General features: G+C 47.5%; 103 protein-coding genes, 1 tRNA gene, 5 rRNA genes and 2 riboswitches (1 of these 111 running past the window's edge). Of the genes, 16 read left to right on the top strand and 93 right to left on the bottom strand.

Annotated elements, in window-relative coordinates; translation table 11 throughout:
- Positions 1-206 precede the first annotated feature (206 nt).
- From MKY97_RS00595 to rpoE, 5 genes are all read right to left on the bottom strand, one after another.
- Positions 207-1460, bottom strand: coding sequence for a UDP-N-acetylglucosamine 1-carboxyvinyltransferase (locus MKY97_RS00595; protein ID WP_342553663.1), 1254 nt, complete (start codon positions 1458-1460; stop codon positions 207-209).
- A gap of 147 nt (positions 1461-1607) precedes the next feature.
- On the bottom strand, positions 1608-2462 hold the full coding sequence (gene fba, locus MKY97_RS00590) for a class II fructose-1,6-bisphosphate aldolase (protein ID WP_123067144.1): 855 nt from the start codon (positions 2460-2462) through the stop codon (positions 1608-1610).
- Positions 2463-2736: 274 nt separating this feature from the next.
- Positions 2737-3123: a response regulator gene (locus MKY97_RS00585; protein ID WP_342553662.1), complete on the bottom strand. Its 387-nt coding sequence runs from the start codon at positions 3121-3123 to the stop codon at positions 2737-2739.
- A gap of 290 nt (positions 3124-3413) precedes the next feature.
- Positions 3414-5018 (bottom strand): CTP synthase, encoded by a 1605-nt coding sequence (locus MKY97_RS00580; RefSeq protein WP_342553661.1) that lies wholly within the window; start codon positions 5016-5018, stop codon positions 3414-3416.
- 493 nt (positions 5019-5511) lie between these two features.
- Positions 5512-6081, bottom strand: a complete 570-nt coding sequence (gene rpoE, locus MKY97_RS00575; protein ID WP_342553660.1) for a DNA-directed RNA polymerase subunit delta — start codon at positions 6079-6081, stop codon at positions 5512-5514.
- Between the two features lie 475 nt (positions 6082-6556).
- Here rpoE and MKY97_RS00570 point away from each other — a divergent pair, with 475 nt between their 5' ends.
- Positions 6557-7711 carry a S8 family peptidase gene (locus MKY97_RS00570; RefSeq protein ID WP_342553659.1) on the top strand — a complete coding sequence of 385 codons (1155 nt, stop codon included), beginning with the start codon at positions 6557-6559 and terminating at the stop codon, positions 7709-7711.
- Positions 7712-8086: 375 nt separating this feature from the next.
- Here the strand turns inward: MKY97_RS00570 and argS are convergent, their stop codons facing one another.
- The 4 genes from argS to MKY97_RS00550 form a co-directional block, all read right to left on the bottom strand.
- Complete coding sequence (argS, locus tag MKY97_RS00565; RefSeq protein ID WP_342553658.1) at positions 8087-9766, bottom strand: arginine--tRNA ligase; 1680 nt, start codon at positions 9764-9766, stop codon at positions 8087-8089.
- Positions 9763-10188, bottom strand: a complete 426-nt coding sequence (locus MKY97_RS00560) for a DUF1934 domain-containing protein (protein WP_342553657.1) — start codon at positions 10186-10188, stop codon at positions 9763-9765. Before MKY97_RS00560 ends, argS begins: the two co-directional genes overlap by 4 nt.
- A gap of 351 nt (positions 10189-10539) precedes the next feature.
- Positions 10540-10842, bottom strand: a complete 303-nt coding sequence (locus tag MKY97_RS00555) for a DUF6171 family protein (RefSeq protein ID WP_342553656.1) — start codon at positions 10840-10842, stop codon at positions 10540-10542.
- Positions 10843-10845: 3 nt separating this feature from the next.
- Entirely contained in the window at positions 10846-12327 is a 1482-nt protein-coding gene (locus tag MKY97_RS00550; RefSeq protein WP_342553655.1) for an alpha-N-arabinofuranosidase, read from the bottom strand.
- A gap of 488 nt (positions 12328-12815) precedes the next feature.
- Between MKY97_RS00550 and MKY97_RS00545 the strand changes: the two genes are divergently transcribed.
- On the top strand, positions 12816-12947 hold the full coding sequence (locus MKY97_RS00545; RefSeq protein ID WP_275670057.1) for a hypothetical protein: 132 nt from the start codon (positions 12816-12818) through the stop codon (positions 12945-12947).
- A gap of 237 nt (positions 12948-13184) precedes the next feature.
- Here the strand turns inward: MKY97_RS00545 and speB are convergent, their stop codons facing one another.
- Together speB and speE are read right to left on the bottom strand one after the other, a co-directional pair.
- A complete protein-coding gene (speB, locus tag MKY97_RS00540; protein WP_342553654.1) occupies positions 13185-14054 on the bottom strand; it encodes an agmatinase in 870 nt (289 codons plus the stop codon).
- Between the two features lie 13 nt (positions 14055-14067).
- Positions 14068-14895, bottom strand: coding sequence for a polyamine aminopropyltransferase (speE, locus tag MKY97_RS00535; RefSeq protein ID WP_342553653.1), 828 nt, complete (start codon positions 14893-14895; stop codon positions 14068-14070).
- A 259-nt stretch (positions 14896-15154) separates the two neighbouring features.
- Here speE and MKY97_RS00530 point away from each other — a divergent pair, with 259 nt between their 5' ends.
- On the top strand, positions 15155-17233 hold the full coding sequence (locus MKY97_RS00530; protein ID WP_342553652.1) for a PBP1A family penicillin-binding protein: 2079 nt from the start codon (positions 15155-15157) through the stop codon (positions 17231-17233).
- A 192-nt stretch (positions 17234-17425) separates the two neighbouring features.
- On the opposite strand, the gene MKY97_RS00525 is transcribed toward MKY97_RS00530, so the two are convergent.
- Positions 17426-17929 (bottom strand): YwhD family protein, encoded by a 504-nt coding sequence (locus MKY97_RS00525; RefSeq protein WP_342553651.1) that lies wholly within the window; start codon positions 17927-17929, stop codon positions 17426-17428.
- 101 nt (positions 17930-18030) lie between these two features.
- Between MKY97_RS00525 and MKY97_RS00520 the strand changes: the two genes are divergently transcribed.
- The 5 genes from MKY97_RS00520 to MKY97_RS00500 all read left to right on the top strand — a co-directional run bounded on the left by MKY97_RS00520 (position 18031) and on the right by MKY97_RS00500 (position 23114).
- Positions 18031-20022 carry a M1 family metallopeptidase gene (locus MKY97_RS00520; RefSeq protein WP_342553650.1) on the top strand — a complete coding sequence of 664 codons (1992 nt, stop codon included), beginning with the start codon at positions 18031-18033 and terminating at the stop codon, positions 20020-20022.
- A gap of 10 nt (positions 20023-20032) precedes the next feature.
- Entirely contained in the window at positions 20033-20878 is an 846-nt protein-coding gene (locus MKY97_RS00515) for a hypothetical protein (protein WP_342553649.1), read from the top strand.
- Between the two features lie 262 nt (positions 20879-21140).
- Positions 21141-21278, top strand: a riboswitch (cyclic di-AMP (ydaO/yuaA leader).
- A gap of 18 nt (positions 21279-21296) precedes the next feature.
- The gene (locus MKY97_RS00510; protein ID WP_342556190.1) at positions 21297-21752 is read left to right on the top strand and encodes a C40 family peptidase; all 456 of its coding nucleotides are present in this window, start codon (positions 21297-21299) and stop codon (positions 21750-21752) included.
- A gap of 359 nt (positions 21753-22111) precedes the next feature.
- Complete coding sequence (locus tag MKY97_RS00505) at positions 22112-22609, top strand: GNAT family protein (RefSeq protein WP_342553648.1); 498 nt, start codon at positions 22112-22114, stop codon at positions 22607-22609.
- Positions 22610-22757: 148 nt separating this feature from the next.
- Positions 22758-23114 carry a cytochrome c gene (locus MKY97_RS00500; RefSeq protein ID WP_342553647.1) on the top strand — a complete coding sequence of 119 codons (357 nt, stop codon included), beginning with the start codon at positions 22758-22760 and terminating at the stop codon, positions 23112-23114.
- 98 nt (positions 23115-23212) lie between these two features.
- Here the strand turns inward: MKY97_RS00500 and MKY97_RS00495 are convergent, their stop codons facing one another.
- Together MKY97_RS00495 and MKY97_RS00490 are read right to left on the bottom strand one after the other, a co-directional pair.
- Positions 23213-23509, bottom strand: coding sequence for a 4a-hydroxytetrahydrobiopterin dehydratase (locus tag MKY97_RS00495; protein WP_272040500.1), 297 nt, complete (start codon positions 23507-23509; stop codon positions 23213-23215).
- Between the two features lie 215 nt (positions 23510-23724).
- A complete protein-coding gene (locus tag MKY97_RS00490; RefSeq protein WP_342553646.1) occupies positions 23725-24018 on the bottom strand; it encodes a hypothetical protein in 294 nt (97 codons plus the stop codon).
- Between the two features lie 234 nt (positions 24019-24252).
- On the opposite strand from MKY97_RS00490, the gene motA reads away from it, so the two are divergent.
- Positions 24253-25053: a flagellar motor stator protein MotA gene (gene motA / locus MKY97_RS00485; protein WP_342556189.1), complete on the top strand. Its 801-nt coding sequence runs from the start codon at positions 24253-24255 to the stop codon at positions 25051-25053.
- Positions 25040-25858: a flagellar motor protein MotB gene (gene motB / locus MKY97_RS00480; RefSeq protein WP_342553645.1), complete on the top strand. Its 819-nt coding sequence runs from the start codon at positions 25040-25042 to the stop codon at positions 25856-25858. Before motA ends, motB begins: the two co-directional genes overlap by 14 nt.
- A 215-nt stretch (positions 25859-26073) precedes the next feature.
- Here the strand turns inward: motB and MKY97_RS00475 are convergent, their stop codons facing one another.
- Both MKY97_RS00475 and MKY97_RS00470 read right to left on the bottom strand, forming a co-directional pair.
- A complete protein-coding gene (locus MKY97_RS00475; protein WP_342553644.1) occupies positions 26074-26775 on the bottom strand; it encodes a pseudouridine synthase in 702 nt (233 codons plus the stop codon).
- 18 nt (positions 26776-26793) lie between these two features.
- Positions 26794-29130, bottom strand: coding sequence for an ATP-binding protein (locus MKY97_RS00470; protein ID WP_342553643.1), 2337 nt, complete (start codon positions 29128-29130; stop codon positions 26794-26796).
- 372 nt (positions 29131-29502) lie between these two features.
- Here MKY97_RS00470 and tadA point away from each other — a divergent pair, with 372 nt between their 5' ends.
- Both tadA and MKY97_RS00460 read left to right on the top strand, forming a co-directional pair.
- Positions 29503-29967 (top strand): tRNA adenosine(34) deaminase TadA, encoded by a 465-nt coding sequence (gene tadA / locus MKY97_RS00465; protein ID WP_342556188.1) that lies wholly within the window; start codon positions 29503-29505, stop codon positions 29965-29967.
- A 50-nt stretch (positions 29968-30017) separates the two neighbouring features.
- Positions 30018-30590, top strand: a complete 573-nt coding sequence (locus MKY97_RS00460; protein ID WP_342553642.1) for a GNAT family protein — start codon at positions 30018-30020, stop codon at positions 30588-30590.
- A gap of 158 nt (positions 30591-30748) precedes the next feature.
- On the opposite strand, the gene MKY97_RS00455 is transcribed toward MKY97_RS00460, so the two are convergent.
- The 14 genes from MKY97_RS00455 to MKY97_RS00390 form a co-directional block, all read right to left on the bottom strand.
- Positions 30749-31846: a hypothetical protein gene (locus MKY97_RS00455; RefSeq protein ID WP_342553641.1), complete on the bottom strand. Its 1098-nt coding sequence runs from the start codon at positions 31844-31846 to the stop codon at positions 30749-30751.
- A 270-nt stretch (positions 31847-32116) separates the two neighbouring features.
- On the bottom strand, positions 32117-32269 hold the full coding sequence (locus MKY97_RS00450) for a small acid-soluble spore protein P (RefSeq protein WP_342553640.1): 153 nt from the start codon (positions 32267-32269) through the stop codon (positions 32117-32119).
- Between the two features lie 22 nt (positions 32270-32291).
- On the bottom strand, positions 32292-32468 hold the full coding sequence (locus MKY97_RS00445) for a hypothetical protein (protein WP_342553639.1): 177 nt from the start codon (positions 32466-32468) through the stop codon (positions 32292-32294).
- A 24-nt stretch (positions 32469-32492) separates the two neighbouring features.
- A complete protein-coding gene (locus tag MKY97_RS00440; RefSeq protein ID WP_342553638.1) occupies positions 32493-32834 on the bottom strand; it encodes a hypothetical protein in 342 nt (113 codons plus the stop codon).
- A 134-nt stretch (positions 32835-32968) separates the two neighbouring features.
- Positions 32969-33057 (bottom strand) — tRNA-Ser (locus MKY97_RS00435).
- Between the two features lie 199 nt (positions 33058-33256).
- Positions 33257-34540 carry a serine--tRNA ligase gene (gene serS / locus MKY97_RS00430; RefSeq protein WP_342553637.1) on the bottom strand — a complete coding sequence of 428 codons (1284 nt, stop codon included), beginning with the start codon at positions 34538-34540 and terminating at the stop codon, positions 33257-33259.
- 296 nt (positions 34541-34836) lie between these two features.
- Positions 34837-35415 carry a pyridoxal 5'-phosphate synthase glutaminase subunit PdxT gene (gene pdxT, locus MKY97_RS00425; RefSeq protein ID WP_342553636.1) on the bottom strand — a complete coding sequence of 193 codons (579 nt, stop codon included), beginning with the start codon at positions 35413-35415 and terminating at the stop codon, positions 34837-34839.
- Between the two features lie 17 nt (positions 35416-35432).
- Entirely contained in the window at positions 35433-36314 is an 882-nt protein-coding gene (gene pdxS / locus MKY97_RS00420) for a pyridoxal 5'-phosphate synthase lyase subunit PdxS (RefSeq protein WP_062329598.1), read from the bottom strand.
- Positions 36315-36557: 243 nt separating this feature from the next.
- Entirely contained in the window at positions 36558-37946 is a 1389-nt protein-coding gene (locus MKY97_RS00415; RefSeq protein WP_342553635.1) for a D-alanyl-D-alanine carboxypeptidase family protein, read from the bottom strand.
- Positions 37947-38366: 420 nt separating this feature from the next.
- Positions 38367-39824: an IMP dehydrogenase gene (gene guaB, locus MKY97_RS00410; RefSeq protein ID WP_342553634.1), complete on the bottom strand. Its 1458-nt coding sequence runs from the start codon at positions 39822-39824 to the stop codon at positions 38367-38369.
- 359 nt (positions 39825-40183) lie between these two features.
- A 5S ribosomal RNA gene (gene rrf, locus MKY97_RS00405) occupies positions 40184-40300 on the bottom strand.
- A gap of 96 nt (positions 40301-40396) precedes the next feature.
- A 23S ribosomal RNA gene (locus tag MKY97_RS00400) occupies positions 40397-43340 on the bottom strand.
- Positions 43341-43731: 391 nt separating this feature from the next.
- Positions 43732-45286 (bottom strand): 16S ribosomal RNA (locus MKY97_RS00395).
- Together the 16S, 23S and 5S rRNA genes form the textbook arrangement of a ribosomal RNA operon.
- 463 nt (positions 45287-45749) lie before the next feature.
- Positions 45750-46298, bottom strand: a complete 549-nt coding sequence (locus tag MKY97_RS00390) for a hypothetical protein (protein WP_342553633.1) — start codon at positions 46296-46298, stop codon at positions 45750-45752.
- Positions 46299-46386: 88 nt separating this feature from the next.
- On the opposite strand from MKY97_RS00390, the gene MKY97_RS00385 reads away from it, so the two are divergent.
- Positions 46387-46977: a TetR/AcrR family transcriptional regulator gene (locus tag MKY97_RS00385; RefSeq protein ID WP_342553632.1), complete on the top strand. Its 591-nt coding sequence runs from the start codon at positions 46387-46389 to the stop codon at positions 46975-46977.
- Between the two features lie 107 nt (positions 46978-47084).
- On the opposite strand, the gene MKY97_RS00380 is transcribed toward MKY97_RS00385, so the two are convergent.
- The 37 genes from MKY97_RS00380 to pth form a co-directional block, all read right to left on the bottom strand.
- A complete protein-coding gene (locus tag MKY97_RS00380; RefSeq protein ID WP_342553631.1) occupies positions 47085-48422 on the bottom strand; it encodes a TrkH family potassium uptake protein in 1338 nt (445 codons plus the stop codon).
- A 160-nt stretch (positions 48423-48582) separates the two neighbouring features.
- A complete protein-coding gene (gene lysS / locus MKY97_RS00375; RefSeq protein ID WP_342553630.1) occupies positions 48583-50094 on the bottom strand; it encodes a lysine--tRNA ligase in 1512 nt (503 codons plus the stop codon).
- Between the two features lie 113 nt (positions 50095-50207).
- Complete coding sequence (gene greA / locus MKY97_RS00370; RefSeq protein ID WP_090924651.1) at positions 50208-50687, bottom strand: transcription elongation factor GreA; 480 nt, start codon at positions 50685-50687, stop codon at positions 50208-50210.
- Positions 50688-50938: 251 nt separating this feature from the next.
- Complete coding sequence (gene dusB / locus MKY97_RS00365) at positions 50939-51958, bottom strand: tRNA dihydrouridine synthase DusB (protein WP_342553629.1); 1020 nt, start codon at positions 51956-51958, stop codon at positions 50939-50941.
- Between the two features lie 88 nt (positions 51959-52046).
- Entirely contained in the window at positions 52047-52253 is a 207-nt protein-coding gene (locus MKY97_RS00360) for a helix-turn-helix transcriptional regulator (protein ID WP_342556187.1), read from the bottom strand.
- Complete coding sequence (gene folK / locus MKY97_RS00355) at positions 52214-52762, bottom strand: 2-amino-4-hydroxy-6-hydroxymethyldihydropteridine diphosphokinase (RefSeq protein WP_342553628.1); 549 nt, start codon at positions 52760-52762, stop codon at positions 52214-52216. Before folK ends, MKY97_RS00360 begins: the two co-directional genes overlap by 40 nt.
- Positions 52763-52771: 9 nt before the next feature.
- On the bottom strand, positions 52772-53134 hold the full coding sequence (gene folB, locus MKY97_RS00350) for a dihydroneopterin aldolase (RefSeq protein ID WP_090924638.1): 363 nt from the start codon (positions 53132-53134) through the stop codon (positions 52772-52774).
- A gap of 126 nt (positions 53135-53260) precedes the next feature.
- On the bottom strand, positions 53261-54127 hold the full coding sequence (folP, locus tag MKY97_RS00345) for a dihydropteroate synthase (RefSeq protein ID WP_342553627.1): 867 nt from the start codon (positions 54125-54127) through the stop codon (positions 53261-53263).
- Positions 54124-55017 carry an aminotransferase class IV gene (locus tag MKY97_RS00340; protein WP_342553626.1) on the bottom strand — a complete coding sequence of 298 codons (894 nt, stop codon included), beginning with the start codon at positions 55015-55017 and terminating at the stop codon, positions 54124-54126. The genes folP and MKY97_RS00340 overlap by 4 nt, the downstream gene beginning before the upstream one ends.
- A 1-nt stretch (position 55018) precedes the next feature.
- Positions 55019-55597, bottom strand: a complete 579-nt coding sequence (gene pabA, locus MKY97_RS00335; protein ID WP_342553625.1) for an aminodeoxychorismate/anthranilate synthase component II — start codon at positions 55595-55597, stop codon at positions 55019-55021.
- Positions 55598-55645: 48 nt separating this feature from the next.
- Positions 55646-57301 carry an anthranilate synthase component I family protein gene (locus MKY97_RS00330; protein WP_342553624.1) on the bottom strand — a complete coding sequence of 552 codons (1656 nt, stop codon included), beginning with the start codon at positions 57299-57301 and terminating at the stop codon, positions 55646-55648.
- A 285-nt stretch (positions 57302-57586) separates the two neighbouring features.
- Positions 57587-58525 (bottom strand): cysteine synthase A, encoded by a 939-nt coding sequence (gene cysK / locus MKY97_RS00325; RefSeq protein WP_342553623.1) that lies wholly within the window; start codon positions 58523-58525, stop codon positions 57587-57589.
- A gap of 410 nt (positions 58526-58935) precedes the next feature.
- Entirely contained in the window at positions 58936-59886 is a 951-nt protein-coding gene (locus tag MKY97_RS00320) for a peptidyl-prolyl cis-trans isomerase (protein WP_342553622.1), read from the bottom strand.
- 24 nt (positions 59887-59910) lie between these two features.
- Entirely contained in the window at positions 59911-60804 is an 894-nt protein-coding gene (gene hslO / locus MKY97_RS00315; RefSeq protein ID WP_342553621.1) for an Hsp33 family molecular chaperone HslO, read from the bottom strand.
- Between the two features lie 105 nt (positions 60805-60909).
- The gene (locus MKY97_RS00310) at positions 60910-61680 is read right to left on the bottom strand and encodes a type III pantothenate kinase (RefSeq protein WP_342553620.1); all 771 of its coding nucleotides are present in this window, start codon (positions 61678-61680) and stop codon (positions 60910-60912) included.
- A 6-nt stretch (positions 61681-61686) separates the two neighbouring features.
- Positions 61687-62553 (bottom strand): carboxylating nicotinate-nucleotide diphosphorylase, encoded by an 867-nt coding sequence (nadC, locus tag MKY97_RS00305; protein WP_342553619.1) that lies wholly within the window; start codon positions 62551-62553, stop codon positions 61687-61689.
- On the bottom strand, positions 62550-64187 hold the full coding sequence (gene nadB, locus MKY97_RS00300; protein ID WP_342553618.1) for an L-aspartate oxidase: 1638 nt from the start codon (positions 64185-64187) through the stop codon (positions 62550-62552). The genes nadC and nadB overlap by 4 nt, the downstream gene beginning before the upstream one ends.
- Before the next feature lie 35 nt (positions 64188-64222).
- Positions 64223-65161 (bottom strand): quinolinate synthase NadA, encoded by a 939-nt coding sequence (gene nadA, locus MKY97_RS00295; protein WP_342553617.1) that lies wholly within the window; start codon positions 65159-65161, stop codon positions 64223-64225.
- 301 nt (positions 65162-65462) lie between these two features.
- Positions 65463-67505: an ATP-dependent zinc metalloprotease FtsH gene (gene ftsH / locus MKY97_RS00290; protein ID WP_342553616.1), complete on the bottom strand. Its 2043-nt coding sequence runs from the start codon at positions 67503-67505 to the stop codon at positions 65463-65465.
- Between the two features lie 100 nt (positions 67506-67605).
- On the bottom strand, positions 67606-68145 hold the full coding sequence (gene hpt, locus MKY97_RS00285) for a hypoxanthine phosphoribosyltransferase (protein ID WP_342553615.1): 540 nt from the start codon (positions 68143-68145) through the stop codon (positions 67606-67608).
- Positions 68146-68197: 52 nt separating this feature from the next.
- Entirely contained in the window at positions 68198-69637 is a 1440-nt protein-coding gene (tilS, locus tag MKY97_RS00280) for a tRNA lysidine(34) synthetase TilS (protein ID WP_342553614.1), read from the bottom strand.
- A gap of 43 nt (positions 69638-69680) precedes the next feature.
- Positions 69681-70628: a protein kinase gene (locus MKY97_RS00275; protein ID WP_342553613.1), complete on the bottom strand. Its 948-nt coding sequence runs from the start codon at positions 70626-70628 to the stop codon at positions 69681-69683.
- On the bottom strand, positions 70612-71364 hold the full coding sequence (locus MKY97_RS00270; RefSeq protein WP_342553612.1) for a VWA domain-containing protein: 753 nt from the start codon (positions 71362-71364) through the stop codon (positions 70612-70614). The genes MKY97_RS00275 and MKY97_RS00270 overlap by 17 nt, the downstream gene beginning before the upstream one ends.
- Positions 71365-71471: 107 nt before the next feature.
- Entirely contained in the window at positions 71472-73979 is a 2508-nt protein-coding gene (gene spoIIE, locus MKY97_RS00265; protein WP_342553611.1) for a stage II sporulation protein E, read from the bottom strand.
- A gap of 498 nt (positions 73980-74477) precedes the next feature.
- Positions 74478-75002, bottom strand: coding sequence for a S1 domain-containing RNA-binding protein (locus MKY97_RS00260; protein WP_056697430.1), 525 nt, complete (start codon positions 75000-75002; stop codon positions 74478-74480).
- Positions 75003-75199: 197 nt separating this feature from the next.
- Entirely contained in the window at positions 75200-75535 is a 336-nt protein-coding gene (locus MKY97_RS00255; RefSeq protein WP_342553610.1) for a septum formation initiator family protein, read from the bottom strand.
- Positions 75528-76118: a spore cortex biosynthesis protein YabQ gene (gene yabQ, locus MKY97_RS00250; protein WP_342553609.1), complete on the bottom strand. Its 591-nt coding sequence runs from the start codon at positions 76116-76118 to the stop codon at positions 75528-75530. Before yabQ ends, MKY97_RS00255 begins: the two co-directional genes overlap by 8 nt.
- Complete coding sequence (gene yabP, locus MKY97_RS00245) at positions 76115-76399, bottom strand: sporulation protein YabP (RefSeq protein ID WP_342553608.1); 285 nt, start codon at positions 76397-76399, stop codon at positions 76115-76117. The genes yabQ and yabP overlap by 4 nt, the downstream gene beginning before the upstream one ends.
- A gap of 173 nt (positions 76400-76572) precedes the next feature.
- Complete coding sequence (locus tag MKY97_RS00240; RefSeq protein ID WP_090924618.1) at positions 76573-76851, bottom strand: RNA-binding S4 domain-containing protein; 279 nt, start codon at positions 76849-76851, stop codon at positions 76573-76575.
- Positions 76851-77123 carry an HU family DNA-binding protein gene (locus MKY97_RS00235; RefSeq protein WP_090924617.1) on the bottom strand — a complete coding sequence of 91 codons (273 nt, stop codon included), beginning with the start codon at positions 77121-77123 and terminating at the stop codon, positions 76851-76853. Before MKY97_RS00235 ends, MKY97_RS00240 begins: the two co-directional genes overlap by 1 nt.
- 304 nt (positions 77124-77427) lie before the next feature.
- On the bottom strand, positions 77428-78921 hold the full coding sequence (mazG, locus tag MKY97_RS00230) for a nucleoside triphosphate pyrophosphohydrolase (protein ID WP_342553607.1): 1494 nt from the start codon (positions 78919-78921) through the stop codon (positions 77428-77430).
- A 275-nt stretch (positions 78922-79196) separates the two neighbouring features.
- Positions 79197-81038 carry a polysaccharide biosynthesis protein gene (locus MKY97_RS00225; RefSeq protein ID WP_342553606.1) on the bottom strand — a complete coding sequence of 614 codons (1842 nt, stop codon included), beginning with the start codon at positions 81036-81038 and terminating at the stop codon, positions 79197-79199.
- Between the two features lie 426 nt (positions 81039-81464).
- Positions 81465-82007, bottom strand: coding sequence for a stage V sporulation protein T (spoVT, locus tag MKY97_RS00220; protein WP_342553605.1), 543 nt, complete (start codon positions 82005-82007; stop codon positions 81465-81467).
- A gap of 330 nt (positions 82008-82337) precedes the next feature.
- Complete coding sequence (locus MKY97_RS00215; RefSeq protein WP_342553604.1) at positions 82338-83483, bottom strand: peptidylprolyl isomerase; 1146 nt, start codon at positions 83481-83483, stop codon at positions 82338-82340.
- The gene (mfd, locus tag MKY97_RS00210; RefSeq protein ID WP_342553603.1) at positions 83467-86994 is read right to left on the bottom strand and encodes a transcription-repair coupling factor; all 3528 of its coding nucleotides are present in this window, start codon (positions 86992-86994) and stop codon (positions 83467-83469) included. Before mfd ends, MKY97_RS00215 begins: the two co-directional genes overlap by 17 nt.
- A gap of 325 nt (positions 86995-87319) precedes the next feature.
- Positions 87320-87550 carry an anti-sigma-F factor Fin family protein gene (locus MKY97_RS00205; RefSeq protein ID WP_342553602.1) on the bottom strand — a complete coding sequence of 77 codons (231 nt, stop codon included), beginning with the start codon at positions 87548-87550 and terminating at the stop codon, positions 87320-87322.
- A 96-nt stretch (positions 87551-87646) separates the two neighbouring features.
- Positions 87647-88207, bottom strand: coding sequence for an aminoacyl-tRNA hydrolase (gene pth, locus MKY97_RS00200; RefSeq protein ID WP_342553601.1), 561 nt, complete (start codon positions 88205-88207; stop codon positions 87647-87649).
- Positions 88208-88322: 115 nt separating this feature from the next.
- Between pth and MKY97_RS00195 the strand changes: the two genes are divergently transcribed.
- The gene (locus MKY97_RS00195) at positions 88323-88523 is read left to right on the top strand and encodes a hypothetical protein (RefSeq protein ID WP_342553600.1); all 201 of its coding nucleotides are present in this window, start codon (positions 88323-88325) and stop codon (positions 88521-88523) included.
- Between the two features lie 107 nt (positions 88524-88630).
- Here the strand turns inward: MKY97_RS00195 and MKY97_RS00190 are convergent, their stop codons facing one another.
- The 13 genes from MKY97_RS00190 to MKY97_RS00130 form a co-directional block, all read right to left on the bottom strand.
- Positions 88631-89584: a ribose-phosphate diphosphokinase gene (locus MKY97_RS00190; RefSeq protein ID WP_017691370.1), complete on the bottom strand. Its 954-nt coding sequence runs from the start codon at positions 89582-89584 to the stop codon at positions 88631-88633.
- A 98-nt stretch (positions 89585-89682) separates the two neighbouring features.
- The gene (gene glmU / locus MKY97_RS00185) at positions 89683-91083 is read right to left on the bottom strand and encodes a bifunctional UDP-N-acetylglucosamine diphosphorylase/glucosamine-1-phosphate N-acetyltransferase GlmU (protein WP_342553599.1); all 1401 of its coding nucleotides are present in this window, start codon (positions 91081-91083) and stop codon (positions 89683-89685) included.
- A gap of 346 nt (positions 91084-91429) precedes the next feature.
- Entirely contained in the window at positions 91430-91714 is a 285-nt protein-coding gene (spoVG, locus tag MKY97_RS00180; protein ID WP_017691372.1) for a septation regulator SpoVG, read from the bottom strand.
- A 188-nt stretch (positions 91715-91902) separates the two neighbouring features.
- On the bottom strand, positions 91903-92730 hold the full coding sequence (gene purR / locus MKY97_RS00175) for a pur operon repressor (protein ID WP_342553598.1): 828 nt from the start codon (positions 92728-92730) through the stop codon (positions 91903-91905).
- A gap of 96 nt (positions 92731-92826) precedes the next feature.
- On the bottom strand, positions 92827-93681 hold the full coding sequence (gene ispE / locus MKY97_RS00170) for a 4-(cytidine 5'-diphospho)-2-C-methyl-D-erythritol kinase (RefSeq protein WP_342553597.1): 855 nt from the start codon (positions 93679-93681) through the stop codon (positions 92827-92829).
- 150 nt (positions 93682-93831) lie between these two features.
- Positions 93832-94005, bottom strand: coding sequence for a small, acid-soluble spore protein, alpha/beta type (locus tag MKY97_RS00165; protein ID WP_342553596.1), 174 nt, complete (start codon positions 94003-94005; stop codon positions 93832-93834).
- A gap of 254 nt (positions 94006-94259) precedes the next feature.
- Positions 94260-94532 (bottom strand): Veg family protein, encoded by a 273-nt coding sequence (locus MKY97_RS00160; protein ID WP_342553595.1) that lies wholly within the window; start codon positions 94530-94532, stop codon positions 94260-94262.
- Between the two features lie 174 nt (positions 94533-94706).
- Complete coding sequence (gene yabG / locus MKY97_RS00155; RefSeq protein ID WP_342553594.1) at positions 94707-95603, bottom strand: sporulation peptidase YabG; 897 nt, start codon at positions 95601-95603, stop codon at positions 94707-94709.
- 57 nt (positions 95604-95660) lie between these two features.
- Positions 95661-96554, bottom strand: coding sequence for a 16S rRNA (adenine(1518)-N(6)/adenine(1519)-N(6))-dimethyltransferase RsmA (gene rsmA, locus MKY97_RS00150; RefSeq protein ID WP_342556186.1), 894 nt, complete (start codon positions 96552-96554; stop codon positions 95661-95663).
- 13 nt (positions 96555-96567) lie between these two features.
- Entirely contained in the window at positions 96568-97113 is a 546-nt protein-coding gene (gene rnmV, locus MKY97_RS00145; protein WP_342553593.1) for a ribonuclease M5, read from the bottom strand.
- A 154-nt stretch (positions 97114-97267) separates the two neighbouring features.
- Positions 97268-98452 carry a ubiquitin-like domain-containing protein gene (locus MKY97_RS00140; protein ID WP_342553592.1) on the bottom strand — a complete coding sequence of 395 codons (1185 nt, stop codon included), beginning with the start codon at positions 98450-98452 and terminating at the stop codon, positions 97268-97270.
- A 268-nt stretch (positions 98453-98720) separates the two neighbouring features.
- Positions 98721-98973, bottom strand: a riboswitch (cyclic di-AMP (ydaO/yuaA leader).
- Between the two features lie 241 nt (positions 98974-99214).
- Complete coding sequence (locus MKY97_RS00135) at positions 99215-99982, bottom strand: TatD family hydrolase (RefSeq protein ID WP_342553591.1); 768 nt, start codon at positions 99980-99982, stop codon at positions 99215-99217.
- A 339-nt stretch (positions 99983-100321) separates the two neighbouring features.
- On the bottom strand, positions 100322-101599 hold the full coding sequence (locus tag MKY97_RS00130; RefSeq protein ID WP_342553590.1) for an HD domain-containing protein: 1278 nt from the start codon (positions 101597-101599) through the stop codon (positions 100322-100324).
- A gap of 328 nt (positions 101600-101927) precedes the next feature.
- Here MKY97_RS00130 and MKY97_RS00125 point away from each other — a divergent pair, with 328 nt between their 5' ends.
- Positions 101928-102182: an AbrB/MazE/SpoVT family DNA-binding domain-containing protein gene (locus MKY97_RS00125; protein ID WP_017691383.1), complete on the top strand. Its 255-nt coding sequence runs from the start codon at positions 101928-101930 to the stop codon at positions 102180-102182.
- Between the two features lie 246 nt (positions 102183-102428).
- Here the strand turns inward: MKY97_RS00125 and rsmI are convergent, their stop codons facing one another.
- From rsmI to MKY97_RS00075, 10 genes are all read right to left on the bottom strand, one after another.
- Positions 102429-103313 (bottom strand): 16S rRNA (cytidine(1402)-2'-O)-methyltransferase, encoded by an 885-nt coding sequence (rsmI, locus tag MKY97_RS00120; protein ID WP_342553589.1) that lies wholly within the window; start codon positions 103311-103313, stop codon positions 102429-102431.
- Positions 103314-104093, bottom strand: a complete 780-nt coding sequence (locus tag MKY97_RS00115; protein WP_342553588.1) for a tRNA1(Val) (adenine(37)-N6)-methyltransferase — start codon at positions 104091-104093, stop codon at positions 103314-103316. It abuts the gene before it with no gap.
- 75 nt (positions 104094-104168) lie between these two features.
- A complete protein-coding gene (locus MKY97_RS00110) occupies positions 104169-104537 on the bottom strand; it encodes a DNA replication initiation control protein YabA (protein WP_342553587.1) in 369 nt (122 codons plus the stop codon).
- 28 nt (positions 104538-104565) lie between these two features.
- Entirely contained in the window at positions 104566-105366 is an 801-nt protein-coding gene (locus tag MKY97_RS00105; protein WP_342553586.1) for a stage 0 sporulation family protein, read from the bottom strand.
- Positions 105367-105480: 114 nt separating this feature from the next.
- Complete coding sequence (holB, locus tag MKY97_RS00100; RefSeq protein ID WP_342553585.1) at positions 105481-106452, bottom strand: DNA polymerase III subunit delta'; 972 nt, start codon at positions 106450-106452, stop codon at positions 105481-105483.
- 9 nt (positions 106453-106461) lie between these two features.
- Positions 106462-106905: a YaaR family protein gene (locus MKY97_RS00095; protein ID WP_342553584.1), complete on the bottom strand. Its 444-nt coding sequence runs from the start codon at positions 106903-106905 to the stop codon at positions 106462-106464.
- Positions 106906-107262: 357 nt separating this feature from the next.
- Positions 107263-107592, bottom strand: coding sequence for a cyclic-di-AMP receptor (locus MKY97_RS00090; protein WP_047914178.1), 330 nt, complete (start codon positions 107590-107592; stop codon positions 107263-107265).
- Positions 107593-107655: 63 nt separating this feature from the next.
- Complete coding sequence (gene tmk, locus MKY97_RS00085) at positions 107656-108303, bottom strand: dTMP kinase (RefSeq protein ID WP_342556185.1); 648 nt, start codon at positions 108301-108303, stop codon at positions 107656-107658.
- Between the two features lie 672 nt (positions 108304-108975).
- Entirely contained in the window at positions 108976-110706 is a 1731-nt protein-coding gene (locus MKY97_RS00080; RefSeq protein WP_342553583.1) for an aminotransferase class I/II-fold pyridoxal phosphate-dependent enzyme, read from the bottom strand.
- Between the two features lie 189 nt (positions 110707-110895).
- Entirely contained in the window at positions 110896-111081 is a 186-nt protein-coding gene (locus MKY97_RS00075) for a sigma factor G inhibitor Gin (protein ID WP_145406591.1), read from the bottom strand.
- 423 nt (positions 111082-111504) lie between these two features.
- Here MKY97_RS00075 and MKY97_RS00070 point away from each other — a divergent pair, with 423 nt between their 5' ends.
- Entirely contained in the window at positions 111505-112029 is a 525-nt protein-coding gene (locus tag MKY97_RS00070) for a hypothetical protein (protein ID WP_342553582.1), read from the top strand.
- Between the two features lie 270 nt (positions 112030-112299).
- Here the strand turns inward: MKY97_RS00070 and MKY97_RS00065 are convergent, their stop codons facing one another.
- From MKY97_RS00065 to MKY97_RS00055, 3 genes are all read right to left on the bottom strand, one after another.
- Positions 112300-112740: a hypothetical protein gene (locus MKY97_RS00065; RefSeq protein ID WP_342553581.1), complete on the bottom strand. Its 441-nt coding sequence runs from the start codon at positions 112738-112740 to the stop codon at positions 112300-112302.
- A 208-nt stretch (positions 112741-112948) separates the two neighbouring features.
- Positions 112949-113065 (bottom strand): 5S ribosomal RNA (rrf, locus tag MKY97_RS00060).
- 96 nt (positions 113066-113161) lie between these two features.
- Positions 113162-115343, bottom strand: a 23S ribosomal RNA gene (locus tag MKY97_RS00055); it runs 761 nt beyond the window's last position.

Here is a 115343-nt window from a genome sequence, read left to right as displayed (position 1 = left end):
AAAATCTATAAGGAATGATGTTCATAAAGCCTTATGTTGTTTATTTCAAAAAAAGACCCTCCGGCACAAGAACTGGTCATGTTCATCATATCCGGAAGAGAATTCAAAATCTATTAGAATAGTATACCCCATTCTACTATAGGTTATGCAGCACCGCTATAAACACGCATTAAGCGAAATTCATGCGATGCTGCAGCCTTATTCTGCTATTCGGTTTCTCGCCATACGTCTGCACCGAGCAGCCGCAGATTAGTTACCAAATGATCGTAGCCGCGATCAATAAACTCAACACCCGTCACCTCAGTAACACCCTCACTCACAGTAAGTCCCGCAATGACGAGTGCTGCACCAGCACGAAGATCAGATGCTTTTACTTTAGCTGCATTCAGTGCACTGCCTTCAATAATTGCAGATCGACCTTCAACACGAATTTTGGCACCCATGCGAACAAGCTCAGGCACATGTTTGAACCGATTGCTGTATACAAAGTCACTCAGTACACTTACACCGTTCGCCTGTGTTAAGACACTGGTCATCGGGGACTGCAGATCGGTTGGAAAGCCTGGATATACCAGTGCCTTCACATCGACATGGCTATATTGCGGCTGTCCAATGACACGAATGCTTTCGTCTAGTTCCTCGATACCTACTCCCATCTCCAGCAATTTGGCTGTTAAAGCCTCCAGATGTTTGGGAATGACATTATCAATGAGTACATCTCCGCGCGTTGCCGCTGCGGCAATCATATACGTACCCGCCTGAATCCGGTCCGGAATGATAGAGTGGCGGCAGCCCTTAAGCTCCGAAACTCCTTCGATCCGGATTGTTTCAGTACCCGCACCTTTGATGCTGGCACCCATGGAATTCAGAAGTGTTGCTACATCTATAATCTCAGGCTCTTTAGCCGCATTTTCAATAATTGTAGAGCCTTTGGCACGAGTGGCCGCCAGCATAATGTTAATGGTTGCACCTACACTGCTTACATCAAGATATATTTTAGCTCCGCGCAGCTCTTTGGCATGCAGATGGATGGAGCCATGTTCATTCGTTACAGTTGCGCCAAGCGCTTCAAACCCTTTAATATGCTGATCAATTGGACGAGGCTCAAAATTACAGCCCCCTGGCAAACCTATAGTTGCTTCTTTAAAACGTCCCAGCAGCGCTCCCATCATGTAATACGAAGCACGAAGCTTCTTCACGGGACCGTTTGGCATAGGAATGGATTTAATATCGGAAGGATCAATCCTCATCTGGCTGCCTTCCCAAGTTACACGTGCTCCAAGTTCCTCCAAAATTTCCGCATAAACTGCCACGTCACTTAGCAGCGGCAAGTTATCCAACACGACCTCTGACTCGGCAAGCAATGCTGCAGGAATAAGCGCAATGGCGCTGTTTTTGGCGCCGCTTATAGTCACAGTTCCCTGTAACGGACGTCCGCCGCTGATCATCAATTTTTCCATAAAGCTTAATGTCCCCCTACGTGTTTTGCAGCCGATGAACGGCAATACGTGCTGATGGCTAACGGTATAGAAATAAGGTGTGAAAATGGAAAGACACCGGCTAGGCGGTGTTCTTCCATTTCACAGTATGGAACTTGCAAAGATAAATTACGCTTTGTTGTTGGAACCAAACTCACGGATTTTACCTTTAACGGTTTCTTTGATTGCTTCGCGGCCTGGTACGATGAACGTACGTGGATCGTAAGCGTTTGGTTTTGCTGCAAGCACTTCGCGAACTGCTTTTGTGAAGGAGATTTGGTTCTCTGTGTTCACGTTAATTTTGGAAGTACCCAGGGAGATTGCTTTATCGATATCGTGTTTAGGAATACCTGTACCACCGTGCAATACGAGTGGAACTTGTACTGCGTCACGAACTTCTTCCATTTCTTTGAAGCCCAGGTTTGGCTCGCCTTGGTAAGGACCATGTACGGAACCCAGAGCTGGTGCCAAAGTATCGATACCTGTTTCTTTAACAATGCGGATACATTCGTTCAGGTCAGCGTATTGAATACCACCAATAACGTCGTCTTCTTGTCCGCCTACAGTACCAACTTCAGCTTCTACAGAAACACCTTTAGCGTGTGCATATTCAACGACTTTTTTAGTCATTTCGATGTTCTCATCGATCGGGTGATGGGAACCGTCGATCATAACGGATGTAAAGCCAGCATCGATTGCTTCTTTACATTTGTCGAAGCTTGAACCGTGGTCCAGGTGAATTGCAACTGGTACGGAAATTTTCATGTCAATCAAGAGTCCTTCTACCATTTTAACAACAGTAGTAAAGCCGCCCATGTGACGTGCTGCACCTTCGGATACGCCCAGGATTACTGGGGATTTCTCTTCTTCAGCGGCTGCAAGAATCGCTTGAGTCCACTCAAGGTTGTTGATGTTGTATTGACCAACTGCGTATTTTCCTTCAAGTGCTTTGTTCAACATGTCTGTCATAGATACTAATGGCATGGTTTCAATCCTCCTAGGGGTTTGGGTTGTGTCTATGGTTTTTAGCCGAAATCACATACGGGCCTATTATACCACATCCCATGTCAAATACTAAACAAGCATTTGCAAAAATGCTGTGCTTTGCAGCACAGTTTTCAGAGACACCGCAGGACAGCGCCCCTATTTCCAATATTCCCCGCACAAACAGGTGAAATACCCCATTTTCTCATGATTCGACATGGAGATCATTACACAGAACAGTAAGTGACGCAAAAAAATCCTGTATCTACAGGATTTAGCTGCACTTGTTCGCAGCATTATTGCGAAGCTGCATATTGACGGCCACACGCATCTCATCGATATCAAACGGTTTCGTAAAATGCATGAGCGCTCCCAAATCAGTGGCTTCCTTAATCATGTCCAGTTCTCCGTACGCGGTCATCATGATAACCTTGATATCCGGGTCAATCTCCTTAATATGCTTCAGGATTTCAAGCCCGTCCATACCCGGAATTTTCATATCGAGCAAAACCAGGTCCGGCTTATCATTATTGACAATCTCCAGTGCAATTTTGCCGTTTGGCGCCTGAAATGTGTTGTATCCTTCACTACTGAACACTTCCATTAGTAGAATTCGAATACCGTTTTGGTCATCGACAATCAGAACTTTTTTATCTTCCACGCTGTAACCTCCTAGAATTAGGAAAGCATATACATTATACATCTGGATAACTATCCCATAGTCGTCATGATAAGTATTCTACCTCTGCGGTAAAAATCCTTCTATAATCTCAAACATCTTCCATTTAAATCCTTCTATAAATCCCAGGCTTCTGGCATAAGGATTTTTCCTCTTCTTTCCGATTATACAGCAGGTGTTCCGATCCTTTTTCGCCAAAAAAAGGATGCCCCAGCTGCCGTCATGGGAGCTGAAACATCCTTGTATACTTAACTTTTTAGTTTAATGGTCCTTTATTTCTCTGCATTCTCCAGGGAAGCTTTCACAAACTCACGGAACAATGGCTGCGGACGGTTCGGACGGGAAGTGAATTCCGGGTGGAACTGTACTGCCAGGAACCATGGGTGTCCTGGAAGCTCGACGATCTCAACCAGACGTCCATCCGGTGAAGTACCGGAAATAACAAGACCCGCTTTTTCAATCGCTTCACGGTATTCATTGTTGAACTCGTACCGGTGACGGTGTCTTTCATATACCAGTTCATCATCATAACAAGACATCGCCAAAGAACCTTCCTGAAGCTTACAAGGGTATAGACCCAGACGCATCGTGCCGCCCAGATTTTCGATATCTTTCTGCTCAGGAAGCAGATCGATCACCGGGAATTCCGTAGCCGGGTTGATCTCGGAACTGTTCGCGCCGTTCAATCCAACGATGGAACGTGCGTATTCAATAACGGAAACCTGCATGCCCAGGCAGATACCGAAGAACGGAATGTTTTTCTCACGAGCATAACGAATTGCCGAAACTTTACCTTCAATACCTCGGTCACCGAAACCGCCAGGAACAAGAATCCCGCCAACGCCGTGCAGCAGGTCACCTACATTCTCATCGGTAATATCTTCGGAATGAATCCAGCGAATTTTCACATCCGCATTGGAGGCAAACCCTGCATGTGACAACGATTCTACCACACTCAGATACGCATCATGCAGTGCCACGTATTTACCAACGATCGCAATTTCAACTGTCCGCTCCAGCTTGCTGATCCGGTTTACCAAACCTTCCCACTCGCTCATATCCGGTGCCGGAGTAGTCAGTTTCAGGTGATTTACCACGATCTCATCCAGACCTTCCTCACGAAGGTTAAGCGGCACTTCGTACAACGTACTTGCATCGCGGCATTCTACTACCGCATTTTCGTCGATATCGCAGAAGAGTGCGATTTTGGCTTTCATATCCTTCGACAACTCATATTCTGTACGGCAAACGATAACGTTCGGCTGAATACCAATGCTGCGCAGTTCCTTCACACTGTGTTGTGTCGGTTTTGTTTTTACTTCACCAGCAGCTTTGATATATGGAATCAATGTAACGTGAATGTACATCACGTTGTCACGACCTACATCACTCTTGATCTGACGGATGGCTTCCAGGAATGGCAGGCTCTCGATGTCGCCTACTGTACCACCAATCTCGGTAATAACAACATCCGAACCTGCTTCACGTCCAGCGCGGAATACACGCTCTTTGATTTCATTTGTAATATGTGGAATAACTTGAACCGTACCGCCCAAATACTCTCCGCGACGCTCTTTGCTGATAACGGAAGAGTACACTTTACCTGTCGTGACATTGCTGTTTTTGGAGAGGTTGATGTCGATAAAACGCTCATAGTGGCCAAGGTCCAGATCCGTCTCTGCGCCATCATCGGTTACGAATACCTCACCATGCTGATAAGGACTCATGGTTCCCGGGTCAATGTTAATGTATGGATCGAATTTTTGAATCGTTACCTTGAGTCCTCTGTTCTTCAGCAATCTGCCCAGCGAGGCTGCCGTAATCCCTTTGCCCAGGGAGGACACAACTCCGCCCGTCACGAAAATATACTTTGTCACTGTTATTACCCTCCTAATATAAGTACAGAAATTCAGGCGATATATGGTGTTATCGTAACCCGTTTCCCAGGTAATCATCGTTAAAAAGAGCAATGGCAGAAATTAACTGCATCTGCGAACTGCTCTTTCTAGCGAAGACGGCTTAAACTACACATCATTCCTGGCAAATAATAATGCAAACTTTCCGGGAGCCTTCATCCTCGCTTGTCCCCAAACCAAGCACCACCTGCAGATTCCATTTCCTTGTTTGAACATGCAAAAAAACAGGCCGAAAAGATTGGCCGGGAGCAGTCGGAAAAGTAATCGTTTGACATCATTCTGCCTCTAAAAATACAAAAAGAAAGCACTCCCGCAGGACGGGGCACTTTCTCTAAAAAACATAAATATATTGTCGCTCATTCATAAGCCCATGCAATAGTTTACCCGTTACCCCGTCTGCTGTCAAGGCTGACTATCGGGGAAAAAACGGGTAATGGTCAGACACCAAAAAGGACTACCGATTATCGGAATCGTCGTCAAATTCACCCTCGTCTTCGGACTCTTCATCGTCTTCATCGAGGTCTTCATCTTCCAGATCATCATCTTCAACAAGTACTTCTTCTTCGCTGTCGTCTTCATCAAAGATGTCATCTTCATCATCGTCATCTTCATCTTCGTCTTGATCATCATCTGTGCTGTCGAAGTCTTCGTCACTGTTGTAGCTGTCGTCCTCTTCACCGAAGTCTTCGTCTTCCAGATCATCATCTTCATCGTTGATGATACGTGGACGCTTCGCACCTGTCATGGAATCTTCCGATCCAGCAACCGGATACCAGCGTTTCAACCCCCACAGACTCGTACCGACGCAAGCAAAACGGCCATCGATATTAATTTCGGTATACAGCTGCGCAATATACTCGTTGATCTCTTCATCCGTCATTCCGCGCTGCTTCGCTACCTCATTCATCAAATCCCGGTAGTAATACGGCGTATTGGCCGCTTTCAGCACCATAAAGGCAAGGTCCACCAAAGGGATCTCTCTTACCTTTTCTTTATCAATTTTCAAATTGAGCGAGGTACTCACTGAAGACACTTCCTCTCACACATAATTCGCTTTATATCCCCTGCAAACTGGAACGTTACGTATAACATATCCATTAACAAACCTAAGTAAAACCTATTTAGCGTTAAAAAGCAAGTTTTTATGTAAGCATGTACCATATTTACACAATCAACCTTCAGCTATAGATTGCTCTACCCGTTTAAACCGGCAGGAAGAGCAAATTTTATCGCAGCTGCTGTCTTCCGAAAGGAACAAATCAGAACACATATGTAAAAGACGGAGTCCCCTCCGCCTTCTGACTGTATACCCTCGTAGGATTGCTCCTCACCAGGTTCCCCGCAAGAGCCCTCTAGCCCTCCATCCATCATATGTCCCTGCGCCCGTTTTGACACGGAGAGAACGTGTTTTTGCAAAAAAAGGGCAAGTTCCCCATGCGGCGGGGTCAACGCATTCATAGAATACCTCAGCATGTTCATCCCGAAGGGGGCTGCCCATAATGGACTATATCGGTTTACTGCATCAGTTGATTGACGGAATGAGGTGCCCTGAGTCCGAACAAACGGGACGTTATCTGATTCGGTTCGCCAAACCCCAGCAGTACGAGGCCTGTCTCGTTGAATTATCCCGAATGCGAAGTGCATTCATTGTTCCGGGAGGCATTAAGGCTTCCCGATTGGCAAGAACTCTCATAGCCCCTGTACAAAGTCCGGACGTGTTATATCGGTACGCGGACGACATTACCGTTGAGGAAGATATCCCTGTCTCCCTGCATTCTACAGCTCTCCACAACAAACCAAGCACACCTCAAGGTGTACCTTGGGGCGTGAAACAGATCCGAGCCCCCAAGGTATGGTCTGTTTCGACAGGACACCGAATCAAAATCGGGGTTATTGATACCGGGGCAGATTACCACCACCCTGATCTGCGATACTCCCTAGCCCGAGGCATTAATCTATTGAACCGAAGTTTACTTCCCCATGATGACAACGGACACGGTACTCATATTGCAGGCACGATTGCTGCGGCAAATAGCACTGCAGGCATGATCGGGGTTGCTCCACGTGCTTTGATCTACCCGGTCAAAGCCTTTGATCACAATGGCTCTGCTTATGTCTCCGACATCGTACTCGGCATCGACTGGTGTGTACGCAACCAGGTTGATATCATCAATATGAGTTTTGGTATGAAAACACGCAGTAAATCTCTGCTTGACGTCGTGAACCGCGCATATCACGCAGGCATTGTCATCGTAGCTTCGTCAGGCAATGACAGCAAGCGCCGAAGTATCGATTATCCTGCTCGATATCCGCAGACCATCTCCGTCGGAGCAACCGACAAAAACAGACGAATTGCATCATTCAGCAATCGCGGGGCTTATGTGGATGTCTATGCCCCGGGCGACAAAATTGTATCCTCCTGGGTTCAGGGCAAGCACCATGAGATGAGCGGCACATCCATGGCCACCTCCCATGTGAGCGGCGCAATTGCGCTGCTGCTCGCCAAACATCCCGGCTTGTCTCCAGCCGAGATCAAGGCACTTGTCAAGCGCGCGACAGTTCCGCTGCGCGCCCGCAAGAGTACCACCGCGAAGAGTAAAATCCGCGGTGGCGAGATTGACGCCCTCAAGCTGATGCAGGAGGGCGGAGGGTAAGCCGGCGGGCACTGCAGGCCGCTGGCATCTACGCGCTGCGCAGCAATGGATGCCGGCATCTGCCGGGCACGCCTTGCGCAGCAGGCAAGAACAAGAGCAGGCACATATGAGCCTGCTCTTGAAGCATTGCCCTGCGGCTGTGCCGGATGCAGGGCAATGCGCCTGTGCCCGCGGCAGGCGGCAAGCCTGACCTTGCGGTACCTGGGCATCCGCCTTCAGGTACCGCAAGGTCAGGCCGCCCGGCTGGGTCCACCGCCAGCCGCGGGCACAAAAAAGTCTCCATACCCCGCGCGGAGGCCACTGCTCGCACGGGGTATGGAGACGATATGCCTTCGGCCGAGCGGCATAATGCTGCCCGCCGCACGGCCGAAGGGATTACATTTTGTCTGGTGCGGATACGCCCACCAGACGGAGCGCTGTTGCGATGACGGTGCGAACGGCACCGATCAGCGCCAGACGCGCCTGGGTCTGCTGCGCGTCTTCGGTAATGACGCGCTCAGCCCGGTAGTAACTGTGGAACAGGGATGCCAGTTCGTAGACATAACGAATAATGCGGTGCGGTGCATAACCTGCAGCCGCTGCCGCAATCTCTTCAGGCAGCTCGCCCATTTTGCGAAGAAGGTCATACTCATGTTCCGTTGTAAGCTTGGACAGATCAATCTGTGCCAGCGGCAGCAGCTCTATGCCCTGCTCTTCGGCTTGACGATACACGCTGCATACACGTGCATGTGCATACTGCACATAGAACACCGGGTTTTCATTCGATGTCGAAATCGCCAGATCCATGTCAAAGTCCAGATGGGAATCCATGCTGCGCATCGTGAAGAAATAACGAATGGCGTCGATGCCGACTTCATCCATCAGGTCTTCCATCGTTACAGCTTTCCCTGTACGTTTGGACATTTTAACTTTCTCGCCATTCTGGAACAGGCTGACCATCTGTGCAATCAGGACAACCAGCTTGTCCGGGTCATTGCCCAGTGCCTGCATAGCTGCTTTCATCCGAGGAATATATCCATGGTGATCGGCTCCCCAAATGTTGATCATCGTGTCATAGCCACGGGAATACTTATCACGGTGATATGCAATATCCGGTGTCAGATAAGTATACGTACCGTCATTTTTGATCAGTACGCGTTCCTTGTCGTCCCCATACTGCATCGTTTTCAGCCAGGTTGCGCCGTCTTTTTCATAAATCTCGTTGCGGTCACGCAGCTCGTCCAGTACGCGAAGCACTTCGCCATTATCATACAATGATGTTTCGCTGAACCAGATATCGAAATTCACACGGAAGCGGTTCAGGTCTCGTTTGATTTTGTCGAGTTCCTTCTCCAGTCCATAATCACGGAAATATGCTGCGCGATCTCCTGGGTGCATGGACAGCAGGCTGTCCCCTTTTTCAGCAACCAGTTCCTTCGCAAAACCTTTGATATCTTCTCCATGGTAGCCATCTTCCGGCATTTCAGCCTCTTGACCGAGCTCTTGCAAGTAACGCGCTTCAATGGAACGCGCCAGATTAAACACTTGGTTACCCGCATCATTAATATAATATTCACGAGTGACATCGTAACCTGCGTAATCCAGAATATTGCACAGTGCATCCCCTACAGCAGCACCGCGGGCATGACCCAGATGAAGACTTCCTGTCGGATTGGCGCTGACAAATTCCATCTCGACCTTTTTCCCTGCTCCAACGTCGATTCTTCCGAAGTCCTCGCCCTGCTCATGTACCAAGTTAAGAACCGGATAGAGATAACTCTTGTCCAATTTGAAGTTAATAAACCCCGGCCCTGCAATCTCTGCCTTCTCAATGCCTGCATCGGCAAGATCCAGGTTGGCAATAATCTCCTCGGCAATCTGGCGAGGGTTGCGCTTGGCAATTTTGGTCAACTGCATTGCCGCGTTGGTAGCCAGATCCCCATGGGACTTCTCGCGCGGCACTTCAAGCGTAATTGCAGGAAGTTCTTCCTGTGTTACAATACCGGCTGCCACGATGGCACTGCCGATTGCAGAACTTACCCGTTCATTAATGGTATCTAGTGGATTACGTGTCATGAATTTGGTTCCTCCTGTATATGTAAACTAATCGCAAAATGTCCGGCTTCTTCATCAAAGCGGTAAAAGTCGTAGCTCCACGCTGCGCGTGCGCTCAATCCCTGAATGGAAAGTTCCAGCTTCTGTGTATTCGTGGACAGGGCAAACGACATATATGGTGAACGGTAGAAACCCGGAAGCTTTCTGTTCAATTCGAACGTCTGCTCCGATTCCACCTCACCATGACGTATAATCTTGATGGATTGTTCGCCCAGCTTCAATGTTGTACGGGTCATGCCTCTCTCGGGTCCAGCCTGTGGCTCTTCATAGCGAACATACAGATACGCTCCCTTGACCACAGCTTCTCCCTGCATCTCCTGCAGTACATCTTCCCCTTCATAACGGCTGTGCAGCCGGATCTGAACCGGTCGCATCTTCGACATGAATGTTAACCTCCATTATATTCGAGGCGGCGCAAAATCAGGACAGCCGGTGAGAACAGCCCTTCCTGTATCGTTGTGCCGCTATACACGCTCATATTCCGAAAACATACTCTCCTACACTCTACTGTATAACTATATCCAGTTCACTCGCTCAATTCAAATCCAAATTCAGAGTTTTTTTCTGACGGCACCAAAAAGAAGAGCCGCACCCGCTTCGTGCAGCTCTCCTTTACTTCGCATATTTCTCGTGATCCTGCTTTATTAATTTGATATCGCTTGATTAAGCCTGCTCTTTTATCTCATTATAATGAAACATGTTTATCTCAGTTTACATAAACATGATAAATCCGATCATACCCACTGCGATGCATGCGGATAAGGATAGGTAGAGTCCGCTATTTTGGCACGAACCTGCACAAGGCATCCGCAATGCCGGCACGTTGTTCCGTACTGCAGATCAGGACAGGCAGAGCAGATGGCAAGCCTCCGTTCATACTCATCGTTTTCTACCGTGGCACGTGAGCGGGAAGCGATTTCGACCAGACGAGCCATTTTGGCATCACTAATATGAACATCATACTGACTGTCACAGCCCTTACAGGGTGCATTTCTACCCTCGCTTGGACGCTGCTGTTCGTAACCGGAGGACTTCATATCTTAAGCCTTAACAGCGATCACACCAACGGACGCCGGAGGCAGCATAAAACGCAGTGTGTTATTCTCCAATACAAGCCCGTCCCAAGCCGCAGGCTTCACCTGATCAGGCTGTTCAAACGTATTGTATGCTCCAAAGTCAGTGTTATGGAGAAGCTGTCCCGATACGCCTGCCGCTTGACCTGCCTCCAGCTGCACTACTACTTCAAGCTCATCGGTATGACTGAGATTACTTGCTGTCACATGAATGACCCCGTCTTTGTTACGTGATGCCGATAAGCTGAGCTGCGGGATCGTCTCGTCTCCGAACGTATATCCCGGACTCTCATAGCTGAGATCCAGACGCTGCGCATCCATATGAACCTGATACATATCGAATACGTGGTACGTCGGCGTCAAGAGCATTTTATCTCCCTCGGTAAGCACGAGTGATTGCAGTACATTAACGATCTGAGCCAGATTCGCCATATGCACCCGTTTGTTATGCTGATTGAAAATATTCAGGTTCACAGCTGCGAGGACAGCATCACGCATCGTATTCTGCTGGTAAAGGAAACCCGGATTTGTCCCCGGCTCAACGTTGTACCACGTTCCCCACTCGTCTACAATGATACCAACGCGGCCTTCCGGATCATATTTGTCCATGATTTCGGAATGCTTCACGAGCAGTTCATCCATGAACAATGTTTTCTTCAATGTGGTAAACCACTCTGCCTCGCCAAAACCGGTGGCGTTCCCCTTATCTTCCCACACGCCTGTTGGAATCGTATAGTAATGGAGACTGATTCCGTCCATGAAACGCGCCGCTTCCCGCATCAGAACTTCCATCCACTCATAGTTGCTGTCGTTCGGGCCGCATGCAATTTTATAAATTTGATTTCCTGAATAATTACGTACATATGTAGCATAGCGACGATATTCATCGGCATAATACTCTGGGCGCATGTTGCCTCCGCATCCCCAGTTCTCGTTGCCCACACCAAAATACTTCAGCTTCCACGGCTCTTCGCGGCCGTTCTGCTTCCGCCAGTTTGCCATAGGAGACTCACCGTCAAACGTAATGTACTCTACCCATTCCTGCATTTCCTGTACTGTTCCACTGCCGAGGTTGCCGCTGATATACGGCTCAGCACCAAGCAGCTCACACAATCTCATGAATTCATGTGTTCCAAAGTGGTTATTCTCTTCCACGCCGCCCCAGTGCGTATTGATCATGCGTGCACGTTCACTTTTCGGTCCCACTCCATCTTTCCAGTGATACTCATCGGCAAAGCATCCGCCAGGCCAGCGAAGTACAGGAATGTTCAGCTTCTGGAGCGCGCCAAGCACATCGTTACGGATACCTTCTGTATTCGGAATAGAAGAGTCCTCGCCTACCCACAACCCTTCATAAATGCATCGTCCCAAATGCTCGGAAAAGTGACCATATATATTGCGATTTATTAATCCTTGGTCTGAATCAGCCTTTAAAGTAACATTAACCATTACTTCAACCTCCTTGAATACTATTGTTATCGCTTACAATAACGTGTTTCAATACAGGTTTCAACCCTTTTATTTCCGAATTAAAAAGCTCTTTTCCACATAAAAATTCAGGAAAAAGGCTTTTTAATTCTTTGATCGCTTCCATTCATACTAAAACTTATACAGACCAATTTTCTATTAGATTCACAAAAATGTTATTTCATAAATTTGATTGTTAATCCATTTCTGATTAAATGAAACTTTTTTGACCATGTTATGCCCTCCATTTATAAATCTATAGAGACGCAGGTGTATTCCTGCTGGTCACCACAAGCCAGCCCCTTCTATATTTAAGGACAGACATGAAGCCGATGTTAAAATGCTCCTCATCGAAAGAGCTGCATGATAGATTGACAGGAACGTATGTGCTATAATTAAAGGTACGGACTTATGATTGAGTGTGGATGTTTTCGGATCACGGCGCTGCTTTCCGAGAGGGGGTGACGTCGATGGTCAAACTTGTGGCGTGGCTTGATGTAATCCGATGGATTGCTGCAATCCTCAGTATTGTGCTGAGCGGACGAAAGCTGTATCGTTGGTTACGCAAAAAGCTTCGGAACAAGCGAAAACCCACCTCATAAGGTTAGCCGCCTACGGTGGGTTTTGCTTGAATAGCAGTATTTAATTCTTGCACGCCGTGGCAATCCACAGCCTTTCGGGTCCTAAGAGTCATTACCGTTGGCGCGGTAATGGCTCTTTATTTAGTATATGGTCGAACCCGCATACCCTATACTTTCCGACTGTAATATATTGATTAATATATTACTAAACTCTTATGTGTCCAGTATAACATAGCCCGAAACAGAAGTTAAGTTCGCCTACTTTACAAACCCAAGCAGCATTTCACGAATCAACTTGGCAGCTACGATCTGTGTCTGCTGTGTCGGATCATAGATTGGCGCTACTTCAACCAAGTCACAGCCTACAACGTTCACATCTGATCCAGCGATCATGTGAACTGCTTCGAGCAGTTCTTTGGATGTAATTCCGCCAGCTTCTGCTGTTCCGGTTCCTGGTGCAGCAGAAGGATCAAGCACATCGATATCGATGGTTACATAGACTGGACGGCTGCCCATTTTTGGCAGAGCTTCTTTCATTGGAGCCGCTACTTCAAACGGGTAGAAGTTAATATTTTCGCGGCCGTACTGGAACTCCTCACGGGAGCCGGAACGGATACCGAATTGATAAATATTTTGACCACCCATCAGTTCAGCGGCTTTACGCACAGGTGTCGAGTGAGACAGGGGCTCTCCTTCATAGTGTTCACGAAGGTCTGCGTGTGCATCAATGTGGATCAAAATGAGATCCGGATATTTCTTGTACATCTGTTGAATCACCGGCCAAGTCACCAGATGCTCGCCACCAAGACCAATCGGGAACTTGTTATCTGCCAGCAGGCTGCCGATGTATTCATGGATAACCTCAAGGCTGCGTCCCGCGTTGCCGAACGGCAGAAGCAGATCTCCAGCATCAAAATAGGTCATATCCACAATGCTTTTATCGAGATACGGGCTGTACTCTTCAAGTCCAACCGATGCCTGACGGATATGAGCCGGGCCGAAACGGGAACCCGGACGGAAGCTGACGGTGTAGTCCATCGGCATGCCGTAGATGACCGCTTTGGAATTTTCATAATCTTCAGAGCTGCAAATAAATACGTTTCCTGAATAAGCTTGATCCAGTTTCATTTTCATTTCCCCTTTATTTCGTTAAATCTTCCACGAATTTTGGAAGTACAAATGCCGCTTTGTGCAGACGCGGAGAGTAATACTTCGTATTCATCTCCGGGATTTGAGTCTCATCCACCGCCAGCGGATCGTGTTTTTTGCTGCCCATGGTGAATGTCCACAGACCGCTTGGGTAGGTTGGAATATTACAGCCGTACACATGTACGATCGGGAAGATTTCTTTGACATCTTTGTTCACCTTTTGGATCAGGTCTGCCTTAAACCAAGGGTTGTCCGTCTGCGCAACGAAGATACCATCTTCTTTGAGTGATTCATAAATCCCCTGATAGAAACCGCGTTCAAAGAGTGGCGCTGCCGGGCCTACAGGTTCTGTCGAGTCGACGATGATGACGTCGTACTCATCTTTATGTTCAATAATATGCATGTAACCATCGTTAACGAGCACTTCAACGTTCGGCTCATCGAGTTTGCCGGCAATTTCAGGTAAGTACGTTTTTGAATATTCAATCACTTTACCGTCAATTTCGACGAGAACTGCCTTTTCCACAGCATCATGTTTGATGACTTCACGGATTACACCGCCGTCACCACCGCCAACCACCAGCACTTTTTTCGGATTAGGGTGAGTGTTCATGGCCGGATGTGCCGCCATCTCATGATATACAAACTCGTCCTTTACCGTTGTCATCACCATGCCATCCAGTACAAGCATATTGCCGAATTCTTCGGTTTCAATTATTGCGAGATCCTGGAAATCCGTTTGCTCCGTGACGTAAGTCTGCTTGATCTTTGCGGTAATCCCGAATACAGGGGTCTGCTTCTCCGTAAACCACAATTCCATGATCGCTACCTTCTTTCCGTAAAAGTAATGAGTGATCACTTTAAAATGCATAATCACTGGTCTGTTCGTCCACACACGCTTTAGTATGTTGTACCGAACCCTACCTTTTCATTACCCTTTTGCATTATACGCGATAGATGTTTCAACTGTAAAACGGTTTTCAGGTCGAAATTAACTATAATTTGCTCACTTCACAGCAAGACTGAATATCCCGGTTGTTCCCGTCCCATACTGGAAAGAAAAGAGAGGAGCCCGTCCCATGAACAAGCCTAATTCCAAGACCCGCAAACGCGGGTTCCGCGTACTCCAATTCATTAAACATCTATCCATCCTTATGGCACTCGGCCTTATTGCCACGGCTGCTATTTTGGTATATCTATACGCAACCAGCCTGCCCCTCGCTGACTCAGATCGCAATTCCAGACTACTGGATAGTCAGGGTGAAGTCATTGCTACCTTCTCTGCTGGCGGCAAGGATTCGATTCCCGTTCAACTGCAGGATATTACTCCAGATCTGGTGAATGCAACGCTGGCTGTAGAGGATCGCAAATTTAGGCAGCATTTCGGCTTTGACATCCAGGGTATGGGGCGGGCAGTTCTTGTCAATATTCAGCACATGCGAATGTCTCAGGGAGCAAGTACATTAACGCAGCAGCTGGCACGAAACCTCTACCTATCCCATGAGAAAACCTGGACACGTAAAGCCAAGGAAGCAATGTACACCGCGCAGCTTGAGATGAAATACAGCAAAGATGAGATTTTGCAGATGTACCTGAATGAGATTTATTACGGTCACGGTGCTTACGGCATCGAAGCGGCGGCCCAGATGTATTTTGGCAAATCGGCCAAACAGTTGGATCTGGCAGAAAGCGCCATGCTGGCAGGCATACCGAAGGGTCCAACTTATTATTCACCCTACAATCATATGAAGAATGCCAAGGACCGGCAGAAGATTGTACTGAAAGCCATGATCGAAACGGGTAAGATTACCCAAAAACAAGCTGACAATGCCTATGAGGAGATGCTGAAGTTCAAACCGGAGAGTGAGCGCAAGACGGTGGAAAATGCCCCTTATTTCCGCGATTATATCCGCAACCTTGCAGTGAGGGAGCTGGGCATCAGTGAAGCGATGCTGGACCACGGAGGACTGAACATTTACACCACACTGGATTTACGTGTGCAGCAGGCGGCTGAACAGGCTGTCGCCAAGGGGATGGATGCAAAAAGCGAGCTGGAGACGGCTCTCGTATCCATCGACCCTCGCACCGGATACATTAAAGCGATGGTTGGCGGCAAGAATTACCGTACCAATCAGATTAACCACGTGCTGGCAACGACACGTCAACCAGGATCTGCATTTAAACCGATTATGTATCTCGCTGCCCTGGAGTCGAAGCAGCTCACCAGTGCATCTATTTTCAATAGTCAGCCTACTCTGTTTCATTATGATAATGACCGCAAAACCTACAAACCCGGTAATTTTGGTGATAAGTATCTGGGCGAGATTGATCTGCGGCAGGCCATTGCGGCATCGGATAACATCTACGCCGTAAATACCATTATGAAAGTCGGTCCTGAGAAGGTTGTGAGTATGGCTCAAAGTCTTGGTATCACAAGCAAGCTGAGCCCTGTCCCTTCTCTTGCGCTGGGCACTTCACCTGTCAGTCCCTTGGAGATGGCTTCCGCTTTCTCCGTTATTGCAGCCGGGGGGCAGCGAACGCCGCCGATTGCCATCCTGCAGATCACGGATGCTGCAGGGCGTGTACTGTATGAGTCACCTCAGACCAAAGCAGAAACCGTGGTTGAACCGGCAGCAGCTTATGTATTAACCCGTCTAATGGAAAGTGTCTTTGAGCACGGGGGAACAGGCAATCGGGTATCTGCTGCGATTAAACGCCCGGTAGCAGGCAAAACAGGAACAACAAACACGGATGCCTGGCTTGTCGGATTTACCCCGGAGCTTTCCACCGCCGTGTGGGTTGGTTATGATCAAGGAAAAGCAATCTCCACGTCGGATGGCCGTCGTGCGGCCCCAATCTTCGCCCAATTTACGGAACAGGCTTTGGCAAGCGTACCGCCCAAAATTTTCAACGTTCCTGATCAGGTCGTCAGTGTCTATATCAACCCGGAAACCGGCAAGCTTGCAGGTAACGGCTGTGAGGAAAAGCGGCTGGAAGTGTTTATTGAGGGTACGGAACCTACAGAGGTATGTCGGGGTAAAATGGAACTACCAGATTCCACACAGGACGAAAAGGCACGTAAGGTTGAAAATCAGAAAGGAATACAGGAACAAAAACATTCCTGGTGGAGTGACTTCAAACGCTGGTGGGTAGAGTGACGCAATTCCGCAATGACTTGATTGCGTCATGGACTTCTCAGCCTGCAGTTTCCAATCGCGGTAATAGAACATTTCATAAATATACAGCCAGATGAATAGGACTGGACTGAATAACAGCAAGCATAGTTACAGCAAGCAAAACAAGCCCCGAGATCAGAAGTTCTGATCCGGGGCCTGTTCTTTTTTTGCACCTTAAGCGAGTGCTTCTTTCAACTCATCCGGTGAAGCATTCCACCACTCTTCATTATGAGAGATCAGAAGTGTCTTCAGCGCTGCTTTCTCTTCCGCTCCCAGTTCATCCAGCATAAACCGACGTTTCAATGCATAATCCATCCGGTTCACGTGATCCGCGAGAAGCTTCCAGCCGCGTTTGGCCTCTGTATCGATCCACATCTCACACGCCGTCGCTCCACCGTACAGCTGCCCTTGCTCCGTACGATCCACAGCTACCCACACCAGCCACACTTGACGTCCGTTGGGAACATCTTCTCGATTCGTCGAAAATTTGATGCCGCGCTCCACCTTACTCTTTGCGTGCATTGCACCGACGTCAATCTTGGCTTCACCCTGGTCAATGATGACCGGAGAAAGGTTGTTCAGATCAATAGAACCTGCGCCGAAGCCTTTGTGTTTACTTTTGGCACTCACGATATTCAAGGCAATCTGTTTCTTGCCGTTTTGCTCATTTTGGTCCATGTTTATAGCCTCCAAGAGTTGATACAAATATTTTAACTAATAATCGGCCCATTGCAAACATATACATGCTGTAGATGCTTGTCAACGGGAGGTATTTATCGATGATTCCACGACGCGCCAAGAGCTGGCTCACCGCATCCCTGGCCCTGTGTTTGCTTGCCGGAGGGATATGGATCATGCTCGGTTACAATCGTTCCACTTCATCTGAACTGCCCATACTCGCTCCGGAATCGGGCAAGCCCCAGCTTAAAGCTCCAACCCCTGCCCCCCCGGAGAGCGTGCAGTCTCCTACAGCCGAGGTGTACAGCAATCGGGTAGTGGAATACCACATGGATGTAAAGCTGACCGAGGGGAACACACTGCAGGGCACACAGGCGATCACCTGGATCCATCCGGGGAAGAAAACAGTGAACGAGCTTTATTTTCATATGTACCCTAATGCATTCTCCTCTGCAGATAGCACATTTATGAAGGAATCCGGCGGTAAGCTTCGGGGCGATGTCATGCCGGTAGATGGCTATGGCTCCATGAAGTTTGTTGATATGCAGACAGAGGACGGGCTTTCTCTGCTGCACCGGATGCAGTATGTACAGCCGGATGACGGGAACATCAAAGATAAAACACTGATTAAAGTGCGGCTGCCAAAACCCGTAAAAGGCGGGGAAAGCATTACAATCCGCACAACGTTCGAAGTGGAGCTGCCGAAAATTTTTGCCCGGATGGGCAAAACCAATGATTTTGTTATGGCAGGTCAGTGGTTCCCTAAACTCAGCGCCTACGAACCCGCAGGAAGAAGAGGGCGTACAGCAGAAGGCTGGAACCTGCATCAGTATCATGGCAATTCCGAGTTCTATGCCGACTTTGGCATCTATAGTGTTCGTATTCGGGTACCCGAAACATACAAAGTAGCCGCAACCGGATTCCCAACCCAACAGGCTGTTCTGAAAAATGGGGAGAAGGTGTACCAGTTTTATGCCGATGATGTACATGACTTCGCTTGGGCAGCCTCACCTGATTTTGTATATGCAGAGGAGCCCTTCTCAGCTCCTAACGTGCCGGGTGTGCGCATCAAGCTTTATCTCGACCCGGCACACCAGGATCTGAAGGAACGTTATCTCTTTGCCGCCAAAGCCGCATTATCCAATTACAGCAAGTGGTTCGGACCTTATCCATATGCCACCTTATCTATTGTAGTCCCGCCTAAAGCGGCAAATGGCGCTGGGGGAATGGAGTATCCAACCTTAATTACGGCCTTCGGAGCCGATGATACAACCCCAGGTTACGATCTGGAGCGAACGGTGGTGCATGAAATCGGGCATCAATACTTCTACGGCATGGTTGCGAGCAATGAATTTGAGGAGGCCTGGCTGGATGAGGGATTCACCTCATACGCAGAAGACAAACTGATGGAACAGGAATACGGGCTAATCCCGAACCTGCCTGTACAATCCGGGCTGATCACATCTCCCGCTCCATTAACACAGCCCTCCTGGAAGTTTGACTCACAGCAGCAGTATGCATCCAACGTATATACCCGGGGGAAGCTCGTACTGCTTGGCATCGAACAGCAGGTCGGAGCCAAACAAATGGAACGCATCCTTTCAACCTATGTTAAGAAATATCGCTTCAAACATCCGGCAACGGCCGATTTTCAAAAGGTAGTCGAACAAGTTACCCGGGCCTCTTGGGCCGATTATTTTGACCAATACGTTTACAGCGGCGGCATGGCCGACTTTGCCGTGGAGAGGATCAAGGTTATTCCTGTGGAAAAGGATGGGGAAACCTTGTACGAATCCTCAATTACAGTTGTCAAAAAAGGAAGTGACTTTCCGAAGGTTCCTGTTCGGATCGCTTTTGAGGATGGACATACCGTAACCAAGCAATGGGACGGCAAGGAGGATCGCATTACCTATAAACTCACGTATACCTCTCCCGTCTCCTGGGCGATAACCGATCCCTTATATGACATCGTGCTGGAGAACCGCCATATGAACAATTTCCTGAGAACTAAACTGGACGAGCAAGTCCAGTCCCGCTGGAATATGAGTGCTGCGAAACTAATTGAAGCTGTATTCGGAGGTCTGTCATGGTGAGGTGGAGACGGTGAAAGCAAAAATTCGCGAAGGCTGGTTTCTCGTCCGTCAGCATATGTTCATTGCTGCAATTTTATTTCTCTATCAGCTTGTATGGGGCTATTTTATCTACCGGTTGGTTCAGTCGGCAGTTGTTCCTCTACTGCTTCGTTATCCGACCGAGGATGCTGGAGAGCTGAGCACGCTTTTGTTCAAAATGGAAAGTCAGCTGCGTCTGTCCGGCCCTGAGGTCCAGCGTTATCTCTGGATTCTGGGAGGTATGCTGCTGCTTCGCCTGCTGATCAGCCCTCTTATTCAAGCAGGCCTGCTCTATTCCCTGCAGCATTTTAATACCGCAGAAGAACGTATTCCGTTCATCCGCGGCATCCAGAAATTGTGGAAATCGATGCTGCTGCTGCACCTCATTCGCACAATACTTATGCTGCTTCCCGCTTACTGGCTCATACCTAAACTGTATTCAATCTTCATGGACAGTTTCCATTCTATTCATCTACTGCTGCCCGGCATCCCATATGCTGCAGGATGGATCATCTACGGATGGATTGTGCACCATATGATGCTCTATATGCAGTTCGGTATCTCTGCTCCGGGAGAAGAAGGAAGTCTTCACGGAATGCTCAAAGGGCTCTGGATTGCTTTAACCCGCATCTTCACAGTGATTGGCATCATCCTGATACTCGGAATGGTGCACTTACTCATCTTTGGTGTATTCACATCTGCCTCATGGTTCTTGACCGGACTTACCGGACTGATCCTACAGCAGACATATCCGCTTGCCAGAAGCCTGCTCAGCATGTGGAAAGTATGTGCCCATTTCCGCTTATGGCAGTCCACATCGTCCCCTAATACTGACTAGATCATTTAAAAATTGTTACCATCTCATGTTAAACAATTCATCCATTGTGATGTGTAAATACGCAAACCTCGACCTTCCCCCGTCAAAGGTCGAGGTTTTTTTTGCTAATTTTACTGCTAAACGTTGCCAAAGCACCACTCCTCTGGTACAATAATCGCAGTGAGTTTTTAGTAACAACTTTGTAATCTTTAAATCCTTATTTGTAACAACTTTAAATCTAAACTTTAAAATTAAATTTTCTTTTCGTTTTTTTACAGGTGCACAACTAGCAGAGCCAAATTCCTTGCACCTGGGAAGCGGGGGAACCAGTTATGGGTGAATTGATCTTGATACAGAGGGATCATAGGGGACCTTCAACCGAATCCTTAAGCTAACCTCGCAGGCATTGGAAGGGGTATATCACTTGTTTAAGAAGAAATTGACCGCAGCAGTACTTAGCCTCACATTTGCATTATCACTTGGTGCAGGCAGCGCATTTGCAGATTCTAAGATGGATAAAGTCATCGATTCAGCAATGGGAACTACATACAAAAGCGGAGGCACAACGCTTGACGGTTTTGACTGCTCCGGTTTCACACGGTATGTATTCGACAAACTAGGTATTGATTTGGCTCGCCAATCCAGCTCTCAATATGACATGGGTGATTCCGTATCCCGCATGGAGATGAGACCTGGCGATCTGGTATTCTTCAACACAACAGGTAAAGGCGTATCTCATGTAGGTATTTTCGTAGGAGATGGCAAGTTTGCGCACTCTTCTTCTTCCAAAGGTGTAACCATCAGCTCTCTTAGCGAGAACTATTGGGCTAACCGCTACATTGGCGCTAAACGGATTATGAGCACGGACACATATGAGTCACTGGCCCTTGAGTAGGGACAAGCTGTAATCAACATGATGCTGGAACCATTAACTATACTGTAACGAAGTAGAAGCATAAATAGAACCGCCCGGTACATTCTCCGCAGGAATGTATCCGGCGGTTTTTTTGTACTTCTATCCCCCTGCAGCTGCTGCTCACATCCATCATTACATGTATGCGAACCATCAGGGTTCATTTTACTTCGTTTGTCCGTGCCCTTATGATGTTTTTACCCATCCCGTTATAATATAAACGGAATGAGCCGGACTTTTGTTTCATTTTTTTTCTGAAAATTGAAAACTTGCCAAATGAACAGCTCTTTTGTAGAGTGAACAAAGAACGGGTAACGGAAGAGAGGAGCACACACTGTTATATGAAGAATGAAGCCCCTTTGACGTTTCGTGTTGTACCGATGCAGGAAGAACACGCAGCACTTATATGCAGCTGGCAGTATGATCCGCCATACAATATTTACAGCTGGCTGCCTTGGGATCAGATGAAAGCACTGGAAGTCGAATTTGGAGATGCACGGCTGCGTCATGAGCAGTATGCGATTATCCTGGATCAACAGGATCAGGTCTATGGGTTTGCTCAATATTTTCCGCTTCAGGGTGTGACACGGATTGGCCTCGGAATGCGTCCGGAGAAGTGCGGTCAAGGACAGGGAAAAGCCTTTGTTACAGCTATCGTTCAAGAAGCCATTCGCCGTAATCCTTCTAACGAGATCGATCTTGAAGTACTTACCTGGAACAATCGCGCCATTCAGGTATATCTGAAATGCGGATTTGTCATCCAGGATACATATGAACGTCAAACCCCGACCGGCCTGATGCCCTTCCACTGCATGGTCTACGAGGGTCCGAGAGAGTAAATTGCAGATAAAATGGTCTCATTTTGTCTCTCTTTTGTGATTAGTTCAAAAAATTACCACAAAATGCTATGATGTAACGACAGCTTCCGTTATAATGATAGGGATAGTTTGGGTTAGATGATCTTTCATTCTGGAGGGGACACAAGGGATGCACAAATGGATCATGAGCGGGGTATTTTTTGCAGCATGTGCTTTAGCTATTGTTTTAATGTTTACGCTTCCAGGTAAAGAGGAAGCGGCTCAAGAAGCCAAACCGTCCATGCCTGAAGTAGCTATGGATGCCGGACAGGCTGAGACGCTGGTGAAAGCGAACTGCATCTCTTGTCACGGTGATCAGCTTCAAGGTGGGGTAGGTCCTGCACTTGCCAACATCGGCAGCAAGGATGATGTGGAGAAAATCTACTCTACCATTGTCAAAGGTAAAGGCGGCATGCCTTCTTTCAAAGGCAGACTGCAGGATGAGGAAATTGCTCACATCGCTATGTGGTTGGCAGAGAAAAAGTAAGCATTGCCGTTAAGACACGAAGACATCAAAGAGGCTCTCGTTCTCCCGGCCGGGAGGCAAGAGCCTCTTTTGCTGTTCGTTACCAGTATATCCTGAGATTATTCTGTTCTCATTTTTTCAAAGGCTTCGTTGTACTGCTCTGCTTCTTTAATGTCTACTGACGTAATGCCGCCCTCATCCCAAGATGTAAGACGCAGCGTAACCGTTGTATAATCAATAGTAATAAAAGGGTGATGATTGAATGCCTCCGAAATCGCTGCGACTTCGTCTACAAAGGCAATCCCTTTCATATAGTTAGAAAACACAAATTTGCGGACAATCCACCGTCCCTCTTCCAGTTCCCAGCCCTCAAGCCTTCCCAGATGAGCTTCGACTTCCTCTTGCGTAAAAACCATGCGTTATCTTCCTCCCCATATGATGAGACATCGCGGATCTTCATCCACATGACCATCGACACCTTTGCATGCTGCCCACACAGCCTTAAAGGCAGGCCACCGCCCTGCGGAAGCCTTTTTTCATGAGTATCATCTTACCACGTCAAAGCGCCAAAATCCATAGAATAGACAGCCAAAGCATTGAAGCATAAGGTATTGTCAACGATTCATATTTTTTAAATTAAGGGTACAAACGTCAACTCTTCTTCTCCAATTAAAATATGAATTCGGTGCTGTTCCTTATCATGGATAACAACCCCACTGCCAACCGGAATTACGGATTCCTCCCCAAGCGCATAGAACAAGTCTTCTGCAAGCGCCTCGTCTACCTCAAGCTGTTCCGGTTCTCCCAATCTGCTCCACTCTTCCTCATCCATTTCGAAGAAAACATAGCGATCCGGGATACGTCCGATCGCCGCTGTTAAATCTGTCAATATTCCTTCATAATCACGTCCATGCTTTACGCCCATTGACTTTTCACTCCTACTCACCCCATAAAGGGCGGATTTGATCTTATTATACCTGAAAATAACCCTTAAAAAAAAAGGCCCTCTGGTCGATAAATACTATACATGACCGTTTCAGTCGTTCCGGTGCCCTTGAGGGCTGCCGAACATGCAGCGGATTGCGGCGAAGCGTTCGTCCGGAAGCCCGAATTCAGCCGCTTGAAAGGATTCAATTTTATCTCATGGATGAGGTGTATGATGGAAATTTCAACGATTATTGGACTAGTTTTGGGATTGGTCTCCCTTGTACTCGGTATGTTCCTGAAGGGTGCGCCCCTAATCAACCTGGTTAATAACCCGGCAGCATACGTTATTATCTTTGTTGGTACAGCAGGGACGATTTTTATGGCGTTTCCGATGTCTGAAGTTAAAAAGATTCCGAAACTATTCGGTATCCTTTTCAAAAAGCAGCAGCTGATTGACCGCGTTTCTCTGATTGGCACATTTATGGACTGGGCTTCCACTACCCGTCGTGAAGGTTTGCTCGCACTGGAATCCAAAGTAGAAGAGATCGATGATCAATTTCTTCGTGGTGGCATGCGTATGATTATTGACGGTAATGACCAAGAGTTCGTCAGTGATGTACTGATGGAAGATATTCATGCAACCGAAGAACGACATCGAGGCGGCGCGTTGATCTTCGCTCAGGCGGGGATGTATGCACCAACACTCGGAGTTCTCGGGGCCGTAGTTGGTCTCATCGCGGCACTAGCCGACCTCAGTGACATGGAGAAGCTCTCTCATGCCATTGCGGCTGCATTTATCGCTACACTTCTCGGTATCTTTAGTGGTTACGTGTTATGGCACCCGATGTCTAACAAGCTGAAGCGGATGTCCAAGAAAGAGATGGAGATCAAGCTGATGATGGTTGAAGGATTGTTGTCGATCCAATCAGGTGTATCCACCATTGCCATCAACCAAAAGTTATCTGTATTCCTGACACCTTCCGAACGCAAACAACTGGAAGAGAAGGAGGGATCATCAGGTGAAAAAGGGTAAAAAACATGAACCGCATGAAGAACATATAGACGAAAGCTGGCTGCTTCCGTATTCTGATTTAATGACCTTGCTGCTCGCTTTGTTTATCACCCTGTTCTCCATGAGCTCACTCGATGCAGCCAAATTTGAGCAGATGGCTTCAGCACTAAGCAGCGCACTTAACGGAGGTACCGGTATTCTGGATCATACATCAATGAACCCGACGGACTCCAGCACTGATCTTGGCAAGAACAAGGAAATTCCGAAGGAAATTACGAAGAAAACACCAGCACAGATTACAGATGCCCAGATGGCTCAGAAGGAACAGGAGAATCTGGAGAAACTGAAGAAACAGCTCGACAAGTATATTGCTCAAAATGGACTTTCAGACCAACTGAATACGAAGCTCAATCAGTCTGAACTCAAAATCACTATTAGTGATAAAGCCCTGTTCTCCTCCGGACGAGCAGATGTGAAGCCTGAGTCGCGTTCACTCGCTAAAGCGATCTCCAGCATGCTGCAGGAGTTTCCTGAATACGAAGTTGTGGTATCAGGTCATACAGATAATGTGCCCATTTCCAATAACCAATATAAGGATAACTGGGATTTGAGTGCAGATCGAGCACTGAATTTCCTGAAGATTCTGCTGCTGAACACCCAACTGGACCCTTCGAAATTCACACCAAGTGGATATGGAGAGTACCACCCTGTCGCCAGTAATAATACCGGCTCTGGAAGAGCACAGAATCGACGTGTAGAAGTATCCATTATCCGGAAGTATCAAAGTAACAATACCAATGTAAAGTCTGTTGGCAGCGGCACCTAGCAGCCCTCAGCAGCATGTACGTCAAGACCGTTCTCTTTGAAGTTAAGGAGAACGGTCTTTTTCACTTTTTTTAAGAACACGATACGTCACGTACCCACAACAAAAAGCACTGTCTTCCTTATGGAGACAGTGCTCGATTCATCAAACTTACATGGAAAAGATCATCTCAATTTAACTCGTTTTACTAGAGGGCCACTTCAATTACTCTGGATTCTTTATTCCAGTGTATAATCCAGCAAGCTGCCGAGCTCTGCCTTTTCTGCGGCTGTTAGTTCTCTCCAGGATCCTGTCGCCTGTTCTCCAAGGCGAATGTTCATAATACGAACCCGCTTTAACTTGCGAACTTCGTATCCAAATGCACTGCACATCCGACGAATTTGACGATTTTTTCCCTCAGTCAAAATAATTCGAAAGACACGATCTGTCATTCTGGTAACTGTACAGGGCAGTGTCATTTCGCCCAGAATCTTGACACCCGTACTCATCCCTCTGAGGAAGCTCGGTGTAATCGTCCGATCTACCGTAACAATATATTCCTTTTCATGGCGGCCTTCCGATCTCAAAATGCGATTAACGATGTCACCATCATTCGTCATCAAAATCAAACCTTCCGAATCCTTATCCAGACGTCCAATCGGAAAGATTCGCTCATGGTGACCTACAAAATCAACGATGTTTCCCTGAATATGCTGCTCAGTTGTACTGGTGATACCAACGGGTTTGTTCAGCGCAATATACACATGTTTTTTCTTCTCGCTGATCGGCTTGCCATTAATTCGTACATCATCGCCATCTTCTGCCTGACTGCCAAGCTCTGCCTTGATACCATTAATGGTTACCTGACCACTTTCAATCAGCTTGTCGGCCGCTCGACGGGAGCAGTAACCTGTCTCACTAATAAATTTATTAATACGCAAAAGGTCATCTCACCTCATCTAGTTCTCTTCATCTGGTTGTTGTTCCGCTGGTTGATCTGCCTCCTGTAACTGTGTCTGCAGTTCAGAAGCCGGCAGTTCAATAATAACCGTCGTTCCTCTGTTCATCACGCTCTTAATATCCATCATGCCCTTATGGGATTGAATAATTCGCTGACTTACCATGAGACCCAGTCCTGTGCCGGACTCTTTATTGGTGAAGAACGGCTCCCCAAGCTTCGACATCATTTCTTCAGGAATACCGATACCTTCATCCCTGATTTCAATTCTAACCCGTTTGGCTGATTCATCAACCTTCAGTTTGATATGGATGCTTCCTCCGTTTGGCATAGCTTCCATACCATTCTTCAGCACATTGATAAACACCTGCTTCAACTGATTCTCTTCACAGTGTACCATAGCCGACTCTGATGAGGCTTGCAGCACAAACTCCACCCCGTGCAGATGGGCCTGACTATCCAGGAGTGAGATGACATCTCCAAGAATGAACCGGATATCCCGTTCCTGGAAATGAACCGCCTGAGGCTTTGCCAGAATCAAAAACTCACCGACAATCAGGTTAATCCGGTCAAGCTCAGATAACATCAGATCCAGATGACGGTGGTTCAGCTTATTGCTCTGCTGCTGAAGCTGCAGGAAACCACGCAGTGTCGTAAGCGGATTGCGTATTTCATGAGCTACGCCAGCAGCAAGCTGGCCTACTGTCGTCAGCTTCTCTGACCGTCTTAACAGCTCTTCCATCCGATTCCGGCTTGTAATGTCCCTGGATACACTGATTAGCGCTGTAATCTCACCAGCCTCGTCCCGCACAGGTGCCGTGCTTACACTGACTTCTACCCGGGTCCCATCTTTTTTCATCCAGATCGTTTCATTGGACGTAATCGACATCCCTTCAATAAGCTGTGCATGCTGCCGTTTCATTTCTTCTTCTGCCTCAGGCGGAATAATCTTCAGTAAACGCCCTTCCACCTCTCGACTGCGAAACCCATACAGCTGCTCAAATGCGCGGTTAACCCGCAGCACTTTTCCTTCAAGATCTGTTATATGAATCGCATCTGCAGTTTGATTAATGATGGACTCCAAATGCTCCTTAACCGCCCGATTTTCTTCATACATCTGTTTCAGCCGGCTTGTATAGTGGCCCAGATTGCGGATCATCGCATTAATCCGGTTAGCGAGCTGCCCCAGTTCATCCTTGCGTTTAATTTTCAAACGGAAATCAAAATGCCCATCTGCCACATCATTCACTTTGCCCAAAATGGACTGGATTGGACGTGTAATGTAACCAGCGAGCAGGTAACTTCCGAAGATCACTATCTCCAGCAGCACCAGAGATATTGAAGCATGGCTGACCAACTGCTCGGATACCATTGAGGATATTTGTTTGTAGTCCATGACAATACTGATCACGTAAGAAGACTCATTAGGTGTGAAAATCGGAATGAAGCTCTTCAAAACCTTCTGATCATGTGTTTCGCTCACAAACGACACATTCTGGCCTGTGCGGACTGCACGCACTACAGCACGATGATCTTCATCCACCGAACCGTACTGATACGTACCGAATCGGATCGGTCTGTTGTTCAGCTTACTAAAGTTTGTATCTCTTCCGTCGTCACGCATATCCGGGTTACCAAAAGTTAACGGATTGATGCCTGTAATCTCCAGTATGGAAGGATTGACTTCACGGATTTTCGTTAATATTTCATCCGGGCTCGAGATTTTCACATAGTCATCAACTTCAGTATTATTATAGAAGGGATTGATTATGTAGTTTCTCTTTCCATCATGATAATACCCCCAGATATCAATATCTGTAGGACTGGACGTTGAATATTCAAATCCGTCAGACCAGAAGTGATCCAGTTTCTGTCCTTGGGGAATTGTCACCTGCTGCTTCTCAAATAACTGCTTGAATGCCTGATACCAATATGTCATTGATTTCGTAGACAGACCAATCTCTCTTGGATCAGATGAACGGCTGACAACGATATCATCATCGGTCTGCTCCATGAGTGAAATATGAGATACACCTACTTTTTTACTTAAACGCACAAGCTCTTCATTGGTAATATTGCGGATGTCTGGATCCAATTCCTCAGCCGCCATAATGGAAGCAAGCCATAGATTGCTTCCAATCTGCCTTTTGACATAATCTGAACTATATTGATTTTGTTCGACAGAGATAGCAATTTGCTTCGCCGTAAGCACCATCTTGTTCTCGCTATCCTGCCTGAGATTCTCTTCTGTAGTATAATAACTCAGTGCGATATTTAATACCAAAATAACGAGCACCGAGCACGACATAATCATGGATAATTTCGTTTTAATAGACAAATTTTTTGTTCACCTCTCGGCTTATACCCTCTGGCGATATATGGCAAAACCTATACCCATCATAACGCTTGTATCACTATTTGAAAAGGATTATCGCCCTTTGTCCAAAAGTTACCGCCCAAGCTGAAATGAATCGAATTTTGTTGTATTTTTGATTTTCAACATATGCTATAAAATTAATCACTCTGTTTGTGCACATATCCACAGGCTTGTGGATATTATGTTTATAACTATGTGTGCAAATGCCTTTTTATCCACAGTTCTATACACAACATGTTAACAACCCGAATATCTGTTCGCTGAACAAACACGAATGGAAGGAGTTTCACACCCATGAATGATTATATTTCCCAGCCAGAAGATCTCAATGAAATGAACGAGGAGGCTCTGCATGAACATTGGATGAGGCAGGCTATTGCAGAAGCACAGAAGGCAGAGGCACTTGGTGAGGTGCCCATTGGCGCTGTCATTGTGCGTAACAACGAAATTATCGGCCGTGGGTATAACCTGCGGGAAACCACACTGGATTCTACTGCTCACGCTGAAATGGTGGCCATTCGTGAAGCCAGCGGAGTCATTGGAGCTTGGCGTTTGCTGGACTGTTCTCTGTACGTTACGCTCGAACCTTGTCCGATGTGTGCTGGCGCCATAGTGCAATCGAGGGTCCCACGTGTCATCTTTGGCACGGCTGACCCTAAGGCTGGCTGTGCAGGCACATTAATGAATCTGCTTCAGGAACCGCGTTTCAACCATCGCACCGAAGTCATTCCGGATATTCTTCAACCCGAGTGTTCTACGATGCTCACCCAATTTTTTAGACGATTGCGAAAAAAGTAATTCACTCAACACGTAATTAAAAAGCAATGGAAGAAAGGATGTTTGCTGCAATGCCACTAACACTATATGATACTGCACATGGTATAAGTCTTCGTCTGCTTACTGTCCAGGATGCGCAGGCCTATCTTGAACTCATTCAGCTTACCCGTATCCCATATCAGCCTGTTGAACCCGTCCGGGAAGATGATTTTTATACCTTCGAGGCACAGACTCAGCGAATCAAAGATCGAGTTAGAGCCGCTGATGAAGGCACAGGTTATCAATTTGGTATTTTCACGATTAAAGATGACCTGCTCATTGGGCAAGTCAGTCTGAACAATGTTGTACTCGGCGTCGCCAACTACGCAGATATGGGTTATTTTATCCATCCTGACTATCAAGGAGGCGGGCGTATGACGGCCGCAGTTAAACTGGCTGTGGCATACGGCTTTCGTGCCCTGAGGTTGAATCGGGTACAGGCAGCTGTTCTTCCTTCGAATAAAGGCTCTCGTCGGGTACTTGAGAAAAATGGATTCCGGCCGGAGGGTATCGCTCGTAAATACCTGAAAATTAACGGCATCTATCAAGATCATCAAATCTACGCTGTGCTTGCGGAGGATTTGGAGAATGAACTGCAGCGCTAGCTGGTATAGGCTTTGGCTGTTAGTTTTCTACATACCCGTAACCGCACTGTCTTGTAAAAAGGACTGTGCGGTTTTTTAATAGAAAAAACCGCCTGTATCCAGACGGGAGAAGTTCCTCCTCCGCTTGAATAACAGACGGTTTCACTGGGTTTCAGATCTTAATATCCACCGTAGGAAGAATTCATCATTTTCTCGAACTCTTCCATTGTAATTACATCATCGCCAGTTGGGATATTGATCTTGAATGCTGGCTTTTCATTAATTTTGGTATACGTGTTAGAACCGGTAAATGCCAATTTCACTTCATCTTTTGTATCTTCCGGTTTGATCAGCATGTCAGCGACCATTTTTTGATATACCGGGAAGTCATTTTTGTCCAAAGCAAAGTCGATGTTAAACGTGTTAATTGTCAGTACATTTTTCAACTTATCCAGATCTTTAGCCATTTCAGCCTGATCTGCTTCAGTGATTTTCAAATCTTCTTTAGCTTTATCGATGTCTGCTTGGCTCAGCTGCAGCATATCCCGATATTCTTCTTTGGAGACAATATCCATTACTTTAGGCAGCGCTTTGGTTACCAGAACAGTAACAGCTTCTTTCACATTGTCATTGTTTACTGAGAATTGTACTACCTGCTTAGCATCTACACCTTCAGGCAGCTTTGCATCTTTGGTATCCAGGTTTTTGAAAAACTTCTGTTGATCGTACTCACCCAGCACAGCATCCATAATTTCGTTGCTCAGCTTTTGTGTTTTGGCAGCATCCATTGCATCAGGATTGAACTCGGTACCTTCCTGCTCTGCCAGCTTTTTCAGATCAAATTCAATAAATTTATTAACGATATTCTCTGGAATCGGCAGGAATGGAATATTCGGTACTTTGACATACAACTTCTCTTTGGTCATCACCATAGGAATATTGAACGTCATGCCCATATCGCCTTTAAGCTCGATACCAACGGTCATCTCTGTCTGCATTGGCTCACTTTGATATACACCCGTAACATTCAGCTGTGCATCCTTCAGCATGCTCATAAACTGCGTCATGCTTGGATCAGTCTGAGAAGCATCACCAGGTTTATAGCTCAATTCATTAATAGTAAAGTTGGAATTCAGTTCATACGACGTTAATTTGGAAGCATTGGCTGCAGCCGTCTTCAATGCCTCTTTTGGTTCCTGCTTGCTTCCACATGCTGTTAAAGCCAAAGATACGGTTAACAACAACGTAAGAAGAAGCGCCCCCATGCGTTTAGTCATTTGTTTCTCTCCTCTCGTGATAACCCCAAAAAAATAATTCAATACCAATGATATACCATATCGGAAAATACTGAAACCTCATTTGGGAAAATTGTGATTTTTTCTCTTTAAAATGGCTAGAAAGACCTATGTCAGAGCTCCGGATCATCTGACTGCTAGTCTTTACATATGTATGAATACGCAAAAGCCCCCTGTTAGGTAACAAGGGACTTTCAAAAAGATTTCGTTCGGTATGGTTTGCTGCTTGTATTAGGCAGTAATATGGGCTGGTTATCCTTCTGGATTCAAATGATCCACATGGTTTTGATTTTTCACCTTTTTGGAACCGGACAGTGGCTCCTGCATGGATGAATGCTTGGAAGATTGACGATGCTGACGATTATCCTGAGCTTCCGGTACAGGAATGGATTTCGGTTTACTCATAAATGCACCTCCTCATCTTAGGTTAGGAATGGGATGGGTTTCTATCTTCTGTTTTATCATGATTTAATGCATCCTGATGGCGTCGATCATTGGAATCTTGCTGTATTTGCTGCGCATGATGACTGTTAACTCCAGTCTGTTCAAGATCTTCAATAACATTTTGCAGGTTTTTATCAACACCTGATTTAGTTTTAGTCATTCCAGTCCACTCCTTCAGCTTGATTCAAGGTTTCGTAATCGATTGCAGGGACTGGGCACATTCGTGAATGTGCCTGGTGTAGTCATGCGCCAGTTCCTGAATCGGTTCTGTACGCTCATCTGTCGTCCGCCCGTCCCGTTCTACGTCTACCAGTTCAACACTCACCTCACGGGAGTCCACATATTGGCATTTAAAATCAAAGGAGTACATATCGTGCCCTGCCGTCGCAATGTGTATCCGAAGGGCCTGTTCATCAGCCTCATCAGCCATGACCTGTGCCTGATCACCCACATTCAAGACTTGGGGTAAACGATCCTGCCATGCGCCTACAAGTTCGTTCTGATTGATGTTTAACTCGCGGTTCATTTTAACCACCTCCACTTCTATAACCTGCGGAGATGAAGCCGTTTTTATGCAGCCGAGTCTTCACTCTTTTGCTGTAAAAGAAATCAAAAAAGGACCCGAGCTAAGTCACTCGAATCCTTATTATAAGTGTAGTATGGCGGAGAGGGTGGGATTCGAACCCACGTGGGCTTGCACCCTAACGGTTTTCAAGACCGCCCCGTTATGACCGCTTCGGTACCTCTCCAAATATTCATTTTATAAACTTGCCACGAAAATTATCATACCATAGATTCATAAACGTATGCAAGCTTTTTTACTTTATTTTTTATGAGGGATGATTCCTCTTTCTACCATCACCTTAATACATCATTTGTTCCGCCTATCTCCTGACAATGACAGACGGATTCAAATGATGATCTCAGCATACTATACGATCACTGCTGTTATCCCCGACGAGCGATGAGTTCAATCCCGCCCATGTAAGGACGCAGCGCTTCCGGAATAATTACCGTGCCATCTTCCTGCTGATAGTTCTCCAGAATAGCTGCTACCGTACGTCCTACAGCCAGTCCTGAACCGTTCAGCGTGTGCACGAATTCAGGTTTTGCCTTAGGCTCTCTGCGGAAACGAATATTGGCGCGACGTGCCTGGAAGTCTTCACAGTTGGAGCAGGATGAAATCTCGCGATATGTGCTGCTTTCTGGGAGCCATACCTCGATATCGTACGTTTTGGCAGAAGTGAAGCCCATATCTGCTGTACAGAGCGTCAACACGCGGTAAGGCAGTCCCAGCAGCTGTAGTACGCGCTCTGCATTCTGTGTCATTTTCTCCAGCTCATCATATGATGTCTCCGGTGTAGACAATTTAAGCAGCTCTACCTTGTTGAACTGATGCTGACGAATCAAGCCGCGAGTATCCCGTCCAGCCGAGCCAGCTTCAGAACGGAAACATGAGCTGTAAGCCACAAAATGTTTTGGCAGATCATCTACATTCAAAATCTCTTCACGGTGATAGTTCGTTACCGGAACTTCTGCTGTTGGAATCAGATAGTACTCGGTATCTCTAAGTTTGAACAAATCCTCTTCAAACTTCGGCAGCTGTCCTGTTCCAAACAAGCTGTCCCGATTCACAATATATGGAGGCAAAATCTCTTCATATCCGTGCTGATCACTATGCAGGTCCATCATGAAGTTGATCAGTGCACGCTCCAGACGCGCTCCAAGCCCTTTGTAAAAGGTAAAACGGGAACCGGTTACTTTGGCTGCCGCTTCGAAATCCAGGATATCCAGCTCCTGTGCAATCTCCCAGTGTGCTTTTGGCGTGAAGGAGAATGATTTGGGTTCTTCCCAGCGACGAATCTCAACGTTGTCCTCTTCGGATGTACCTACAGGTACACTCTCATTAGGGATGTTAGGAATCGCCATCGTTAGATCATTAATTTTAACCTCAAGCTCACGTACTTCTTCATCCATCGCTTTGATGCGATCTGATACCTCACGCATTTCAACAATAAGATCATCTGCGTTCTCGCGATTCTTCTTCAACCGGGCTACCTCTGCGGACACCGTGTTGCGGCGGCTCTTCAGATTTTCACTCTCCTGAAGCAGCTCCCGGCGCTTGGCATCCAACTCGGTAAATCCAGCAATCAGATCGAGCGATTTGCCGCGGTTATTCAATGCTTCTTCTACTCGTGCATATTCATTCCGCAATATTTTAACATCAAGCACTTCGTACCCCTCCTAATAAACCTGCAATATAGAATATCGGGCTTCTTGTCAGTCCCGAACTCGAAACTTTTACTAAAATGAACGATTCACCTATTATAACCTACTCCATACCGATAACCGAAAAAACAACCTATGTCCCCAGGTCTGCCCTCTGCCGCAATTCCCGCTATGCAGCAGTTACAAGCAACATGAGGCATCCGTTCAGATGCAGCTGCCACAGCAGCCTAGGACAGACAGCTGGGGAGTGATCCGATGACCGGGAGATCATAGGTTGTACATCATACTTTATTTACTACTTACGATTGCTTATATGCTTTGGCCATATCTACAAAGTAAGCATGCAGACGATAGTCATCCGTTAACTCTGGATGGTAAGAGCAAGCCAGTAAATGTCCCTGACGTGCTGTAACAATCTCATCTTTGTAAGTTGACAGAACCTCGACCTGGTCGCCAACACTCTCAATCAATGGAGCTCGTATGAATACAGCTCGTACGGTTTCATCAATGCCTTTGACAGGCAGGTCTGTCTCAAAACTTTCTCTCTGTCTTCCAAATGCATTACGGGATACGGTCATATCCATAAGCTCCAGATGAGCTTCTTCCTGACCCTGAATGCACTTCGCCATAACAATCAGACCTGCACAGGTACCGAACACGGGCTTCCCCTCAGCCGCAAATGCACGAATGGCTTCCAAAAATCCATACTTGCGCATCAGCTTGCCAATCGTTGTACTCTCTCCACCCGGCAGGATCAGACCATCCAGATGCTCTAACTGCTCAACCTGCTTGATGGCTATACCTTCAGCTCCAGCACGCTCCACGCTCTTTATATGCTCTGTAACAGCACCCTGCAGTGCCAGAACGCCAATCTTCATCTATTATTCCCCTTCTCTTACCAGCCGCGATCCTGCATACGCTCGGAAGGTGCAAGTTTGGAAATTTCGATACCTTTCATTGGTGCTCCCAGATTTTTGGAGACCTCGGCAATCAATTTATAATCTGTGTAGTGAGTTGTTGCTTCCACAATCGCACGAGCAAACTTCTCCGGGCTGTCTGACTTGAAAATACCGGAACCTACGAACACGCCATCTGCCCCAAGGTGCATCATAAGCGCTGCATCTGCCGGAGTTGCTACGCCGCCCGCTGCAAAGTTAACTACTGGCAGTTTTCCGTTCTCATGTACATCAAGCAAAAGCTCGTATGCAACACCAAGGTTCTTTGCTTCTGCATACAGCTCGTCCTTCGACATATTGGTTACTTTACGAATCTGGCTGTTGATGAAACGCATATGGCGTACTGCTTCAACAATGTTGCCTGTTCCCGGCTCGCCTTTTGTACGAATCATAGATGCACCTTCACCGATCCGGCGAAGAGCTTCACCCAGGTCTTTTGCTCCACATACAAACGGTACAGTGAACTCATGTTTATCAATATGGAATACTTCATCCGCAGGAGTCAGTACTTCACTCTCATCCAGGTAATCGACACCCAGTGACTCAAGCACTTTAGCCTCTACATAGTGACCAATACGCGCTTTTGCCATAACAGGAATTGTTACAACCTTCATTACTTCCTCAACAATAGTTGGATCAGCCATACGTGCGACCCCACCTGCTGCACGAATATCGGAAGGAACACGCTCAAGTGCCATTACTGCTGTTGCACCTGCTGCTTCCGCAATTTTAGCCTGCTCAGCGTTCATGACGTCCATGATTACGCCGCCTTTTTGCATTTCAGCCATACCTCTTTTAACGCGTGATGTTCCCGTTTCCATATTCCAAGCCCCCCGTAGTGTATGTGTTTTCTCTCATTTTCAACAAGCGTAATACTGCTTTTATTCAGATGAAAGAATGGTATACTTTTATGCTCTAATACGTAGAATTCTAACTTGATATTTTACCGGAAAAATTGTAAATATACAATCCACTCATGCAGTATTAGTTTGTATTTTATGAACAATTAACTGCCCAAGCCCCTGCTGAAGGGGAGCTTTTTGTTTCAATATGACCATTCTCGGTTAAAACAAGTTTTTAATTCCGTCGAACAGATCAATGAAGAAATCTTTAATTGCACGGAAGAAGAGACGGAACCAACCGCCCTTTTCGGCCTCTTCAGCTGTAATCAGATTTACCGTTTTTTCCTGGGGCTCCATTCCCTCTGCCTTGTAAGTGTACGTTACCGTGCCTACCTTAGTACCCGCCTTGATTGGGGCAACCAGCTTGTCTGCTTCGGTTACACTTGCTTTGAATGTTACATCCAGGTTTTGAGTGCCTTTGGGTACAACAAAGCTCACTGCATTATCGGTTACGACAGGAACTGTCGTCTCTTTCCCTTTTTTCAACGGTACCGTTTCCCAGCCTGTGACTTTGGTTTTGCCTGCAACAGCCTGTTTTACTTCAAAATGATCAAAGCCGTAGTCCAACACCTTTTTGGTCTCTCTAAAACGTGCAGATTCGGAGTCTGTACCCATAACTACACTGATCAAACGCATGCCGTTACGCTCAGCTGTACCCGTAAAGTTATTGCCCGCATTGCTTGTGTGGCCTGTTTTCATCCCATCCAGACCTTCATATGCGTAGCTTTTGAAGTTGGTTATATTTTTATTCGCTTCCAGCATCCAGTTATAGTTGATGATTGGTGCCTTGTCATTAGGACGGAACTTGTAAGATTGAATCGTCGTAAAATCTTTGTAGTCCGGATGATCCTTGACAATGTATCTGCACAGAATAGCAGCATCCAAAGCGGACATCACCGTTTCCTTGTCTTCTGCCGGACGGAACTCCGCTGGCATATCTGCACGATCCAGACCTGTAGAGTTAATGAAGTGGGTATCCTTCATGCCCATCCGTTTCGCTTCTTCATTCATCATTTTCACGAATTCTGCTTCCGAACCCGCAACATACTCAGCCAATGCCACCGTAGCATCGTTTGCTGATCCAACAGCCATAGCGATATACAGATCCTTCACCGTGTGTTTGTCACCTTCAGCGAGGAAAATACGTGAGCCGATACTCTTAGCTGCGTTCTTACTAACCTCAACTACAGTATCCCAGCCAAACTTCCCTTGTTTAACCTGCTCAGCAACGATGTACTCTGTCATCATCTTGGTCATGCTTGCTGGAGGCTTTGCCTTATCTGCATCAACTGACAACAAGACTTGACCTGTGGAGGCTTCCATCAGCACTGCTGATTCTACATCAAGCCCAAGCGAGTCAGCCGCTGGAATTTTCACCGCTTTTGCTGTGGATTTTGCTGCTGCGGCTGCTGTCAAAACCTGACTGGAGTTGTCCGCCGCCGCCATTACGGGCATTACTGCAGACATGCAAAGCATGTTAAGGAGCATAACCGAGGCTGCGCTCTTTTTGAGGATATGACGTTTCTTCTTATTCATGTGTTTGGCTTTCAATGATGAATACTCCCTTCGATCCGAAGCTTCTGGATGAGATGCCCCGGTGCAGCTTATACTGCGTTTTCTTAAACCCTGTCATTGTGATATTAGATGTGTATATGTCTCTGCTATATGCACTGTATTAGAATAAGCAAATTGTTTGCTTAAACGTTCAGTTCGATTGTCAGTTCGTTCGCATCTTGCCGCATGCTTATGTAATTGGACATCGGCTTTTACTGCAGCGGGATCAGCCATATCTGGCTTTCTTCGTTCACCCAACAAACCTTCTAGGGATCACGTCAAAAAATCGCCGCAACGCCCAGATCCGTCGTTGGACCGTAACCGCTTGTTCTATTCTATCACAGGGGTATCCGCAAAAAAAGACAAGCTCGGCGAAAATCGCCGAGCTTGTCCTGGAAATCATTAACTCTCTTCGGATTACAACGAGTAGTTAGGTGCTTCTTTGGTAATCTGCACATCATGCGGGTGGCTCTCACGAAGTCCAGCACCTGTAATACGGATAAAGCTTGTATCATTTCGCAGCTGATCCAAATTGCTCGTTCCGCAGTATCCCATACCCGAACGCAGGCCACCGATCAACTGATGAATGGTATCAGACAACGGACCTTTGTAAGCTACACGGCCCTCGATACCTTCAGGCACCAGTTTTTTGTCGTCGTCTTGGAAGTAACGATCTTTACTACCTTGTTTCATTGCACTCATGGAACCCATACCACGATACACTTTGAAGCGACGTCCTTGATAGATCTCTGATTCACCTGGGCTTTCCTCCGTACCTGCGAACAAACTTCCCAGCATAACTGCGTGAGCACCAGCAGCGATAGCCTTAGTGATCTCACCTGAGTATTTGATACCACCGTCAGCGATAATCGGCACACCGTATTCACGTGCTACAGTAGCACAGTCATATACCGCTGTGACTTGCGGAACACCAATTCCTGCAATAACACGAGTTGTACAGATCGAACCCGGACCGATTCCGACCTTCACGACCGAGGCTCCAGCTTCAATTAAATCACGAGTTGCTTCACCAGTAGCAACGTTACCAGCAACAATGGTTAACTCAGGGAAACGTTCGCGAAGCTGACGTACCGCATCGATGATGTTAATATGGTGTCCGTGGGCAGAGTCTACAGTGATTAAGTCAACCCCAGCTTGTACCAGAGCGTCAGCACGCTCAAATGTATCTTTGGAGATACCTATCGCAGCACCAACCAAAAGACGACCGTGCGCGTCCTTAGCAGCTTTAGGGAATTGAATTGCTTTTTCAATATCTTTAATGGTAATAAGACCTTTTAATGTGTTGGACTCATCTACCAATGGAAGTTTCTCAATTTTATGCTTCTGCAAAATACCCTCTGCCTCTTGCAGTGTTGTGCCAACAGGGGCTGTAACAAGGTTCTCACGAGTCATAACCTCACTGATCTTAATGCTGTAATCATGAATGAAACGCAAGTCACGATTTGTAAGGATTCCTACGAGCTTTTGGTCCCCTTCAACAATGGGCACACCAGAGATCCGGTATTTTGCCATAACCTCTTCAGCATCAGATACCAGATGTTCAGCCGTCAATGAGAAAGGATTCGTAATAACACCACTCTCCGAGCGCTTAACTCGATCTACTTCTTCGGCTTGTTGTTCAACCGACATATTTTTATGAATAATACCAATACCGCCTTCACGTGCAATGGCAATCGCCAGTGTCGCCTCAGTAACAGTATCCATCCCTGCGCTGATCAAAGGAATGTTCAATTTGACATTATCGCTCAAACGAACAGATACATCTACTTCTTTTGGCAGTGTCTCGGATTTCCGCGGCACTAGCAATACATCATCAAAGGTGAAGCCTTCTTTACCAAATTTATCTTCCCACACGCAAGTGTTCCTCCTTATGTTTGCTCAGCTTTACGGACCAAAACCCGAAGATTCCAGGCTGTATTTTATGCCGAAAATTCGTTTTCTGAAAATATATTATTGTCCATCTTAGCAAAGCGATATTTGAAATGTCAAGGGAAACTCCTTGAAACAATCAGGTGTATTCCCTCTTGTATACAACTGTATGCGTTGTGTGGACACAATCCGGGTATATAACAAAAAAGCGCCCTTTCATCTGATCGGTACGCATGCTTTCAATGTGTTTGTAATTAAGTTTTCCTAAAATGCCTTCTTTTATGTTCATCAATTATAGTACACAAATAAAAACCACCACCGAACATCATCGGCAGTGGTTCTTTGCTTGGCGGCGTCCTACTCTCCCAGGACCCTGCGGTCCAAGTACCATCGGCGCTAGAGGGCTTAACGGTCGTGTTCGGGATGGGTACGTGTGGAACCCCTCCGCCATCGCCACCAAACGCGATTGGATCGAAGCATAGCTTCTTCCATTCATCAGAGTGATTGTTCTCTGAAAACTAGATTCGAAACGAAACTCACGCGACTCGAACTTGCTATTGGATAAGCCCTCGACCGATTAGTACTGGTCAGCTCCATGCATTGCTGCACTTCCACCCCCAGCCTATCTACCTCGTCGTCTTCAAGGGGTCTTACATACTGGGAAATCTCATCTTGAGGGGGGCTTCACGCTTAGATGCTTTCAGCGCTTATCCCGTCCGTACATAGCTACCCAGCGGTGCTCCTGGCGGAACAACTGGTACACCAGCGGTACGTCCATCCCGGTCCTCTCGTACTAAGGACAGCTCCTCTCAAATTTCCTACGCCCACGACAGATAGGGACCGAACTGTCTCACGACGTTCTGAACCCAGCTCGCGTACCGCTTTAATGGGCGAACAGCCCAACCCTTGGGACCTACTTCAGCCCCAGGATGCGATGAGCCGACATCGAGGTGCCAAACCTCCCCGTCGATGTGGACTCTTGGGGGAGATAAGCCTGTTATCCCCAGGGTAGCTTTTATCCGTTGAGCGATGGCCCTTCCATGCGGTACCACCGGATCACTAAGCCCGACTTTCGTCCCTGCTCGACTTGTAGGTCTCGCAGTCAAGCTCCCTTATGCCTTTGCACTCTTCGAATGATTTCCAACCATTCTGAGGGAACCTTTGGGCGCCTCCGTTACTCTTTAGGAGGCGACCGCCCCAGTCAAACTGCCCACCTGACACTGTCCCCGTACCCGCTAAGGGCACCAGGTTAGAACCTAGATACGATCAGGGTGGTATCCCAACGGTGCCTCCACACAAGCTGGCGCTCATGCTTCAAAGGCTCCCACCTATCCTGTACAGATCGTACCCAAATTCAATATCAAGCTGCAGTAAAGCTCCATGGGGTCTTTCCGTCTTGTCGCGGGTAACCTGCATCTTCACAGGTATTAAAATTTCACCGGATCTCTCGTTGAGACAGCGCCCAAGTCGTTACGCCATTCGTGCGGGTCAGAATTTACCTGACAAGGAATTTCGCTACCTTAGGACCGTTATAGTTACGGCCGCCGTTTACTGGGGCTTCGGTTCACAGCTTCGGATTGCTCCTAACCACTCCCCTTAACCTTCCAGCACCGGGCAGGCGTCAGCCCGTATACTTCGCCTTACGGCTTCGCACAGACCTGTGTTTTTGCTAAACAGTCGCTTGGGCCTTTTCACTGCGGCCCCCTCGTGCTATTCACACTACCGGGGCACCCCTTCTCCCGAAGTTACGGGGTCATTTTGCCGAGTTCCTTAACGAGAGTTCTTCCGCGCGCCTTAGAATTCTCTTCTCGCCTACCTGTGTCGGTTTGCGGTACGGGCACCTTCATCTGGCTAGAGGCTTTTCTTGGCAGTGTGAGATCATGACCTTCGCTACTGTAATTTTCACTCCCCATCACAGCTCAGCCTTATGATGTGCGGATTTGCCTACACATCAGCCTTACTGCTTGGACAGGCATCCATCAGCCTGCGTCACTACCCTACTGCGTCCCCCCATCGCTCGTAACGATTTACGGTGGTACAGGAATTTCGACCTGTTGTCCTTCGACTACGCCTTTCGGCCTCGCCTTAGGTCCCGACTTACCCTGAGCGGACGAGCCTTCCTCAGGAACCCTTAGGCTTTCGGCGGATCAGATTCTCACTGATCTTTTCGTTACTCATACCGGCATTCTCACTTGTATGCTCTCCAGCGCTCCTTACGGTACACCTTCAACGTACATACAACGCTCCCCTACCCCTGATGCAAAGCATCAAGCCATAGCTTCGGTGGTGTGTTTAGCCCCGTTACATTTTCGGCGCAGAGTCACTCGACCAGTGAGCTATTACGCACTCTTTCAATGATGGCTGCTTCTAAGCCAACATCCTGGTTGTCTGTGCAACTCCACATCCTTTCCCACTTAACACACACTTGGGGACCTTAGCTGATGGTCTGGGCTGTTTCCCTTTTGACAATGGATCTTAGCACTCACTGTCTGACTCCCGGAAGTAAGTCTATGGCATTCGGAGTTTGACTGAGCTTGGTAACCCTTGCGGGCCCCGCACCCAATCAGTGCTCTACCTCCACGACTCTGTTTTCCGAGGCTAGCCCTAAAGCTATTTCGGGGAGAACCAGCTATCTCCGAGTTCGATTGGAATTTCTCCGCTACCCCCACCTCATCCCCGCACTTTTCAACGTGCGTGGGTTCGGGCCTCCAGTGCGTGTTACCGCACCTTCACCCTGGACAGGGGTAGATCACCCGGTTTCGGGTCTACGTCCACGTACTATGTCGCCCTATTCAGACTCGCTTTCGCTGCGGCTCCGGCTCTTCACCTTAACCTTGCACGGGAACGTAACTCGCCGGTTCATTCTACAAAAGGCACGCCATCACCCTGTTGACGAACAAGTTCGCAACATAGGGCTCTGACTTTTTGTAAGCACACGGTTTCAGGTTCTATTTCACTCCCCTTCCGGGGTGCTTTTCACCTTTCCCTCACGGTACTGCTTCACTATCGGTCGCTAGGAAGTATTTAGCCTTGGCAGATGGTCCTGCCGGATTCATACGGGGTTTCACGTGCCCCGCACTACTCGGGATCCGTCTCGGAGAGAATCAACTTTCAATTACAGGGCTTTTACCTTCTTTGGCGGGCCTTTCCAGACCTCTTCGTTTAACTGACTCCTTTGTAACTCCATGTGAGACGTCCCACAACCCCAAAGAGCAAGCTCTTTGGTTTGGGCTTCTCCGCGTTCGCTCGCCGCTACTGACGGAATCACTATTGTTTTCTCTTCCTCAGGGTACTTAGATGTTTCAGTTCCCCTGGTATGCCTCTGCACAACCTATGTATTCAGTTGTGAGTAACTGGATATTACCCCAGCTGGGTTTCCCCATTCGGACATCCCCGGATCAAAGCTTGCTTACAGCTCCCCGAGGCAGTATCGTTGTTCGCCACGTCCTTCATCGGCTCCTAGCGCCTAGGCATCCTCCGTGTGCTCTTAGCAGCTTAACCAGTTCGCTCGTGTTCGAGCTGTCGCTCCCCTTGTTTTGAACTTTGTTCAAAGCCAAAAGTCGCTCCATTTCGATCACTCGCTCCAGCAATCTACCTTAAAAACACTTTCACTTGTTGACACAAGTTCAGCTCGGATGATTGTTGTTCGGTTACTTGAACCGAGCCAGCATTCATCCCTAAAAGGAATGTTCTAATTCGCGTTTGTTTCGTTTCGATATCTAGTTTTCAAAGAACAAATCGGTTTCTTCGGGCCGTTCACCATCGGTGTCCGTCGAAAAAACGAGATGATTGAGAGTTTGAGCTCTCAAAACTGAGCAACGAGTGAGCAACTAGCCGACCTGGCTAGATTTTAAATTTGAATGTCTTCATTGCAGAAGACGATTCTCCATAGAAAGGAGGTGATCCAGCCGCACCTTCCGATACGGCTACCTTGTTACGACTTCACCCCAATCATCTATCCCACCTTCGGCGGCTGGCTCCTTGCGGTTACCCCACCGACTTCGGGTGTTATAAACTCTCGTGGTGTGACGGGCGGTGTGTACAAGACCCGGGAACGTATTCACCGCGGCATGCTGATCCGCGATTACTAGCAATTCCGACTTCATGCAGGCGAGTTGCAGCCTGCAATCCGAACTGAGACCGGCTTTTTAGGATTGGTTCCACCTCGCGGCTTCACTGCCCGTTGTACCGGCCATTGTAGTACGTGTGTAGCCCAGGTCATAAGGGGCATGATGATTTGACGTCATCCCCACCTTCCTCCGGTTTGTCACCGGCAGTCACCTTAGAGTGCCCACCCGAAGTGCTGGCAACTAAGATCAAGGGTTGCGCTCGTTGCGGGACTTAACCCAACATCTCACGACACGAGCTGACGACAACCATGCACCACCTGTCTCAACTTTCCCCGAAGGGCACCTAACGCATCTCTGCCTCGTTAGTTGGATGTCAAGACCTGGTAAGGTTCTTCGCGTTGCTTCGAATTAAACCACATACTCCACTGCTTGTGCGGGTCCCCGTCAATTCCTTTGAGTTTCAGTCTTGCGACCGTACTCCCCAGGCGGAATGCTTAATGTGTTAACTTCGGCACCAAGGGTATCGAAACCCCTAACACCTAGCATTCATCGTTTACGGCGTGGACTACCAGGGTATCTAATCCTGTTTGCTCCCCACGCTTTCGCGCCTCAGCGTCAGTTACAGCCCAGAGAGTCGCCTTCGCCACTGGTGTTCCTCCACATCTCTACGCATTTCACCGCTACACGTGGAATTCCACTCTCCTCTTCTGCACTCAAGTCACGCAGTTTCCAGTGCGATCCGGGGTTGAGCCCCGGGATTAAACACCAGACTTACATGACCGCCTGCGCGCGCTTTACGCCCAATAATTCCGGACAACGCTTGCCCCCTACGTATTACCGCGGCTGCTGGCACGTAGTTAGCCGGGGCTTTCTTCTCAGGTACCGTCACCTTGAGAGCAGTTACTCTCCCAAGCGTTCTTCCCTGGCAACAGAGCTTTACGATCCGAAAACCTTCATCACTCACGCGGCATTGCTCCGTCAGGCTTTCGCCCATTGCGGAAGATTCCCTACTGCTGCCTCCCGTAGGAGTCTGGGCCGTGTCTCAGTCCCAGTGTGGCCGATCACCCTCTCAGGTCGGCTACGCATCGTCGCCTTGGTGAGCCGTTACCCCACCAACTAGCTAATGCGCCGCAGGCCCATCCCCAAGTGACAGATTGCTCCGTCTTTCCAGTTTCCTTCAGGCGAAGAAAACAAGTATTCGGTATTAGCTACCGTTTCCGGTAGTTGTCCCAAGCTTGAGGGCAGGTTGCCTACGTGTTACTCACCCGTCCGCCGCTAACCATCCGAGAAGCAAGCTTCTCTTCAAGTCCGCTCGACTTGCATGTATTAGGCATGCCGCCAGCGTTCGTCCTGAGCCAGGATCAAACTCTCCAATAAAGATGAATTTCGTCAGCGTAGTTAAACACTGTGAAACTCATCGGGGTATTGAAAAGAGCGAATAGCTCATTTTGAATCTGACGAGATTAAAAATCTCATTGTTGATCTTGCAAGCAAGATCATTACTCACTCGTTGTTCAGTTTTCAAAGATCAAACTTGTTTCATCACTGAATTTCTTTCGCTTCAGTAACTTTTATATCATATCATTTCCGAACCGACTTTGCAAGCTCTTTTTTTAAGTTTCTTTCGAAGCTTAATGTTATTTGCTTGTCCACTGTGTAAGCTGTGTTTTCTTGGCCGGAATTAGAATATACCATGTGTAGAATATGAATGCAAGTCTTTTTTACCCTGACATAGAAATTCTAAATCTCGTCTTAAAACCTCTGTCTTCACAGTGGACTTTTTCACCCTAAGATTGAGCATTAGCTGATACGTAAATATCCTACCTCTTCTTTATTAGCATTATCCTATATTTTTAGCAGGCGCCTTTTTTGGCCACAAGCTGTAGCTGAAACTAATTAAGAAATCGATGCCCAGCACCAAGCCCCATACACGAATCAAACCTGTAAACACCTCTGTCCGAGCAGCGTCACCGATCCAGATTATGATGAGATAAAGTATCGCACTTCCTATACTCCAAGCCAAAAGATGCCTAATCCAACCCATACGCTCGTTCCTGGCATGTTCTCTTCCATACAGTTTATTCTTTCTAGGATTCTCTCCCCCTCTGAACCAGTATTGAAAGTAACGGTCTGCCCAAGCAATCATCTGATGTCCAAAGGCAATACTTACTCCTACGTAAATTGCCGCTATGCCATGAACCATACTCGCCTCAGCTCCGCGCTGGAGATCGATTACAGTGGCAATTAGCAGAAGGACATCAACGATCGGTGTAGCAGCCAACAGAGCCCATCCCAACCGCTTTTGGCCCAGCATATATCGTACGCTCAACCCTGCCGCAACAAAAACCCAGAAAGCAATCTCACATGCGATAATAAAATAAGCTATCATGACTGCACCCCCCTTAATATAATACACTTGTATTACATCCAATTTAACACGTTTGTACTATAATAATCAATAATGATATAATGAAGTCATGCCTAAAATTGTAGATCATGATAAACAGCGCGTGCTCGTGGCCGAAGCCGCATGGCGTATAATTCGAAAAAACGGTATGGAGCAGGCCTCCGTTCGGAATATCGCCGAAGAAGCCGGAATCTCGGTCGGTTCTATGCGTCACTACTTTTCCACTCAATCGGAGCTGCTGCTATTTGCAATGAATCTTGTATCGGAACGAGTTACGTCCCGGATTAAGCGCATGTCCTTTGATGGACACCCGATGGATAATATGAAGCAATTGCTGCTTGAATTCATGCCTAATACGGATGAGAAAATGGCTGAAATGGAGGTGTGGTACGCTTTTACTGCCAAATCCAAAACTGATCCAGCATTCAAAGAACTTGCTGACGCTGTCTATAATGATATTAGACGCGCTGTCGAGATGGCCATCATTACACTGACGGAGCTTAAGCTCTTCAGACCAGATCTGAATCAGGAACTCGAGATTGAACGGCTGTATGCCCTTATTGATGGCTTGGCTGTTCATGCTGTGCTTAGACCAGATCAGGTCAATGCTGACTTGATGGACGAAGCTCTCACACTACATCTAAATTCTCTATGCATATAAGCTATGAACCTCAATCATCCATGACACATAAAAAAACGCAGTACATTCAATGTCACTCCCTACTTTTCATATAAGGGATGTGCATACTGAATGGCTGCGTTTTTGTTTTATCCAATAATAATTCGGCCTTCCGGATGGCGATACAATTTCTTCTCCTTACGTGGACGAAGCGCATACGCTATCGTTAATGGCCCAATCCGACCAACAAACATGGTGAAGGTAATAATAATTTTGCCCCAATTGGTCATCTCATGGGTTACGCCCACCGAAAGACCAACCGTTCCAATAGCCGATGCCGCCTCAAACATCAGTGAAAGGAATGGTGCATCCTCTGTTGTAAGCAGGAGCATCACCACAACCATGAAGATACTGAGGGAAACCATAATAATGGTCAATGCTCTCATGAGCAGATCTTTCGGTACTCGCTGACGGAAGAAAACAATGTCCTTGTTTCCGCGAATCATGGCATATACTGCTCCTATCATAATCAGAAACGTGGTCGTTTTGATTCCCCCACCTGTCGAACCTGGAGAAGCCCCAATGAACATAAGCAGGATAAAGAAAAATTGAGTTGCCTGCCGCATCTGCGTGATATCAATAGTACTCGTTCCAGAAGAGCGTGTAGAGACAGATTGAAAGAACGATGCATATATCTTCTCGCTCCAGGTCAGTGAACCCAGCGTATGACCGTTCGTAAATTCAAAAATGAACAGCACTACTGCACCTATCCCGATCAGCGCACCTGATACAGACAGCACCAGTTTGGACTGCAAGGATAACCGCCGACGTTTGCGATATTCGAACAGGTCATTCAGAACAACAAAGCCAAGTCCGCCCGACACCACCAAAATTGAAGCTGTGACATTAAAAATCCAGTCTCCGGTATAGTATTGAAAGCTGTTGCCAAACAGATCAAATCCCCCGTTGTTAAACAAGGATACCGAATGAAAGATGCCATAGTAAACTGCCTGCATGAACGGCATCTCGGCTGCCCAGCGCAGCGCCAGAATAACTGCCGCCACTCCCTCAATGGTAAATGAAAAGATCAGAACTTTGCGGATAATTCGTACGATTCCCTCCATACTGTCTGCATTAATAGCTTCCTTCAGCAGCAGCCTGTCCTTAAGAGACAGCCTTTTACCCAGCACAAGTGCAAACAATGTGGCCATGGTCATGAAACCCAGCCCACCCAGCTGCATGAGAATCATAATGACAATCTGACCAAACAAATTAAAGGTTGCCCCTATGTCCACCACAACCAACCCCGTCACACATGCCGCAGAGGTAGCTGTAAAAAGAGCGTCGATAAAGGCTAGATGTGTACCGCTCTGATTGGCAAACGGCAGCATCAACAGCACCGTTCCGAAGGAAATAATCAGCAGGAAGCCGCCAACCAAAATTAACGGGGGAGATACAAACTTGGCGATGTGAAGCCTGAACTTCATGAAGGGCACCTCTTTTAACCAAAATAAAAATTTGAGCAGCTGTAACCCGCACTAACAACAATAGTTTGACTTGCCTATGTAAACCCAAAGAGGAACTTGCCCCAGCTTGAAGCAAGTGGCAGGTTCCTCTCCTATTATGAACGAAAACTACGTTCCTTATTTACTCTTGTGTACGTGGACGCATATGCGGGAAGAGCAGTACGTCACGAATAGATGGTGAATTGGTGAGCAACATGATCAGACGATCAATCCCGATTCCCAAACCACCTGTTGGCGGCATACCATACTCCAGTGCACGGATGAAGTCGTCATCCATCTCATGAGCCTCGTCATTACCATGCTCTTTTTCCAACATCTGTGCTTCAAAACGCTGACGCTGATCAATTGGATCATTCAGCTCAGTGAAAGCATTGGCATGCTCACGCCCAACGATAAACAACTCAAAGCGGTCCGTAAAGCGTGGATCTGCATCGCTTTTCTTCGCTAACGGTGATATTTCAAGTGGATGCCCCATAATGAATGTTGGCTGAATTAGTGTCTCTTCAACAAACTCTTCGAAGAAAGCGTTCAGGATATGGCCAAATGTCATATGCGGTTCAACTTTTACATTGTGCTCTTTGGCCAAGCTGTGAGCTTCCTCATCCGTCATATGAACGGAGAAGTCTACGCCAACCACTTCCTTAACAGCATCCACCATCGTTACGCGGCGCCATTGAGGCGTTAGATCAACTTCGTGATCTCCATACTGAATCACTTGTGTACCCAGCACTTCCTGCGCGATGTGAGCTACCAGGTTTTCAGTTAGAGCCATGATATCCTTGTAATCCGCATAAGCTTCATACAGCTCAATCATCGTAAATTCCGGATTGTGTCGTGTAGACATGCCTTCATTGCGGTATACACGGCCGATCTCATATACCTTTTCCAAACCGCCAACAATCAAACGTTTCAAGTGAAGTTCGATCGCAATCCGCATGTACAATTCCATATCAAGCGCATTGTGATGTGTAATGAACGGACGAGCCGCGGCACCACCTGCGATCGCATGAAGCGTTGGTGTCTCCACTTCAAGGTAGCCATGGGAGTCGAGGTAACGACGCATGGATTGAATGATTTTGGAACGCATAATGAAGGTCTGCTGCACATCAGGGTTCATGATCAGATCTACATAGCGCTGACGATAACGCAGTTCAACATCAGTCAGACCATGATATTTGTCTGGAAGTGGATACAGTGACTTCGACAGCACTTCCAGGTCTTTTACTTTAATGGTAGTCTCGCCTGTCTTGGTTTTGAACACAACACCGGTTACCCCGACGATATCCCCAAGATCAAGCAGACTAAATGCCGTAAACTTATCCTCTGGCACGCTATCCTGACGAACATAGATCTGGATTCGGCCGCTCAGGTCCTGAATATGTGCAAAGCTTGCTTTACCCATTCCCCGCTTCGCCATAATCCGTCCGGCAATACTGACTTCGATGTGCTTCTCTTCCAGCTCTTCCTTGGTCAGTTCTTCATATTTCTTCAGAATGGAGCCGGCTTCTTCGGTACGTACGTATTTTTGGCCAAATGGGTCGATCCCCAAGCTGCGGAGCTCGTCCAATTTGTCGCGGCGAATCTGTAACAGCTCGCTAAGTTCGGTTTCCTGATTCAAGACTTCATCCGTCATGATCTGTATTCATCTCCTTATTTACATTGCAGCCGTGAGTAAACGCTTCTCGGTAATGTTGAAAAAAGCTTCCCTAAGGAAGCTTTTGTCTACCGCACCTGACTGCTTCGTTACTACAGCTTTTTAATATCTACAATTTTATATTGGATTACGCCAGCAGGCACACTTACATCAACCACTGTACCCTTTTTCTTGCCCAAAATAGCTTTACCTACAGGACTTTCATTGGAAATCTTGTTCTGAAGCGGATTGGATTCCGCAGTACCTACAATCGTATATTCCGTGATATCGCCAAATTCCAGATCCTCTACCGTTACGGTTGCACCCACACTTACGGAATCGGTATCGATTTCGTCGCTGTTGATAATTCGCGCATTACGCAACAGCTTCTCCAGTGTAATGATACGTCCCTCAATGAAAGCCTGCTCATTCTTAGCATCTTCGTATTCGGAGTTTTCACTGATATCACCATATCCGATGGCTACTTTGATCCGCTCAGCCACTTCGCGGCGCTTCACTGATTTCAGTGTTTCCAGTTCTTCTTCCAGCTTCTTGAGTCCTTCTGGTGTAAGGATAACTTCCTTGTCGCTCATCTCAACCGATTCTCCTGTCATGGGAATAATTTGATTGTACGGCAACGGAATCAGTGCTGATGACAGAACTCCGCCCGCATACATCTTCAAAACTATATGAAGTTCTCCAGAGAAATAGAATATTCCTCCTGATGCACTATACTTAGTAAACGCACATGGCGAATTTATACTGAGAAATTATAGGGGAACGATCTCGAAAAGTCAATGTTACGCCCCCTATGGCTGTAAACGTTTTACAACTGCTTCGTTAATTAAGAGGCATTTCCAGTGATGACAGGCTCAGACTCCAGATTCCCTTCGATTTTCAGCTGCTCCACGAAGTTCTCCAAAATCTCTACCATCTCATCGCGTTTGGTTCCTTCCATAATAACATCCTTAATTCGGGCTGATCCTTTCAACCCCTTCAGGTACCATGCCAGATGTTTGCGCATTTCACGTACAGCGACCGTTTCATTCTTGAGTGCAATCAGTCGATCCATATGGAGAACAGCTACACGGATTTTCTCCTCCGCATTCGGGTCGGGAGGCAGCTGGCCTGAACTCAGGTACTGAATTGTACGATACAGCATCCATGGGTTACCCAAGGCAGCACGTCCGATCATTACTCCGTCACAGCCCGTTTCATCCAGCATACGGCGGGCATCCTCCGGTGAAGATACGTCGCCATTACCAATGACAGGAATGGAGACAGCATCCTTGACGTTTTTGATATGCGACCAATCTGCTGTGCCGGTATAGAGCTGTTCTCTTGTCCGGCCGTGCACGCTGACAGCACTTCCGCCGGCGCGTTCCACAGCAAGAGCATTCTCCACTACATAGATGTGCTCGTTATCCCAGCCAATCCGCATTTTAACGGTAACAGGTTTCTCCACAGCTTCTACAACGGCGGATACCATCTCGTATATTTTATTCGGGTCCAGCAGCCAGCGTGCACCTGCATCACACTTCGTTACCTTTGGTACAGGGCACCCCATGTTAATGTCAATGATATCTGCATTCGTTTCCTTATCTACGATTCTTGCCGCTTCAACGAGTGATTCCCGGTCGCCTCCCCAGATCTGAAGACTAAGCGGTTTCTCGCGCTCATCAACAAACAACATCTCACGTGTTCGCTGGTTGCCATGCACAATTGCTTTGCCGCTCACCATCTCTGCGCAGACAAGACCTGTGCCAAACTCTTTGGCAATCAAGCGAAAAGCTGGATTACATACACCAGCCATTGGCGCAAGGACCACCTGATTTTTCATTTTAATATTGCCGATCTTAAGCATGCTTGCTGTTTCACCCCTTATCTATTCCAAGCCCGGGCTGTCTGTTCATCCCCAAAGCTGATTTTGTTCAAATTGATCTATATATCTGTCATTCAGGTTTGGTTTGACCTTGTAATTCCTCAATACTAATTGCGAGCACACCAGCAATCCTGCTTAATTCTTGTGGTGTCACTTTCCGATTTCCCCGTTCAATCGTTCCCAGAATGGCCAAAGATATGCCTGTCTCGGCTGCGAGCTCATGCTGGGTTAACCCTTTCAGCTTCCGGAACGCCCGGATTCGGTTGGCCAATTGCATGTTTTCCAACGCTGTATTCCATCCTTTCCATCCAGTACAGACAACGATGCGTGTACAAAGGTATGCAGACCTGATGCCTCGTCCTGCGGTACGATGTCCGACAGCGGCACCAGTACAAAAGCCCGCTCTCCCATACGGGGATGCGGCAGTTGAAGCAGTTCAGTATCTCGCGTCTCACTCTGCATCCAGAGCAAATCCAGATCTACTGTACGCGGACCCCAGCGAATATCTCGAACCCGCCCCAGCTGGTTCTCTATACTCAGCAATTCAGCGAGCAGCTGCTCCGGTGTCAGACTGGTGCTGACGGCAGCGGCCATATTCAAAAAAGCAGGCTGATCCACATATCCTACCGGCTCCGTCTCATACATCGCAGAGCATCGCAGCACAGATATGTGAGGGTGTGCATCCAGAAGCGTTAACGCTTCAAGCAGCGTCTGCTCCCGGTCACCCAAATTAGCCCCTAAAGCAATATAAGCCTCTGAGGATTCAGAGGTCGAATGTGCAATCATGATCAGTTCTCACTTTCTTGAGCGGCGAAGCTCTACAGTTACGCCTCCAAAATGAATATCAAATGGCGGATGCGGCTTCGTCACCTTGACTGTCAACGCATTGATAATAGTATAAGTGTCTAGTAAAGAAGATGCAATATGTTCACCCAACGCTTCAATTAACTGGAATGATTTATTTTCAACAATCTGTTTCACCAATTCATGAATCTCTGCATAATTGATTGTTTTGGTCAGATCATCGTTACGTCCAGCCTCGCCCAGGTCCATATCAATCTCCAAATCGATGTAATACCGCTGCCCCAGCTTGCGTTCCTCCGCAAACACCCCATGATAACCGTAATACTCCATGCGATGCAGTACCATTCTATCCATTCGTTTCGCCTGCTTTCTATTTAAATATTGATATAAGTAGAGAGATAATTACTTTTTTACGCCCTAAAACTCACTCTTTATATAAAACGCTCCGCTCCTGCATGGAAGGGCCGGGCAGGCCCTCCATTATGATCTTCTCCGCAAGCCTGGAGATTGATACAGCATCGCATCACACATGTCTGCCGTCCGCCGGATCGACTTCACATCATGGACTCGTACCATTTGGCAGCCTTGGGCAATGCCAAAGGCCACCGTTGCCGCAGTGCCCTCCAAAGCATCATCTGCACCAACATTCAGCGTATGCTGAATGAATCGTTTGCGGGATGTAGCGAGCAGTACCGGATATCCCAGCTCATTCAGCAGACCTAAGGAAGACATCAGCTCCAGGTTCTCCGAGAGATCCTTCACAAATCCGATTCCCGGGTCCAGTATAATCTGATGCTCCTGCACACCGACTGCCAAGGCAAGCCGGATGCTTTCCTGCACATCATGCACAACATCATGTAGATAATCCGTGTAGTCCCGGGCCTGCCGATTATGCATAAGAATAATCGGGCAGCCCAACTCTGCCGCTGTTCGCGCCATGTCCGGGTCAGCCTTGGCTCCCCACACATCGTTGATGATGTGTGCCCCTGCCTGAACAGCCTGGCGAGCTACATTCGCTTTATAGGTATCGACCGAGATCGGAATATGCGGTGCCTCTGCATGCAGGGCTTCAATGACCGGAATAATCCGTTGAAGCTCCTCGTCTGCACTGACCCTATCTGAACCTGGACGTGTAGATTCTCCGCCGATATCAATAAGGTCGGCACCATCCTCCATCATTTGCTTCGCATGGGCTACCGCTCGCTCTACGCTATTATAGCGTCCACCATCTGAAAATGAATCTGGTGTAACGTTCAAAATGCCCATTATCTGTGTCCGGGTTCCCAGCGTTATTGAAGCCGGACCCCATTCATACTTCCGTTCATAAATGACTGGTGTAAGTGTCATGAAGTATACCCCGCTTTCTCCCGGTACATACGCAGTAGTCCTGCCGTAACCGGGCCGATCTGTCCGCTGCTGATTGTTGTTTCGGTGCCATCCAGATTCCGCAGTGTTGTTACTGGAACCAATTCAGCTACTGAGCCGGTCAAAAATATTTCATCAGCCTGCCACAGCTCTTCCCATGGTGACTGCGTCTCCATGCAGACGATGCCCTGCTCCGCTGCAATCTCCATTACGACCCCTCTGGTAATGCCAGGCAGAATGCCAGTGGACAGGGAGGGGGTATAGAGTATATTTTCACGCACCCAAAATACGTTACTGACAATTCCCTCCGCAGCGTAACCGTCCTGGGTGAGCTGCAGTCCCTCCGCCCCAAGCAGACGCTGATCCTGCTGACCATAACCATTCAATTCACGTTTCGCCAAAATACTGTTCATGTAATGTAGTGACTTGAACCTTACCCTGCTCTCTGGCGTATTGCGCGGTGTGGACAAGCGCTGAAGCACTTTACCCGTCTCATATAGGGCAGGAGAGGGAGCAGGTAGGGCTTTTGCCAATACGATGTGAGTGGGGTCTGTATAATCCCCTGAAGGCAGTCCGAGCGGTGCCTCGCCAGCGGATACGGTATAACGCACGTAAGCATCTTCAATCCTGTTCGCCTGCATCAGACGGGATATCCAGTCTGTTACTTCTGCTGCGGTTACCGTAAAAGGAATACCCAACTCGGCACAACCTGAAGCCATGCGATCCAGATGCCGTTCCAGAAGATAGGGCACACCTTGGTATGTCCGCAGCGTCTCGAACAAACCGAGTCCGTACAAAAAACCGTGATCCGTTACAGGAACCACGGCTGCCGCCAGTTGAACCAGTTCTCCGTTAATCGCGGCATACTGCATGTTATACGTTGGCCTTCTGTTGGGACAGGAAGTTGCGAAGCATCTGATGGCCATGGTCTGTAATAATGGATTCCGGGTGGAACTGTACCCCTTCAATGGCATACTCTTTGTGACGCAGACCCATAATCTCTCCTTCGGCAGTCTCCGCTGTAATCTCCAGACAATCCGGCAGACTGCTGCGTTCCACGATCAATGAATGATAACGGGTGGCTGTGAACGGGGAAGGTAAACCGGCAAATACTGATGTGCCCGAATGAAGCATTTCGGATGTTTTGCCATGCATCATCCGATCTGCACGAATGACATTTCCGCCAAATGCCTGTCCAATGGCTTGATGCCCGAGACATACACCAAAGATCGGAATACTGCCTTTAAAGTGTTCAATGACTGCTAGGCTAATTCCCGCCTCATTCGGTGTACATGGGCCTGGAGAGATCAGAATGTGATCCGGTGCCAGCGCTTCAATGCCTGCCAGGTCAATCTCGTCATTACGGCGAACTTCCACCGTCTCCCCCAATTCACCCAGATATTGAACCAGGTTGTACGTAAATGAATCGTAATTGTCGATAACCAGAATCATACGTCCGCTCCTCCTCATCTCCCACCGCAGACTGCAGTGGAGGCCTTATTATTTTTGTTTAACGGCTTCAATCCGTTCAGATGATTTCTGCTTGTGTTGTGACTCTTCCTGTTCGTGCTTTTGCTTATGCCTCTGCTTACTCTCAGCTTCAGCTCGCTCACTGTAATTCACAGCCCTCATCATTGCTCTGGCCTTGTTGTGACACTCTCTGTACTCGCGGTACGGATCAGAATCAATCACGATGCCTGCACCGGCCTGAACATAGCCCATCCCATCTTTGATCGCAAGTGTACGAATGACAATATTCAGCTCCATGTTACCACTGTAATCGATCCACCCGATTGATCCCGTATAAGGTCCTCTCCGCACTGGTTCAAGTTCTTCAATAATCTCCATCGTGCGGACTTTGGGAGCACCCGTAATCGTTCCGCCCGGGAAGGTGGCAGCTATGACATCAAATACAGATAGTCCCTCGGCCAGCCTGCCTTCTACCTGTGACACGAGATGCATGACATGGGAGTACTTTTCGATGGTCATTAGCTCAGGGACATGAACTGATCCATAAGCAGCAATTCGTCCAATATCATTGCGCTCCAGATCAACCAGCATAATATGCTCGGCCCGCTCCTTCTCACTGCCAAGCAGCTCATCCGCCATCGCCTGATCCTCTGCCTCATCATGCCCTCTTCTTCTCGTTCCTGCTATGGGACGTGCGCTGACTTTGCCATTCTCCACTTTGACGAGCAGCTCCGGTGATCCACTGACCAGCTGAAAGCCGGGACTGCGAAGCATTCCCATGTAGGGTGATGGGTTCACGATTCGAAGCCATTCGTAGATGTGCTCACTGCTGGATCGGAGCTCCTTCTCATGTCGGAGTGAAAGATTAACCTGAAATACATCACCCTGCCGGATATATTCCTGCACCTTATGCACTGCCTGTTCAAAATCTTCTTGAGGGAAAGAGGTCTGCCACCCTTCCGTTTCCCGCTCGGAGTCTTCTCTGCGCAGTGCAAGATGAACCTGCCGATGACGGAGTTCCAATGCCTGCTGCTGCTCTTCTGCCTGGGCAAAACCCATAATATGCAGCCATCGCTGCTGCATAACACCCGCTCGCTTCGCTGCCGCTGCATACAGAGAGCGCAGGTCCGCCTCTGCTCGCTGCTCGGGACTCACCTGCAGATGCACCATACAGAAGAGTGCCTGCTGCTTGTGATCGTATGCCCATATCTCTTCAAAACGCATCCACCAGTAATCCGGGAGATCAGGATTATCTTCAGCTATTGTTGGCAGCTTCTCCAGTGATCTGGCCACATCATAGCTGAGGTATCCGGCACAACCGCCTGCAAAATCAGGTGCTCCGTTAACCTTGGGTGCGCGGTAAGGTTCCGTCCATCTTTTTAATACTTCAAGCGGTTTACCTTGATCTGTTCGTGTTGTTCCTTGGTGCACATCATGAATGACGGCGTCCTGCCCTTTGCCAGAAATGACCGATACCGGATTCAAGCCGAGAAAGGTATACCTTCCGCCTTTGCCATTCTCCAGTATGATTGCATTAGGGGACGCATGCTGCCATGCGGCTTCCCACGTCAGCGGTAGACCGCCATGATACGGTCCCTCATCCGACTTCGTTATATAAGGCAGCATAGTCCAGCCTCGTTTCGCCCATGCTTCCCAGTCGGCATATGTTGTCATCAGGTGTGTCATTGCGGCCCGCCGCCCTTTCCTGTGTCACGATATAAGTTGAATTATTGATTTAGACGGACGCTGCGCTTCTCCAGCTTTTTTCTTCCCTCTCCGTTTGGTATAAATCGGTCCGACTTATATAGTTCTTATTGTTTGATAGTATACTAAAGCGCCGTTGCTTTTAAAAGCATTACGCAAAAAATCCTCCCCACCCGTCAGGGCAGGAAGGATTCGTTCATGATCATGTGTGAAACAGAAATATGCTCACATCAGATTAGACCATCAGAAGCATCTGTATCCGTATTATTATGCCTCGAAGTTGTACAGTGGTGTGCTCAGATAACGTTCACCATTACTAGGCACGATAACGACAACGCGCTTGCCGGCTCCCAGCTGTTTTGCTACCTGAAGGCCTGCGCGGATTGCCGCACCAGATGAAATGCCGGACAGAATCCCCTCTTCTTTCGCGACAGCACGTGCGGTTTCGAATGCATCATCATTCTCAATGTGAATGATTTCATCATATATTTCCTGATCCAGAATCTCAGGAATGAAGTTTGCACCAATCCCCTGAATTTTGTGAGGTCCCGGTTTGCCACCTGCCAGAATTGGCGATGCTGCCGGCTCAACTGCCACGATTTTGATACCAGGGAATGCTTCTTTCAACACTTCGCCAGTACCGGTGATCGTTCCGCCGGTACCAATACCTGCGATAAACGCATCAAGAGTGCCGCCTATGGATTGGATCGCTTCAACGATTTCCGGACCTGTTGTTTCGCGGTGAATTTTCACGTTCGCTTTATTCTTAAACTGCTCTGCCATGAAGTATGTCGGGTTTTCTTTGAGCAGCTCTTCTGCTTTTTTGACAGCACCGTTCATTCCTTCTGCTCCAGGTGTGAGTACAAGCTCGGCACCATAGGCACGAAGCAGGTTGCGGCGCTCCAAGCTCATCGTTTCAGGCATTACAATAACAGATTTGTAGCCTTTGGCAGCAGCCACCATCGCAAGACCAATACCTGTGTTACCACTTGTTGCTTCAATAATAGTACCACCCGGCTGCAGCTTTCCTTCTTTTTCTGCTTCTTCAACAATGCTGATGGCAATGCGATCCTTGACACTTGAGCCTGGATTTTGGTACTCCAGCTTTACAAACACTTCAGCACTGCCTTCAGGAACAATGTTGTTCAGACGAACAAGCGGAGTACCTCCGATGAGTTCTGTTACGTTATTAACTACTTTAGCCATATGAATGCCCTCCTTAGTGGGATGAATAATACTTATATAAATCCTACCTTTATACGATTGTGCTTATGAGCCTCTGGATGTTTTTATGAAGAACTGCGGAAATCCGGTGATTATCCGTTCCTTTCTGCATCAAAAACACGCATACAGGTATAGGCAGCGCCGAGCTTTCCGAAAGTTTCTCTTACAATGAAATCATGAATTCAAATCTATTTATACTGATCCTGTCTTGAATCTCATCTATATCCGAGTAAACGAGTAGGTATTTGATTATTTTCATCTTATCAACGTTACAAGACATTGTCAATATGAGTGCTCAAAAAAATACTTTGCCTTAGGCCCTGAGACCGTAGACAAAGTATTTTTATCAAGATGCAGCTCCTATAAGACAGGACGTTTGTCATTCAATTGTTTTAGGAGGCCGGGATTTCGGAGATGATCACAGCCTCGTATTTATCTCGGAGCATCTCTTCAACCTGCGGCAGCGGATCAGCTTGGCTGAGCGCCAGTTCCATGCGAATTTCCTCATGCACTTCCTCTACAGACTGCTCCTGGCGTTCAGCTCTGTCATTCAGCCTGATGATAGCATAACCGTCATCCACCTGTACCGGACCGGCCGTATCACCAATTTCCATATTAGCAGCAAGCTGCAGAACGGATTTTGGCTGGAACGGATCGTTCTGCTCAATCCATCCCAGTCTGCCTCCCGAATCCCGGGAATAGCTGTCCAGCGATTGCGAACGAGCTGTTTCTTCAAAATCAGCCCCGTTCCTCAAAGCCTTCAGCAGGGCTTCTGATTCAGACCTTTCTTTTACAACAATAATGGACAGGTCATATTTCTCAGGTGTGATATAGGCTTCACGATGCTCTACCCAGTACTGCTGAATATCATCATCTTGGATTTGTATACCTGCAGTAGCGATCTTTTCAAGCAGTAGACGGTACCCTGCCTCAAGCTCCAGATCCTGCTTGGACAGACCCAGCTGTGATTTCATGGCATCATAGTAGGATCTCTCTGAATCATAACCCTCCATTGCTCCAGCCATTTCTCTTGCAATTTCTTTTGGAGTAACCACCAAATTACGCTGCACAGCTTCGGCATATACCGCTTTCCGGTTCAGCATCTGCAGCAGCATTTCACTGCCATAACGCCGTTTTAATGCCTCAGTCCAGGCTTTATCTGTAATAACTTCACCGTTAATTGTTGCAACCGCGGCTCCTTCTTCCTTGTTGGCATCATGGGAATTCTCTGTATCATCTTTATTTTGCTTAAGAATCTGCATTCCCATCACTGTACCCATAACCAATACGCCGAGTGTCAGAATAACAACTGCTGTCCATAACCCTTTTTCCTGTCTGTTCATTACCGCATCCCGTCCCCGCATCGATCAGTTCTTAGCTTGTTCTAGGATGGTTTCCAGCTGCTCTTTGTTAAAATCATAAGCTTCATTGCAGAATTGGCAGACCACTTCAGCCTGTCCTTCTTCTTCAATTAACTCTTCCAGCTCGGTCTGACCGAGACTGATTAATGTTTTTTCCAAGCGTTCACGTGAACAACTGCAGTTAAAGCGTATATCCAGCTCACCCATCACCTGTACATCTGGTAAAAGACGGCGCAGCAGTTCTTCCAGTTCAAGTCCCTCATTCAGCAGGGTTGTGACTGGAGGCAGGGCACTAATCGCATTCTCGATTTCCGTAATCTCCGGGTCCGTTAGGCCTGGCAGCAGCTGTATAATAAATCCGCCCGAAACGATAACTGAATTATCCGTATCTACCAGAACACCAACCCCTACTGCAGAAGGCGTCTGTTCGGATTGTGCAAAATAATACGTAAAATCTTCGCCCAGTTCACCTGAGATAATCGGAATACTGCCGCGATAAGGCTCCTTCAGTCCCAGATCCTTGGTTATGTTAATAAAACCTTCCGTACCTACTGCTCCGGCCACATCCAGCTTGCCAAAACGATTGCTCGGCAGATGCACGTGCGGTTGGGACACATAGCCCCGTACCTCACCTTTGGCATTGGCATCAGCTACAATCTGGCCAATCGGGCCGTCACCCTTTACTTGAATGGTGAGTTTTTCTTCCCCTTTGAGCATGGCTCCCATGATGGCAGCCGTGGTTACTGTACGCCCCATGGCTGCTGTAGCCGTGGGAAACGTATCATGTCTTCTGCGCAGTTCCTCTACCAGTTCCGTCGTCTGAACGGCAAATGCTCTTACCTTTCCGTTCATCGCTGTACCACGGATTAACCGGTCAAGCTTGTTGTTGTTGTTTTCCAAGTCATTCAGCCTCCTTTGGCGTATAATCCTATCTCATTAACAGAAAAAAACGGCTCCACAATTAAGCTGTAATTCCAGCCTGCTGTATGCCGCCCTGTGTATGTCTTACCTTTCCCGATTCCGCTCATAGATGACACGCAGCCCTTCGAGCGTAAGAAGCGGATCTACCTTCTCTATGCTTCGGGTCTCTTCTGCAATCAGTGCAGCAAGTCCTCCCGTGGCAATAACCATAGGTTCCGCCTTCATTTCTTCACGGATTCGTTCTACAATGCCGTCCACCTGCCCGGCATAACCATAGATGATTCCTGCCTGCATGGCATGCACTGTGTTGCGTCCTATAACCTTCTTCGGCTTCTCCAGCTCAATTCGCGGCAGTTTGGCTGCCCGCTCATACAGCGCCTCGGTAGCAATATGAATGCCGGGTACGATAGCGCCTCCCAAATAATGGCCTTTCTCATCGATACAGTCAAATGTAGTAGCTGTACCAAAATCAACGACCACAAGGGGGCCGCCGTATTTCTCCACGGCCGCCACAGCATTTACAATCCGGTCCGCGCCCACTTCACGCGGATTCTCGTATCGCAGGTTCAGGCCGGTCTTGATTCCTGGCCCGACAATCATTGGTTTTTGGCCCACGTATTTCTCACACATCATCTCGATGACATTCACCAGCGGTGGAACCACGGATGAAATAATAACACCTTCAATGTCACGAGCTGAGATACTGGACATATGAAATAAATTATAAATCAATACGCCGTATTCATCCACTGTGGACTGACGAGATGTACTCAGACGAAAATGGTGCAGCAGTTCCCGGCCCTGATATACCCCGAGCACAATGTTGCTGTTGCCCACGTCTACGACTAAAATCAAAGAGGTTCACCCCTCTTTCTTTTCGTTTAAATCCAGGCTGATATCCAGGCTCTCAAAAGAATAGGTTAACCTGCCAACCGAAATTACATCCACACCCGTTTCCGCAATTCCGCGAATAGTTTCGAGAGAAACGTTCCCGGATGCTTCTATCTTCACATGTGGAGCCTGTTCCCGAATCAGAGCGATCGCTTCTCGCATCTGATCGGGCCGCATGTTATCCAGCATAATGATATCTGCCCCAGCTTGCAAGGCTTCCTGCACCTGAATCTGGTTTTCCGTCTCTACTTCAATCGTCATCGTATGCGGAATTACGGCCCGTGCACGCTGCACGGCCTTGGAAATACTTCCTGCACCTTTAATATGATTGTCTTTAATCATAACGGCATCATATAGTCCAAAACGGTGATTGGCACCGCCACCCACACGTACAGCATACTTTTCCAATAAGCGGTGGCCTGGTGTTGTTTTGCGTGTATCAACAAGTCTGGTTTTTAACCCTTCAAGGGCAGCGACGTAGGAACGCGTTCGCGTTGCGATACCAGACATCCGCTGCAGCAGATTAAGCGCCAATCGTTCCCCAGTAAGGAGAGAATGAGTGCTCCCTTCAACTTCTGCCAAAATAGTGCCAGGGGTGACTGCATCACCGTCATCTACTTTTGCTGTATAACGAAGCTCTGGATCTACGACTTGAAATACAAGCTCTGCGATTGTTATACCCGCTATGACCCCGTGATCTTTCGCATGGATTACAGCTTTGGATTCACTGCCTGCCGGAATGGTCACATTCGTTGTGATATCTCCTGCACCTACATCCTCACGAAGCCAGCCTTTGATCGTCTCAATAAGTTCCTCATTATATCCATTCAGTATCATGACATCCATTCCTCCACAATCACTTGTTCTCGCTGCTGCAGACTATGCTTCTGCCATACTGCATCATCCCGTGCGGGGAAATCCTCACGATAGTGTGCCCCTCGGCTTTCTTCACGGTGCAGCGCTCCGCTGGTGACAAGCCATGCACAGGTCAGAAGATTGGCATACTCCAGTTCTTCCCTTTGGGTAAGTCTTTGATCAAAAAAAGACAACTCCTGCTGCAGCTTATCCTTTGCCTGCTGCAGGCTCTTTCCGTTTCTTCGAAGTCCTACTTGACGAACCATCATCTTCTGCAGACGCAAACGTCTTTCCGATATCGGCTCGGAAGGCCGCTGCTCTTTCTCACGGCTGATGCTCTTATTGTCCAAGCTTAGAGATTTCACATCAATCCCAAGTGATTCATGAAGTGAAGGCAGGGAATGAATACGTTCCACGATTCTTCGTCCAAATACAATCGCTTCAGATAAGGAATTGCTCGCTAGTCTATTAGCTCCGTGTACACCTGTAGAGGATACCTCACCGCATGCAAATAATCGGGCAATGCTGCTTTCACCGCTCAAATCTGTTTTTACTCCGCCCATCATATAATGCGCAGCAGGGGCAACGGGAATCCAATCTGTGGTCAGATCAAGCCCGTACCGCATGCAGGTTTCGTAAATAGTAGGAAAGCGATGCTTTACCATCTCCGGCTGCTCATGTGTAATGTCGAGGTATACAAACGTGCTGTTAGTCAGTTCCATTTCGCTAACAATTGCTCTGGCTACAACATCCCGTGGTGCGAGTTCAAGCTGCGTGTGGTACTTCTCCATAAAACGTTCACCCTTCACGTTGCGAAGGAACGCACCCTCCCCGCGTACAGCTTCAGATATCAAAAAGCGCGGAGCCCCGGGGTAACACAGAGAAGTCGGGTGGAACTGAATAAATTCCATATCACGAACGACTGCACCTGCCCGATAAGCCATCGCAACACCATCTGCGGTAGCCACATTGGGATTGGTTGTATAACGATACAGCTGCCCCGCCCCGCCTGAGCAGAGCACTGTGGCCTTTGCTTTGACGAACACCTTTGAACCGTCTTCTTTCAGAATCAGAGCACCGATGCACTCCCCATGATCCGTAATGAGATCAACGACAAAATGCTCATCCCAAACATCAATTCCAGAATGTTCATGGACCTCCACAGCGAGCGCTCTGACGATCTCATATCCGGTGGCATCTCCGTTGGCATGTAAAATACGGCGGTGGCTGTGCGCACCCTCCTGCGTCAACGCCAACTCGCCGTTCTCTTGATCAAATAATGTTCCCAGACGGATCAGTTCTCTGACTCCGTCCGGGCCCTCGTTTACCAATACCTCCACTGCCTCAGAGCGGCATAAGCCTGCTCCAGCGGCAAGGGTATCCTGCAAATGGTATACAGGTGAATCATCTTCAGCAATTACAGCCGCAATGCCCCCCTGCGCATATCTGGTGTTGCTCTCAAGCAAAGACTTCTTCGTAATCATCAATACCCGATGCTGTTCGCTGGCTTTAATCGCGGTAAACAGACCGGCAATGCCTGAACCGATCACCAGCACATCAGTCTCCACCATCGGCAGCGCAGAGAGATCAAAATCATATATATATTGCGGTATCATCTTATTCACCTGTCTCGGAGCAAGAGTAACGCATGTTACTTCACCAGTAACATGCGCTCTAGTGATTCTCTGGCTTTATCAGCAACAGCCGGCGGTACATAAATCTGCGGTTTCATCGTTTCCAGACATTTGACCAGCTTTTTGAGGTTGTTGACCTTCATGTTAGGACATACCAGGAACTTCGTCGCAAAATGGAACTGTTTATCCGGGCTGTCAAGACGCAGCTGATATCCTGTACCATCCTCGGTACCAACAATGAACTCTTTGGTTGCTGATTTCTTGCAGTACTCCAGGATTGCTGTTGTGCTGCCTACGAAGTCCCCCATCTCTACAACCTCAGGACGACATTCGGGATGCACAACAAACTCAGCATTCGGATATTTAGCCTTCATTTCAACGACATCTTTTACGGTCAGCATATCATGCGTATTGCAGTAACCTTCCCAGATAATCATCTTTTTGTCTGTATGCTGCTGCACATAGTGCCCTAGATTTTTATCTGGCACCCAAATAATTTCCTCCGAATCCACCGATTGGATTACACGAACAGCATTAGCAGATGTACAGCAAATATCCGTTTCCGCTTTGATCTCAGCCGAAGAGTTAATGTATGTGACGACTTTAGCATTCGGATGCTGTGCCTTGAGCTTACGTAATCCATCCACGTTAACCATATCCGCCATCGGGCAGCCTGCACGTTCATCGGGAATCAGCACCGTCTTGTTCGGAGCCAAAATTTTAGCGCTTTCACCCATAAAATGAACACCGCAGAATACGATGACATCCGCATCTGTCTGCGCAGCTTTCTGAGCCAGCAGGAAGGAGTCTCCACGGAAATCTGCGACTTCCTGTACCTCGTCACGTTGATAGTAATGAGCAAGAATAATGGCATTGCGTTCCTTCTTGAGTTCCATCAGCCGCTCACGCAGCTCGCGATTCATCTCAGCCTTGCGCTCTAAAGCCAGAGCTTCCACCTGTGATCCTCTCCTTATCGGGACAGCGTCAAGCGCTGTTTCATAGGACTAACTAAGTCGTTATATTCGCTGGTGAAACGAATCACAAGCGGTTTAACAACTAATGTACACAACGTTCACGACTCTGTCAATAAATGAAAAAGGGCAGGATATCCCCTCTTATCCCCCTTATACTATCCGGTTCGCCATCTAGCTCTCGATTATCCTTTCCTTCTCTAAATGAATAATTATTTGCAAAAAAAGAGAGCCACGAGGGCTCTCTTTCATCATGCCGGCATCATCGCCGGCCATTCATTACATATTATGATGTTGGCTTTGTGCCGCCATCATTCGGATCACTGCCGCCTTTATCCATGTCCGGAGTTTCGTTAGGAATGTCTCCAACTGGTAGCTCAGATGTTTCATCTTTGCCTTGAATGCGGACACGAACGTCACCGATATTATCGATGATTGGCTCGCCGCCTTCAGTTGGGGTGCCTTCTCCTGAGTTATCGCCTTCCGGTTTTGGCGTCAGAGAACCTGTTTCGATCAATTGCTTGATCTGATCCATTTCGAGCGTTTCCACTTCAAGCAGTGTTTCAGCGATCAGATGCATCTCTCTCGTATGTTTTGTAAGGAGAGCTTTACACTTCTCATAGCAGTCGTTAATAAAACGCTGCATCTCTTGGTCAATCTCATATGCGATGGAATCCGAGTAATTCTGTTCGTGACCGATATCCCGTCCGAGGAATACCTGTCCTTGTGAACTTCCGAACTGCATTGGACCCAGTTTCTCACTCATACCGTATTCCATAACCATGCTGCGCACAATACCTGTCGCCTGCTGGAAGTCACTGTACGCACCGGTACCAATCTCTCCGATGAACAGTTCTTCCGCTACGCGACCTCCAAGGAGTCCGGTTACTTTATCCAGCAGCTCCTGCTTGGTAACAAGCATGCGGTCTTCTTTTGGCAACATGATTACATATCCACCCGCACGTCCGCGCGGAATGATGGTCACTTTATGTACCATATCAGCATGTTCCAGGAAGTATCCTACAATGGTATGGCCTGCTTCGTGATAAGCGACAATACGTTTCTCGCGATCGCTGATGACACGGCTTTTCTTCTCCGTACCCACAATAACACGGTCAATTGCCTCATCGACTTCACGCATGGAAATATCTTTTCTGTTACGGCGTGCTGCAAGCAGTGCCGCTTCATTCAGTAAGTTCTCCAAGTCTGCGCCTGAGAACCCTGTTGTACGCTTCGCGATAATGTCCAGTCTCACATCTTTTGTGAGTGGTTTATTGCGGGAGTGTACTTTCAGAACAGCTTCACGGCCCCTAACGTCTGGACGATCCACTGTGATTTGACGGTCAAAACGGCCTGGACGCAGCAGCGCAGGGTCAAGAATATCTGCACGGTTTGTCGCAGCAACGATGATAATACCTTCGTTCGCTCCAAAACCGTCCATTTCAACAAGCAGCTGGTTGAGGGTTTGTTCACGTTCATCATGACCGCCACCAAGACCAGCACCACGCTGACGTCCCACTGCATCAATCTCGTCAATAAAGATGATACATGGTGCGTTTTTCTTCGCATTTTCGAACAAGTCACGAACACGTGATGCACCGACACCGACAAACATTTCAACAAAGTCAGAACCGGAAATGCTGAAGAATGGCACACCCGCTTCACCAGCTACGGCACGAGCGAGCAATGTTTTACCTGTACCTGGAGGACCTACAAGCAGTACGCCCTTCGGAATCCGTGCACCAACAGCTGCGAATTTCCGAGGGTCCTTGAGGAAGTCTACCACTTCAACAAGCTCCTGTTTCTCCTCGTCAGCACCTGCAACATCTTCAAATGTAACTCGTTTCTTCTCTTCATTGTAGAGACGAGCACGGCTTTTACCAAAGTTCATTACTTTACCGCCGCCGCCTTGAGCCTGATTGAACAGGAAGAAGAACAGCAGGAACATAATGATCAGGGGAATAAAGGAGGTCAGCAGTGTTAACCAGATGCTGTCACCTTTCATTGGTTCCTGATGATATTCAAATTTGTTAGCTTCACTTGCAGCTACAAGTTCGGTAATTGCCTCATCCGTAGGAGGAATATACGTTGAGAAATTTTCTGATTTGGCACCATCAGGTGCTTGTTTGTATCGGCCGGTCACGAGATATGTCTGACCGTTGAATTGAACAGTCACTTCGGCGATATTGTTGGCTTTAACCTCAGCGCGAAACTGATCATATCTAGGGTTTTCTATAACATCGTTTCCATCTGTGATAAATCTAACTAAACCCACCACAACTAAAAAAAGAATCAAATAAAAAGCAGAATTCCGCATGAAGCGATTCATCCCCTACCTCCTCTCGAGACACTTTAATTATTTTAACATAGCCCGGCGTGGCTTCTCAATAGATGCCAAAAACAGCTCAAGGCATGGGCCTTGCATGAAATCAGCTTGTGTAGATCTCGGGTTTCAGAATCCCGATGTATGGCAGGTTCCGGTAGTGTTCGGCATAATCCAAACCGTATCCAACGATGAATGCATCAGGAATGTCAAAGCCTGTATAATGGGCTTCCAATTCCACCTTACGGCCTGATGGCTTATCGAACAGAGTAACTACACGTACCGTTTCAGCTCCGCGGTTCTCCAAAAGCTCAATCAAATAGCTGAGGGTAAGTCCACTGTCGATAATATCTTCGACAATCAGAACTTCACGTCCTTCAACAGATACATCCAAATCCTTAATGATTTTGACAACACCGGATGACTTGGTAGAAGCACCGTAACTGGATACGGCCATAAAATCCATCTCAACCGGTACCGTTATGTTTTTAACCAAATCAGCCATAAATATAAACGCACCTTTGAGCACGCAAATGACCAAAGGATTCCGGTTAGCGTAATCGGCACTTAGTGCTGCGCCTAATTCCTTGACTTTACTCTGAATTTCTTCTTCACTGATCAATACTTCCTGAATGTCGTTCTGCAACTGTGCGAACCTCCTAAGTTATACTATGAAAGCCTTACCTGAACCATACCCACTACCCCTGAATCGCTGAATCGCCTACAGTCATGTACAGGATTGCGGAAGTACTCTCCCTTACAGGAGCTGCATCGGACCGGCGAACACCCGGTAACCAGATCACATTGCCTGCTCCATCACACACCACAGGAATGCGGGGTCTGACAGATGGGGGAATTTTCTCATCGATGAAAATATTTTTCACCTTTTTGCTTCCGTTTAATCCCATTACTTTCATGGTATCTCCAGGTAACCGTGAACGTACAACCAGCGGCATCAAGAGTTGATCCGCATCAAACGCAGCTTGATCCGCCGATTCCGGTACATGATAGTTCTCGGGACTCATCGGCATCAACCGGATATACCGGTTAATTTCGGTGAGTGAAAGCTCATAAGTTCCGCTCCATTGTGCAAGACGATACTCGTAAGATTGATCCTGTACGCCTGTACGTATCCCAAACGAGATCAGATCATACTCCCGGGTACAAGTCAGTGTCTGTCCCATATCCAGACTCCAGGTCGTCACCTCGGCATCCATGACCTTGCGCCGAATAGTTTCGATACGGGTAAAGTCGACAAAATCACTGTCCAAAGGCAGATAATTCAATATTAGTTTAATCAACCTTCGTTGTAAAGCGACATGTAACTTCAAGAAGGAAGGCACCTCAAAGGTCTGCCTTCCGCCGTTCACCTGCACTAGACACCTGTATGTGTCGTAAGTACTCTGCTCCAAGAAATCGTCTTCTTCACCCACAATTTCGGCAAGTCGATTCAGTGACGGCGTGAGTTGTCCATTATATTGCCCCAAAAAAGGAAGCACATCCAAACGAATCGCGTTACGCCGATATTTGCGCTGTTCGTTGCTTTCATCAAGAAAGTACGTAAACCCCTGTGTATTACAAGCTTCTACAAGGTCCGTCTTGTTTATACGAAGGCATGGGCGAATAAGTTCCACATTTTTTTCACGGCGTTTGAACTTCATGCCTGCAAGCCCCGAAAGCCCGCTGCCTCGCAGTAAATGAAGCATAACCGTCTCTGCCTGATCATCGGCATGATGTGCCAAGGCAATGCTTGCTGCACCATATTTCTCAGCCACCTCATGCAAAAAAGCGTATCGCCGATTACGTGCTGCCTCCTGTGGGCTCTGGCCTGTCTGTTTCATATAGGACGGTATGTCGACTTTGACCCATTCAAACGGAAGGCCGAGCTGGCCTGCCAAGGCCATCATCTGACGAGCCTCTTCATCCGATGCAGCGCGAAATCCATGATGCACATGGGCGCAGATCAATTCAAGCGGCATATGATGCCTGCTGATCTCGTGCATAATATGCAAAAAAGCTACCGAATCCGGCCCGCCTGACACAGCGATGACAATCCGGTCTCCGGGAACCCATAACTGATGCTCTTCCGCTGCATCCAGTACGTTATCCACCAGTGTATCCCAGCGTAAAGCTTCCATACCTGTTCCTCATTCCTAGCATTATGTATATGCACGCTCACGATCAAAAACGCAGTGCATAGATGACAACCCCAATAAGTAAAATAACCGACAAAGCAAATGCATTTTTAAGCCATCGCGGTGTGCGTCTTCGAGAACGGCGGCGCATCGGTACGGGCCGTGCCATCAATTCCTTCCACGCTTTTGCCGCAGCATCTGCATCCTTAAACTGACTTTGGAGAGCTCTGGTGATCCAGTGACGAAAAGGTTCCATTCTCTCACTACGTTCAGCCAGCCGCACAAGCTGACTAACATTCCGCAGCTGGGGCAATCCATCAGCAGCCAGAGACTTCAGAGCATCACCTTCCAGAATATGAATCAGCAGCAGTGCAAAGGCAAACACATCATATGAAGCATCTGCGGTTCGACTTCCTGCATTCCAGTACCCGCGATCATACCATTCCGTAAACTGTTTAACACTGCGCCCAATAGATGTTACCCCGCCATAATCAATCAGCTCAACATGCCCGTAATCTGATACCAGTACATTCTGAGGTTTGAGGTCTCCAAACACCCAGCCTGCCTGATGTAATTGGGCAAGTTTCTGCAGCAGTCTTAGTCCGACCAGCAATGTCCAGTCTGTTCCCTGGCGTCGAATAAAGTGATGAAGTGCCTCACCTTGAACATAACGCATCACATAAAAAGGAATGTCTCGGCCTCGAACGGCATAATCATCCACATCTTTAAGATAAGAAGGTATGCCGCTCTGCCGAAGGGCTTCATGATTACGCTGTAACTGAAACGATTTGAGCACATTGATCTCAGACTGCAGATCGATGGGGTCAAACCCCATTTTGAGCGCATATTGTTTGCCATTCTCTCCACGCTGGACAAGAAAAACAACCCCATTAGCGCCTCTGCCCAGCAGCTTTCGAATCGTATATCGGCTTCGATTCCATTTCCCTGTAATCACAGTTCCTGGTGGGAAAGAGGCATCAGACAACGTTGTCACCGAGCATCCCTTCTCTTTCAATGCGATAGTTCCCTTCTATTTCCTGCTGTTCCTCCAGTGTACCATAACGGTAAAAATCAATCACCTTCTGAATTGCAGGACCTGTCGGCGTTGCCCCCTTCGTCTGCAGCCGTCCAAATAAGGAACGAACACGTCCCGGATCATCGGTCCAGTCGATGTCCATTACCGCATCCTCTCCGCTGTGGCGGCCTGGAAAATGAAATACAGATAAGCGGCTCTTGCCTACTCTTGCCTGCAGACTTAACATCAGATCCCGTATGCCTTCTTCTACAGCTGCCAGTTTTGGTTTCATACTTGCACTGACGTCAATGAGCAGCGTGACCTGCAGGGCAGCCGTTTCCGTCATGTTATCCATAACTTCCACGACCTGTGATCGCTGTGAAGGCTCCAGATCGATTACAGTTTTTGGTCCCTTCTCCCCCAAAATTTGTGTTAACTCTCTATTAACCGCCTGCTGAATCGTCTGAACCACTGTTTTTCTTGTCATCATCTGCATCGTATGGGCAAGCTGTCTTGTGCCTACAATTTGGCTGATTCCCCCTCCGGCTCTGGCAATATCCTCAATCTCCCTGCTGCCCAGCTCCCCAATCGTTCCATAATCGATGACACCCACTACATTGACTGTAATGCCCTCTTCCCTCGCCTCAGCCGCTGCCAGTACCGGACTTACTCCCACATTGGAACAACCGTCGGTAATCAACAAAATTTGCTTCATCCGATATCCCTCCGTTATTCGTACTCTCCAACTCTATGACTAGCATTGCCAGATTGAAGAGAGTTCAAACGGATTTCGAGGAAGGATTTGGTCAATGCTGCCCCGCCCTAACTTACAGTACGAGGACGTTCCATACGGCTAATGCCAGGCATATGCAGGGTTGCCCATTCCGGGCGATAGTGTTCAACTTTGCCAACCACGACAGTCATGTCATCCAGAATCTCGTGCTGCTGGTACCGGATCACACTTTCGAGTAGGCAGTCAGCCAGTTCCTGCGGATCCTTCGTGTCAATCTCCTGAATGAGTCGTTTCATCCACAACTCTTTATTTACCGCATATCCTGGAGCATCATAGATGCCGTCTGTCATCATAATCAAAATATCACCTGGCTGCAGCTGCAGTGTCACCAGATCCACCTCAATATCTTTAATGATGCCGATCGGCAGATTGCTCGCCGAAACCTGGATAACCTCCTGTCCGCGTTTAATAAAGCTCGGGGTTGAACCAATTTTCATAAAGGTTGTCTCTGCCGTATATTCATCAATCAGTGCCATATCTACTGTGGCATACATCTCCTCTGGAGAACGCAGCATCAGTACTGAATTGACTGATTTAATTGCCAGTTTCTCATCCATACCTGATTGAAGCAGCTGCTCCAGAATGTTGAGTGCAGCGCTGCTTTCCATGCGAGCACGCTCACCGTTCCCCATTCCATCGCTAAGTGCGACCGCAAATGTACCATTCCCCAGTTCCACGGTGCTGAAGCTGTCGCCTGACATCACATCTCCTCCCTTGGCAGCAGCAGCTACACCTGTAGTGACTTCAAACGTCTTTGCCGATCCAAACGTCACTGTTGCCAGCCCCTGGCGAGGGTCAGTCATCGTCTCATGCAGTACAGCAATATGCTCATCAAGCACATTAGAGATCAGCGGAGCGATCATTTTACGGCATTCATCAAACCCTCTGGTGTATGCATGTACGATTTCAATCTCTACATTACCCGCTTCCAGATTGATAATTTCAATGGAATGAATGGATAGGCCAAGTGACTCCAGTGCATCCCGAATCTGTTCCTCCTGCTGTACCATCTCCTCACTTTCACGTTGAATTTCTTTGGCCAGATCCTCCATCACCTGAGATACTCCTGACAGCTGTTCCGCAACGAGCTGCCGGCTGTCAATAATCTGGCGTTTCCACTGCATATTATGCTGATGCAGCCCATATTGAGCACGCATGACCTCAAGTACCTCTTCCGGCTTGGCACATACTCTGTTCCATTCCACCGGAATCTCTTTGCCGGTTATCTCCGGGTTCGCCTCAATTGAACTCATAACATCGGTCATGTAGCTGTAAGTCTGAATAAACTTTGCATCCCAGCACTGCGCTCGTTTGAAACAGCCTGCACAGGTACCCTCAGCAACCGCATTCATGAAATGGTCCATTCCGCCCTCTTTATGCACCGGCTCCCCCGTACCGGACATCTGGTCAAAGCTGCGTGATAACTGACGGAAAACCTGTGAGAAACGTGTAACTCGTTCTGCTGTAATATCACGAATGCGTTTCGCATATTCATGCTGGGATTTGGTATGATCCTGTGTACCAGGAACATATTTGGAGATCGCGGCAAGCATGCTCTTAGGTGTTAACATAAACAGCACAATGGCTGCACATGTTTCCCACAGGGAGTTCATCACGTCACCCGGGCCGCCCAGGTAAATGGAAAGAATAGACGAGCCCAGCAGCATCCCGAGTGCGACTGCCAAACGTTTTCCTTCACGAAGCATGCCTGCCAGCATCCCGGCAAAAGCAAGCAGGCTCATCTGATATACTGCCGACATATCAGCCAGACTCAGAATTAACCCTGTAATCACACCAACCGATGCACCCAAAGGAGCCCCACCTACCAGAGCAAAAATCAGAATAAGGTATCGGGATAACATATGTTCCACGGATAACGACTGAATGGTCCATCCTACCGCACCGGTCATCACGGATGCCAGCAGAATGATTAGGCATAGGATCTCCTCGTTCTTTAGGTTGAACTTTTTTTTGCGGTACGTAAAAATCGGAATGGCCTGAATGAATACCAGGGTCAGCACAAAGCTCAGCACCGAATCCATCGTCAGCATCAGTATGGCGTACCAGCTGAACGAAGGACCAATAACAACGGCGAACAGCTTTACCATAAAAGTTGTCGTAAACACCATCATTGGTGCATAAGATAATTCAGCGCGATCATAAGACTCCAGCCCTCGGAACAGAAGATAGAAGATAGCGATCTCGGAGGCTACAATTAGTGAGACTGGAAACGGAGCAAAGAGACTTCCTGCGAGCAGTGCGGCACCAACCGGAATAATGTAATCCCTGCGCATAAAGGCGATGACGGCGAAGTATGCAATGGCAAAAGGAGATAATTCATTCAGAATCATCGCCTTACCCAGTAAAAAGCCCATAAAGGTAAGCAGCAGTACCCATTTGCGCGAAGCTACCGCCTGGACAGCCTTGCGGGAACCCAGCCATTGTTTCAGACGTCCTGACAGCTCCTCCCGAGCTGCAGCACCTCCTTTACCTGCTTTCATCCCCGGAAATTGAATGACATTCCACTTCTCCATCATGCTCAAGGCACCCCATTCGATTATTTGATTTCGTGTTTCGTTCTCGATGGTTCTGATTATAGATAGAAGAGAAGACGTAGTTTGTCAGAATAGCTGGACGAGCTGCAAAAATTTTACGACAAAAGAAACAACCACGGCGCGGCGGTGTAAAACCCTCGGCCTTATTACGGTTTCCCTCTTTTTAAAAATAGACGGGGAGTAGAGGATATGTCTGATTTTGAACGAGGAGCCAGACCATATCGTCACAATCTGAGCAGGATAACTGGGGAATGCCACGGAAACCTGTCGGTAAAAAATGGAAGACGACAAATGTTCTTATTATTCCGTTTGGCGGCATATATTGCGAAGAGATTATGTCGTGATGTACCTAAAAATCCACACCTCTCTGATGTTTCGTCGAATGTGAAAGTGATATAAATACTCAAAAGAATGCACAAAAAAACCGTTAGCCTCTTGGCTAACGGTTTTACTTATATATTCAAATCAGGTTGAAACAGATTACACACGCTTGGCGCCGCGGCCGCCGCGTTTGCCTTCTGTATTCTTCTTGAGCGAAGAGATCCGTTCTTCGCTGTCTTTCAGGAAGCGTGACATTTTATCCTCAAATGAAGGTTTGCCTGCTGCGGGCTTGAAAGAACGGCCTCCGCGGTCACGGTTAAATCCACCGCCGCCACCACGACCTTGGCCACCACTTGGGCCTCCGCCGCTGAATCGTTCGCGATCTCCTCCACTGCGTTCCGGTCTAGGAGCTCTCGGGGGTCTGGATTGTGTCTGCTGCTCTACCGGTTTGTCAACAGCCTGTTTGATGGAAAGTCCGATCTTGCCGTCCTTGTCAACGTTGATAACCTTAACTGTAACTTGGTCATTCAGCTTCAGGTGGTCGTTGACATCTTTGACGTAATTGTCGGCGATTTCCGAGATGTGAACGAGACCCGTGACACCTCCTGACAGATCCACAAATGCTCCAAAATGCGTGATTCCTGTCACCTTGCCCTCTAACTTGGTGCCCACTTCAATTGCCATAGAATAAAATGATCCTCCCTTAAAAATATACAACCCGATTTTTTGATTGCCAAAATCATGCTGTGCTACTTGTAATTATACCTTATGCCATAAACCAAGGTCAACTAAGCACAGGCCCAATAGAGAGCCTATTTTTTCCGGTTTATGTGCGTAAGACGCTGGAAAACGAACCTTGCTCAGCAATAGGCTGTATTCCACTAGTTCCCTGAGCCTTCAACCTGAATAGGTGTTTCCTCAGGCAGATAATATCCCTTTTTTCGTGCCAGCTGTCCTATGTATTCAGGGTCCTTCAACCGGCTGACCTCATACTTCAGCTGCTCCAGCTGTTTCTGCGTATCCTGCTTTGAAGTCTGCTGTGCGGCCAGATAAGAACTCTTGTCCGAAATTTGCGCATTCTGTACAAGAAACGTATACCCTGCCCAGATCGCAAAAACGGAAACAAATGTCAGCCAAAGCATCAGGCGCCTTCGTGCACCGGCAGATTTACCCTGATTAACTGGACCTTTCGTTCTGCCCACAGGTGTTCTACTCATTCCCCGGACCTCCTTGAAACCAGCGTTTCCATATCGCTGCAATTCTTGTACCCGCTTGGATCATCCACCCAGGCGTTACCCAATATCTCAGGAGCGGCCTAAACATCCAGCGGAGCAATTTGCCGAAAGGGAGTAAACATTGCAGCACCAACTTGCCTAGGAATATTAGTATCGCAAGGATGAAACCGAATAATACGCGGATCAATCTGTATATTCCCTTCGCCGGCACAACAATCAGGATGTTAAGGATATGTCCACACCACTGAATCAGTGTTCTTGCGAGTTTAATTAACATTACCACAAAACGCTGGGTTGTAACACTTAAAAGCCAAAAATAGAAGCAAACCCCGATAATCAGCCCCAAAAAGACATAAAACCGCAGCTGTCCTTGATTTCCGGCATACAGCATCCGAAAAACGAACAGCGCGGAGGCGACCCAGTACAGCAGGTCAAGTGTATGGATGCTCCACCTCGGAAACTGCAGCTGCCCGGACAGTACCCGGTAACTGTCGTAGGCTGCGCCCATCACAACTCCCGATAGAAGCATCCAGGTCAGTGTGATCCACTGCGCATCCAGAATCATCGGAACATCTTGCCAAACAGGCCTTTGCTATTTTTGGACTGGGAACCGGGGTCCAAATATTGAAGTGAACTAACCGTACCCTCAATGGATAAAAGACCTTCCTCCAGGCTCAGGTTTTTGATATGTAAATTATGCCCTCGGATCGTCAGATGCCCAAGTTCGGTTTGAAGCAGAAACTCCTCACTGTCAAAGCTCTCCACATTGGAGACTCCCGTCAGGTCCAGCAGTTTCCGATTTTGCATATTCAGATGGTGCTGTTTGGTCTTTCCGTGCTCAACCATGGCATGTACCCCTCCTTCTTTAGTACCTAGCATATGGACGAGAAACCAAGATTAGAACTTCCGGCTGACGGATCTATTATTTCTCTCTGAATACAGCATAAAAAAACGCCCTCCCTTAATCGGGAAGGCGCTTCATTTAATGATATCTAGATAAAAATGTATCGGAAGAACTGTTACCAGTCCATCCCGTTATCCTTGGCGATCGGCTCTTCCTTAACCAAGGTATAGAGGCTGCTCGCCTCATCCTTCTTGGTGCTCTCGGCAAGACGCTCTACCTTAACAGTGACGAGCTTCTGACCGAACTGAACCGTGAGCTCATCGCCAACCTTAACAGCAGCGCTGGGCTTGGCTTCCCGTCCGTTCACCAGAACACGTCCCTGTTCGGAAACGTCTTTGGCTACCGTACGGCGTTTGATCAGCCGAGATACCTTCAGGAATTTATCAAGACGCATTATTTTACAGCTTCTTTAAGTTTGTTACCTGCTTTGAATGCAGGAACAGTGGACTCAGGAATCACGATCTCATTCCCTGTTTGCGGGTTGCGTCCGGTACGACCGGAACGTTTGCGGGTCTCAAAAGTGCCAAAGCCGATCAATTGTACTTTGTCTCCGCTCGCAAGTGCATCTGTAATTTCTCCTAAAAAGCCATTCAATACGGACTCGACATCTTTCTTTGTCAAACCGCTTTTGTTTGAAATGTTGTTGATCAGGTCTGTTTTGTTCATGTTAAAAGCCTCCCAAATTGAAAAAAAAGTATCTGCGAGCCCTGGCTTTCATCCTTTAACCAAGTCATTTCTCGCAAGGTTACTACACATGTATTCTGGCTTGCATGCTGAATTCCTGCCTTGACCTGCGACTTTTTTTAGCTTTTGCCGCTGCACTGCAGTGAGTCATCTAAGTCCAGTACCCGAAACGATATCTCATTAAACACCAGACTCCAAGCGTTTATGAACACATGTTCGTATCATCATAACATACTGTCCAGCCTGATGGAATAAGGCCTTTGGGTATTTTTACAAATCAGTAAAATTAAAGCCCTGCCTTCTTTGCCTGCTGCCAGAACTGCTCCATCTCTTCAACCGAACTTTCCGCAGGTGTTCTGCCCTGTTCACGCAGCCGATCCTCAATGTACTGGAACCTTGCCACAAACTTGCGGTTTGTCGCGGCAAGAGCCTCTTCCGGGTCTGTATCAATAAAGCGGGCCACATTGGCCGCAGCAAACAAGACATCACCGAGCTCCAGCTTACGTTCTTCCGCATCATGGCCCTGCTGCACTGCTTCTTTCAGTTCGGCCAGTTCTTCCTCAATCTTAGCAAAGACGCCCTCTACGTCATCCCAGTCAAAGCCAACTTTGGCTGCTTTCTTCTGAAGTTTATAACCTTTCATAAGTGCAGGCAAGTCGCGCGGCACGCCATCCAGTACAGATTTTTTCTGCACGTCCTCACCTTTGCGCCTTTTCTCCTCTGCCTTCATCTGTTCCCAGTTCTGCAGGGCTTCATTCGCATCTTCAGCCTGATTCTCGCCAAATACGTGCGGATGACGGAAGATCAGCTTGTCGTTCAGTCCCTCAATGACATCATAAACGTTGAATGTGCCGATCTCTTCCTCCATCTGAGAGTGCAGCATAATCTGCAGCAGCAGATCGCCCAGCTCTTCTTTCATATGATCTGGGTCATCCTCATCGATGGTTTCAATCACTTCGTATGTTTCTTCGATCAGGTTTTTACGAATGGACTGATGTGTCTGCTCCTGATCCCACGGACAGCCGCCTGGGCTTCGGAGAATATTCACAATCTCGTGCAGACGCGCGAAAGAGCGGCGGCGAAGCGCATCATCTGTATTTTTGGGTACATAAATCAACGAAAGGTTACCATAACCAGGGGTGCGGTCCAGTTCATGCAGCGGCACCTTATGAATGACTTCCTGCCCCTGCACACCGAGTGCATGGCCAACAAACACCGGATAATCATCCGGATAAACCTCCATCAAACACAGCTTCACATCCGAAGCCGTGAAACCATCGTAAACTTGTCCAATCAGCGTATGCAGCTGCGGCTGTACCAATTCAGGATTCAGACTGCTGGCATCCAGCAGTTGAAAACCTTCAATGGGATCAAAGCCAAGTCGGATAAAGGCCTCATCCAAGAAGCTCTCTCCACCCATGATCCGCAGGGAAATGCCCTGCTGCGGACAGCGTTCCTTCAGCAGACGTACACTCGCTTCCGCCACCATTGGATGGCCCGGGACAGCGTAGACTATCTCGGTACCTGCCTCCCCTTTACGAGCAGCCTCAATCAATTGGTTGGCAATCTCATCGTAAACCTCGGGAAAGGAGGCTTTTGCCTCATAGATGGCGTCAAAAGACGTCATTTCCAGTCCCTCCTGCTTCAGATCAGTTAATACGGGATGATCCAATGTGCGCACATACAATACAGCCGCATGTTTCATTTTTTTAATAATACCTAATGTCAGTTGGTCTGCATCACCAGACCCCAGACCTACTATTGTCAAAGCTGCACTCATTGCGCTTAAACCTCCATCCGAATCATCCTGCCCTTAAGGCTGCCTCACCATACAGCACAAAAAATCCCTATGTACATAAGAACCTTTTGCCTTATCTGGCAGGATGTCACTCTATAATTACACGTATTATACCAGATTCTGTCGCTATCCTATAATTGCCTTGGTTTAACGTCACAGGTTCATCGCAGCCTGCTGCGAAATTTGTACTTATCTGCAACAGCATGAATAGTTGATGCGAGCGACTATACGCCGCAGGCTCGCCTGTGGTGCTTGGGCTAGCGCAGCACAAGCAGTCTGCGCAGCAGCTTGGCCAGGCGCGGCCCCAGTTTCGGCAGGGCCGCCAGCTCTGCTGCGGTCAGCAGCCCCGTGCGGGCCGCGGCCACCACAAACACGGCTGCGCCTGCGGCTATGCCCAGCAGGCTCACGCCCATCGCAGCCAGCCGATGGGCAGCTGCGATGCCCAAGCCGCCGAGTACCGCTTCGGCGGCCAAGGCTGTGCCCAGCGCCGCCAGGCTCATGGCGGCGATCACCAGCGCCGGCTTTGCCAGGACGGCGCCAGGGGCAGGGCGCATGGCGGTGAGCCGCGCCAGCAGCGCCACATTCAGGCCAGCCGCCAGCATATAGGCGGCTGCACCTGCAAGAGCCGCGCCGCTGATGCCCAGCGCCGGCACAAACATCACGTTCAGCAGCGCCTTGACGCCTGCGGCGGCCAACATGCTGAACGCGGGAGCGCGCACGGCGCCGAGGCCCTGCAGCAGCGCCGCCGCAATAATGCTGACGGTGCTGCCTGCTGCCGTCAGCGCCATGTACCGCAATGCTTCGGTGCCTGCGGCATCCCCGTACAGCATGCGGTTAATCGGATCTGCCAGAACCGCAAGACCTGCGGATGCTGCCAGACCGATCAGCCAGAACCAGCGCAGCGCCAAGCCTGCCTGCTGCCTGACGGCTTCTGGCCCGCCCTTCAGACGCGCTTCGGCCATTGCCGGGATAAACAGCACCGATAGTGACGTGGCAAGCATCGTTACCAGCTGTACCAGCGGCAGGCCGCGGTTATAGATGCCGAACGATACCATCGTCTGCACCTCGTCCAGCCCTTCGCCGCGCAGCAGACGCGGAACCGTAAAGGTGTCCACCAGATTCATCAGGGGCACCGCGAGTGATCCAAGACACACTGGAATGGCATAAATCAGCAACGTGCGTATCCACTCCCCGTTAGAGCGCTTGACCTCCAAAGCTTGTACACCCTGCTCCAATGCATCTTTATGATGTACCTTTTCTTCGGGACTTGCTCTATACGTGCTTCCTATATTTCTTGAAGCATCCGTGGACTGTCTAGACTGGCTAATATCACCCGGCTGCTCCGGCTCAGCATACAAGACCTCTCCACGTACTTTCTCACTCTTGATCTCTCGCTCTTCTTCATGCCGCACCGCCCCATCGAACAGAAGCCTTGTCCGTTCATTCCGCCGATGTCGGTATACATATCCCAGCATCACCGCAAGTCCCGCACATCCTCCTGCGACAGAACCCAACATGGCACCAGCAGCGACCATTTCCAGCGAAGCATGCTGCTGAATCAGCCACAATAACACCACAATCATAACCGTAACCCGAACGGCCTGTTCAATCACTTGCGACATTGCTGTAGGCAGCATCTGCTGCATGCCCTGGAAGTAGCCGCGCAGGCCTGTCATCAGCGGCACAAATAACAAAGCTAAAGACGCTGCCCGGATGGAAGGGGCCACATGCTGATTGCCAATGAGGTCTGCGACCCAAGATGCACTGACGTACATCACTACCGCTGTGAACAGTCCAAGTCCCGCGAGCAGCAGTGATGATAATCGTATAATTCTGCGGCTCTCCTCGGGTCTGCCCAGTGCATGCTGCTCTGCTACAAATTTGGATACAGCTAACGGCAGTCCAGCTGCAGCCAGCGTAATAATAAGCATATATAGCGGATACACCGTATTGTAGATGCCAAAAACACCGTCTCCTCCGAGATTTTGCAGTGGAATCTTCTGAAAAGCACCAATGATTTTAGAGATAATGGCAGCAAGCCCAAGGATAAAAGCACCCTGCAGCAGCTTTGTGCCTGAAGACGAAGACGGCTGTTTCATATATTTCCTCCTATGCGTACCTTAGCATTCAGATGAAGCATAAGCTCCCTTTGCTATTATACTTGCCTGAAGATACACACACGAACTTCATTTGATCACATTTTGTGACCAAATCAAAGCCTCTTCCTATCTACCCCACTCTACGTAAGTTGGAATATTCTTTACACTTTAACGCAGAGGACAGAAAAACCTGAAAAAGCGGAGCGGTCGCCTGAAAGCTTTCTGCAAGAAAGCTCCATCGAAAGCCTAGGCTTCGCCTTTATCACCGGAGTTTCCCTTTTTAAAAACAAAAAATCCGGGGATAACCGCTGCTCTCCAGGTTATTCTGTCATCGGAGTACTTGTGTAAACACCTATAGTTCAACTTATATGTAAAAGCAAAAACTCCCGTATGCCCGGTTCAGGCCCACAGGAGTCCATCTGCTGTTTATTGTTCCATCTGCTTCCCAAGGAAACCTGCCGCCGTCTCAGCCATTTTGGTTTCCATCTGAGACATCTTCACGGATTCATCCTTGTTGAACATAATAACGGTTCCGATGGGATCACCACCAGAGATAATTGGCGCGATAACAAAAGAGGATAACGTCTCGTCATGATCTTTGCTAAGCTCATAGGTACCGTTTGCTGTTTCCATAATCGTCTTCCGATTTTCCATGCAGCTCTCCACAAGGCTTCCTACCTGTTTATCCAGGTACTCCTTCTTGGAACCACCTGCCACCGTGATAATGGTATCACGGTCAGAAATCATCGTCACATGACCTGTACTCTCATACAGGGATTCGGCATATTCTTTAGCAAAATCACCAAGCTCGCCAATCGGTGAATATTTTTTAAGAATAACTTCTCCGTCGCGGTCCACAAAAATTTCAAGCGGGTCCCCTTCACGAATACGTAACGTACGACGGATTTCTTTAGGAATGACCACACGACCCAGGTCATCTATACGGCGGACAATACCAGTAGCTTTCATTTGACATGTTGCCCCACTTTCTCGAGAAGATTTTTCAACTACTGTTCCTTATTGGGTAGAGGAAAGTCCCAGAACGTTTAGTGTGATTTCTTGACCATAGTATTCATCTGTTCCCATATCCTTATACATGCTTTGCAGAATATAGTTGATTATCTTTTACGAAAAGCAAACGTAAACAACACCACACTCATGTAAGCAAAACGAAGCAGCAGAAAGAACCGTAGTTCTTCCCGTGCTTCGTTAAGGTTGTCCATATAAATCGTGATCTAACCGTATGAGCAAACTCCTGAGGTTTCGCTGCAGCACCTGTCAGCATCACTGTTATATAAATTATTTACTGCTTGTACCTTCTTCGGTTTTTGCATCTTTGTCTGTTCCTGTTGTACCTTGATCAGTCTTCGTATCTGTACCTTTGGAATCTGTTTTGGATTCATCTGTTTTTGTGCCCTCTGTGCCAGTTCCCGTTGTACCTTCTTTAGTACCTTCCTCTTTTTTATCCGTTTTAGGAAGTTTTACTTCTTTGATGATTTTCTCCAGATCTTTTTGCATAAATGTATCGATTTGACCCGCAGCCAATTGGCTTTTCAGCGTTTCTTTTTGCTCAGCTGTTAACTTGGAGTAATCTGCATCTGTACGGGACTCCACTTTTATAATGTGATACCCAAACTGGGATTCCACTGGATCACTGATCTTATTGAGCGGCAATGTTTTCGCAGCTTCCTTGAAGGAATCTACCCAATTAGCTACCGGAGCATCTTTAAATAATCCTCCATCTGCAACAGAGTTGGTATCATCTGAATATTCTTTTACAACGGCAGCGAAATCAGCTCCACCATCAAGTTTTGCTTTTACTTCTTTTGCCAATTTCAGGGCATCTTCTTTTTTACGTTCTTTCTTGGTTTTTGAGTCGGTAAATCCAATTAAAACGTGACGTACAGAAGCCGTTGTAAACTGGTCTTTGTTTTTCTCAAATTCTGCCTTCATCGCGTCTTCTGTTACACCGGTTTCTTTATCTTTGATTACCGTCATAATACGGGTCATGTAGTCTTTAATGTTTTGATCTGTCAGGTTTTGTGTTTTCAGCATTTCCTTCCACTGGTCTTCCTTCACTTGAGCTTTCATCTTGTCGAATTGCTCTGCAGCTGTTTTGGCACCAGCGGTTTTTGCTTCATCACTTGCCTTGCCGCTCAAATATTCATAAGCAATCTCCTGCTTCACCAGGTATTCCTTGAAATCATCCATATCCATCATCTGCGCATATTCAGGATACAGGAATTTCATGACACGCTGCTCCATATCGAATTCATTCGCTGTAATTGTACCGCCATCATAAGTAGCGACTACAGCACTGTTATCTTTTGATTCCGGTGCTTTCGCTTCTTCCTTCTTGCCGCATGCAGCAAGCAGGGACAGGGACAGTACTGCCACCATACCTACAGACAGCACTTTTCCCACTTTTTTATACTTTGCTAACATCTTTTAGTTCCCCCTTTGATTTAAAAGCAGTTTTCATGGACTCCAGAAATTTTTCTACCAGCTCCATCAGCTGCTTATCCCCAAGCCCCCTGCCTTTGACATGAATCAGCATTTGGGGTCCTTGTTCAAATTGTACACGTCTTTCGAACTGATTTCCAATGTGTGCAATTTTAGAGAGTTCGAACGCATGCTCACGTCCTTCATAAAATTTCACAGTAAGGTCGTCTCCACGCTGAGTAATGGACTCAATTCCATAGATTTTCCCATACACTTTAAGGCGAGCCACCGCCATCAAATTGATTACAGCTTCAGGCAGATCACCGAACCGATCAACTAGTTCGTCTTCCAGTTCCATCGCATCTTCAAAGGATGCAATGACGGCTACCTTTTTATAAATCTCAATCTTCTGAATACTGTCATAAATATAATCTGATGGCAAGTAGGCATCCATACTCAGGTCGAGCGTTGTGTTCCATTGATCGGAAGGAACTGGCTCCTCACCAAGCATCGTCACTTTACGTTTGTTGATCTCCTCTGCCAGCATCTGTGAATACAGATCGAACCCGACGGAGGCAATAAAGCCGTGCTGCTCTGCTCCCAGCAGGTTGCCCGCCCCACGGATGGACAAGTCACGCATCGCGATTTTGAAACCTGAGCCGAGCTCGGTAAATTCTTTAATGGACTGCAGACGTTTCTCGGCAACTTCCGTCAGCACTTTATCCCGTTGGTACGTGAAATACGCGTAGGCAATCCGGTTTGACCGGCCTACCCGTCCACGCAGCTGGTACAATTGGGAAAGTCCCATTTTGTCCGCATCATGCACGATCAGTGTGTTTACATTCGGAATATCCACACCTGTCTCGATAATGCTGGTGCTCACCAGTACATCATACTCTCCGTCCAGGAAGTCGAGAATCGTCTTCTCCAGCTCGGTTTCTGTCATCTGACCGTGTCCTACGCCCACTTTGGCTTCCGGCACCAGCTCCGATATTTCAGCAGCCATCTCCTGAATGCCCTGCACTCGGTTGTAAAGATAATACACCTGACCGCCGCGGGCCAGCTCGCGTTCAATTGCTTCACGAACAAGCGCCTGACTGTGTTCCACCACATACGTCTGAACAGGGAAACGATTCTCGGGCGGTGTCTCAATAACCGACAGGTCACGTACCCCCAGCATGGACATGTGAAGTGTACGCGGAATCGGTGTTGCTGTAAGAGTTAACACGTCTACATTCGTTTTAAGTTTTTTGAGCTTTTCTTTATGTGTTACACCAAAACGCTGCTCCTCATCGACAATAAGCAGTCCCAGGTCTTTAAACACTAGATCCTGTGACAACAAGCGGTGTGTACCAATAACGATGTCCACTGTACCGGCTTTGATCCCTTTCGCTGTCTCATTCTGTTCCTTACGGGAACGGAATCGGCTAAGGACATGGATGTTAAACGGGTAACCAGAGAAACGCTCGCGGAATGTTTCATAGTGCTGCTGAGCCAAAATCGTGGTCGGAACCAGCACCGCCACCTGTTTGCCCTCAATTGCTGCTTTGAATGCAGCCCGAATAGCCACTTCTGTCTTACCGTATCCAACGTCTCCACACAATAAACGATCCATCGGACGGTTTTGTTCCATATCTTTTTTGATTTCTTCAATTGCACGCATCTGATCCCGTGTCTCATCGTAAGGGAACATATCTTCAAATTCCTGCTGCTCTGCGGAATCTTTATCGAATCCATAACCTTTGGACGTTTGACGTTCTGCATAAAGCTTGATCAGATCGTCAGCGATATCCTGAACGGATGAACGAACTTTATTTTTGACACGAGTCCATTCATTGCCGCCCAGCTTGTATATTTTCGGCTCTTTCTCTTCGGAACCGACATACTTTTGAATCAGGTCAATTTGTTCAATGGGAACAGACAATTTGTCGCCGCCTGCATACAGAATATGCATGTAGTCTTTGTGAATACCAGCGACTTCGAGCGTGCCAATTCCAAGGTATTTACCAATCCCGTGGTTTTGGTGAACAACGTAATCGCCCACTTTCAGTTCACTGTAGGATTTAATACGCTCGGCATTGTCGATGTTTCGAATCGGCTTGCGGGCTTTGCGCTGCTTCTGCGAGAACATCTCACCTTCCGTGATCACCGCCAAATGAATGGAAGGCATCTCGAAACCGGTCTGGAGGTTACCATTCAGCATCTCCGGCTCAGGGATGTCGTAATCCTGCAGTACACGACGCATCCGATCCATACGTTCTTCACCGTTCGCCAGCATCAGCACCTGAACTCCGGCCTTCTGCCAGCGTTCCATCTCGGCCTTGAGCACATTCATCTGTCCGTGGAAATCCTGCATACCCCGGCTGATAAAGTTCAGAATGTTCTGCGGCTGCGTATGCGGCACCTGACGCAGGAAGATCGACATAAAGATCGTCTGGAATGGACGTTCATAGAGCAGATCATCCCCATCCGCTGACAGCGGCAGATCTGGCAGTGTTTTTCCATTCTGCATCAGGTGCAGGTTCCATTCTGACTCATCTCGATCCAGCTGTTTGGATGTCTCCGACAGCCTCGCAGGCTCATCCATCACCAGAATTGTATCTTCCGGCATATAGTCGTATATCGTTTTATTTTCCGGATAAAGCGGGGAGATATATTTATACATCTCCGAGAAATAAACATGCTGACGCAGCAGCTCGACCTCTCGGTGCATCTCTTCGCGCAGACGCAGCTTCGCCTGACGATCTGTCATTTTCTCCAACTGCTGCTCAAGCAGAAGTGCTGCCGTATCGGCTGCCTTCTCCATACGTTCGCGATCAGCAATCAACTCTTTGCACGGCAGCACTGTAATTTCTTCTATCCGTTCAATGGAGCGCTGATCTGCCGGATCAAATGTGCGAATTGAATCGATTTCGTCATCAAATAACTCTATCCGGTAGGCAATTGATGAAGTTACTGGATAGAAGTCGATAATGCCTCCGCGTACGCTCATTTCACCCCGCGATTCAACGCGCTCCACACGCTCATAACCAAGCGTCACCATCTCCAGCAGGAATGAATCCAGCTGAAGCGTGCTGCCCTGCTTAATCTGAATATGTGCATTCGCCATCACTTCCGGCAGGGGGACATAACGTCTTACCCCGGAAAAAGGAATGACAACGACGCCCCTAAACCCTTGGGCGCAGCGAACCAATACTTCTATGCGTTGAGCAAGTGTCTCCGGACTGGATACCGCGGCCTCAGCCGCAACAAGTTCATTTGCTGGATAGATTAAAACCCGATCCGGTGAAAGCGCTTCCTGTAAATCTTCTGCCATTTTTTGTGCGGAAAACATGTTATGTGTCACAACGAGCAGTGGACGATCCATTTCCTGATGCAGTGCCGCCAGCATAATCTGGCGAGCCGAACCGGATAATCCCGAAACCAACTGCTCCTTCATGCCGGATTTAACCCCGGCTGTAATGGACGCAAAGTCCGGATCTTTGGAAAAAGCCTGTATGAGTGCTTGTAACAAAAGGGGCACCTCTCTTATAACTTTCTTGATTATTGCACGCATAAGCGCAGCATCTTTACGGACGTTGAAATTTTATAAATTGGATACTTATTCCTTTTTGTCCTGTTTCATCATAAAGGATTACTCAAAACATTGCCACATCTGTTCATGCAGCTCATCCTGAAGCCGGGTACATCCAGCTTGTTTTCGTTCCAACTGAAAAGAAGCCTCAGCAGGCTGCCAAGGCTATAAAAGGCGGACCACGGTATCTGCGGCCGCCCCATCTGTCATTTGTTCAAATGTTTGTAGATACGTCGCCACTGCTGGTCCGCAGCTTACGATGATATTACTGAAGCGGATTAGCAAGCAGGCTCAGCTCGGGATTGTGTTCCAGCGCTTCCTTACAGTAATCACATGTGATCCGAACGGTCACATCACCACCGGAATTATACGCTATTATATCCCTCCGCTCGTCGGGGGTCAAGAAATGAAAACCGAGCTGCGCTTCTGTGATTTTAGCCGAATCGATTCGTCCAATAAAGATACGGCAATGCCGACATACATAATTCACTGACATAGTTATGCCTCCTGAACATGGTTTATACATCCAGTATGCCCAGGTTGTCTGAATAAAAGTCGTCATATTAATCTTTTTTCCAGTGATACTGCCATATTAACCGTTGAATTTGGCCATAGTTTGCTCAAATGTATGTGTCAGGCTGTGCTCCAAAGCATCACATGTCTGCTCGATTGTCTGCTCCAGCGCTTCCTTTTCCTTCTTCATAAACGTAGACAAGACATAGTCCACAATGGCATGTCCCGGATCAGGCCGGGATATGCCCATACGAATTCGGTTAAACTGCTGTGTACCTGTATGCTGAATAATGGACTTGATTCCATTATGTCCACCTGCACTACCCTGGTAGCGCAAGCGAACTCTGCCAATCTCTGTATCCATATCGTCATATACGACAATTAGGTCCTCTAGACTGACTTTATAAAAGTCCATATACGCGCGAACTGATTCACCAGAAAGGTTCATATACGTCATCGGTTTAATCAGCACCGTTTTGACGCCGCCAATATTGCCTTCTCCGATTAATGCTTTGCATTTGTTCTGTGTGATCGAAATGTTATGGCGTTCTGCCATCCGATCCAGCGCCATAAAACCGATATTATGCCGGGTTTTGGCATAGTTCGAGCCTGGATTCCCAAGTCCGACAATCCACTTCATCTTATTCCCTCCTTCAGCCAGCTTAAGTTGAGGCATAGACTTCGAAAGTTATATTTCATATAATATCAGGAAAGTACGTATTGAACATTTATCATCCTAGGAAGGTGAGCGGGTTTTGCGCGAAGATAACGGACAGCTGACTCAACATAGTGACTTTATTTATCATCTGGAACATCACGTGCCTGTACAGGTATACGACCGTGACACCCATATCGAGATTGGCTTGGTTACCCGTTTCGATAGTCAATTTGTCGAAATTGCTGATACACTCTTTCACAGACGACGCTTTCGCTTTATTTCCCGCCCGGGTTATTGATGCGCTGGCGTCCTTTTTCATCCTGATTAAAAATGGCACGCCGACAGGGGTTACATTTTCCGTTCAACCGGAAGACGTAACCCCTCTACTACTTTATGCAGACATCCTTATTCAATTTCAAACAGCTTGCTGATTGACAATTCCTCATGAACACGGATGATGGCTTCCCCAAGCAGCGGCGCTACAGAAAGCACTTTAAGCTTGCTTGTTGGATTCGCATGTGTAATTGGAATCGTATCCGTTACGATGACTTCCTTCAATGGTGCATTCTCCAGACGTTCCATTGCAGGGCCAGACAATACCGGGTGAGTACAGCATGCATATACTTCTTTCACGCCGCCTTCCATCAAAGCATTAGCTCCCAGTACAATCGTTCCGGCAGTGTCAATGATGTCATCAATCAAAATCGCTGTTTTGCCTTCGATGTTACCGATAATATTCATGACTTCGCTCACATTTGGCTCAGGGCGACGTTTGTCGATGATCGCAAGCGGTGCATTCAGGAAATCAGCCAGTTTACGCGCACGAACCACACCACCGTGGTCAGGTGACACAACAACCGGATTTTCAATCTGTTTCGAGCGGAAGTATTGAGCCAGAATCGGCACACCCAGCAGATGATCGACTGGAATGTCGAAGAAACCTTGAATCTGCATAGCATGCAGGTCCATTGCAATAACACGAGTTGCGCCTGCTTTTTCAATCAGGTTAGCAACCAGCTTGGCTGTAATCGGGTCACGCGAACGCGCTTTGCGATCTTGACGTGCATAACCGTAATACGGAATAACCACGTTAATTGTTTTGGCCGATGCACGTTTCAATGCATCAATCATCACGAGCATTTCCATCAGGTTGTCATTAACCGGCAAGCAAGTTGACTGCACGATATAAACGTGACAGCCACGAACACTCTCGGAGAGTTTCACTTGAATCTCGCCATCACTAAAGCTGGTTGTATGAGATTCACCCATAGGAATCCCGATATAATCAGCAATTTGATGAGCAAGCTTGGGGTTAGAATTGCAAGTAAATATTTTTAATTTCGAGTCAAAATAAGTCATAAAATAAAAACCCTCCGTGCTGGTTCATTGGAATCTATAAGCGTCTGCGACATGTCGGCACCTCCCGGGAAGCGGGAGGTAATTCGTTATCAAAACCCTTATTCGGGTTTAGCATTTTGTTTCTTGGCTTTAGCACGTCCGCGGATTTTTTCCGCATAACCGGCTTTGTTCTCCTGGCGTGGACGAGCAATCGCCAGATCATTCTCAGGAACGGAATGTGTAACGGTGGAACCTGCAACGACATAAGCGCCTTTTCCAACCGTAATCGGAGCAATCAAATTGACATTACTGCCTACAAAGGCATCATCTTCAATGATTGTTACAGCCTTATTATATCCATCATAATTGACGGTTATTGCCCCGCATCCAACATTTACGTTCTTCCCTACCTGAGCATCCCCAATGTAGCTAAGATGGGACACTTTGGAACCTTCGTCAATTGTAGCATTTTTCACTTCAACAAAGTCACCAATTTTTACGCTGCGGCCTAACTTGGTGCCCGGGCGCAGATTGGCGAAAGGACCTACGGTTGCATCAGGGCCAACTTCTGCCTTGGACAGCACCGAATGTTTAATCACGGCACCATCTTGAATGATACTGTCTTCGATATCTGTATGAGGCCCGATATGACACCCTTCACCAATCGAAGTAGTACCTTTAAGAACGGTTCCCGGATACAATACTGTATCTGATCCAATCGTAACATCTGCCCCGATATATGTCGATGACGGATCGATGATGGTTACACCGTTCAACATATGACGGACAGCCAGACGTTCACGCATGTATGCCTCTGCCTGTGAAAGTGCAAGTCTGTCATTAACGCCAATAGACTCTGCAATATCATCAGACATGTATGCCTCAACAATCTCGCCCTCACTTTTGAAAATGCCAACCACATCTGTCAGATAATACTCACCCTGAGCATTCTGATTGGTTACCTTCTCCAATGCTGCAAACAGCTTCGCATTATCAAAGCAGTATGTGCCTGTATTGATTTCCTTCACAGCGTCTTCCTGTGGTGTGCAATCCTTCTGCTCCACGATCCGCTGTACAGAACCGTCTTCTCCGCGGATTACACGTCCATATCCCTTCGGATTATCGAGCTGAGCTGTGAGCACTGTTGCAGCTGCACCACTCTCCTCGTGAAGTTTCATCAGACCTTCCAGCGTTTCACTGGTAACGAGAGGTGTGTCACCACAAACTACAATTGTTGATCCAGTTTCACTGCCAAGCAGGGATTTAACTTGTTTTACAGCATGCCCTGTACCGAGCTGCTCTGCCTGAAGTGCGTATTCTGCTCTGGAACCTAAAAATGACTGCACCGCTTCGGCCCCATGTCCGACAACAACCACGCTGCGTTCAACACCTGCGCGAAGTGCTGCATCCAGCACATGTCCAACCATAGGTTTACCGCATACGGGATGCAGCACTTTGTACAATTTAGATTTCATTCGTTTGCCCTGCCCTGCGGCTAGAACAATTGCCATGCGTTTCAAAATTAACGACCTCCTGTTCTGAAAATCCCATTGAATGGTTTGCACATTTATATATCCAATGGGCATCGTTCAGCCGGCTCCATGCCGGTCTTGTTCATCGCCTGCTGTCTCTGTAATCACGCGTAACAACGAAATCAAGAACAATTCATGACCCGTTATATGACGCCGTGTACTCGTGAGCTTAACTGAATCCCAACGATTCCTAAGATGCCGCTCTGCAACCGAACGCATGACGCGCTCCGGTTCTCTTTGAATAAACTCAATACTGAATATATCTTATTCCGGTCAAAAAGAAAAGAGAGCCATAAGACATGGCTCTCTTTTCCTTCGAACCCCAATAATGTTCTCAGGCACCTTCTTCAATGACTTCTTCCTCAGTTGCTGCACGGTCATATTCAGTTAATACTGCTGCCTGAATCTTCTCACGTGTACCGGAAGAGATCGGGTGGGCGATGTCACGGAACTCTCCGTCAGGAGTCCGCTTGCTCGGCATTGCAACAAACATTCCGTTGTTACCATCGATGACACGAATGTCATGAACGACGAATTCGTTATCGATGGTAATGGATGCGATAGCCTTCATTCTCCCTTCCGAGTTAACGCGGCGGAGTCTGACATCCGTAATTTGCATGTGTGTGTTCACCACCTTTTTCCATCAGAACTTGGTGTATAATTCCACACAGCCTATACGAACTCCTTCTTTTTATAACCATAAAAATGTCCTAATTTCAGGAATTTTTTTATTTAATACACAATTCGACAATGTTAGTCCCAGGTCGATGGAAAAGAACCTTTCCCGACATGTTATTCGCCATGATTCTACAGATTGAAATAGTTACCTGGCGAGACAGAAATGTGTCTGCTCTTGGCATCAACCGCTGTCAGCTTCGTGAGAGATACGTAATCCGTCAGCAAACGCTCCTCTGAATCTACAGAACCAGACTCCACCAAAACACCAACTCCGGCCACTGTCGCATTAAACTCCGCGAGCAGATCAATCATGCCCTGAACAGTACCCCCGGCCTTCATGAAATCATCCACGATCAGCACCCGGGAATGTTCTTTCATAGCCCGGCGGGATAGGGACATCGTATGCAGACTTTTGTGGGACCCCGATACATAATTAATACTTACGGCCGATCCTTCTGTAGCCTGATGGTCCCTGCGAACAAGTACAACAGGAAGGTTGAGCTGGGCCCCGGTAGCATAAGCAAGCGGGATTCCTTTGGTTTCCACCGTCATGACTACATCAATGTTCATATCGCCAAAAGCTGTTGCAAAAATTTTACCCGCTTCATTCATCAGAGCCGGCTGTCCCAGAAGGTCTGACATGTACAGGTATCCCCCTGGCAAAATCCGATCCGGCTGCGCGAGCTGGGTTGACAGCCGCTCAGCAAAAGCAAGTGCATGTTCAACAGGCACCTTCGGAATCCACTTCACTCCGCCCGCAGCACCTGCCAGCGTGTGCAGTTCTCCCGACCCACCTTCTTCGAACACTTCCTTGATAATAGCCAGATCCTCACTAATGGATGACTTGGCAGCACCATAACGTTCGGCAAATGTGGTGAGCGGAATCACCGTATGTGGTCTGGACAATAAGTATTGCGTCATTTCAACCAGCCTTGCGCTTCGTTTTAACTTCTTCACAGAGATCCATCCTCACGATCACGGAAACATCCAAATCCGAATAATTATTTAAAAATATACCACCTTTATACGTGTTTGTACATTATAAAAGTAAATTTACGTTAACATCCGTACAGCGTAGACTTCTTTGCAAAATCCCCGCAGCCCATTATAAATTCGTGCAACCTTGGCTTCCTTGGACACGAGTCCAAATACAGTTGGACCACTGCCAGACATCAACACGCCGTCTGCGCCAAGACGAATCATAGCATCTTTGAGATGCTGTACCTCAGGATAAAGTTTCAAAGTCACATCCTCCAGCACATTGCCCATCTGGCTGCAGACCTCAGTAAAGGATTGATTGCGAATGGCTTGTTCCATTTTAACTGCACTTGGATGCCGAACAATCTTGTCACTGCGAAAACGTCCATATACATCAGCCGTCGATACATTGATTGGAGGTTTCGCCAGAATAACCCAACACTGCGGCGGATTAGGAATCGGAGTTAACTTCTCCCCCCGCCCTGTTGCAAGTGCAGTTCCACCTGTAATACAGAACGGTACATCCGAGCCGAGTTCTGCTCCAAGTTCCTGCAATTCCTGATCCGGTATATTCAGCCGCCATAGACGATTCAGACCTCGCAGCGCTGCGGCAGCATCACTGCTGCCGCCGGCGAGACCGGCAGCGACCGGAATTTTTTTGTCCAGATGAATATGAACTCCCGTACGTACGCTGTAACGCTCCTTGATGAGTCTCGCCGCCTGAAAGGCCAGATTCTTCTCATCCAGCGGAATATAACCCGCCTGGCTGGAGATTACAATGGTATCTCGTGGCAGTTCTGACATCTCAAGCCGATCGGCCAGATCAACCATCGTCATGATCATTTCAACTTCATGAAATCCATCACTTCTTTTATGTAGAACATCCAACATCAAATTGATTTTAGCAGGCGCTTTTTCGTAAATTTTCAAGACGTTCACCCGTCCTCACCTTTTCCCTAAGACAACTTAACATATTATATCAAAATGGGGCTGTCAAGTCATTTGTATTCCGCATCTAGGGGGAAAAAGCGGGGTGTCTCAAGATGAATTGCCCCGCTCTCCAATCTGGTTAAATTGTAGCTATGATTTACGCGCTGCCTGCTCTGCCATCTGAATTGCCCGTTTCACCATGTTACCCGCATCCTTGGCCTTGATCCCACCCCAACCTTCCTGCTGAACAGTGTCGTAGAAGCCCAGATCTTTCGCAAGCTCATACTTCAGTTCCTCCGACATGACACTTCTTCTTCGACTCATAAACCATCCTCCTCCAGATCTTGATCAAGTCACAATGAGTCCCTCTGATTCGGGATCGTTTAATCCCCAGGTTCTGGTGCATGCTTCCCGTCGTAACGAACGGGCGCATTCCTTGACCTGTTCAAATAGTATGCCGCCTGCATTCCATCGTCATTCCTGCATATGTATGGTTTCAATCTTGGGAGAAGCTGCATTCGTACTAAAAAATATAAAAAGGCGATTCGCTGTGAAAGCGAATCGCCTGAAACCAATGCTTACGTCTCCATGTAGGAGCTAGTCTCGCTGCCTGGGTCAAAGACCATAACTTCCACAGACTCCGTAAGTATATCCGCATAGCTGTAAGATACTCGCTTGAATGTTTCCTGCTCCTCATCAAGCTTTACAATAAAAACAGAAGGGTACGTTTCTTCCAATACACCCGTACGCTCAATCGTCTTACGGCGGCCACCATTAGCCCGCAGCGTAATTTTCTGACCAATATGTGCATCGAGATTGCGTTTGATATCCAACAGCGTATTTTTAGCCATTGTGGACGTCCACCTCTTTTCTTGTCCATTATACTGAATTTTACAGCCATTGTCAAATCAAAGCTAAATATTATATCAGCACTAAAAAGTTGCTGTCAATGATTTTTTTTGCAAATAAAAAAAGCCCCTTTCAGGGCTGCTGCTGGACCGGAGTGCGACTCCGGTATAACTTCATCAGACTGCAGATGGATTTACTTTTAGCGTAGATAAATCATTGAGTCCTGGCAGGCCTACCCGGTAACTGCCTTTGGTTTCCACACCACCTACACCTTGGATACCGCTAATCGTATTATGCAGTACATCATTCATGTTTACGGTATCCCGAACGGATGTGAACGAAGCCTTGGCGGCCACATAGACGGGATCAAGTGCATGAATGAGAATTCGACCTGGAGAACTTGCAAAGTTTGCGCCGGCACGCAGCAGTGCTTCAAAATGAGACTGACAGGCCCCTGCAATAATGGTCAGCGCATCAAGATGACGCTCATACTGCCTTGCGACCTGAATGGCCGAGACAAAATTTTGTGAATTTTTATAACTCCCCAAACTATAGAGATCATAGGGCTGCCTTGTCTTTAACACACCATCATGACCAGTAATCACTACGATATCCGGACGAACTTTGGGCAGCAGGCGGTATAACGTATCTGCCATTGCTGATTCATGCACATACTGTCCTTCTGCAGGAACACGAAGCTGTTCATACAGATTCATGCTTTTTTTCAAATAATTCGGGTCACCATCCAGGTGCAGCACCTTGCCGGGCATTTCGAAATACGCAGGCTCCTGCTGTGCAGCCCATTCCTGCATCAAACCTTCCCGGTTACGCTCTGCCTGCTCCATACGATGCTGCTGCAGGCGGGAGAGCGTCTGATGGGCTTTAATATGTGCCTGACGCGTTTTTGCACTCTGTGGTTCGTAAGGAACCTGTATCAAATCGTCCACCGGGGAGTCAGCCAGCAGCCGGAACTCGGTCCCTTTAATGACCGCAGCATCTGACTGGAGTCCTTCTACCCGAAAAGTCACATCGCCACCGTATGACTTCCGAACGACCAAGTCTCCGATATTCATCACCATTATCACCTCTACCCCATCGTATGGGCAGAGACCCGGATTGGTTCATTAAAATTACAGTCCGCCGCGAACCCCGGCTTCCCACATTACCGTGCTGAGGGTCGCATACTCCTGCAGACTTAATGTCTCTCCGCGCCGTGAGGGCTGTATACCTGCCTGCTCCAACAGTTGATCCGCCTGCTCTCTGTTCTCCTTCGAGAAGAAGCGGGCTTTAAGATTGTTGGAGATTGTTTTTCTCCGCTGCGCAAACGAAGCCTGCACGACTTCAAAATAATGCTGTTCGTTCGGAATCTGCACTGGAGGCTGGTCACGAACCTTCAGCTTAATAACTGCTGACTCTACGTTAGGCTGCGGGATAAATACGGTAGGCGGTACCACACAGACCAGTTCCGGCATACTGTAATACTGCACGGCAATACTCAGACTTCCATAATCCTTGGAACCTGGTGCCGCCGCCATGCGTTCAGCTACTTCCTTCTGGATCATGACCACGATGCTGTCTACAGGCAGCTTCTCTTCCAGCAGCTTCATCATGATTGGCGTCGTTACATAATAGGGAAGGTTCGCAACAACACTTACTTTATCAACCGAAGCGAAGTCTGATGCAAACAGCGCAGCCAGATCCAGCTTAAGAACATCTCCGTGATGAATGCGTACATTGGGATACGGCTCCATGACCTCTCCAAGGATCGGCAGCAGACGTTGGTCAATTTCCACAGCCGTAACAGGACCAGCCGCACGCGCGAGGCGCTCCGTAAGAGCTCCAATCCCCGGACCAATCTCCAGAGCGCCCTTGGACTCGTCCAAATCGGCAGCGCCCACGATTTTGTTCAATATATTTTGATCGATCAGGAAGTTCTGTCCCAGACTCTTCTTAAAGGAGAATCCATGCCTCTGAATAATTTCCTTAGTGCGTTTGGGTGTTGCAATTTCAACGGTTTGTTCCATGTCTTTCATAACCTCACAATCCTTCACGTTCGATTTGCGCTAATGCATCGGAGAACTCTTCTCTTGTAATCTGGAAAACACTCAGCCGTTTGTGAAACTGTTTGCCGTTGCAATACCCGATCCCCAGCAGGTTGCCCATCTCCATGCGTCTTGCTGCAGCTTGCGGGTGTATAATCAGTCCTGCCTCAATGAGGTCTTCCCAATCAATCAGACTTGGTGCACCTTCATAGGATGTGTGTACACGTGCCAGAGCATGACGTATGGCCTCCGGTGAAGCATTCTCAACGCCGATATCCCCTTTACGTGTCGCATCTGCCTCTGGAATGAACGCATGTTTGCAGCCTGGAATCTTATTGGCAATGATTTTACGAATACGCTCACCCGCATGGTCCGGATCTGTCAAGATGATGACACCCCGTCTCTCCTGAGCAAGTGCAATTCGCTTCAGTATACGCTGATTAATAGCAGAACCTCCGGTTTCGATCGTGTCTGCTTCAACGGCCCTTCTAATGGCTACCGTGTCGTCACGGCCCTCCACAACAATTACTTCTTTTATCATGTTCCAATTCTTCCTTTCTAACGCAAAAAGAAGAGGAATATCCTCTTCTCTGCCAAACGGCGGAGGAGACTGAATTCAGACTCCTCCGCCGCATATTCCGCATGAATCTTCATGCAACTATTTTATAGCATTCCCATTTCAAAGTAAAACGATTTTAGTTCGCTTCCGGCTTCACGGGTCCAATCACATATACCGTTTTGCCTTTCTTACGTCCGAAATTCAGGGCATGCTTCACACTGTCATAATAAACATCAATTTTGTTGCCTTTAATCGCACCACCGGTATCTTCCGCACGACGGAAGCCTAGGCCCTCGATGTATACCCACCAGCCAATTGGAATGACTTTCGGATCAACTGCGATAGTGCGGCCTTCCGTTACACGAGTACCGGAAGCTGTCTTCGTACCAATGCCTGGCTCTTCAGCAGAGTAGGCTGTCATGGATACATTTTTCAGAACTTTAGAATATTTAAAAGAATTCCCGGAGACCGTAATCACCTTGCTGCCCGAGGCAGATGTTTTCTTCGAGTTCGATACTGCTGTTTTGCTGCTTTTCGAAGTTTTGGCCGATACCAATTGAACCTCTGGCTTTTTCTCAACCGGCTTCGCTTTTGTACCTACTGCAATAACTTTGTCTACACGATTGGAAGCAATCGTTTTGCCGACCATTTTTTTGGAGACGAGTTCTCCATCTTGAAACACTTTTTCGATATGCTGCACAAGTGTGCCTTCCTGACCTTTCACTACTACACGATTATCCCCTTGGAACAAACTAGGATCTGCTGTTTTGACAACCTTGTAGGCAATCGGATGCTTCACGTCCACTGTACGCTTTGTTACACGCACTACACGAATCTTCATATCCGATTTTACAGTAGTTCCGAGCGCTGGATACACTTTATCATGCTTTGCAACTTCAATACCTGATTGCTGAATTACATCTTGTACCGATGAATCGGTTGTATACAGAGTCTTGGTGTCTCCGTCTGCCGTAATGTTAACTGGGATGGCCCGCTCAATAACGATTCGGTCTCCGTCCGTAATCGCCCCATTCATGGGCATGGATACCTTGTCGTGAGGGCTGACTGTGATTGACTGCTCCTCCAGCATTTCCTGAAGCATTCCTGTACGAGTCTCTACCACTTGAGCTTTGCCGTCAATAACCAGTGAAATCTGCTTCCCGGCCTGACCGTAAACGACTAACAAGATCATGATTGCAAGCGCAATTGAGAATATCGCGATCAGTGCCATTTGACGCAAGTTCTCATGCTTCCACCGCAACGCGAAAGACTTACTGGATGATCGTGACTCATGGGTCTCTTCTGGTTGGAATCTGCCCACTTCTCCGTCCTCCTTCATAGCCTCGCCGTCTAAAGTAATGCATGATGTCTTTGACGCGACTATACCAAATTTTCTACAGAACACAGATCAGAGGTAATGATCGGTCCTGCACCATGAACCCCTCTTCGCAGCATGATGTCATCCTCCTGAATACTTACCGTATGATGACTCTATTTCTTTTATTCAAAACAAAAAAAGCCAAAGAAAGAGTGTAAGAGACTCTTTCGTGGCTTCCGAATGATTTGAATATCGGAAATTCATGCACGAGGTTGCCTCTCTTTTTCCGCTTGCGAGGTTAGCTGTCGGGTTCGGGCGAAAGAGAGCCGCCCTATCTCAGGTCACCCGCTCATGGCGGACGCCCTTGAATTCACCCCGAGACCCAAAGAAGAAATCAAATACGGCTTCGCAGAACATTCCACTGTTTTGGGTCAGCGAACGATGCGCATCGGCTGCATTCACCGATGTTTAAGCCCTATTGGTTCCCCCGCTCTCCATTAACGGAGACTCAGCGAGATTGATTCATGAAAGTAATGTTGTCTTATCGGAAAGTGTCCCTTTGTTCATCCCCCGAACATCTGTCCAATTTTCCGCACAACAATTCACTGAAAAGATGATATCCTGTTTTGATGCATGTTGTAAAGCATGGATCAAGTACGTTTTTCTAAATATTTGGTTAAAATATTGTAATATTCTTCAATAATTCGAATCAAAGAGCAAATTACCTCTCGTTAGCTTCCTTTTTCACCTGATTTACTCCTTTTTTTACCGAATCCCAAATCGTTCCATGGCATTTTTGGTGGTTATTGCAGCAATTTCCTCCACCGAAATGCCTTTAATTTCCGCAGCGGCTTCAGCAACCAGACGTACATGCGCTGTTTCATTTCTCTTTCCACGATAAGGGTGAGGTGTAAGATAAGGGGAGTCTGTTTCTAGAAAAAATCGATCCATCGGAACCTTGGCCAGCACCTCTTTAGGCTGCTTCGCATTCTTGAATGTGATTGGCCCTCCAAAAGAAAGATGGAAGCCCAATTCCAGACACATTTTCGCCGTCTCCCAGCTGCCTGAGAAGGAGTGCATCACACCGCCAACCTCACTCGCTTTCTCTTCACGCAAAATACGTACAATATCCTCATGGGCATCCCGATTATGGATGACAATGGGCATATTTAATTCACGTGCCAATGCAATTTGTTGTCGTAATACGCGGTGCTGTATTTCCTTAGGTGAGGTGTCCCAGTGATAGTCCAGACCGATTTCACCAATGGCTACCACCTTTTCGTGTTTGCACAAAGATGCAATCCATTCTAAATCACCCTCCTGCATCGTGATTGCATCCACCGGGTGCCAGCCTACAGCTGCATAGATGAAGTCATACGTTTCAGCCAGTTTCATCGTCGTTGGAATCGTCTCCCGATTAAAGCCAATGTTGATCATACGAGTAATGCCTGCATCAACAGCCCGCTGGATCATGTCCTCTCGGTCTTCGTCGAATTGTGGTGCATCGAGATGTGTATGTGTGTCGAATAACATAGTGTTTATTTCTCCCTTCATGTCGAAAATCGAATACCGATTATATGCATTAGAATTTTGAATTTATTTTTTTGAAACACAAATTTTGATTGGGACATGCCGCGATTTCTGTATTTTCACTTTTAATACTCAAGCTACTATATATAGAAGGAAAATAAAAAGTCAAATCTACATCTTGCAGCTAAACCGGATTTAAAACTGTATATTTACTCACTTTGATTACAAAATTATGTCGATCTACATATCCTCGCCATTAAAGCAGATTAATGTATCATGTAAAATAGCTCTTTTAGAAAGTCTTTTGATATCAAAATGTTTCACCTGCCGCATCATTCATGATTACAAAAAATAGGGGCGTATATGGGACGGTAATTCATGAAGGATGGCATCAACCTTGTTCTGAGGATAGTACAGATGATGTTTGCCCAGATGAAGTCCACTGATCGAACGTACAATATCAGACACTTCTGACAACTCGTGCAGCTTGTCCTGCCTATCCAGTAAAAGAATCTGCTTATCCGTGGATTGATCTGGACGAAACACGTCGTAAGGATTATCCGTTGGGAAATCAACCTCAAGATCGTATTCCGGATTCAACCCTGCATGAGCAAAAGCTTCCCTAATTTCTTCAACCATGTCCAGATCCGTCTGTTCGAGCTCCACATACTTATACAATCTGCGATCCATAAAGCGTTCGCACAGCTCACTCAGAACAGTATCGTCCTCTTTACGCCACTGCATAAAGGCTGTTTGAATCAATGATTCATCAAGCTGCAGATATTCATCAACGGAAATTTCTCCATAAAACAGTTTGGGCAGTGGTTCTACCATAAAGCGGAACGGAAAGCTCTGCTCCACTAATGCTTTTGCCCGTTTGAAGATTTGCCGTAATATAATTTCCGAGCTTCGCGTTACGGGATGGAAGTAAATCTGCCAGTACATCTGGTACCTTGACATCAGGTAATCTTCTACAGCATGCATGCCGGACTCTTTAACCACGATTCGCCCATGAAATGGACGCAGCATCCGTAGAATACGGTCCAGATCAATTGTGCCATAATTTACGCCTGTAAAGTAGGCATCCCTGAGCAGGTAATCCATCCGGTCAGCATCAAGCGGGCTGGTCACCAGATTCACAACGATTGGTTTATCATATGTTTTCTGGATGACTGAAGCCACCTTCTCGTCAAAATCAGGAGCGTACCGTCTTAGAATCGCCCCTACTTCGGTATCCCCCTTGATAATGCGGCACGTCCAGTCTTCATGATTCATATCAAAAGCTTCTTCAATGGAATGAGAGAACGGTCCATGTCCAAGATCATGAAGCAGGGCAGCACACAAGGCCACCAGTTTTTCTTCCTTTGGCCAGTCTGAATAATGACTTCGTTCAAACTGTGAGATGATTTTGCGAGTAATTTCGTATACACCTAAGGAGTGGGAGAAGCGACTGTGTTCTGCCCCATGAAAAGTAAGATAGGATGTTCCTAATTGACGAATGCGGCGCAGCCGTTGAAATTCAGGTGTATTGATCAACTGCCAAATAATCGGTTCTTGCACATGAATGTAATTATGTACCGGATCTTTAAACACTTTTTCTTCTGTCAGACGATGTTCCATTTCATTTCACTCCTTTTAAAAAATTATCTTAACCTAAATATTATCGCGTTTGGCTTCATTTTTCATCAAAGATTCGACACACTTTGACGAATTTTGTCGAATAAAGAACTTTTGTCGTTTTCCAAATCGACAAAGCTGACATGCATGTTCAAATATGAATTTACGCTCTTAACCCCTTACCACCAGCAAACTTAAGAAAAATACCCTTAATTTTAAGCTAATTTTAAGGTTGACTGTTTTGGGAATCGTTGGTATGATGAGTATCATAAAACATAAAATAATGTCGAATAATGACAATGATAGTTAGCTGAGAGGAGCACTGATTATAATGATGAAATCAACAGGTATTGTAAGAAAAGTGGATGAACTGGGACGGGTAGTTATTCCAATCGAATTGCGCCGTACACTCGGTATTGGTGAAAAAGATGCTTTGGAGATCTATGTTGACGGTGAGCGCATCATGCTCAAAAAATATGAGCCAGCTTGTATCTTCTGCGGTAATGCAGAGAACGTTACGTACTTCAAAGGCAAAATCGTTTGTAACGAATGTATTTCCGAAATCCCTGCACCTGTCGCAAAATAAGAAGAAACAGGCATACTGGAATTATTCAAATTGTTAATTCTAACCTTTCTATATTCCTTAATAACCTTCCCGGTGAAAATCACCGCTGGAAGGTGTTTTTTTATCTCTTCAAAGAGCAGACACACATTTTTCACATTTCTACGTGCTGCCCTTTTTACATTTTAAGGTTATATTAAGGTTTCTTTTAAGCTCCTGCTCATTATTTCTAACCATTTCAGGGCTCTCTTCAGATTCAGACTTCATAAATTACTCAATTAAAGCATTATAGACATCGCGTTTGGTCAGACCCCGATCAGCTGCTGTTTTTTTCATCGCATCCTTACGGCTGTTCCCTTCATTTTCGTAGTGTTCCACATGTTTCTCCAGTGACATAACCTGCCACCAAGCTTCCCGTTCAGCTTTACGTTCCTCTTCTCTAATCCCTTCAACCAACAGACAATATTCACCCAGAGGTGGATGCTCCTCCAGCCATTCAATGCATTCCTGCAGACTGCCTCTGACAAATTCCTCATGTCGTTTGGTCAACTCACGAGCGAGTACAATCGAGCGCTCGCCCAGGATTTCCTCCAGATATGTTAATGTTTTGCGGATACGGTGAGGAGACTCATAGAAAAGCAGTGTACCGTTGGACTCATTAAAAGATTCCAGTACCTTACGCATATCCTTTTTCTCACGCGGCAGAAATCCCCCAAAGGTAAAACGTTCCGTCGGTAATCCGGATACGATTAGAGCGGACAACGCTGCATTGGGACCCGGAATGGGAATGACGGTAATTCCTGCTTCAATCGCAAGCTGTACCAGATCAGAACCAGGGTCTGAAATGGCCGGCAGACCAGCATCACTAACCAGAGCCAAATTTTTTCCTTCTATTATATAGCGTATCAATTCAGGGCCACTTGCACCCTTATTGTGCTCGTGATAACTAAACAGCATGGAAGGTGTAATTTCAAAATGGGTGAGCAGTTTACGCGTCTGACGTGTATCCTCAGCAGCGATGATATCACAGCTCTGTAATGTCTTGATAGCCCGGAAAGTCATATCCTCCAGGTTTCCGATCGGAGTCCCGACCAAATACAGTTTGCCACTATGCTCGGACTGCTCACTGTAGCTTTTTTGGACTTGAATAACCATCTAGTTCCCTCCTTCCTCTGTGCGTTCAGCATGCTGCTGTCCATAATAGATGTCCATAATCTCATTACAATAGCTGCCCTGTTCATTATAAACAATGAGCGGAGGCAGCATACGTACCTCAGGTCTGCCATCTTTCATCGCTTCAATCAGCACCATATTGGCCTCCAGATGTGCTCGCGGGTGTACCATACGAATGCGCTTGGGTTCCAGCTTGTATTCACGCATTAATGATATAATCTCCCCGAGACGCTGCGGCCTGTGTACCATGGATACTTTTCCACCATTACGTACGAGACGATTGCATGCTTGAATGACCTCTTCAAGTGTACATCCGATCTCATGACGTGCCATCGCCTGATGTGTATTCATCTTGAGGTCACTTCCATTAAGCGGCATGTACGGAGGATTCACTGTAATCGCATCATACACTGCATGTCCTGTTTCTTTAACCAATTCCCGCAAATCTCCCTCACGAATAAGGATAGATCCATCTAACTTATTCAGCTGTACACTCCGGCGTGCCATATCAGCCAGTCTCGGCTGAATCTCAATGCCTTCCAGGTTTGCCTGCGTACGTGTTGTCAGCAGAATAGGCACGACTCCATTTCCCGTGCACAAATCCAGGACACGCCCCCGTTTCGGTACAGAAGCAAATCGGGCCAGCAGTACTGCATCCATAGAAAAGCTGAACACTTCATCACTCTGAATAATTCGTAAATTATGAGAGAGCAGATCATCGATCCGCTCCGATTCCTGTAAAATTACTTCTTGGTCTGCCATATAGTACACTCATCCTCCGGTACGTTAAACGTTTATAACCTTGAAAAAAAACCGTAGGGAATCCCTACGGTCACTTCATTTATTCAAAAAAGACAGGCAGAACAGACAATCGCCTTCCGTCCGCAAATGTCCATAGTAGACGTTGCAGATATGGAATCCTTCATGATAGAGCCGAGCTAGATTATCATAACCCTCACCTACTACATCTTCGCCTGCAGCTGGACCAGCTGGTCTTGCAGCAGGAGCAAGAGCAGCTGAGATTGGCAGATCTGCTGGTGCTTCTCGCTTCAGCAGTTTGCGAAGCTGCTCATTTTCAATGGTAAGCCGCTGGTTATCTTCCAGCAGCTCTTTGACAATCATTTTTAATTCTGATAAATCACCGTGCAGCTGACCCATTTGGGTTTCCATTTCATGAATGTGCGTAAACAGATTTTTCTTTTCCAAGTTTCCACCCCGAAGCAACCTTAATGGTTTACTTGATAACGACGTCATCCAGCGGAAGTTCTTTGACTTTACTGATGTCGAACAGTTGAACATGCACCGTGCGGCTGCCAGCATTAATTCCGACAACTTTGCCTTCACCCATTGAGGTGACAACCAGTTTGCCTACAGCCGGCAGTTCTTCTCTCACACTTTCATAATTATCATGCTCAAATTTCAGACAGCACATAAGTCTTCCGCACAACCCTGAAATTTTCGTCGGATTCAGTGACAGGCTCTGATCTTTAGCCATCTTGATTGATACCGGCTCAAAGTCCCCCAGCCAGGAGGAGCAGCATAATACACGACCGCAAGGTCCAATTCCTCCGAGCATTTTTGCTTCATCGCGAACACCAATCTGTCTCAGTTCAATTCGTGTCCGGAAGATGCTTGCCAGATCCTTGACCAGTTCGCGGAAATCGACTCTTCCTTCTGCTGTAAAATAAAAAATGATTTTATTGCGATCAAACGTGAACTCCACATCAACCAGCTTCATTTTGAGGCCGTGGTCTCTGATTTTATTTAAACAAGTACCGAATGCTTCCTTGGCTGCACGCTTGTTCTCATCCACCACCCGGGCATCTGTCTCCCCTGCAACGCGGATAACCTTTTTGAGCGGCAGTACCACATCAGCCTCGCCTACTTCCTTCTTGCCCACGACAACCTTACCATACTCAACCCCTCGCGCCGTTTCCACGATCACGCAGTTTTCTTTCTCGATAGGAAGGTCCAGGGGATCGAAGTAATAAATTTTGCCCGCTTTTTTGAAACGGACACCCACTACACTGTACAAAAAATTAACCCCCTTGTAAGCCAACCCCACTTCGTCTGAAGCCCTGACTTCTTAGGGAACCCGCCGAAGTTATAACCGTTTGCATAGGATTGGAACTCACGCGATCCTCCAGCCTTATGCCAAACCGATCAAAAATTGCTCCAGACAAAGCTGGCCATTGACATTAAAACGCAATTTTTTTCTGCATGCCGCGGCCAAATCCATATAGGAGACCCACTGCTCTGTGCTGCGGGTATGTGCCAACTGAGACAGCATGTCTAACTGATCTATAAAAACGATATGTTCATGCCTACCGTACTGAACATACAGCATGTCCCTAAACCACAAATGGAACAAACTAAGCAGCATGTCCAGGTGTTCTGAGAGTCCTGTTTTGAAAAGCTTCTGCTGTGCCGAGATCAAAGATGTACTCCCTCTGCCCAGGGACTCCTTCCCTAATTGTAACATTACGTTTCTAATTTCTGCAAACCAATTCTGCTGGAGAATTTCTCTACATGCTTCCAGTCCTGACGCTAAATGGACAGCGGGCCTTGCCAAATTTGCAGGATAACCTTCATCAATCAACGATTGAAGCATCTCGTCCGGATTCAGTGCACTGAAAGGTACCATCTGGGAACGTGATCGAATCGTAGGCAGCATAGCTTGACCATTGTCTGTAATCAAAATTCCTACGGCCGGAACTTGAGGTTCCTCCAGAAATTTCAATAAGCTGTTGGCCGCCTGAACGGTCATCTTCTCGGCCTGTTCTATAATATATACCTTAGGATGTCCAGCCTCCGACCTATAGGAGAAAATACGCTGTAAATCCCGAATCTGATCTATTTTAATGTTATTGCCGTCCGGCGCAAGCATCGTCAGGTCTGGGTGATTTCCATGCTCAACCTTGCGGCATTCTAGACAATGCCCGCAAGCATCATCCTCCAGCTCTGTGCAGAAGATGGCCTTGGCAAACGCCACAGCTGTCTGAAGCTGCCCACTCCCGGATGGACCACTAAACAAATACGCATGACTGATGGCCTGCCGTCTCAAACTGCTCTGTAACAATTGCTTAGCCGCCTGTTGGCCCATAATTTGTTGAAAGGACATACTTCCTCCTCAGAAGCTTAAATTAATAAGCATCCCCCGAATTTCTCCTACCTGCTGTAAGAGAGAGATTTTTCCTTCTTCTGTATCCAGCAACTCATCTGCCATAGATAACAGAGCCGAGTCAATCTCATCAATCAGTTTGTACCGTTTACCTCTGCCCCGGCGATCCCAACCCCTTGTTTCTTTCATGGAGACACCGCGGCGGACCGTTTCTTCCAGGAACCTTTTGACAAGCTGCTTGTATGCCTTTAGCTCACGAATCGTCATGGATCGGGCCAATCGATCACCTTGAGTCTGGATTTCGCTTAATCGGCGGTTAAGTTCTGCTTGCGAAGCCCGCTCCCCCTGGTGGTTCATCATATCAGAGAAACTTTTGGATTGAACCGGCTTGGAGCCGGAATCGTTGGAACTGATTCCGCTCTGCAGCGGTCTGAATCCAGGATTGATTTTCATGGATATGCCCTGCTTTCTATTATCTTTGGTAATCGCACATCAGCACAGAGCGCGCTGCGCCTGTGCGTGAGATCAACCTATATGCTTGAATACACTGTGTATATAATGGTAGAGAAAATATCCTTATCTACGCTTGTGTTCGAAGTCGCCTCTCCCAAAAGAAGCATATCACTTTGAAGTAAAATCCTCTTTGGGAGAGATTATGCCTCTTCTTGTCATTGACAAGGGCATTCCATAAGTGGAACGTACGCATACAGGGATACGTCCTTTTACATCGTTCGTTATCATCATTCAGAAGGCAATCATGCTATCGATAATGAAAAATACTCATGGATTTCATACAGAGTGGATTAGAAATTAAAAATGCTCGAAACGATCTACCGGAAGAACAAATACAGTAGCTCCACCGACTTGAACCTCAACAGGCAGCGGCAGGTAAGAGTCGGTCGTTCCACTCATCGGTGTAACCGGAGTTACGAGCTGTTCACGAACCTTACAGCTGCTGCGAATAACGTTCATAACGGATTCGACCTGACTATCATCGACACCGATCATAAACGTCGTGTTGCCTGCCTTCAAAAATCCACCCGTACTGGCAAGCTTGGTTGCCCGAAAGTTCGCTTTGACCAATGCGCTGGATAATCGGTTGCTGTCTTTATCCTGTATAATCGCAACAATCAGTTTCATCCTGCATAACCTCCTTTAGAATAAGCATTTCTATCTAGAATGCCCTGTCTATATATTAGACAATTACTCGCCAAAATCCTTCAAAATCCCGCTCTCCAACGACAAAATCATCGCTTTCTCTACCTCATCCGGAGCCTTCGAAGCATCAATGACATGGATGCGCTCCGGAAACTGTTTCTGGAGCAGCAGGTAAGCTTCACGGACCTTACGATGAAATGCCAGATTCTCCAGATCAAGACGGTTAACCTCACGACCATCATGCGCTTCAATACGGCCAAGCCCCTGTTCCGGCTCAATATCCAGATAAAGAGTCATGTCAGGCATCAGATCCCCAATCGCAAAACGATTAATTGCCCAGACATTCTCTATCCCGAGACCACGGGCGTATCCTTGATAAGCCAAACTGCTGTCAACAAACCGATCACAGATCACCGTTTTGCCGGCCTGCAGTGCAGGTTCCACCTTCTCTGCGAGATGCTGACTTCGGGCTGCTGCATAGAGCAGTGCTTCGGTTCGGGCATCCATCGCTGTATGAAGAGGGTCAAGGATAATGCTGCGTATTTTCTCTGCAATCTCAATTCCGCCAGGCTCTCGTGTAATTACGTAAGGTATACCCCGTTCTTCAAAATAAGAACCGATTCTACCAATCATGGTCGTTTTACCTGACCCCTCTCCTCCTTCCAGCGTAATGAATTTACCTCTGCCCTGCATATGCTTCCCTGCTTTCTTATTCATAGCTGCATCACTTTATCGCCATTATGCATATGCCCAGACCCTCTTGCTTCAAGATATGATCTCCGCTGCCCAGAGGTGTATAGAAACAACTGCATTTAATAACACAAAAATAATACAAGCTTATTTTCTTTCTATCATACTATAACGCGGCTTTTACTCCAACAGGCATCATGTGTCCTTTTTCAACCATAATATATATCCTTTTAAAGTAAGACAGCAGCACTCGTCTAAGCTCTTGAAACATCATATAAGAAGAGGTATATTCGCTCAACATTAATTTGTACAGAGTCTTATGACAAGCTGCATGTTTTCGGTGCTTCTTTACGCCCAACAGCATTCTGCAGATGCAGTTTAACTTACATAATAAGATTTGAACAAGACTATATCGTAAGGATGACACATGAATGAAAACTGTTTTACTGGATCTCCATTTAACATAAAGTAAGGTAATATGACCTGATAGTACTCAGCATGCTGCTTTAATTGTAGTAGGGACATTAGGTATAGAATCGCAGCCATCTTATCATAAACAGTAACCTTTGAATGCTGCTTCGTCTGAATTTCACTCGTCCCAAGAGGCATTCAAAAGGGTGTTTATACGAGAGGATATGTGATAACTGCACTATTTTCTTCAAATGAAGATAACACCTACGATGACTTATGCTTCATGACTTTTAGTATCTGATTTGTATGATCTGAAATCCCTTGAAATTTAGCTCCAGCATTGCGCAGAACCCGAATCCGAGCTGCAATTTTTGGAGTTATTTGCTCACCAGGATACACTAGAGGAATCCCTGGAGGGTACGGAATAACCATCTCTGCCGATCGATAACCTGCACAGTCTTCGATCAGAACTTCAACTGTATCTGTCTCCTTAATCGGTTGTAGGGAGAATGGAACAGGCGCTGACAATGATTCATTTTCTTCTATATTGTTCCACGTGGAAACATAGGATGGTGCATTATTTCGAGAAGCAGACTCTACAGACTCAGTTGATGACGGTGAATGTTCTGGCTTATAGGCAGCGTTAATATGCCTTAAAGCCTGCAGCACATGCTCGGCATCCTGCAATGTCGAGCCAAGACTAAAGAGCAGGACGACGTACCGCTCGTCGCTCATCTCCGGCACGCAGCCGCAAGCTTCCAGCTGCCGTTGCAGTTCATAACCGTTCAGCATCCCTGTGTCGTCATATATGACGACCTTGAAGGGGTCCTGAGCGGTATATCCTTTGCGGCCAGCCATTGCGGCCGGAATTTCATCGCCGCCGGCCGGCTCAAGCTGCAGCTGTCCGGTAGGCTGCAGCAGCTTGAAGCGCGGCAGCTCTGGGAGGCCGCGCTTCAAAGCATTCACGGCAGCAAGCCCTGCCGTGAATGCTTCCGCGCCGTGCACATGCAGCAGCCGGCGCGACAGATCAAGCGAAGCCATCACCGGGTAGGATGGGCTTGAGCTCTGCACCATGGCCAGACGCTGCCGAAGCAGGGACCGATTCAATCGTGGTCCCTGAATGTGCAGCATGGCTCCCATGGTGAAGGCGGCCAGCATCTTGTGCGTTGACTGCACTACACCGTCTGCTCCGCAGGACAGTGCAGATACAGGCAGCTCCGGATGCTGCCCATAATGTGCGCCATGCGCTTCATCCACGAGCAGCGGCATGTCAGCCTCGTGGCAAACTCCGGCAATGGGTGTCAGATCTACACCCATGCCATAATAATTCGGCAGTGTGACAAATACGCCCTTTGCCTCAGGATACTTCTGGACAGCAGCCTGAACCGTCTCAATGGACGGCATGACAGCAAGTCCCGATTTAGGGTCAACCCACGGCTCCAGGAATACTGCCCTTGCGCCTGCCAGCATCAATCCGTGTATAACCGATTTATGTACATTACGCTGTACCAGTACAATGCTTTCAGGCTCATCACAGATGGTGAGCAGCAAAGACAGATTACCGGCTGTGCTTCCCCCGACCAAAAAGAAACTTTCTTCCGCTCCAAAACAATCCGCCGCCATTTCCTGAGCCTCACGGATTACTCCCTCAGGATGGTGAAGGTCATCCGTTCCGGTAATCTCTGTAACATCCATCTCCATCATTTCCAGATAGGCATTAACCGGCACGACGGTATTACTCATATGATCTGCATTATCCGACTGATCTGCGGCAGCCCTACTCAGCTTGCTCTCTCCATCCTCTGTACGATCCCTTCTCCATGGATACTGTACATCTTGCAATGCATTTGTGTGCTGCATCCATTGGCGATAGACTTGTCCATTCTTGTGTCCTGGTACATGAAATGAACGCTGATCCGATTGACGATATGCAAGCAGCGCTTCATATATAGGAGCTTTGCTTTTATCTGAACCTGGTGTATTGTTTTCGCTCATAATATATCCATCCTGTTACTGTTATTTTCGTAAAGTATATTTCTCCGCTCTTTGTATCAGCATACGCCTTCTTATACATGTCAGACAAGACAGTCCCCGCCATACAACAAAAAAAGGCCTCTTGGGCCTATATTCAATAACAATGTCACCATATGCATTTCTAGTTCTATGTGGAGAATGAATTGTCCATTAAGCGTTCTTCTGCACCCAAATCTGTTTCATCTGATGAATAAAAAAGTTATACTTTGCATCCTGTGCATCGGTATGAACCATCTCTGCTTCACAAGTATCGCATATGAATTCAGATACAATAAAAATGCCTTCTTTCTTCCGCTGCTCGCAAATAATACATGTGTGTTCGGCATGTTCTTCCATGAACCATCCCACCTTGTTTTACGTTTACTATCAGTATTGCACAGTTTCTATTATTTTAAACATTTTCATAGTGCTTTCTTTCTATAAAATATATATATTCGCTCACCCCTTAATGGGTGTCTGTACCGGTAATATACAACAACTTTCTTACATACAACTATAATCATCTTTGATGATTCAACTTTCCATATCCCTTTAAAAGACAATACTGATATACTGCATTCCTGCATATATCCCTAAACCCATCAAGCCTACGATAAATAACCTTTAAAAAAATTGAAATTTTAGCCGATATATAAGATATGATAACGATAACAGTATTTATGGCTGAACATCATCATCCATCACGATTCCTGAACTCCCCATACATATGCTTACACAATCTAATACACCATGTTATTTTAAAGGAGGACTTAACAACGTATGACCGCCGAACCGGAGAATAAGGCAACCTTTTATCAGTACCGACTTCTGAAAAAAAAAGCTATTGCCCGCAGTGTCATATACAGCTACTTATCTCTGCCCGTTATCATGCTATTCTTTAATCTGCTAGCTTTCTCCTGGAACGGCCTCTTTTTCTTTTTACTGGCAGGGCCAATTACCGTCTGGATTCATTATGTCATTGCCAGAACAATATTACTTCTGGTCCGCACCTCGTATACCAAGCGTTGGCGCTGGAACCTGCGCATGCCTTGGTTCGGCTATGTACCGGATCAGCACTTCAGCTACCGAATGTTTGTCCGGGTCCATCTGAACATCAGCTGGATTGGCTTGTGTATCATTACTGTGTGTTTGTTATGGTCCCCAGTCTCCTTCACACTGTCACTCATATTCTGGCATCTGTGGCTGCTTGGCCCTCGCCTATATGTTGTTCTGATTCTTGCACGTGGACGTAAAGATGGTCTCATCAAATTAAACGATCAAGATGTCTCTTATTACCTGCAGTAAATAGCTATATGCTGTACCTGCAGTCTCCAGACAAGGTTGTCCACAGTGGATAACCTCGTCTCGCTTTCCCTCCATGTAGTTATCCACAGCACAGCCAAGTGAATCTCTCCGTCTCATGGCGACTTTCTGCTCACAATAAACCTACTAATTCAGTGTTTTTCTATGAAGCCCAACTTGCAGCCAACAAAAAAAGTCCTCACCTCAACCGATGAGAACTTCATGATATAGGAACATTACAATGTTAATTTATACACTCTATCATCACTGGATTCATTCATCTTCGCCCAGTGATTTTATTGTAGTTTGGGTTGTTTCATTTCGGGGAACCATCAGCGTAAACGATCCATCATGGACAGCCAGCTGTACAATATGGCCATCCTTTGAGAAAACATGCAGGTTACTGGAGGAATTCGATGAACGCTTGGCCTGTCTCTCCGTCCAACCCCAACTTTTGATTTCGTCAAGGTATACCTCAGGTAAGCTGGTATTCTCACTGATTCCAGACAATGTATATCGAACATAATCCATATCCGAACTATTTTCGGACTGGTCAGATTTATTCGCTACTTTCGGTACAGGGAAACTCTTCTCGTTAACTGCACCTTCATATGAGATCCAAACAGATCCTGAAGCCTCACCGCAACCTGCAAGAACGATTACAAGACAAAGCAGCATCACTGAATGGAGTCCTAATCTCCGCCAACTTAACACACACACCCTCCTTTTCACAGCTGCACAATCCAGCTCTTCGGTCAGGTACTTTTAGCATATTTAACATAGTCCTATTATACTGGTTTTCCCCCTGCCATCCGTAACAAAAATGTTACCTGACTATAACGAAGATGTCAGAGCTTGATCTCAAAAATAAATATAAACACAAATAAAAACCACCACCGAACATCATCGGCAGTGGTTCTTTGCTTGGCGGCGTCCTACTCTCCCAGGACCCTGCGGTCCAAGTACCATCGGCGCTAGAGGGCTTAACGGTCGTGTTCGGGATGGGTACGTGTGGAACCCCTCCGCCATCGCCACCAAACGCGATTGGATCGAAGCATAGCTTCTTCCATTCATCAGAGTTATTGTTCTCTGAAAACTAGATTCGAAACGAAACTCACGCGACTCGAACTTGCTATTGGATAAGCCCTCGACCGATTAGTACTGGTCAGCTCCATGCATTGCTGCACTTCCACCCCCAGCCTATCTACCTCGTCGTCTTCAAGGGGTCTTACATACTGGGAAATCTCATCTTGAGGGGGGCTTCACGCTTAGATGCTTTCAGCGCTTATCCCGTCCGTACATAGCTACCCAGCGGTGCTCCTGGCGGAACAACTGGTACACCAGCGGTACGTCCATCCCGGTCCTCTCGTACTAAGGACAGCTCCTCTCAAATTTCCTACGCCCACGACAGATAGGGACCGAACTGTCTCACGACGTTCTGAACCCAGCTCGCGTACCGCTTTAATGGGCGAACAGCCCAACCCTTGGGACCTACTTCAGCCCCAGGATGCGATGAGCCGACATCGAGGTGCCAAACCTCCCCGTCGATGTGGACTCTTGGGGGAGATAAGCCTGTTATCCCCAGGGTAGCTTTTATCCGTTGAGCGATGGCCCTTCCATGCGGTACCACCGGATCACTAAGCCCGACTTTCGTCCCTGCTCGACTTGTAGGTCTCGCAGTCAAGCTCCCTTATGCCTTTGCACTCTTCGAATGATTTCCAACCATTCTGAGGGAACCTTTGGGCGCCTCCGTTACTCTTTAGGAGGCGACCGCCCCAGTCAAACTGCCCACCTGACACTGTCCCCGTACCCGCTAAGGGCACCAGGTTAGAACCTAGATACGATCAGGGTGGTATCCCAACGGTGCCTCCACACAAGCTGGCGCTCATGCTTCAAAGGCTCCCACCTATCCTGTACAGATCGTACCCAAATTCAATATCAAGCTGCAGTAAAGCTCCATGGGGTCTTTCCGTCTTGTCGCGGGTAACCTGCATCTTCACAGGTATTAAAATTTCACCGGATCTCTCGTTGAGACAGCGCCCAAGTCGTTACGCCATTCGTGCGGGTCAGAATTTACCTGACAAGGAATTTCGCTACCTTAGGACCGTTATAGTTACGGCCGCCGTTTACTGGGGCTTCGGTTCACAGCTTCGGATTGCTCCTAACCACTCCCCTTAACCTTCCAGCACCGGGCAGGCGTCAGCCCGTATACTTCGCCTTACGGCTTCGCACAGACCTGTGTTTTTGCTAAACAGTCGCTTGGGCCTTTTCACTGCGGCCCCCTCGTGCTATTCACACTACCGGGGCACCCCTTCTCCCGAAGTTACGGGGTCATTTTGCCGAGTTCCTTAACGAGAGTTCTTCCGCGCGCCTTAGAATTCTCTTCTCGCCTACCTGTGTCGGTTTGCGGTACGGGCACCTTCATCTGGCTAGAGGCTTTTCTTGGCAGTGTGAGATCATGACCTTCGCTACTGTAATTTTCACTCCCCATCACAGCTCAGCCTTACGATGTGCGGATTTGCCTACACATCAGCCTCACTGCTTGGACAGACATCCATCAGTCTGCGTCACTACCCTACTGCGTCCCCCCATCGCTCGTAACGATTTACGGTGGTACAGGAATTTCGACCTGTTGTCCTTCGACTACGCCTTTCGGCCTCGCCTTAGGTCCCGACTTACCCTGAGCGGACGAGCCTTCCTCAGGAACCCTTAGGCTTTCGGCGGATCAGATTCTCACTGATCTTTTCGTTACTCATACCGGCATTCTCACTTGTATAATGTCCAGCGCTCCTTACGGTACACCTTCAACCCTTATACAACGCTCCCCTACCCCTGATGCAAGCATCAAGCCATAGCTTCGGTGGTGTGTTTAGCCCCGTTACATTTTCGGCGCAGAGTCACTCGACCAGTGAGCTATTACGCACTCTTTCAATGATGGCTGCTTCTAAGCCAACATCCTGGTTGTCTGTGCAACTCCACATCCTTTCCCACTTAACACACACTTGGGGACCTTAGCTGATGGTCTGGGCTGTTTCCCTTTTGACAATGGATCTTAGCACTCACTGTCTGACTCCCGGAAGTAAGTCTATGGCATTCGGAGTTTGACTGAGCTTGGTAACCCTTGCGGGCCCCGCACCCAATCAGTGCTCTACCTCCACGACTCTGTTTTCCGAGGCTAGCCCTAAAGCTATTTCGGGGAGAACCAGCTATCTCCGAGTTCGATTGGAATTTCTCCGCTACCCCCACCTCATCCCCGCACTTTTCAACGTGCGTGGGTTCGGGCCTCCAGTGCGTGTTACCGCACCTTCACCCTGGAC

This window comes from Paenibacillus sp. FSL R7-0652, assembly GCF_038595045.1.
Taxonomy (GTDB): domain Bacteria; phylum Bacillota; class Bacilli; order Paenibacillales; family Paenibacillaceae; genus Paenibacillus.
This window is presented reverse-complemented; position numbering and strand designations above follow the sequence as displayed.

Coding starts and splice junctions, on each gene's coding strand:
- dusB (WP_342553629.1), bottom strand. CDS start 51,958: ATGCTTAAGATCGGCAATATTAAAATGAAAAATCAGGTGGTCCTTGCG.
- MKY97_RS00160 (WP_342553595.1), bottom strand. CDS start 94,532: ATGGCTAAAAATACGCTGTTGGATATCAAACGCAATCTCGATGCACAT.
- MKY97_RS00385 (WP_342553632.1), top strand. CDS start 46,387: ATGCCTAAAATTGTAGATCATGATAAACAGCGCGTGCTCGTGGCCGAA.
- motA (WP_342556189.1), top strand. CDS start 24,253: ATGGAAATTTCAACGATTATTGGACTAGTTTTGGGATTGGTCTCCCTT.
- MKY97_RS00260 (WP_056697430.1), bottom strand. CDS start 75,002: ATGGCAATTGAAGTGGGCACCAAGTTAGAGGGCAAGGTGACAGGAATC.
- MKY97_RS00235 (WP_090924617.1), bottom strand. CDS start 77,123: ATGAACAAAACAGACCTGATCAACAACATTTCAAACAAAAGCGGTTTG.
- speB (WP_342553654.1), bottom strand. CDS start 14,054: ATGAAACTGGATCAAGCTTATTCAGGAAACGTATTTATTTGCAGCTCT.
- pdxT (WP_342553636.1), bottom strand. CDS start 35,415: ATGAAGATTGGCGTTCTGGCACTGCAGGGTGCTGTTACAGAGCATATA.
- argS (WP_342553658.1), bottom strand. CDS start 9,766: ATGACACGTAATCCACTAGATACCATTAATGAACGGGTAAGTTCTGCA.
- spoVT (WP_342553605.1), bottom strand. CDS start 82,007: ATGAAAGCTACTGGTATTGTCCGCCGTATAGATGACCTGGGTCGTGTG.
- spoIIE (WP_342553611.1), bottom strand. CDS start 73,979: ATGATGGAGAAGTGGAATGTCATTCAATTTCCGGGGATGAAAGCAGGT.
- MKY97_RS00505 (WP_342553648.1), top strand. CDS start 22,112: ATGAAGAATGAAGCCCCTTTGACGTTTCGTGTTGTACCGATGCAGGAA.
- tmk (WP_342556185.1), bottom strand. CDS start 108,303: ATGCAGGGCAGAGGTAAATTCATTACGCTGGAAGGAGGAGAGGGGTCA.
- MKY97_RS00255 (WP_342553610.1), bottom strand. CDS start 75,535: ATGAGTAGAACACCTGTGGGCAGAACGAAAGGTCCAGTTAATCAGGGT.
- pth (WP_342553601.1), bottom strand. CDS start 88,207: ATGAAGTGGATTGTCGGACTTGGGAATCCAGGCTCGAACTATGCCAAA.
- MKY97_RS00225 (WP_342553606.1), bottom strand. CDS start 81,038: ATGAAACAGCCGTCTTCGTCTTCAGGCACAAAGCTGCTGCAGGGTGCT.
- MKY97_RS00080 (WP_342553583.1), bottom strand. CDS start 110,706: ATGAGCGAAAACAATACACCAGGTTCAGATAAAAGCAAAGCTCCTATA.
- MKY97_RS00190 (WP_017691370.1), bottom strand. CDS start 89,584: ATGACTTATTTTGACTCGAAATTAAAAATATTTACTTGCAATTCTAAC.
- MKY97_RS00455 (WP_342553641.1), bottom strand. CDS start 31,846: ATGACTAAACGCATGGGGGCGCTTCTTCTTACGTTGTTGTTAACCGTA.
- folB (WP_090924638.1), bottom strand. CDS start 53,134: ATGGATAGAATGGTACTGCATCGCATGGAGTATTACGGTTATCATGGG.
- MKY97_RS00550 (WP_342553655.1), bottom strand. CDS start 12,327: ATGGTTAATGTTACTTTAAAGGCTGATTCAGACCAAGGATTAATAAAT.
- MKY97_RS00075 (WP_145406591.1), bottom strand. CDS start 111,081: ATGGAAGAACATGCCGAACACACATGTATTATTTGCGAGCAGCGGAAG.
- MKY97_RS00570 (WP_342553659.1), top strand. CDS start 6,557: ATGGACTATATCGGTTTACTGCATCAGTTGATTGACGGAATGAGGTGC.
- MKY97_RS00445 (WP_342553639.1), bottom strand. CDS start 32,468: ATGACTAAAACTAAATCAGGTGTTGATAAAAACCTGCAAAATGTTATT.
- MKY97_RS00450 (WP_342553640.1), bottom strand. CDS start 32,269: ATGAGTAAACCGAAATCCATTCCTGTACCGGAAGCTCAGGATAATCGT.
- MKY97_RS00545 (WP_275670057.1), top strand. CDS start 12,816: ATGGTCAAACTTGTGGCGTGGCTTGATGTAATCCGATGGATTGCTGCA.
- ftsH (WP_342553616.1), bottom strand. CDS start 67,505: ATGAATCGCTTCATGCGGAATTCTGCTTTTTATTTGATTCTTTTTTTA.
- MKY97_RS00390 (WP_342553633.1), bottom strand. CDS start 46,298: ATGATAGCTTATTTTATTATCGCATGTGAGATTGCTTTCTGGGTTTTT.
- MKY97_RS00125 (WP_017691383.1), top strand. CDS start 101,928: ATGATGAAATCAACAGGTATTGTAAGAAAAGTGGATGAACTGGGACGG.
- folK (WP_342553628.1), bottom strand. CDS start 52,762: ATGATTGCACATTCGACCTCTGAATCCTCAGAGGCTTATATTGCTTTA.
- fba (WP_123067144.1), bottom strand. CDS start 2,462: ATGCCATTAGTATCTATGACAGACATGTTGAACAAAGCACTTGAAGGA.
- MKY97_RS00595 (WP_342553663.1), bottom strand. CDS start 1,460: ATGGAAAAATTGATGATCAGCGGCGGACGTCCGTTACAGGGAACTGTG.
- tadA (WP_342556188.1), top strand. CDS start 29,503: ATGAACGAGGAGGCTCTGCATGAACATTGGATGAGGCAGGCTATTGCA.
- yabG (WP_342553594.1), bottom strand. CDS start 95,603: ATGAATATCGGAGACTTGGTCGTTCGGAAGTCATACGGTGGCGATGTG.
- MKY97_RS00340 (WP_342553626.1), bottom strand. CDS start 55,017: ATGCAGTATGCCGCGATTAACGGAGAACTGGTTCAACTGGCGGCAGCC.
- MKY97_RS00490 (WP_342553646.1), bottom strand. CDS start 24,018: ATGGGCGTAAAGCATGGACGTGATTATGAAGGAATATTGACAGATTTA.
- mazG (WP_342553607.1), bottom strand. CDS start 78,921: ATGAGTGCAGCTTTGACAATAGTAGGTCTGGGGTCTGGTGATGCAGAC.
- MKY97_RS00095 (WP_342553584.1), bottom strand. CDS start 106,905: ATGAAAATCAATCCTGGATTCAGACCGCTGCAGAGCGGAATCAGTTCC.
- speE (WP_342553653.1), bottom strand. CDS start 14,895: ATGGAATTGTGGTTTACGGAGAAGCAGACCCCTGTATTCGGGATTACC.
- MKY97_RS00380 (WP_342553631.1), bottom strand. CDS start 48,422: ATGAAGTTCAGGCTTCACATCGCCAAGTTTGTATCTCCCCCGTTAATT.
- MKY97_RS00215 (WP_342553604.1), bottom strand. CDS start 83,483: ATGTTAGCAAAGTATAAAAAAGTGGGAAAAGTGCTGTCTGTAGGTATG.
- MKY97_RS00090 (WP_047914178.1), bottom strand. CDS start 107,592: ATGAAACTGATTGTTGCGATTATACAGGATAAAGACAGCAACCGATTA.
- MKY97_RS00135 (WP_342553591.1), bottom strand. CDS start 99,982: ATGTTATTCGACACACATACACATCTCGATGCACCACAATTCGACGAA.
- MKY97_RS00240 (WP_090924618.1), bottom strand. CDS start 76,851: ATGCGTCTTGATAAATTCCTGAAGGTATCTCGGCTGATCAAACGCCGT.
- MKY97_RS00360 (WP_342556187.1), bottom strand. CDS start 52,253: ATGCAATTGGCCAACCGAATCCGGGCGTTCCGGAAGCTGAAAGGGTTA.
- MKY97_RS00525 (WP_342553651.1), bottom strand. CDS start 17,929: ATGGACCAAAATGAGCAAAACGGCAAGAAACAGATTGCCTTGAATATC.
- greA (WP_090924651.1), bottom strand. CDS start 50,687: ATGAGCGACAAGGAAGTTATCCTTACACCAGAAGGACTCAAGAAGCTG.
- MKY97_RS00440 (WP_342553638.1), bottom strand. CDS start 32,834: ATGAACCGCGAGTTAAACATCAATCAGAACGAACTTGTAGGCGCATGG.
- yabQ (WP_342553609.1), bottom strand. CDS start 76,118: ATGATTCTGGATGCGCAGTGGATCACACTGACCTGGATGCTTCTATCG.
- MKY97_RS00460 (WP_342553642.1), top strand. CDS start 30,018: ATGCCACTAACACTATATGATACTGCACATGGTATAAGTCTTCGTCTG.
- MKY97_RS00330 (WP_342553624.1), bottom strand. CDS start 57,301: ATGACACACCTGATGACAACATATGCCGACTGGGAAGCATGGGCGAAA.
- spoVG (WP_017691372.1), bottom strand. CDS start 91,714: ATGCAAATTACGGATGTCAGACTCCGCCGCGTTAACTCGGAAGGGAGA.
- MKY97_RS00560 (WP_342553657.1), bottom strand. CDS start 10,188: ATGTCGAAGATGCGACCGGTTCAGATCCGGCTGCACAGCCGTTATGAA.
- MKY97_RS00530 (WP_342553652.1), top strand. CDS start 15,155: ATGAACAAGCCTAATTCCAAGACCCGCAAACGCGGGTTCCGCGTACTC.
- rsmA (WP_342556186.1), bottom strand. CDS start 96,554: ATGGAACAAACCGTTGAAATTGCAACACCCAAACGCACTAAGGAAATT.
- tilS (WP_342553614.1), bottom strand. CDS start 69,637: ATGGAAGCTTTACGCTGGGATACACTGGTGGATAACGTACTGGATGCA.
- MKY97_RS00115 (WP_342553588.1), bottom strand. CDS start 104,093: ATGGCAGACCAAGAAGTAATTTTACAGGAATCGGAGCGGATCGATGAT.
- pdxS (WP_062329598.1), bottom strand. CDS start 36,314: ATGGAAACGGGAACATCACGCGTTAAAAGAGGTATGGCTGAAATGCAA.
- MKY97_RS00495 (WP_272040500.1), bottom strand. CDS start 23,509: ATGGTTTTTACGCAAGAGGAAGTCGAAGCTCATCTGGGAAGGCTTGAG.
- MKY97_RS00320 (WP_342553622.1), bottom strand. CDS start 59,886: ATGAACAGACAGGAAAAAGGGTTATGGACAGCAGTTGTTATTCTGACA.
- MKY97_RS00070 (WP_342553582.1), top strand. CDS start 111,505: ATGACCGCCGAACCGGAGAATAAGGCAACCTTTTATCAGTACCGACTT.
- nadB (WP_342553618.1), bottom strand. CDS start 64,187: ATGATACCGCAATATATATATGATTTTGATCTCTCTGCGCTGCCGATG.
- lysS (WP_342553630.1), bottom strand. CDS start 50,094: ATGACGGATGAAGTCTTGAATCAGGAAACCGAACTTAGCGAGCTGTTA.
- yabP (WP_342553608.1), bottom strand. CDS start 76,399: ATGGTTGAGCACGGAAAGACCAAACAGCACCATCTGAATATGCAAAAT.
- holB (WP_342553585.1), bottom strand. CDS start 106,452: ATGTCCTTTCAACAAATTATGGGCCAACAGGCGGCTAAGCAATTGTTA.
- MKY97_RS00165 (WP_342553596.1), bottom strand. CDS start 94,005: ATGAGTCGAAGAAGAAGTGTCATGTCGGAGGAACTGAAGTATGAGCTT.
- folP (WP_342553627.1), bottom strand. CDS start 54,127: ATGACACTTACACCAGTCATTTATGAACGGAAGTATGAATGGGGTCCG.
- MKY97_RS00205 (WP_342553602.1), bottom strand. CDS start 87,550: ATGTCAGTGAATTATGTATGTCGGCATTGCCGTATCTTTATTGGACGA.
- MKY97_RS00555 (WP_342553656.1), bottom strand. CDS start 10,842: ATGAAGTCCTCCGGTTACGAACAGCAGCGTCCAAGCGAGGGTAGAAAT.
- rsmI (WP_342553589.1), bottom strand. CDS start 103,313: ATGGTTATTCAAGTCCAAAAAAGCTACAGTGAGCAGTCCGAGCATAGT.
- cysK (WP_342553623.1), bottom strand. CDS start 58,525: ATGGCTAAAGTAGTTAATAACGTAACAGAACTCATCGGAGGTACTCCG.
- nadC (WP_342553619.1), bottom strand. CDS start 62,553: ATGATACTGAATGGATATAATGAGGAACTTATTGAGACGATCAAAGGC.
- MKY97_RS00520 (WP_342553650.1), top strand. CDS start 18,031: ATGATTCCACGACGCGCCAAGAGCTGGCTCACCGCATCCCTGGCCCTG.
- rnmV (WP_342553593.1), bottom strand. CDS start 97,113: ATGATAAAAGAAGTAATTGTTGTGGAGGGCCGTGACGACACGGTAGCC.
- MKY97_RS00130 (WP_342553590.1), bottom strand. CDS start 101,599: ATGGAACATCGTCTGACAGAAGAAAAAGTGTTTAAAGATCCGGTACAT.
- pabA (WP_342553625.1), bottom strand. CDS start 55,597: ATGATTCTGGTTATCGACAATTACGATTCATTTACGTACAACCTGGTT.
- MKY97_RS00500 (WP_342553647.1), top strand. CDS start 22,758: ATGCACAAATGGATCATGAGCGGGGTATTTTTTGCAGCATGTGCTTTA.
- MKY97_RS00270 (WP_342553612.1), bottom strand. CDS start 71,364: ATGAAGCAAATTTTGTTGATTACCGACGGTTGTTCCAATGTGGGAGTA.